93 protein-coding genes and 5 pseudogenes are annotated in these 111,110 nt (G+C 53.3%); 33 read left to right on the forward strand and 65 right to left on the reverse strand.

The window, feature by feature from the left end; genetic code table 11:
• Positions 1–81: 81 nt before the first annotated feature.
• A pseudogene (locus AC07NP_RS15575) lies at positions 82–588 on the forward strand (formate/nitrite transporter family protein); the annotation flags it as partial.
• A 76-nt stretch (positions 589–664) separates the two neighbouring features.
• On the opposite strand, the gene AC07NP_RS15580 reads toward AC07NP_RS15575, so the two are convergent.
• A complete protein-coding gene (locus tag AC07NP_RS15580) occupies positions 665–1,729 on the reverse strand; it encodes an AI-2E family transporter (RefSeq protein ID WP_203360441.1) in 1,065 nt (354 codons plus the stop codon).
• Between the two features lie 224 nt (positions 1,730–1,953).
• Here AC07NP_RS15580 and bepA point away from each other — a divergent pair, with 224 nt between their 5' ends.
• A complete protein-coding gene (gene bepA, locus AC07NP_RS15585; protein ID WP_494660999.1) occupies positions 1,954–3,417 on the forward strand; it encodes a beta-barrel assembly-enhancing protease in 1,464 nt (487 codons plus the stop codon).
• 11 nt (positions 3,418–3,428) lie between these two features.
• Positions 3,429–3,788, forward strand: coding sequence for an arsenate reductase (glutaredoxin) (arsC, locus tag AC07NP_RS15590; protein ID WP_494661000.1), 360 nt, complete (start codon positions 3,429–3,431; stop codon positions 3,786–3,788).
• Here arsC and AC07NP_RS15595 read toward each other — a convergent pair.
• Positions 3,785–4,630: a transposase family protein gene (locus tag AC07NP_RS15595; RefSeq protein ID WP_494661001.1), complete on the reverse strand. Its 846-nt coding sequence runs from the start codon at positions 4,628–4,630 to the stop codon at positions 3,785–3,787. The genes arsC and AC07NP_RS15595 overlap by 4 nt on opposite strands.
• A 155-nt stretch (positions 4,631–4,785) precedes the next feature.
• On the opposite strand from AC07NP_RS15595, the gene celB reads away from it, so the two are divergent.
• Genes celB through AC07NP_RS15610 form a run of 3 tightly spaced genes read left to right on the forward strand, consistent with a single transcriptional unit; the run spans position 4,786 to position 8,495 of the window.
• Positions 4,786–6,105 (forward strand): PTS cellobiose transporter subunit IIC, encoded by a 1,320-nt coding sequence (celB, locus tag AC07NP_RS15600; protein WP_494661002.1) that lies wholly within the window; start codon positions 4,786–4,788, stop codon positions 6,103–6,105.
• A 3-nt stretch (positions 6,106–6,108) separates the two neighbouring features.
• Positions 6,109–7,065: a glycosylasparaginase gene (locus AC07NP_RS15605; RefSeq protein WP_494661003.1), complete on the forward strand. Its 957-nt coding sequence runs from the start codon at positions 6,109–6,111 to the stop codon at positions 7,063–7,065.
• Positions 7,065–8,495, forward strand: a complete 1,431-nt coding sequence (locus AC07NP_RS15610; protein ID WP_494661004.1) for a leucyl aminopeptidase family protein — start codon at positions 7,065–7,067, stop codon at positions 8,493–8,495. Before AC07NP_RS15605 ends, AC07NP_RS15610 begins: the two co-directional genes overlap by 1 nt.
• 43 nt (positions 8,496–8,538) lie before the next feature.
• Here AC07NP_RS15610 and AC07NP_RS15615 read toward each other — a convergent pair whose 3' ends face one another.
• The 4 genes from AC07NP_RS15615 to AC07NP_RS15630 form a co-directional block, all read right to left on the reverse strand.
• Entirely contained in the window at positions 8,539–9,240 is a 702-nt protein-coding gene (locus AC07NP_RS15615) for a DnaA inactivator Hda (RefSeq protein WP_238929233.1), read from the reverse strand.
• Positions 9,241–9,335: 95 nt separating this feature from the next.
• On the reverse strand, positions 9,336–10,625 hold the full coding sequence (gene uraA / locus AC07NP_RS15620; RefSeq protein ID WP_203360433.1) for a uracil permease: 1,290 nt from the start codon (positions 10,623–10,625) through the stop codon (positions 9,336–9,338).
• Between the two features lie 86 nt (positions 10,626–10,711).
• On the reverse strand, positions 10,712–11,338 hold the full coding sequence (gene upp, locus AC07NP_RS15625) for a uracil phosphoribosyltransferase (RefSeq protein ID WP_162379081.1): 627 nt from the start codon (positions 11,336–11,338) through the stop codon (positions 10,712–10,714).
• A gap of 210 nt (positions 11,339–11,548) precedes the next feature.
• Positions 11,549–12,979, reverse strand: coding sequence for a 6-phospho-beta-glucosidase (locus AC07NP_RS15630; RefSeq protein ID WP_494661005.1), 1,431 nt, complete (start codon positions 12,977–12,979; stop codon positions 11,549–11,551).
• A gap of 286 nt (positions 12,980–13,265) precedes the next feature.
• Here AC07NP_RS15630 and purM point away from each other — a divergent pair, with 286 nt between their 5' ends.
• The 4 genes from purM to ppx all read left to right on the forward strand — a co-directional run bounded on the left by purM (position 13,266) and on the right by ppx (position 18,768).
• On the forward strand, positions 13,266–14,303 hold the full coding sequence (purM, locus tag AC07NP_RS15635) for a phosphoribosylformylglycinamidine cyclo-ligase (RefSeq protein WP_494661006.1): 1,038 nt from the start codon (positions 13,266–13,268) through the stop codon (positions 14,301–14,303).
• Positions 14,303–14,941 carry a phosphoribosylglycinamide formyltransferase gene (purN, locus tag AC07NP_RS15640; RefSeq protein ID WP_490470877.1) on the forward strand — a complete coding sequence of 213 codons (639 nt, stop codon included), beginning with the start codon at positions 14,303–14,305 and terminating at the stop codon, positions 14,939–14,941. The genes purM and purN overlap by 1 nt, the downstream gene beginning before the upstream one ends.
• Before the next feature lie 211 nt (positions 14,942–15,152).
• A complete protein-coding gene (ppk1, locus tag AC07NP_RS15645; protein WP_494661007.1) occupies positions 15,153–17,219 on the forward strand; it encodes a polyphosphate kinase 1 in 2,067 nt (688 codons plus the stop codon).
• Between the two features lie 4 nt (positions 17,220–17,223).
• Positions 17,224–18,768, forward strand: coding sequence for an exopolyphosphatase (gene ppx, locus AC07NP_RS15650; protein WP_494661008.1), 1,545 nt, complete (start codon positions 17,224–17,226; stop codon positions 18,766–18,768).
• Positions 18,769–18,775: 7 nt separating this feature from the next.
• Here the strand turns inward: ppx and AC07NP_RS15655 are convergent, their stop codons facing one another.
• On the reverse strand, positions 18,776–21,019 hold the full coding sequence (locus tag AC07NP_RS15655; RefSeq protein ID WP_494661009.1) for a bifunctional diguanylate cyclase/phosphodiesterase: 2,244 nt from the start codon (positions 21,017–21,019) through the stop codon (positions 18,776–18,778).
• A 353-nt stretch (positions 21,020–21,372) separates the two neighbouring features.
• On the opposite strand from AC07NP_RS15655, the gene AC07NP_RS15660 reads away from it, so the two are divergent.
• Positions 21,373–21,564, forward strand: a complete 192-nt coding sequence (locus AC07NP_RS15660; protein ID WP_192613055.1) for a YfgG family protein — start codon at positions 21,373–21,375, stop codon at positions 21,562–21,564.
• A gap of 128 nt (positions 21,565–21,692) precedes the next feature.
• Here AC07NP_RS15660 and AC07NP_RS15665 read toward each other — a convergent pair whose 3' ends face one another.
• From AC07NP_RS15665 to guaB, 4 genes are all read right to left on the reverse strand, one after another.
• On the reverse strand, positions 21,693–24,137 hold the full coding sequence (locus tag AC07NP_RS15665; protein WP_494661010.1) for a trimethylamine-N-oxide reductase 2: 2,445 nt from the start codon (positions 24,135–24,137) through the stop codon (positions 21,693–21,695).
• A 21-nt stretch (positions 24,138–24,158) separates the two neighbouring features.
• On the reverse strand, positions 24,159–25,253 hold the full coding sequence (locus tag AC07NP_RS15670) for a NapC/NirT family cytochrome c (RefSeq protein WP_494661011.1): 1,095 nt from the start codon (positions 25,251–25,253) through the stop codon (positions 24,159–24,161).
• Positions 25,254–25,870: 617 nt separating this feature from the next.
• Positions 25,871–27,448: a glutamine-hydrolyzing GMP synthase gene (guaA, locus tag AC07NP_RS15675; protein WP_203360425.1), complete on the reverse strand. Its 1,578-nt coding sequence runs from the start codon at positions 27,446–27,448 to the stop codon at positions 25,871–25,873.
• Positions 27,449–27,516: 68 nt separating this feature from the next.
• Complete coding sequence (gene guaB / locus AC07NP_RS15680) at positions 27,517–28,983, reverse strand: IMP dehydrogenase (RefSeq protein WP_203360424.1); 1,467 nt, start codon at positions 28,981–28,983, stop codon at positions 27,517–27,519.
• A 161-nt stretch (positions 28,984–29,144) separates the two neighbouring features.
• Between guaB and xseA the strand changes: the two genes are divergently transcribed.
• Positions 29,145–30,524, forward strand: coding sequence for an exodeoxyribonuclease VII large subunit (xseA, locus tag AC07NP_RS15685; RefSeq protein WP_494661012.1), 1,380 nt, complete (start codon positions 29,145–29,147; stop codon positions 30,522–30,524).
• A 5-nt stretch (positions 30,525–30,529) separates the two neighbouring features.
• Here the strand turns inward: xseA and AC07NP_RS15690 are convergent, their stop codons facing one another.
• From AC07NP_RS15690 to AC07NP_RS15740, 11 genes are all read right to left on the reverse strand, one after another.
• Positions 30,530–30,751 (reverse strand): zinc ribbon domain-containing protein, encoded by a 222-nt coding sequence (locus AC07NP_RS15690; RefSeq protein WP_203360422.1) that lies wholly within the window; start codon positions 30,749–30,751, stop codon positions 30,530–30,532.
• A 58-nt stretch (positions 30,752–30,809) separates the two neighbouring features.
• Positions 30,810–32,282, reverse strand: coding sequence for a ribosome biogenesis GTPase Der (der, locus tag AC07NP_RS15695; protein ID WP_192613062.1), 1,473 nt, complete (start codon positions 32,280–32,282; stop codon positions 30,810–30,812).
• A gap of 116 nt (positions 32,283–32,398) precedes the next feature.
• Positions 32,399–33,577, reverse strand: coding sequence for an outer membrane protein assembly factor BamB (gene bamB, locus AC07NP_RS15700; RefSeq protein WP_494661013.1), 1,179 nt, complete (start codon positions 33,575–33,577; stop codon positions 32,399–32,401).
• Positions 33,578–33,587: 10 nt separating this feature from the next.
• Positions 33,588–34,208 carry a YfgM family protein gene (locus AC07NP_RS15705; protein ID WP_203360420.1) on the reverse strand — a complete coding sequence of 207 codons (621 nt, stop codon included), beginning with the start codon at positions 34,206–34,208 and terminating at the stop codon, positions 33,588–33,590.
• Positions 34,209–34,221: 13 nt separating this feature from the next.
• Complete coding sequence (hisS, locus tag AC07NP_RS15710; RefSeq protein ID WP_494661014.1) at positions 34,222–35,496, reverse strand: histidine--tRNA ligase; 1,275 nt, start codon at positions 35,494–35,496, stop codon at positions 34,222–34,224.
• Between the two features lie 110 nt (positions 35,497–35,606).
• Positions 35,607–36,725, reverse strand: coding sequence for a flavodoxin-dependent (E)-4-hydroxy-3-methylbut-2-enyl-diphosphate synthase (gene ispG, locus AC07NP_RS15715; protein ID WP_203360418.1), 1,119 nt, complete (start codon positions 36,723–36,725; stop codon positions 35,607–35,609).
• A 26-nt stretch (positions 36,726–36,751) separates the two neighbouring features.
• Positions 36,752–37,762, reverse strand: a complete 1,011-nt coding sequence (gene rodZ, locus AC07NP_RS15720; protein WP_494661015.1) for a cytoskeleton protein RodZ — start codon at positions 37,760–37,762, stop codon at positions 36,752–36,754.
• 292 nt (positions 37,763–38,054) lie between these two features.
• Positions 38,055–39,221, reverse strand: coding sequence for a dual-specificity RNA methyltransferase RlmN (rlmN, locus tag AC07NP_RS15725; RefSeq protein WP_203360416.1), 1,167 nt, complete (start codon positions 39,219–39,221; stop codon positions 38,055–38,057).
• A gap of 168 nt (positions 39,222–39,389) precedes the next feature.
• Positions 39,390–39,821: a nucleoside-diphosphate kinase gene (gene ndk, locus AC07NP_RS15730; RefSeq protein ID WP_162379108.1), complete on the reverse strand. Its 432-nt coding sequence runs from the start codon at positions 39,819–39,821 to the stop codon at positions 39,390–39,392.
• Positions 39,822–39,995: 174 nt separating this feature from the next.
• A complete protein-coding gene (gene pbpC, locus AC07NP_RS15735; protein WP_494661016.1) occupies positions 39,996–42,308 on the reverse strand; it encodes a peptidoglycan glycosyltransferase PbpC in 2,313 nt (770 codons plus the stop codon).
• The gene (locus AC07NP_RS15740; protein ID WP_494661017.1) at positions 42,309–47,270 is read right to left on the reverse strand and encodes an alpha-2-macroglobulin family protein; all 4,962 of its coding nucleotides are present in this window, start codon (positions 47,268–47,270) and stop codon (positions 42,309–42,311) included.
• Between the two features lie 209 nt (positions 47,271–47,479).
• On the opposite strand from AC07NP_RS15740, the gene sseA reads away from it, so the two are divergent.
• Positions 47,480–48,322, forward strand: a complete 843-nt coding sequence (gene sseA / locus AC07NP_RS15745) for a 3-mercaptopyruvate sulfurtransferase (protein WP_494661018.1) — start codon at positions 47,480–47,482, stop codon at positions 48,320–48,322.
• Positions 48,323–48,411: 89 nt separating this feature from the next.
• Here the strand turns inward: sseA and sseB are convergent, their stop codons facing one another.
• The 11 genes from sseB to trmJ form a co-directional block, all read right to left on the reverse strand.
• Positions 48,412–49,188, reverse strand: a complete 777-nt coding sequence (gene sseB / locus AC07NP_RS15750) for an enhanced serine sensitivity protein SseB (protein ID WP_494661019.1) — start codon at positions 49,186–49,188, stop codon at positions 48,412–48,414.
• Between the two features lie 107 nt (positions 49,189–49,295).
• Entirely contained in the window at positions 49,296–50,579 is a 1,284-nt protein-coding gene (pepB, locus tag AC07NP_RS15755) for an aminopeptidase PepB (protein WP_494661020.1), read from the reverse strand.
• Positions 50,580–50,649: 70 nt separating this feature from the next.
• Positions 50,650–50,850: a Fe-S cluster assembly protein IscX gene (gene iscX, locus AC07NP_RS15760; RefSeq protein ID WP_162379114.1), complete on the reverse strand. Its 201-nt coding sequence runs from the start codon at positions 50,848–50,850 to the stop codon at positions 50,650–50,652.
• A gap of 11 nt (positions 50,851–50,861) precedes the next feature.
• The gene (fdx, locus tag AC07NP_RS15765; protein WP_494661021.1) at positions 50,862–51,197 is read right to left on the reverse strand and encodes an ISC system 2Fe-2S type ferredoxin; all 336 of its coding nucleotides are present in this window, start codon (positions 51,195–51,197) and stop codon (positions 50,862–50,864) included.
• A gap of 1 nt (position 51,198) precedes the next feature.
• Positions 51,199–53,049: a Fe-S protein assembly chaperone HscA gene (gene hscA, locus AC07NP_RS15770; RefSeq protein ID WP_494661022.1), complete on the reverse strand. Its 1,851-nt coding sequence runs from the start codon at positions 53,047–53,049 to the stop codon at positions 51,199–51,201.
• 15 nt (positions 53,050–53,064) lie between these two features.
• Positions 53,065–53,580: a co-chaperone HscB gene (hscB, locus tag AC07NP_RS15775; RefSeq protein WP_494661023.1), complete on the reverse strand. Its 516-nt coding sequence runs from the start codon at positions 53,578–53,580 to the stop codon at positions 53,065–53,067.
• A gap of 92 nt (positions 53,581–53,672) precedes the next feature.
• On the reverse strand, positions 53,673–53,996 hold the full coding sequence (gene iscA, locus AC07NP_RS15780; protein ID WP_003037681.1) for an iron-sulfur cluster assembly protein IscA: 324 nt from the start codon (positions 53,994–53,996) through the stop codon (positions 53,673–53,675).
• A gap of 19 nt (positions 53,997–54,015) precedes the next feature.
• Positions 54,016–54,402 (reverse strand): Fe-S cluster assembly scaffold IscU, encoded by a 387-nt coding sequence (gene iscU, locus AC07NP_RS15785; RefSeq protein ID WP_002913991.1) that lies wholly within the window; start codon positions 54,400–54,402, stop codon positions 54,016–54,018.
• 25 nt (positions 54,403–54,427) lie between these two features.
• Positions 54,428–55,642 (reverse strand): cysteine desulfurase, encoded by a 1,215-nt coding sequence (iscS, locus tag AC07NP_RS15790; RefSeq protein WP_203360408.1) that lies wholly within the window; start codon positions 55,640–55,642, stop codon positions 54,428–54,430.
• A gap of 241 nt (positions 55,643–55,883) precedes the next feature.
• Positions 55,884–56,375 (reverse strand): Fe-S cluster assembly transcriptional regulator IscR, encoded by a 492-nt coding sequence (iscR, locus tag AC07NP_RS15795; protein WP_494661024.1) that lies wholly within the window; start codon positions 56,373–56,375, stop codon positions 55,884–55,886.
• A gap of 195 nt (positions 56,376–56,570) precedes the next feature.
• The gene (gene trmJ / locus AC07NP_RS15800; protein WP_494661025.1) at positions 56,571–57,302 is read right to left on the reverse strand and encodes a tRNA (cytosine(32)/uridine(32)-2'-O)-methyltransferase TrmJ; all 732 of its coding nucleotides are present in this window, start codon (positions 57,300–57,302) and stop codon (positions 56,571–56,573) included.
• A 118-nt stretch (positions 57,303–57,420) separates the two neighbouring features.
• Here trmJ and suhB point away from each other — a divergent pair, with 118 nt between their 5' ends.
• The gene (gene suhB, locus AC07NP_RS15805; protein ID WP_203360406.1) at positions 57,421–58,224 is read left to right on the forward strand and encodes an inositol-1-monophosphatase; all 804 of its coding nucleotides are present in this window, start codon (positions 57,421–57,423) and stop codon (positions 58,222–58,224) included.
• Between the two features lie 89 nt (positions 58,225–58,313).
• Here the strand turns inward: suhB and AC07NP_RS15810 are convergent, their stop codons facing one another.
• The gene (locus AC07NP_RS15810) at positions 58,314–59,294 is read right to left on the reverse strand and encodes a nickel/cobalt transporter (protein WP_494661026.1); all 981 of its coding nucleotides are present in this window, start codon (positions 59,292–59,294) and stop codon (positions 58,314–58,316) included.
• The gene (locus tag AC07NP_RS15815) at positions 59,285–59,923 is read right to left on the reverse strand and encodes a DUF1007 family protein (protein ID WP_494661027.1); all 639 of its coding nucleotides are present in this window, start codon (positions 59,921–59,923) and stop codon (positions 59,285–59,287) included. The genes AC07NP_RS15810 and AC07NP_RS15815 overlap by 10 nt, the downstream gene beginning before the upstream one ends.
• Positions 59,924–60,340: 417 nt before the next feature.
• On the opposite strand from AC07NP_RS15815, the gene AC07NP_RS15820 reads away from it, so the two are divergent.
• The 7 genes from AC07NP_RS15820 (at position 60,341) to csiE (ending at position 68,648) form a co-directional block, all read left to right on the forward strand.
• Positions 60,341–61,324: an autoinducer 2 ABC transporter substrate-binding protein gene (locus AC07NP_RS15820; RefSeq protein WP_203360403.1), complete on the forward strand. Its 984-nt coding sequence runs from the start codon at positions 60,341–60,343 to the stop codon at positions 61,322–61,324.
• Positions 61,325–61,426: 102 nt separating this feature from the next.
• Entirely contained in the window at positions 61,427–62,935 is a 1,509-nt protein-coding gene (locus AC07NP_RS15825; protein WP_494661028.1) for a sugar ABC transporter ATP-binding protein, read from the forward strand.
• On the forward strand, positions 62,928–63,917 hold the full coding sequence (locus AC07NP_RS15830; RefSeq protein WP_276294324.1) for an ABC transporter permease: 990 nt from the start codon (positions 62,928–62,930) through the stop codon (positions 63,915–63,917). Before AC07NP_RS15825 ends, AC07NP_RS15830 begins: the two co-directional genes overlap by 8 nt.
• A 1-nt stretch (position 63,918) precedes the next feature.
• Positions 63,919–64,872 carry an ABC transporter permease gene (locus AC07NP_RS15835; RefSeq protein ID WP_203360400.1) on the forward strand — a complete coding sequence of 318 codons (954 nt, stop codon included), beginning with the start codon at positions 63,919–63,921 and terminating at the stop codon, positions 64,870–64,872.
• A gap of 17 nt (positions 64,873–64,889) precedes the next feature.
• Positions 64,890–66,527 carry an FGGY-family carbohydrate kinase gene (locus tag AC07NP_RS15840; RefSeq protein ID WP_203360399.1) on the forward strand — a complete coding sequence of 546 codons (1,638 nt, stop codon included), beginning with the start codon at positions 64,890–64,892 and terminating at the stop codon, positions 66,525–66,527.
• Positions 66,524–67,129, forward strand: coding sequence for an SIS domain-containing protein (locus tag AC07NP_RS15845; protein WP_494661029.1), 606 nt, complete (start codon positions 66,524–66,526; stop codon positions 67,127–67,129). Before AC07NP_RS15840 ends, AC07NP_RS15845 begins: the two co-directional genes overlap by 4 nt.
• A 241-nt stretch (positions 67,130–67,370) precedes the next feature.
• The gene (gene csiE, locus AC07NP_RS15850) at positions 67,371–68,648 is read left to right on the forward strand and encodes a stationary phase inducible protein CsiE (RefSeq protein ID WP_494661030.1); all 1,278 of its coding nucleotides are present in this window, start codon (positions 67,371–67,373) and stop codon (positions 68,646–68,648) included.
• Here csiE and AC07NP_RS15855 read toward each other — a convergent pair.
• The 3 genes and pseudogenes from AC07NP_RS15855 to glyA form a co-directional block, all read right to left on the reverse strand.
• Positions 68,643–69,791 (reverse strand): 3-phenylpropionate MFS transporter, encoded by a 1,149-nt coding sequence (locus tag AC07NP_RS15855; RefSeq protein WP_203360396.1) that lies wholly within the window; start codon positions 69,789–69,791, stop codon positions 68,643–68,645. The two genes, csiE and AC07NP_RS15855, sit on opposite strands and share 6 nt — an antisense overlap.
• 89 nt (positions 69,792–69,880) lie before the next feature.
• Positions 69,881–70,297 (reverse strand): annotated as a pseudogene (locus AC07NP_RS15860) (aldose epimerase family protein); the annotation flags it as partial.
• 95 nt (positions 70,298–70,392) lie between these two features.
• Positions 70,393–71,646 (reverse strand): serine hydroxymethyltransferase, encoded by a 1,254-nt coding sequence (gene glyA, locus AC07NP_RS15865; protein WP_494661031.1) that lies wholly within the window; start codon positions 71,644–71,646, stop codon positions 70,393–70,395.
• Between the two features lie 325 nt (positions 71,647–71,971).
• Between glyA and hmpA the strand changes: the two genes are divergently transcribed.
• Positions 71,972–73,162 (forward strand): NO-inducible flavohemoprotein, encoded by a 1,191-nt coding sequence (hmpA, locus tag AC07NP_RS15870; protein ID WP_494661032.1) that lies wholly within the window; start codon positions 71,972–71,974, stop codon positions 73,160–73,162.
• Between the two features lie 101 nt (positions 73,163–73,263).
• Here hmpA and glnB read toward each other — a convergent pair whose 3' ends face one another.
• From glnB to purL, 5 genes are all read right to left on the reverse strand, one after another.
• Positions 73,264–73,602 (reverse strand): nitrogen regulatory protein P-II, encoded by a 339-nt coding sequence (gene glnB, locus AC07NP_RS15875; RefSeq protein ID WP_043082508.1) that lies wholly within the window; start codon positions 73,600–73,602, stop codon positions 73,264–73,266.
• Positions 73,603–73,678: 76 nt separating this feature from the next.
• Entirely contained in the window at positions 73,679–75,013 is a 1,335-nt protein-coding gene (gene glrR / locus AC07NP_RS15880) for a two-component system response regulator GlrR (protein WP_271446457.1), read from the reverse strand.
• The gene (gene qseG, locus AC07NP_RS15885) at positions 75,013–75,744 is read right to left on the reverse strand and encodes a two-component system QseEF-associated lipoprotein QseG (RefSeq protein ID WP_494661033.1); all 732 of its coding nucleotides are present in this window, start codon (positions 75,742–75,744) and stop codon (positions 75,013–75,015) included. Before qseG ends, glrR begins: the two co-directional genes overlap by 1 nt.
• Positions 75,745–75,767: 23 nt before the next feature.
• The gene (gene qseE / locus AC07NP_RS15890; protein WP_494661034.1) at positions 75,768–77,198 is read right to left on the reverse strand and encodes a two component system sensor histidine kinase QseE/GlrK; all 1,431 of its coding nucleotides are present in this window, start codon (positions 77,196–77,198) and stop codon (positions 75,768–75,770) included.
• A 565-nt stretch (positions 77,199–77,763) separates the two neighbouring features.
• The gene (gene purL / locus AC07NP_RS15895; RefSeq protein ID WP_494661035.1) at positions 77,764–81,651 is read right to left on the reverse strand and encodes a phosphoribosylformylglycinamidine synthase; all 3,888 of its coding nucleotides are present in this window, start codon (positions 81,649–81,651) and stop codon (positions 77,764–77,766) included.
• 256 nt (positions 81,652–81,907) lie between these two features.
• Here purL and mltF point away from each other — a divergent pair, with 256 nt between their 5' ends.
• Positions 81,908–83,455, forward strand: coding sequence for a membrane-bound lytic murein transglycosylase MltF (gene mltF, locus AC07NP_RS15900; RefSeq protein ID WP_494661036.1), 1,548 nt, complete (start codon positions 81,908–81,910; stop codon positions 83,453–83,455).
• Between the two features lie 8 nt (positions 83,456–83,463).
• On the opposite strand, the pseudogene tadA reads toward mltF, so the two are convergent.
• From tadA to murQ, 4 genes and pseudogenes are all read right to left on the reverse strand, one after another.
• Positions 83,464–84,005: pseudogene (gene tadA, locus AC07NP_RS15905) on the reverse strand (tRNA adenosine(34) deaminase TadA).
• Between the two features lie 17 nt (positions 84,006–84,022).
• Positions 84,023–84,658, reverse strand: a complete 636-nt coding sequence (gene yfhb / locus AC07NP_RS15910; RefSeq protein ID WP_494661037.1) for a phosphatidylglycerophosphatase C — start codon at positions 84,656–84,658, stop codon at positions 84,023–84,025.
• Positions 84,655–84,774: pseudogene (locus AC07NP_RS15915) on the reverse strand (hypothetical protein); the annotation flags it as partial. The pseudogene AC07NP_RS15915 and the gene yfhb, both read right to left, overlap by 4 nt.
• A gap of 61 nt (positions 84,775–84,835) precedes the next feature.
• A complete protein-coding gene (gene murQ, locus AC07NP_RS15920) occupies positions 84,836–85,729 on the reverse strand; it encodes an N-acetylmuramic acid 6-phosphate etherase (protein WP_494661038.1) in 894 nt (297 codons plus the stop codon).
• A gap of 115 nt (positions 85,730–85,844) precedes the next feature.
• Here murQ and AC07NP_RS15925 point away from each other — a divergent pair, with 115 nt between their 5' ends.
• On the forward strand, positions 85,845–86,693 hold the full coding sequence (locus AC07NP_RS15925; RefSeq protein WP_494661039.1) for a MurR/RpiR family transcriptional regulator: 849 nt from the start codon (positions 85,845–85,847) through the stop codon (positions 86,691–86,693).
• A gap of 55 nt (positions 86,694–86,748) precedes the next feature.
• A complete protein-coding gene (locus AC07NP_RS15930; RefSeq protein ID WP_162379139.1) occupies positions 86,749–87,009 on the forward strand; it encodes a YfhL family 4Fe-4S dicluster ferredoxin in 261 nt (86 codons plus the stop codon).
• A gap of 12 nt (positions 87,010–87,021) precedes the next feature.
• Here the strand turns inward: AC07NP_RS15930 and acpS are convergent, their stop codons facing one another.
• The 12 genes from acpS to rseD all read right to left on the reverse strand — a co-directional run bounded on the left by acpS (position 87,022) and on the right by rseD (position 96,636).
• Positions 87,022–87,402, reverse strand: coding sequence for a holo-ACP synthase (acpS, locus tag AC07NP_RS15935; RefSeq protein ID WP_203360382.1), 381 nt, complete (start codon positions 87,400–87,402; stop codon positions 87,022–87,024).
• The gene (pdxJ, locus tag AC07NP_RS15940; protein WP_494661040.1) at positions 87,402–88,133 is read right to left on the reverse strand and encodes a pyridoxine 5'-phosphate synthase; all 732 of its coding nucleotides are present in this window, start codon (positions 88,131–88,133) and stop codon (positions 87,402–87,404) included. Before pdxJ ends, acpS begins: the two co-directional genes overlap by 1 nt.
• Positions 88,134–88,144: 11 nt before the next feature.
• Entirely contained in the window at positions 88,145–88,873 is a 729-nt protein-coding gene (gene recO, locus AC07NP_RS15945; RefSeq protein WP_494661052.1) for a DNA repair protein RecO, read from the reverse strand.
• A 132-nt stretch (positions 88,874–89,005) separates the two neighbouring features.
• Complete coding sequence (era, locus tag AC07NP_RS15950; RefSeq protein WP_494661041.1) at positions 89,006–89,911, reverse strand: GTPase Era; 906 nt, start codon at positions 89,909–89,911, stop codon at positions 89,006–89,008.
• Positions 89,908–90,588: a ribonuclease III gene (rnc, locus tag AC07NP_RS15955; RefSeq protein WP_162379144.1), complete on the reverse strand. Its 681-nt coding sequence runs from the start codon at positions 90,586–90,588 to the stop codon at positions 89,908–89,910. Before rnc ends, era begins: the two co-directional genes overlap by 4 nt.
• 224 nt (positions 90,589–90,812) lie before the next feature.
• Positions 90,813–91,787: a signal peptidase I gene (gene lepB / locus AC07NP_RS15960; RefSeq protein ID WP_192613105.1), complete on the reverse strand. Its 975-nt coding sequence runs from the start codon at positions 91,785–91,787 to the stop codon at positions 90,813–90,815.
• Positions 91,788–91,802: 15 nt separating this feature from the next.
• On the reverse strand, positions 91,803–93,602 hold the full coding sequence (lepA, locus tag AC07NP_RS15965; protein WP_494661042.1) for a translation elongation factor 4: 1,800 nt from the start codon (positions 93,600–93,602) through the stop codon (positions 91,803–91,805).
• Between the two features lie 195 nt (positions 93,603–93,797).
• Positions 93,798–94,277: a SoxR-reducing system protein RseC gene (gene rseC / locus AC07NP_RS15970; protein WP_494661043.1), complete on the reverse strand. Its 480-nt coding sequence runs from the start codon at positions 94,275–94,277 to the stop codon at positions 93,798–93,800.
• Positions 94,274–95,227: a sigma-E factor regulatory protein RseB gene (rseB, locus tag AC07NP_RS15975; RefSeq protein WP_203360377.1), complete on the reverse strand. Its 954-nt coding sequence runs from the start codon at positions 95,225–95,227 to the stop codon at positions 94,274–94,276. The genes rseC and rseB overlap by 4 nt, the downstream gene beginning before the upstream one ends.
• Positions 95,227–95,877, reverse strand: a complete 651-nt coding sequence (gene rseA, locus AC07NP_RS15980; protein ID WP_162379149.1) for an anti-sigma-E factor RseA — start codon at positions 95,875–95,877, stop codon at positions 95,227–95,229. Before rseA ends, rseB begins: the two co-directional genes overlap by 1 nt.
• 31 nt (positions 95,878–95,908) lie before the next feature.
• A complete protein-coding gene (rpoE, locus tag AC07NP_RS15985; protein WP_000003307.1) occupies positions 95,909–96,484 on the reverse strand; it encodes an RNA polymerase sigma factor RpoE in 576 nt (191 codons plus the stop codon).
• Positions 96,481–96,636: a rpoE leader peptide RseD gene (rseD, locus tag AC07NP_RS15990; RefSeq protein WP_203360376.1), complete on the reverse strand. Its 156-nt coding sequence runs from the start codon at positions 96,634–96,636 to the stop codon at positions 96,481–96,483. The genes rpoE and rseD overlap by 4 nt, the downstream gene beginning before the upstream one ends.
• 272 nt (positions 96,637–96,908) lie before the next feature.
• Here rseD and nadB point away from each other — a divergent pair, with 272 nt between their 5' ends.
• Complete coding sequence (gene nadB, locus AC07NP_RS15995) at positions 96,909–98,531, forward strand: L-aspartate oxidase (protein ID WP_494661044.1); 1,623 nt, start codon at positions 96,909–96,911, stop codon at positions 98,529–98,531.
• Here nadB and trmN read toward each other — a convergent pair.
• Entirely contained in the window at positions 98,516–99,253 is a 738-nt protein-coding gene (gene trmN / locus AC07NP_RS16000) for a tRNA(1)(Val) (adenine(37)-N(6))-methyltransferase TrmN (RefSeq protein ID WP_494661045.1), read from the reverse strand. The two genes, nadB and trmN, sit on opposite strands and share 16 nt — an antisense overlap.
• A gap of 131 nt (positions 99,254–99,384) precedes the next feature.
• Here trmN and srmB point away from each other — a divergent pair, with 131 nt between their 5' ends.
• Entirely contained in the window at positions 99,385–100,719 is a 1,335-nt protein-coding gene (gene srmB / locus AC07NP_RS16005) for an ATP-dependent RNA helicase SrmB (RefSeq protein WP_203360373.1), read from the forward strand.
• Between the two features lie 17 nt (positions 100,720–100,736).
• Here the strand turns inward: srmB and AC07NP_RS16010 are convergent.
• Positions 100,737–100,886: pseudogene (locus tag AC07NP_RS16010) on the reverse strand (LysR family transcriptional regulator); the annotation flags it as partial.
• 115 nt (positions 100,887–101,001) lie between these two features.
• Positions 101,002–101,385: an autonomous glycyl radical cofactor GrcA gene (grcA, locus tag AC07NP_RS16015; protein WP_494661046.1), complete on the reverse strand. Its 384-nt coding sequence runs from the start codon at positions 101,383–101,385 to the stop codon at positions 101,002–101,004.
• Positions 101,386–101,702: 317 nt separating this feature from the next.
• On the opposite strand from grcA, the gene ung reads away from it, so the two are divergent.
• Positions 101,703–102,392 carry a uracil-DNA glycosylase gene (gene ung / locus AC07NP_RS16020; RefSeq protein WP_203360372.1) on the forward strand — a complete coding sequence of 230 codons (690 nt, stop codon included), beginning with the start codon at positions 101,703–101,705 and terminating at the stop codon, positions 102,390–102,392.
• Between the two features lie 96 nt (positions 102,393–102,488).
• Here the strand turns inward: ung and AC07NP_RS16025 are convergent, their stop codons facing one another.
• On the reverse strand, positions 102,489–103,568 hold the full coding sequence (locus tag AC07NP_RS16025) for a tRNA/rRNA methyltransferase (protein ID WP_203360371.1): 1,080 nt from the start codon (positions 103,566–103,568) through the stop codon (positions 102,489–102,491).
• A gap of 214 nt (positions 103,569–103,782) precedes the next feature.
• Between AC07NP_RS16025 and trxC the strand changes: the two genes are divergently transcribed.
• From trxC to AC07NP_RS16050, 5 genes are all read left to right on the forward strand, one after another.
• The gene (trxC, locus tag AC07NP_RS16030; RefSeq protein ID WP_192613116.1) at positions 103,783–104,202 is read left to right on the forward strand and encodes a thioredoxin TrxC; all 420 of its coding nucleotides are present in this window, start codon (positions 103,783–103,785) and stop codon (positions 104,200–104,202) included.
• Positions 104,203–104,271: 69 nt separating this feature from the next.
• On the forward strand, positions 104,272–104,970 hold the full coding sequence (gene tapT / locus AC07NP_RS16035; RefSeq protein WP_494661047.1) for a tRNA-uridine aminocarboxypropyltransferase: 699 nt from the start codon (positions 104,272–104,274) through the stop codon (positions 104,968–104,970).
• Between the two features lie 35 nt (positions 104,971–105,005).
• The gene (locus tag AC07NP_RS16040; RefSeq protein WP_494661048.1) at positions 105,006–107,666 is read left to right on the forward strand and encodes a bifunctional acetate--CoA ligase family protein/GNAT family N-acetyltransferase; all 2,661 of its coding nucleotides are present in this window, start codon (positions 105,006–105,008) and stop codon (positions 107,664–107,666) included.
• Between the two features lie 114 nt (positions 107,667–107,780).
• A complete protein-coding gene (pssA, locus tag AC07NP_RS16045) occupies positions 107,781–109,136 on the forward strand; it encodes a CDP-diacylglycerol--serine O-phosphatidyltransferase (RefSeq protein ID WP_203361226.1) in 1,356 nt (451 codons plus the stop codon).
• 44 nt (positions 109,137–109,180) lie between these two features.
• Positions 109,181–109,504, forward strand: a complete 324-nt coding sequence (locus AC07NP_RS16050; protein ID WP_494661049.1) for a YfiM family lipoprotein — start codon at positions 109,181–109,183, stop codon at positions 109,502–109,504.
• On the opposite strand, the gene kgtP is transcribed toward AC07NP_RS16050, so the two are convergent.
• Complete coding sequence (gene kgtP, locus AC07NP_RS16055) at positions 109,501–110,799, reverse strand: alpha-ketoglutarate permease (protein ID WP_494661050.1); 1,299 nt, start codon at positions 110,797–110,799, stop codon at positions 109,501–109,503. The two genes, AC07NP_RS16050 and kgtP, sit on opposite strands and share 4 nt — an antisense overlap.
• A gap of 121 nt (positions 110,800–110,920) precedes the next feature.
• Positions 110,921–111,110 (reverse strand): hypothetical protein (locus AC07NP_RS16060; RefSeq protein WP_494661051.1); only part of this gene is annotated, 190 nt, incomplete at its 5' end.

Genomic DNA, 111,110 nt, shown 5'->3' on the forward strand with positions numbered 1-111,110 from the left:
GTGGCGGACTCAGCCCGGAACAGTTTGAAAACCAGAACCTCGCTTAGGGCCGTGTCCACATTACGTGGGTAGGATCATATCGTCTATTGCGGTAATTTGGTCGGCGCGCTCTTTTTTGTATGCCTGATTTGGTTTTCCGGGCAGGCGATGAACAGCAACGGTTTGTGGGGGTTAAACGTTTTACAAACCGCCGATCACAAAATGCATCACACCTTTATCGAAGCCGTTTGTCTGGGCACGCTGTGTAATTTAATGGTCTGTCTCGCGGTATGGATAAGTTATTCCGGCCATTCGCTCACCGATAAAATTGCCGCCATGTTATTACCGATCAGCATGTTTGTCGCCAGCGGTTTCGAGCACAGTATTGCTAATATGTTTCTTATCCCTCTGGCTATGCTGATTCGCAATTTTTCGCCGGACGCATTCTGGAATCTTACGCAAACCACCGCGGATAATTTTCCGGCCTTAACAATGAGCAATTTCATTACCGATAATCTGATCCCGGTGACCATCGGCAATATTATCGGTGGTGGTTTGCTGGTCAGCGTGACGTACTGGATCATTTATTTGCGTAAAGATAAACACTAAATATTAACGCAAGTACAGAGAGATGAAGGGTAGCCCAGCGCGCATATCGTCGCCGGGCTATTTTATGGGCTAAAGATTACTCTTCGAGCGTGGTCTGTCCATCTGGCCAGGCGTGAACCACCGCTTTGATTAACGTTGCCAGTGGAATGGCAAAAAAGACGCCCCAGAATCCCCACAGACCGCCAAAAATGACCACCGACAAAATAATCACTAAGGGGTGAAGATTAACGGCTTCAGAGAACAGCACCGGCACCAGCAGATTGCCGTCCAGCGCCTGAATAATCAGGTACACGGCAAAACAGCTCCAGAACTCCGTTCCTAAACCAAACTGGAACAACGCCACCCCCACCACCGGAATCGTCACCACAAATGCGCCGATATAGGGGATCAGCACTGAGAATCCGACCAGGACCGCCAGCAACAATGAGTAGTTCAGGCCAAACAGTAAAAAGCCAAGCCATGTCGCCACGCCAACGACCACCATTTCCAGCACTTTGCCGCGAATATAGTTGGTAATCTGCTGGTTCATCTCTTTCCAGACCTGGCCTGCCAGACCCCGATTTCGCGGCAAAACCCGACGCACGGCATTCAGCATCTGATCTTTATCTTTGATCAGGAAGAAAACCATCAGCGGCACCAGCACCAGATAGACCGCCAGCGTCAACAGCCCCACCAGTGACGCCAGCGAATATTTCACCACCGAATCGCCCATTGAGAGCATTCGGGTGCGCAAATTTTCCGCCATTGCATCAATGATCCCGGCATCCATCAGCGCCGGATAGCGACGCGGCAATGTCGCAGCAAAATCGGAGAGCTTATTCAGCATGCCCGGCATGTCGCGGATTAAATAGATCCCCTGCTGCCACGCCACCGGCATCACCACAAATGCCATCAACAGCAATATGCCGACGAAGAACACCAGCACAATCGAGGTCGCCCATCGCCGGGAACAGCCAATGGCCTCCAGACGCACTGTCGGCCACTCGAGCAGATAAGCCAGCACAAGCGCCACCAGCAGCGGCGCTAAAAGCCCACTAAAAAAGAACAGGATGCTAAAACCAGCCACCAGAATAACCAGCAAAGCAATCGCCTCCGGGTCGCTAAAGCGACGGCGATACCATTGCATCAACATTTCGAGCATAAAAACCCTTCCCTGAACTCAATAGCGGGATTGTGATCCCGAATTGTATCGAAATGTCTCAAAAAAGACTTCGCTTTTTATGGCTGATTCAGGAAACTGAGAAGCGTCCTGGTCCGGGTGTTCATTGACGGGTTTCGCAGTTACACTCCCAATGTCACCGAAGCGGGAACGATATTTCGCAGCATCGGTCAAATGGCTATCTCAAAGAATACAGGACAGAGGTCATGTTCAGGCAGTTTAAAAAAAACCTGGTTGCTACCCTCATCGCTGCGCTGACCCTCGGTCAGATAGCGCCCGCGTTTGCAGATCCAACGGACACACTGCCCGATATGGGGACCTCGGCAGCCAGCACGCTTTCCATCGGTCAGGAAATGCAGATGGGCGATTATTATGTTCGCCAGCTGCGAGGCAGCGCGCCGCTGATTAACGATCCGCTGCTGGTACAGTACATCAATACCCTCGGGATGCGCCTGGTCTCTCATGCCGACTCGGTGAAAACTCCCTTCCATTTCTTTTTGATTAATAACGACGAAATAAACGCCTTTGCCTTCTTCGGCGGCAACGTCGTTCTGCATTCTGCGCTTTTTCGCTATTCCGACAACGAAAGCCAACTGGCCTCCGTTATGGCGCACGAAATCTCTCACGTGACCCAGCGTCACCTGGCGCGTGCGATGGAAGATCAACAGCGTAGCGCCCCGCTCACCTGGGTTGGCGCGTTAGGCTCAATATTACTGGCGATGGCCAGCCCGCAGGCGGGTATGGCGGCGCTCACCGGGACTCTGGCAGGTACGCGCCAGGGGATGATCAGCTTCACGCAGCAAAACGAGCAGGAAGCCGATCGTATCGGTATTCAGGTTCTGCAACGTTCGGGCTTCGATCCCCAGGCGATGCCGACGTTCCTGGAAAAACTGCTCGATCAGGCACGTTACTCCACCCGACCGCCTGAAATTTTGCTCACCCACCCCTTGCCGGAAAGCCGTCTCGCGGACGCCCGTAACCGTGCGAACCAGATGCGACCAAACGTAGTGCAATCTTCAGAAGACTTTTATCTGGCGAAAGCGCGTACGCTGGGGATGTACAATTCAGGGCGCAACCAGTTAACCAGCGACCTGTTGGATGAATGGAGCAAAGGCAACGTTCGTCAGCAACGCGCTGCGCAATACGGCAAAGCGTTACAGGCGATGGAAGCCAATAAATATGACGAGGCGCGTAAAACGCTGCAGCCATTGCTGAGCGCAGAGCCGAACAATGCGTGGTATCTCGACCTGGCAACCGATATCGATCTCGGTCAGAAGAAACCCAACGACGCCATTAACCGGCTGAAAAGCGCCCGCGATCTGCGCGTTAACCCCGTCCTGCAACTCAACCTGGCCAATGCCTTGTTGCAGGGAGGACAAGCGAAAGAGGCCGCAACCATACTCAATCGCTATACCTTCAATAATAAAGATGACAGCAACGGCTGGGACCTGCTGGCGCAGGTGGAAGCGGCGATAAATAACCGCGATCAAGAACTGGCTGCGCGTGCTGAAGTGTATGCACTGTCGGGACGTCTGGATCAGGCGATCACCATGCTCAGCAACGCAAGCTCTCAGGTCAAACTGGGGAGTCAGCAGCAGGCGCGTTACGATGCCCGCATCGACCAGTTGCGCCAGCTACAGCAGCGCTTCAAGCCGTATGAAAAGATGTAAAAGGAGAACTCATGTCTGACACGGTAAAAATCTACCATAATCCTCGCTGCTCGAAGAGCCGCGAGACGCTTAGCCTGCTGAAATCAAACGGCGTCGAGCCGGAAGTGGTGCTCTATCTGGAAAGCCCCGCTGATGCCGCTACCCTGCGTGAACTGTTACGGATGTTGGGAATGTCCAGCGCACGTGAGCTCATGCGCCAGAAAGAAGATCTATATGCTTCGCTCAACCTGGCAGACAGCCAGTTGAGCGAAGCGGCGCTGATTCAGGCAATGGTAGAGAACCCGAAACTGATGGAACGCCCGATTGTGGTTGCCAACGGCCAGGCGCGTATCGGTCGCCCGCCAGAACAGGTACTGGACATCGTCCGCTAATCCTCATGCCGCAGCGCTTCAAGAAAAGCCTGCGGCGTCTTATCGCCCAATTTTTTTTGCGCCCGCCCTGCGTTATAAAAATCGCATATCTGAATCAGTAACTGACTGGCAGATTCTGTTTGCAATCGCGGAATTATCGTCATTAACGGAACAGTCACCTGCGCCCTGACGGGTGAACCTGGATTGATTTTGTGCTCAATTCCACGCAGCTTTAGCACGCTTCTCACGCTGGCGTTGTCAGCTTCAAAAAGAAAAGTCTCAATAGATTGTATATCAGCAGGACATTCACTCAGTAATTCTTCCAGCCAGTTCACCACGCGCTGCGGTGAGATCCCGGCATACAGTCTGGCAAAACACCATCCGCTTAACGGTTCACGCGCCCACAGCAAATGATGCTCGCCGCCATCGTCCATATGCAATGACAGCAGAAGGTGATGCACCTCCAGGTGATGTGGCAACAGCCCCGCTTTTAACGCTTTTTTCCCTTGTAACGGCGCGTCCCGGTGTTTAGGTGCCACCGGTTTTAAATACCGGTTCAGCGTCGCACGGGAGACCGGTATCCCCAACACGTCATTCACCAGCAACAGCAGTTCATCCAGTGGCGCGCCCGACAAATCACGCAATGCATTGACCAGAGACACCTGTTCTTGTCTCATCACTTTGTGTATCACAGCGGGCGTCGTTTTTTTGTCTAAAACCTCCTCGCGGCAACGCCAGCGCCTCACGGTAGTCACCGATATGCCAAGCTCAGCGGCGAGTTCTCTGTCACTTTTATCCGAATTCTGGAGATAACGGCGAATACGGGGTGTGGTCGTGGCATTGGCGTGTAATTTGATTTCCATCGTAAGAATTTCCGCATTTACGTAACTAATCATGTGAGATTTATAGTAATACAGCGATTACATTGTGACCTGATTCACCTTTCAGCCGCCATGCTTCACTGATAATCCGCAGACATAACACACATCACGTCACTTGATCTTGTACGGAGTTCACAATGAACAATGTTCTGGGATTTCTTGAAGCGAAACTGATGCCCATCGCAGCAAAAACGGCGCAGCAGCGTCATTTAGGTGCGATTCGCGGCGCATACGTCTCGTTCATGCCATTTATTATCGTCGGTTCTATCCTGCTGGTGATCTCGTCGTTTCCCAATGAGGGCTATCAGCATTTCATGTCCAGCACCTTTGGCGAAAACTGGGGCAACATCGTTGAGATCCCGTTTAATGCCGTTTTCTCTACCATGTCGCTGTTTATCTGTTTTCTGGTCGGCTTCCGACTGGCCGAATATTATGGTGATGACCGTCTCTCCTGCGGGATTCTGTCGCTGGTCAGTTTTCTTATCCTCACCCCGTTTATGAAAGTCGCTGAAAACGGCGGGATTACGGTAATGCCGGTTGAGTGGATCGGCAGCAAAGGGTTGTTCGTGGCCATGATTGGCTCGCTGCTCTGGACAGAGCTGTTCTGCTGGCTGAAACGTAAAAAGCTGGTGATCAAAATGCCCGATGGCGTGCCGCCAGCCGTGCAGGAGTCCTTCGCCGCGCTGATTCCGGCATTGCTGGTGATGATTCTGGTGCTCGCCATTCGTATTCTCTTCCAGAACACCCATTACCAGACAATTCATCAGTTTATTTACGAAGTCGTCGCCACCCCAGTACGCCATTTCGGCACCTCTTACATTGGCGCACTGCTGACGGTATTTAGCATTACCATTTTGTGGTCAGTGGGGATCAACTCTGGTTCGATGGTCAACGGCATCATTCGTCCGTCATGGATGGAAAATCAGACCGATAACATCGCCGCGATTCAGGCGGGCATCACGCCACCGCACATTATCACCGAACAGTTTTTTGACATGATCTGGATGGGTGGCGCAGGCGCGACGCTGTCGCTGGTTATCGCCATGTTGATTTTCGCCCGAAGCAAAAACATGCGGGAAGTGGCCCGACTGGGCGCGGGCGCATCACTGTTCAATATCAATGAACCGATTCTGTTTGGTCTGCCGGTGATCATGAACCCGATCATGCTGATTCCATTCAATCTGGTACCGCTGGTGCTGGTGACTATCCAGTATGCGGCCATGAAAATCGGCATGGTGGCGGTGACGACCGGGGTATTTATCCCCTGGACGCTGCCACCGGTCATCAGCGGCTTTATCGTTACCGGGCATATCAGCGGTAGCATCATGCAGCTTATCAACCTGCTGATTGGCGCCATGCTGTATCTGCCTTTCCTGCGTATTCTGGACAAGCAATACCGGGCTGCAGAAATCGCCTCTCTTACGCAAACCGAAGCCACGCTGGCTAAACAGGAGTAAACCATGTGGGGAATTATCGCCACCTGGCGAATGGCGCTTGAAGGCGTCACGGAATCTGCCTCTGCGCTGGCGACGGGGAAACGCGCGGCCCCAGCTGTCGTCGACGCCGTTGCCACCGTTGAAGACTTTCCGCTTTACAAATCCGTCGGCTACGGTGGTTTGCCCACTGAAAATGGCGATGTCGAACTGGACGCTGCCTTTATGGATGGCGACACGCTGGCGTTTGGCGCGGTGGGCAATCTGATTGATATCGCCAATCCGGTGCGGGTGGCCCACGCATTAAGCCGCCAGCGCTATAACAATTTGCTGGTGGGTCAGGGAGCTCGCGAGTGGGCGCTGAATCAGGGATTTGCGAGCAAAACCATGCTGACTGACCGCGCTATGCAACATTATCGCAAGCGCTGTCGCGAAACGCTGGATAAAGGTCTGAGCCCCTATGACGGCCACGATACGGTCGGAATTATCGGGCTTGATAAACACGGTTCAATGAGCGTCGCGACCTCCACCAGCGGCCTGTTTATGAAAAAACGCGGACGTATTGGCGACTCGCCAATCATGGGTTCCGGTTTCTATTGCGACAGCGAGACAGGCGCGGCGACCGCAACAGGCGTCGGCGAAGACCTGATGAAAGGCTGCGTCAGTTATGAAATCGTGCGCCGCATGGCGCAGGGGATGACGCCGCAACACGCCGCCGATTCCGTGGTGTTCGAACTGGAAGACAAGCTGATGTCGCGCTTTGGCCGCGTAGGCGATCTCTCCGTTGTTTGTATGAACAATAAAGGTGAGTTTGGCGCCGCCACCAATATTAAAACCTTTTCATTCACGGTGGCCTCCGCCCACCATCCGCTTACCGTTTATCGCGCCGAGCGCCAACGTGAAAAGACGCATTATCAGCCTGTCGATGAAGAATGGATGCAGGCCTACGCTGCGCGAATTCGTGCCCCGATAGAGGAAGAATAATGATTACCTTTCAGTTAATTCATTCACTCACAGAGACGCAACAGGAAAGCCATCTTATTGCACGCGCATCCTGCCCGCAGCTGCCCGATACCCCGCTCATCAACGAAATGCGCCAGCAGGATAAAACGGCCGATACGTGTTTCGGTTGCGCCCCGTTCGCACGTATTACGCTACTCCCCGAAGCCTTCTGGCACGATCCGCTGACCGAAAGTTTGCTGATCGCGTTGCGTCCGGTGCTGGCAGAGCCTGTCAGTTCCCGTGTGGTCATTGATGTGACGGACATCAATGACACCGTCCTGATGCAGTTATTGCGTTTTTTGTTCAATCAGGCGCACCGGCTCAGCGATTTACAGCTCAAAAAGACCGATCAAACGTCAGTGCGAGTTTGCCATATAGATGCACTCTGTCTGCCCGCGCAGCAAAAAAGATTAGAGACGCTATTTCGCCAACAGCAGGCGATTGCCAATGGCATGCTTGCCGCTCGCCGCCTGGCAGATATTCCATCAGACCGCTGTACGCCGCAGTTCGTGGTGGCAGAAGCGCAAAGGCAGTGCTCCGCATTCCCTGCCCTTCGCTGCGAAGTACTTGATGAAAAACAAATTATTGAGCAACGTCTGGGTCTGCTGTATGCCGTGGGTAAAGGCGCGACCTGCCCGCCTCGTTTGCTTGCCATTCACTACGATGGCATCACCGAGGGTCCGGTACGCTGCTATGTGGGAAAAGGTATTACGTTTGATACCGGCGGCCTGTGGCTGAAAGAAGGCGCGGGTATGTACACCATGAAGTACGACATGTGCGGCGCAGCCAATGTGCTGGGGTTGCTGCTGACGGTTGCAGAGTTACATTTACCGGTTCGCATTATGGGCGTGCTGGCGTTGGCTGAAAACGCCATCGGCCCTGACGCCATGCAGCCGGGTAGCGTGGCGCGCGCCTGCAACGGTCTGACGGTGGAAATCAATAATACGGATGCAGAAGGAAGACTGGTGCTGGCAGACGCGATTGCCTGGGCCAGCCAGCGACATCCACAGGCCAGGTATCTTATTGATATGGCAACCTTAACCGGTGCGGTAGTGAAAGCGCTGGGCTATGAACTGAACGGACTCATGACTCAGGATGAACCTTTGCGTCAGGCGCTAAACGTAGCCGGAAAACAGTGCGGAGATGAAGTCTGGTCGCTACCGCTTGATGCGCGGTTGAAAAAACAGACCGAAAGCGCCATTGCCGATCTGTGCAATACGCCCGGCAATAACGCGGCGATCAGCGCTTCCGCCGCCTGGTTGCTACACCACTTTTGCCCGCCGACAATTCCCTGGGCGCATCTGGATATTAGCGGTACGGCGCTATGGCGGGAAAACGGGAAGAGTGTTGCCTCAGGCAGGCCGATTCCCCTGCTGGTAGAACATCTCCTGGAGGATATGCGACAGGCGTGAGTCTATGAATAGCCGGGTAAGGTAGAACCGCCGCCCGGCAAAATTACAACGTGAGGATCTCTTTTACGAAGGGGATCGTAAGTTTACGTTGTGCGGTAATAGAGGCATGATCGAGCTGATCCAGCGTATCAAAGAGCGTACGCATTTCTCGGTCCAGTCGTTTCAGCAGGAAACGCCCCACATCTTCCGGCAGTTCGAAACCACGCAATCTTGCCCGCAGCTGTAAAGCCTGAAGTTTATCTTCATCGGAGAGCGGCTGAAGTTTATAGATTTGCCCCCAGTCCAGGCGAGAGGCCAGATCGGGCAGCCCGAGGTTTAACTGGCGCGGTGGGCGATCGCCGGTGATCAGTAAACGGGTTTTCCCCGACTCCAGGATACGGTTGTAGAGATCAAAGATCGCCATCTCCCACAGTTCGTCTCCCGCTACGCATTCAATATTATCAATGCATACCAGCGACAAATGTTCCATTCCGTCGAGCACTTCCGGCACAAACCAGGTACGTTTATCCAGCGGGACATAACCGACCGCATCGCCACGCTGCGACAACTCGGCGCACGCGGCATGCAGCAGATGGCTTCTGCCCGCACCTTCGCGCGACCAGAGATAAATATATCCGCTATGTTCCTGACGTAGCACGTTTTGCAGCGCGGCCAGTAAAGAGGCGTTATCCCCCGGCCAGAAACTTGCAAACGTTTCATCGTCAGGAAGATAAAGTGGCAGAGAGAGCTGTGCCGGTGTGTTCAGAGATACCTCAACCCAGGATTTCACAAAATCGCAGTGAGTTTACCACAGAATTCCGTCGCGATAGAACCGGGCAGCGTCGCTGCCCGGACAGAGAGTTAGTGTTGAGGACGATCCGCATCCTGCGCATCCAGTACGACTTCTTCCGGACGCAACAGCGAGATCACTTTGAAAATCAGGCTCAGGCCAATCCCGACAATGGTCGCCAGCGCCATACCTTTCAGTTCTGCCGCGCCAATGTGCACCTTCGCGCCGCTGACACCGATGATCAGAATGACCGAGGTCAGGATCAGGTTTTGCGCTTTGTTGTAATCCACTTTTGATTCGATCAATACGCGGATACCCGATGCGCCGATCACCCCGTACAGCAGCAGCGACACGCCGCCCATCACCGGCAGTGGGATGATCTGAATGGCGGCAGCCAGTTTACCTACACATGAAAGCAGAATCGCAATAATGGCTGCGCCGCCGATAACCCAGGTACTGTACACACGCGTAATCGCCATCACGCCGATGTTCTCACCGTAGGTGGTGTTTGGCGTGGAGCCAAAGAACCCGGAGATGACGGTCGACAGGCCGTTTGCAAACATTGAGCGGTGCAACCCCGGATCGCGGATCAGATCTTTCTTCACGATATTCGCCGTGACCACCAGGTGACCCACGTGTTCCGCAATAACCACCAGCGCTGCGGGCAGAATCGTCAGAATGGCGAACCACTCAAAACGCGGAGTATAAAAGGTCGGCAGCGCAAACCAGTGTGCCTGTGCAATCGGCGTGGTATCCACAACGCCCATCACAAACGACAGCGCATAGCCCGCCAGCACGCCGATCAGAATCGGGATGATCGCCATAAAGCCACGGAACAGCACTGAACCGAATACCGTTACCGCCAGGGTGACCATAGAAATGATGATGGTTTTCGAGTCCGGCGTTTGGCCTTCGGCAGGCAGTAATCCCGCCATCCCTGCAGCAACACCCGCCAGCTCCAGACCGATGACGGCAACGATTGCGCCCATCGCCGCAGGCGGGAACATCACATCCAGCCAGCCGGTCCCCGCTTTCTTCACAATCACTGATACCAGGCAGAACAGGACGCCGCACATAATAAAGCCGCCTAACGCGACTTCATATCCCAGAGGCAGCAACAGCAGAACCGGAGAGATAAAGGCAAAGCTTGAACCTAAATAGGCAGGAATTTTACCTTTACAAATAAAGAGGTACAGCAAGGTGCCAATGCCGTTAAACAGCAGGACAGTGGCCGGGTTGATATGAAACAGGACTGGCACCAGCACGGTTGCGCCAAACATGGCAAACAAATGCTGCAAACTAAGCGGGATAGTCTGTAAAAGCGGCGGTCTTTCACTCACCCCGATAGCACGGCGCGTCATAGTGTTTTCCTCTGAGTGTTGTATGTTATTGGTGTTTTATTCAAAAAAAAGCCGACTCTAAAAGTCGGCTCTTTTTATTTTTTCGTTTACTTCGTACCAAAAATCTTATCGCCGGCATCGCCGAGGCCCGGAATAATGTATCCGTGCTCGTTGAGTCCCTGGTCAATCGACGCCGTGTACAGCTCGATGTCCGGGTGCGCTTTTTCCAGCGCTGCGATACCTTCCGGCGCCGCAACCAGCACCAGCACCTTGATGCTGGAGCAGCCCGCTTTCTTCAGCAGGTCGATGGTGGCGATAACGGAACCGCCAGTTGCCAGCATCGGGTCAACGATCAGCGCCATACGCTCGTCGATGTTAGAAACCAGTTTCTGGAAGTACGGTACTGGCTCCAGCGTCTCTTCGTCACGGTACATGCCCACAACGCTGATACGCGCGCTCGGGACGTTTTCCAGTACGCCGTCCATCATGCCCAGACCTGCGCGCAGGATCGGCACAACGGTAATTTTCTTGCCTTTGATCTGGTCAATTTCTACCGGGCCGTTCCAGCCTTCGATAGTCACTTTTTCTGTTTCCAGACCCGCAGTGGCTTCATAAGTCAGCAGGCTGCCAACTTCGGAGGCGAGTTCACGGAAGCGTTTAGTGCTGATGTCATGCTCGCGCATCAGGCCCAGCTTGTGTTTGACGAGTGGGTGTTTCACTTCCACAATCTTCATTCTCTTTCTCCTTTGAATAGGGCAGCCACAAAAAAAATCGACGGATTATACCGCCATTCTTTTAGTGGGCAACATTTATTTACTTGATGTTGATCAAGCATAGGAGGGGTTGGCGTGAATAGAGCAAATATTCGACAGACGAATATCTCAGCGCTGGGCATAAACGAAAAGGGATAGCGGCCAACCAGGGCTGACCGCTATTTGCGCGGATTACAGTTTTTCACCATTAGACGCAATCACCTGCTGATACCAGGCAAATGATTTCTTTGGATGGCGTGCTAACGTCCCGCTACCGTCATTATTTTTATCGACATAGATGAAGCCGTAGCGTTTTTTCATTTCGCCCGTCCCCGCAGAAACTAAATCAATGCAGCCCCACGGGGTGTAACCCATCAGATCGACACCATCTTCTACCACCGCTTTTTTCATTTCACGGATGTGCGCGGCCATATAATCGATGCGGTATTGATCGTCTACAGAGCCGTCGGCCTGCTGGACATCAATCGCGCCAAAGCCGTTTTCGACGATAAACAGCGGTAGCTGATAGTGATCCCAGAACCAGTTGAGCGAATAGCGCAGCCCCACCGGGTCAATCTGCCAACCCCAGTCGGACTTCTGCACATACGGGTTAGAGACCAGGCTGGTGCTTTCGTCGTAGTCCAGTTGCGGGTTATCCGCCGTAGCTTTGGTGGCGAACGACATATAGTAGCTGAACCCGATATAGTCGACGCAGCCCTGCATCAGCGCCTGTTTATCGTCTTCGGTGATATCCAGCGTAAAACCACGACGCGCAAAGTAGTTCAGCAGATGCTGCGGATATTTCCCCCGCACGTGTACATCGGTGAACCAGTAGCGGCGATGCATGGCGTTCATCGCCATCATCATGTCGTTCGGCGCACAGGTCAGCGGATAGATTGGGCACATGGCGATCATGCAGCCGATTTGCAGTGACGGGTTAATTTCACGCCCCGCTTTTACCGCCAGCGCGCTGGCCACCAGTTCATAATGCGCCGCCTGAAACATCACGGGCTCGCGGTCTTCACCCGGCAGGTATTTCAGGCCGGAGTTGGTGAAGGGCGCAAAGTCTTCGTGGAAGTTGGCCTGGTTGTTGATTTCATTGAACGTCATCCAGTACTTCACTTTGTGCTGGTAGCGTTTGAAAACCACCTGCGCAAAACGGACAAAGAAGTCGATCAGTTTACGGTTGCGCCAGCCGCCGTATTCCGTCACCAGATGATACGGCATCTCGAAATGCGACAGCGTAATAACAGGTTCAATGCCGTGTTTCAGACATTCATCAAAGAGGCAGTCATAAAATTGCAGGCCTGCTTCATTCGGCTGGGATTCGTCGCCCAACGGAAAAATACGCGTCCACGCGATGGAGGTGCGGAAACATTTAAATCCCATTTCAGCAAAGAGCGAGATGTCATCTTTGTAGCGGTGATAGAAATCGATGGCTTCGTGATTGGGGTAATTCTTACCGGGAATGACGCCGGGGGTGATCTCTCTGGGAATACCATGCGCGCCGGCGGTCATGACATCCGCCACGCTGACGCCCTTTCCCCCTTCCTGCCAGCCGCCTTCTAACTGGTGAGCCGCCACTGCGCCTCCCCACATGAAATTCGCTTTAAATCCAGACATACGCTTCCCTCATTCGTCGCAATTTGCTGTCCGCAGTCTCAGGCCACACTCACAGAAACCGGTTTCATTACGATACTGTGCATTTATCAGGCGGGTTTCAAGAACGAGAATGAAACCGGGTTCATTTTCGTGGCGCAGTTCAAATAACCCGAATTTCGAGAGCGAAATGTTGAAAAAATCAGCAGTTCTATGCCGATGCAAAGCAGGCTCGCAAACGTTTGCTTTCCCTGTTAGAATTGCGCCGAATTTAATTTTCACCGCAAGTAAACGCGTGGGGACCCAAGCAGTGACCGATAAAACCTCTCTTAGCTATAAAGATGCCGGTGTTGATATCGACGCGGGTAATGCTCTGGTTGATCGAATCAAAGGCGTAGTGAAGAAAACCCGTCGTCCCGAAGTGATGGGTGGTCTGGGTGGCTTCGGCGCGCTGTGCGCATTGCCGCAAAAATATCGTGAGCCTGTACTGGTTTCCGGCACTGATGGCGTAGGGACAAAACTGCGTCTGGCAATGGATTTAAAACGTCACGACACCATTGGTATCGATCTCGTGGCGATGTGCGTTAACGATCTGGTCGTTCAGGGTGCAGAACCGCTGTTTTTCCTGGATTACTATGCCACCGGCAAACTGGATGTCGACACCGCCTCCAGTGTGATCAGCGGTATTGCCGAGGGTTGTCTGCAGTCTGGCTGCGCGTTGGTCGGCGGAGAAACCGCTGAAATGCCGGGCATGTATCACGGCGAAGATTACGACGTGGCCGGGTTCTGCGTTGGTGTGGTCGAAAAATCAGAAATTATCGACGGCTCGAAAGTGGCTGATGGCGATGTGCTGATAGCGCTGGGTTCCAGCGGCCCGCACTCCAACGGTTACTCTCTGGTGCGTAAAATCATCGACGTCAGCGGTTGCGACCCTGAAATAACAGAACTCGAAGGCAAACCGTTAGCCGATCATCTGCTGGCGCCAACGCGTATCTATGTGAAGTCAATCCTGGAGCTGATTGAACAGGTTGATGTACACGCCATCGCGCACCTGACGGGCGGCGGTTTCTGGGAGAACATCCCGCGCGTTCTGCCCGACAACACACAGGCAGTGATTGACGAATCTTCCTGGCAGTGGCCGGCCGTCTTTGAGTGGCTGAAAACCGCAGGTAATGTCAGTCAGCATGAAATGTATCGCACCTTCAACTGCGGCGTCGGGATGGTGATTGCCCTGCCGGAAGCGGAAGTCGATAACGCGCTCACGCTGCTGAAGGCCAAAGGTGAAAAGGCGTGGAAAATCGGTATCATCAAAGCCTCTGATTCCGAACAGCGTGTGGTTATTGAATGATGAATATTGTGGTGCTTATTTCCGGTAACGGAAGCAATTTGCAGGCAATTATCGACGCCTGCAAAGAGCAGAAAATTAAAGGCACCCTCAGGGCAGTATTCAGTAACAAGGCCGACGCGTTCGGCCTTGAACGTGCCCGGGAAGCAGGCATTCCAGCGCATGCGCTGACCGCCAGTCAATTTGCCAACCGTGAAGCGTTCGATCGCGAACTGATGCGGGAAATTGATGCTTATGCCCCCGATGTGGTGGTACTGGCAGGCTATATGCGAATCCTCAGTCCGGCGTTTGTCGCGCACTACGAAGGGCGTTTGCTCAATATTCACCCGTCCCTGTTGCCAAAGTACCCTGGCCTGCATACGCATCGTCAGGCGCTGGAAAACGGCGACGAAGAGCACGGCACTTCTGTGCATTTTGTTACTGATGAACTGGATGGCGGCCCGGTCATTCTCCAGGCTAAAATTCCGGTTTTTGAAGGCGATAGCGAGGATGACATCACCGCACGCGTTCAGGTGCAGGAGCATGCAATTTACCCGTTAGTGGTTAGCTGGTTTGTCGATGGGCGTCTTGAAATGCGCGAAAACGCAGCATGGCTTGACGGCATCAAACTCTCTCCTCAGGGATACGCATCAGACGAGTAACGTCTCTCTGTTCCCCGTTAGTAACCACTGACGGGGAACGGCTCCATTATCTCTTGTTCGTCTCCCCATCCTTTTCGCAAAAATGCGTCAGTTGCTCACATGCCACAGACGGTTTATTGTCATACTCTTCTGGCGCAGTTGGACATCTGACACTAATGCTCGCCATAATAACCCGGCAGTGTCCCGTGATTGAAACGGAGTAAAAGTTGTAATGGGTCAGGAAAAGCTATACATCGAGAAAGAACTGAGCTGGTTAGCGTTCAATGAACGCGTACTCCAGGAAGCAGCGGATAAATCAAACCCGCTGATTGAACGGATGCGTTTTTTAGGCATCTATTCCAATAATCTTGACGAATTCTACAAAGTCCGCTTTGCCGAATTAAAGCGTCGCATCATTATTAGTGAAGAACAGGGTTCAAATTCTCATTCTCGTCACCTGTTAGGCAAAATCCAGTCCCGCGTATTGAAAGCCGATCAAGAATTTGACGGTCTGTACAACGAATTACTGCTGGAGATGGCGCGTAATCAAATTTTCCTGATTAACGAACGCCAACTGTCGGTAAACCAGCAAGACTGGTTGCGCCACTACTTTAAACACTATCTTCGCCAACACATTACGCCGATTTTAATCAACCGGGAGACGGATTTAGTTCAGTTTCTGAAGGACGATTACACCTATCTGGCGGTGGAGATTATTCGCGGAGATACCATCCGCTACGCGCTACTGGAAATTCCTTCCGACAAGGTTCCTCGTTTTGTGAATCTGCCGCCGGAAGCGCCACGTCGTCGCAAACCGATGATTTTGCTGGATAACATTCTGCGCTACTGCCTCGACGATATCTTCAAAGGGTTCTTTGATTACGATGCCCTCAATGCGTATTCCATGAAGATGACCCGTGACGCCGAATACGATTTGGTGCACGAAATGGAATCCAGTCTGATGGAGTTGATGTCCTCCAGCCTGAAGCAACGTCTGACAGCAGAGCCGGTTCGTTTTGTCTATCAACGTGATATGCCTAATGCGCTGGTGGAAGTTCTGCGCGAAAAACTGACCATTTCCCGCTATGACTCGATTGTTCCCGGCGGGCGTTACCATAATTTCAAAGACTTTATTAATTTCCCCAATGTGGGCAAAGCCAACCTGGTGAATAAACCGCTACCGCGGCAGCGCCATATCTGGTTCGATAAAGAAAAGTTCCGCAATGGCTTTGACGCCATTCGTGAGCAAGATGTGCTGCTCTATTATCCATACCATACCTTTGAGCATGTGCTGGAACTGCTGCGTCAGGCCTCTTTTGATCCGAGTGTTCTGGCGATAAAAATTAATATTTATCGCGTGGCGAAAGACTCGCGCATTATTGACGCGATGATTCACGCCGCCCATAACGGTAAAAAAGTGACCGTGGTTGTGGAATTGCAGGCCCGTTTCGATGAGGAAGCCAATATTCACTGGGCTAAACGTCTGACCGAGGCTGGCGTCCATGTGATCTTCTCTGCGCCGGGGCTGAAAATCCACGCCAAGCTGTTCCTCATCTCGCGTAAAGAAGGCGATGACGTGGTGCGTTACGCACACATCGGCACCGGGAACTTCAACGAAAAAACAGCGCGTCTGTATACCGACTATTCATTACTGACTGCGGATGCGAGGATCACCAACGAAGTGCGTCGGGTGTTCAATTTTATCGAGAACCCCTATCGTCCGGTGACATTCGATTACCTGCTGGTTTCGCCGCAAAACTCCCGTCGCCTGCTGTATGAGATGATCGACCGGGAAATTTCTAATGCACAACAGGGATTACCGTCGGGCATCACACTGAAACTCAATAACCTGGTCGATAAAGGGCTGGTTGACAGACTGTATGCCGCATCCGGTTCCGGCGTGCAGATTAACCTGCTGATCCGCGGTATGTGTTCGCTGATCCCCAATCTGGAAGGTATCAGCGACAATATTCGGGTGATCAGCATCGTGGATCGCTACCTTGAGCACGACCGGGTCTATATTTTCGAGAATGGCGGCGATAAGCGGGTGTATCTCTCCTCCGCCGACTGGATGACGCGCAACATCGATTATCGAATTGAAGTTGCCACGCCGTTGCTTGACCCTCGCCTCAAACAGCGAGTCCTTGATATTATAGACATTCTGTTTAGCGACACGGTTAAAGCCCGTTATATCGATAAAGAACTGAGTAATCGCTATGTACCGCGCGGAAATCGCCGTAAAGTGCAGTCACAATTGGCGATCTATGACTACATCAAATCACTTGAGCAACCAGACTAACGCTATGCCAATACATGACAGGACACCCCGACCGCAGGAGTTTGCTGCGGTCGACCTCGGTTCAAACAGTTTCCATATGGTCATTGCGCGCGTTGTGGATGGCGCGATGCAAATTATCGGTCGGCTGAAACAGCGTGTCCATCTGGCCGATGGTCTCGGTGAAGACGGCAGGCTAAGTGAAGAATCGATGGAACGCGGTTTAAGCTGCTTATCCTTGTTTGCTGAACGCCTGCAAGGTTTCGCGCCGTCGAGCGTCTGTATTGTCGGGACCCATACGTTACGTCAGGCACTGAATGCCACTGATTTTCTAAAGCGTGCGGAAAAGGTCATCCCCTACCCGATTGAAATCATTTCCGGTAACGAAGAAGCCCGTCTGATTTTCATGGGCGTGGAACACACGCAACCGGAAAAAGGCCGCAAGCTGGTTATCGATATTGGTGGCGGTTCAACAGAACTGGTCATTGGCGAGAACTTCGAACCGAAACTGGTTGAAAGCCGTCGTATGGGTTGCGTCAGCTTTGCGCAGCTCTACTTCCGGGGCGGTGTGATTAACGAGGAGAACTTCCAGCGTGCGCGGATGGCGGCAGCGCAAAAACTGGAAACGTTGACCTGGCAGTTCCGTATCCAGGGCTGGAACGTTGCACTGGGCGCTTCCGGCACCATAAAAGCGGCACACGAAGTGCTGCTGGAAATGGGCGAGAAAGATGGTTTTATTACGCCTGAGCGTCTGGATAAGTTGAAAGCTGAAGTTCTTAAACATCGCTCATTCGACGCGCTCAGTCTTCCGGGTCTTTCGGAAGAACGCAAAGCCGTTTTTGTACCGGGTCTGGCGATCTTGTGCGGTGTATTTGACGCGCTGGCCATTCGTGAACTGCGTCTTTCCGATGGCGCGCTGCGTGAAGGTGTCTTGTATGAAATGGAAGGCCGATTCCGTCATCAGGACGTGCGCAGCCGTACCGCCAGTAGCCTGGCAAACCAGTACAATATCGACAGCGAACAGGCAAGACGGGTGCTGGACACCACGATGCAGATGTATGATCAGTGGCAGTCGCAGCAACCTAAACTGGTGAACCTGCAACTGGAAGCTTTGCTCAAATGGGCGGCGATGCTGCATGAAGTTGGGCTGAACATCAACCATAGCGGTCTGCACCGCCATTCCGCCTATATTCTTCAACACAGCGATCTGCCCGGTTTTAACCAGGAACAGCAAATGATGATGGCGACTTTAGTTCGTTACCATCGTAAAGGCGTAAAACTGGATGATTTGCCCCGGTTTACACTGTTTAAGAAGAAGCAGTTTCTGCCGCTCATCCAGCTGTTGCGCCTCGGCGTCCTGCTGAACAATCAGCGTCAGGCAACGACTACGCCACCAACGCTAACGCTGATAACCCACGACAGTCACTGGATTTTACGTTTCCCGCACGACTGGTTCAGCCAGAACGCGCTGGTTTTGCTCGATCTGGAAAGAGAACAGCAATACTGGGAAGCCGTAACCGGCTGGCGTCTGACCATTGAAGAAGAAGAAAGCTCGCCCGATATTGCGGCATGATCCTCATTCAGGCGCCGGAGGACTCCGGCGCTTGTTTCTCCAACGTATCTTCCAGTCGCTGCGGCTCCCCTATCAGATAACCCTGCAGGTAATCGATACCCAGCGAGATCACCGCGTTGCGTATCTCTTCACTTTCTACGTGCTCAGCCACCACCAACATCTTTTTCATGCGCGCCAGATGGCAAATGGAAGCCACAATCTGATAGTCGAGGCTGTTCGAGACGATATTGCGAATAAAACTGCCGTCAATTTTGAGAATATTTGCGTTCACGTTTTTCAGACGCGCATAGCTGGCATACCCGGTACCAAAATCATCAATAGCAATCTGACAGCCCAGTTGCTGTAATTGCGACAGGGTCGTTTGCGCATGCTCGGCATCGGCAAGTGCATTACTCTCCGTAACCTCAAATATCAGCTGCCAGGCTTCAACCTGATAATGAGTCAGCAGCTTACTCACCTCAATGGGGAAACGGGCACGACACACTGATGTCGGCGACAGATTGATGGCAAAACGCCGGGCAGGCATTTTTTGCCGATTCACCGCCATAAACTGCAATGTATGTTCGATAACCCAGAGATCGATACTGGAAGACAAACCAAATTCATGAGCGACAGGCAGAAAAATATCGGGATTAATCATCCCGCCGTTCTGGTCTTTAAGCCGCAGCAGAATTTCATGATAGACATCACCGCGAACGCCCTGAATAGGTTGAGCCATCAGACAAAAGCGATCGTACTCCAGCGCCCGTTGCAGAAGATTCATCATCGCCACTTTGTCTTTCAGTCCGCGCTGCAAATTCATGGCGCCGCGACGTTGTAGATTCTCCGGCGTATTTGTCACGATCGAAAGTTCGGCAACGGTACTTAATTCACCCAGTAACAGATAGATATGGTTAACAGGCGAGCGGACATAGCAGTAACTGACCCCAATCTGCGGCTGCATTGGCATTCCATCCCATGCAAATCGAAATTGCTTTATATGGTTATCCAGTGCTTCTATCCGCTGCTGGTGGGATTCGGTATTCAGACGCAGCACCAAATCGTTGCCGGACAGTTGAAACACATACTCATCTTGCGCCAGCAAGGGGGAGATCCAGTGGGATAGTTGTTGCTTGTATTGAATGCGCAACATAATCCCATAATTTTTAATGAGTAATTCCATTCCTGGCACACGCAAATAGCAGAGGGCAGACCAGGGTGCGCTTTTGAGAGCCCGATTCAGAGCGCGTAAATTGGGAAGATGCACAACAGGATCAAGGTAAGCGAGACGGCGAGCACGGCTACTGACAATCCTCTGGCGCGTCGCCAGGATCGCCATATAATTCACAATAAATGAAAAAACCAGATAGCTCGAAGAGGTAATAGCCAGTTGGGTATCGTATCCGGAATACAACGGCATATAACGGTGATAATAATTTATCGATACTATGAGTATGATCGCCCATAACGGCGAAATAAATTTATAACCGTAGCGCATTGCCCCCCATAACATAACGGGTAACAGGAGTGACAACGTATAGTTTGTGCTAAGTATTGAGCTATCTTCATTTAAAGGCATGCATAACAAAACCATCAGCATACCCAATACTATCAGCCAGATAGCTATTTCTTTTTTCGTTACTTTCGCATCAATTTGTAGTTTAAGCTGCGAAAAATAACCATATAAATAACAAGGATTTCGAATAATTCGAATGATCAAATAGCACAGCGGAACCCCGACAAGATTTCCGACCAGTAGCGCCTGATAATCAATCAATGCGTTAATATTGAAAGGCATGACTCCCATCAGATGGGGTTTGCTATCATACATTCCTACAAAGGCGGCAAATTGAAATATGACTAAAAACAGCGATGCCGGGAAAACTACCTGCCAGAACATTCGCTGAAAGACTAATCGCACATCGCCATGATAGACATGCCCACGCCGCGGGGCGAACACATGATACCCTCCCCAACTGAGCACTACCGTTACCACAAAGTGAATGATAATGGGCAGCGTCTCATACCATCCTACCTGCGAAAATTTATACCAGAAGATGGCAATTGCAATTCCGGGTAACGCCGCCCAGCCGAAAAATAGCATCAGGCTTAACATTAATGCCAAAGGCAGATAAAACAGCACGACATTACCTGTTGCAGTACTTGCAAAGGTATTGGTATTGCTCAATATGGGTAATAACAAAGAGGGCAAGACAAGAGGCAGTGCCCACCATTTATCTCTGATACGAATATATAATTTCTTAAGGCTCATAGATGCTCAGCAGAACCTCCGTTTCCTGAAGGCTTTATTCAGACAGGCATCCCACCTGACGTCAGAACAATGATGAAAAACTCATCACAATTGTGGAGCATAGATTTTAGTTATCGTCAGCGTGTAACATTTGACTTATGTCAAATAACTCACTTATCACTAATTAATTATTCCTTTATTTCTGCTGTTTTATCATTAAGTTATTATTTATTTAAATATTAAATTTATTTCTCATAACATTAAAAGATAAATTGACTGACGTAATTTTACATAATGAAGAATTGACCATCGCCCCACAGTGTGCCTTAATGTCATTATCGCCCACGCGTTGGGCCCACCCTAAGGAACCTTTTGTGAGTCAGGCAACCAGTATGCGAAAACGACATCGATTTAACACTCGCATGACACGTATCGTACTGCTTATCAGTTTTCTCTTCTTTTTTGGACGTTTCGTCTACTCTTCTATTGGCGCCTGGCATCATCATCAGGATAAAAAAGAATCACAACAATCAACCCTGACGACTGAAACGCCATCACAGTCATAATCTGTTCGCGACTAAAAACTCCCCACATCGTTGTAATTTAATATATTTTTATTCAACCCTGGCATTGGGCAGTAAAAACGGGAGTACGCAGACTCCCGTTTTGTTCAGATAAACTGACAATGCACCGTTTACAAAGTGACAATCGCAGGCTCGTCAAACGCGGTCAGTTTTGGCGCTTCGCCGGTGAATTTTTCTGCGTAGACCAGTGACGTATTACCCGCGCAGCCGTTCGCCAGTCGGGAAGTCGGAATATCCGCAGTCAGTACGTTAGCGCCGCCATTTTTACAGATCCCATTCTCCAGGTCCGGCCAGGCCCCTTCATGAATGCAGATAATCCCGGGTTTGATTCCATCACTGACGCGCGCACCCACCAGCACTTGTCCGCGACCGTTCCATACCCGAACCAAATCACCATCGGATATACCGCGAGCCTTCGCATCATCCGGGTGAATTGTCACTGGCTCACGATTAGCAATGGCGTACTCTTTACGCAGTGAAGCGTAATTCAGCTGACTGTGCAGACGATGCGCAGGATGCGCGGTCAGCAACTGCAGCTGATCCTTATCCGCTGAGCCTTTCCACTCATCTGGTTCTAGCCATGAAGCATGCGGCGGACAATCTTTGTAGTGATATCCTTCAATCGTTTTCGAGTAGAGCTCAATCTTTCCACTTGGTGTGCCAAGTGCATTCATCACCGGGTCGCTGCGGAAATCAGCATAGCGCACATACTTGTTATTCTTCTCGTTCTCGCGCATCTCGATCAATTTATTCTGTTGCCAGAAGGTATTGAACTGAGGCATCGCCACACGCTGCGTACGCGCGGCCTTTTGCGCAGCGTCGTAGAATTGCTTCAGCCACGCCATTTCATCTTTGCCTTCGGTATAGACAGCTTTACCGCCCGCTTTGAGCATCTCCGCCAAATCGGCAAACACATCAAAGTCATTGCGCGCTTCAAATTGAGGTTCAATAACCTGCTTCATTGGCACCAGATGCTGGTTACTGTAATCCCCGGTCATGGTGAGATCGTTACGTTCAAACGATGTGGTAATCGGCAGAACAATATCAGCGTGTTTGGCTGCCGCAGTCCAGTAGCACTCAGAAATGACGACCAGCTCCGGTTTCTGCCACGCTTTAATTAAGCGGTTCGTATCCTGGTGGTGCGTAAAGTTCCCACCACCTGCCCACCAGATCATTTTGATATTCGGGAAGGTTTGTTCTTTACCATTATGCTGATATTTTCCATCCGGGTTTTCGAGCGCTTCAACAATTCGTGCGACAGGAAGGCTCGTCACCGCGTCGGAGACCGCCCAGTCATTGCCTGCAGAGGAGCCGCCTTCAATCTTCGCTGAAATTGCAGGTAATACCCCACCCGTACGCGTCGGGTTACCACCGTTAGAATAATGGTAGGAGAAACCAAAGCCGCCCCCTTCCGTGCCGATTTGCCCCAACATGGCAGCCAGTGTCACCAGCATCCAGTGTTTTTGCTCGCCATACTGCTGACGCTGAATGCCCCAACCCGCCATGAGCATGGTTTTATTACCGGAGAAGATTTCCGCCAGTTTCTCGATTTGCTCTGCAGGTACACCGCATACGCCCGCGGCCCACTGCGCGGTTTTCTCTGTTTTATCGCTTTTACCCAGCAGGTACTCTTCAAACTGTGGATAACCGGTCGTGTATTTCTCCAGGAAGGCCTTATCATGCAGACCCTTTTTCACCAGCGTATGTGCAATGCCCAGCATCATCGCAACATCAGTCCCCATGTGCGGCGCAATCCAGGTGGCATTATCACCAAAAAATTCAATGGTTTCAGATCGCATTGGGTCAATAGCAATCACGCTCTTCCCGGATTTTTTGAGCAAATTAAAGTACTCAAGTCCCTGCTCGTCAGTGCTACTCCAGGCAATTTTTAATGTATTGAGCGGATTCATCCCCCACAGCACCACAACCTGGCTGTGTTCAAGAATCATCGGCCACGTTGTCTGCTGTTCGTAGACTTCCACCGATCCGACGACATAAGGCAGGATCACTTGCGCCGCACCGGTAGAATAATCACCGGAATGACCTGCGTAGCCCCCCGCCATGCTCATGTAACGTTGCAACAGGGTTTGTGCTTTGTGCAGCACACCGCTGGAACGCCAGCCATAAGAACCCGCAAACACCGAGGCAGGGCCATAGCTGCTACGGATCCGGCTGTGCTGCTCATGGATAAGTTTAAGCGCCTGCTCCCAACTCACACGGACAAAAGGATCGCTTCCCCGTTTACCATCGGCCTTTCCTGGATTTTCCAGATAGCTTTTACGCACCATCGGGTATTTTATACGCGCGCTGGTATGAACCTGATCAGGGGCTGTCTGTTGCAATGAGTTAGGAATTGTTTTTTGTAATGCCCCTTTCGAAGAGACAACCTTCCCGTCTTTGACTTCGACATAAACAGCCCCCCAGCGCGCCGCTGTCAGAACTGCGCCGCCTCCCGGTCCTGCTGCCCAGGCGGGCATCGGGATCATTGAAGAAATCGCCATAGTCCCGGTTGCCGCGCCAGCCGTTTTGATAAAGTCACGTCTTGTGAGTTTCATGATTTCTCCTGGAGTTGTCGCTTATTTATTCATGTCTTTTGCGTTGTACTGGAAATAACGACTCAGAATATCCAGCTCGTTTTCACTGATGTTGGTTCGTGCTCCCATCCCTTTTGCCACTGAAGGCCAGGCATTGAGGGTAAAGTGCTTCGCGGGGATCGGCGCATGACAACCTGCGCAATACACATTGTCGAGCTTACGCGCGTAATCCCACATCGGTTCACGACTGGCCAGGGCAGAAGCATTCCACTCCCCCTGTAGCGCGACGTCCCGCCACGCATTGCCATACTCATCTTTCTTCCAGTCAGAGAGTACGTTCAGCGCCTGTTGTCCTTTTTCACTCAGACTGGCAAGAACAAGTCGCTGGCCTGCCGCGTAATAAATGACCTGTTCACTGCCCTGCATCTGGCTACCGCGAATTTCAACATGACGCGAGGTTCCGGTGGTTTTCAGCACATGCAGTTGCGTCGCCGGATAAAGCGTCGCCAGATCGCCAAGCGCGCCAGCGCTGACAACATAGAGCTCTTTCGTTGATGCAGGAGTTGAGGCCGCCTGTGCTTCAAGCCCCTGTAACGCGGTATCGTCCATTTTTATTTCTGGAGGAAAGTGGGCGACCCCTTTGTGGCAGTCGATACAGGTTTGTTTTTCCTTAGCGCCCATCTCATGCATCTTTCGGGCGTCCGCGCTTTGCGCTTCGAGATCCATGGCATCCATACTGTGACAACTGCGGCAGGTCGCTGAGTCACTGGCTTTGAGTTCTGCCCATACTGTTTGCGCCATTTCCAGACGATGGTCTTCAAATTTTTCGGGGGTATCGATCTTTTTGGTAATGAACTGGTGATAGATATCTTTCGAAGCACGCAACTTAGCGAACAGGTAATCCACACCACCTTGCGGAAGGTGACAATCTGCGCACTCCGCACGGATCCCCTTCTGGTTCTGAAAATGTTTGGACCCCTGATATTCCTCATAAGGTGCCTGCATCGTATGACACGACAAACAAAATTCCGTGCTGGACGTTTTATGCAATGTCCATTGCGCGGCCAAAATAACAAACACCCCAAGAATGGCCCCCAGAAGCACCATCCATATAACTATTCTATTTGTTTTTTTCATCGTATACCCTGGCAAGCCTAAATACCCTTTTATAGGTAGACATTAAATAGGCACCACAGGTGACTTATTGACATTCATCAATTGAAAAGGAAGAAGAAACAGACAAAGAAGAAACTATGAATGACGTCTCAATTCAGAAACAGCGAGAGATTAAAGCAAAAATAACACTAAAAATAGTGAGTTAAACCCCCAACACTGGATTATTAAACTAAATAAAAAGCACTACTACGAATAAAATTTTGACAGCACCAAATATTATCATCTGCATCTGAAAAATGCACATCGTTATATAATTAAATACATAATGATTTTACACCTAAGACCAAACGCTTTATATAATTCACTTTATTTATGGTTAGAAAAAGATATTCCAATACTATATTTAAAATATCCTAAAAGCGCAAAATCATTGACCAGAGTGCTGCTTCTGAGCAATTTCCATCATCATATATAAATCATTTAAATGTTGTCATTTTATTTGATAGATTTTATAAATATATTTATCCCACATAATTTTCAACGTCTGGGAATTTATAACACACATAAAAAACCCTCTGTAAAAACAGAGGGTTGATTTCATTTTTTCCTGCGCATGAACAAAGCAGAGGGACTCGTAATTATTCCCACTCAATCGTAGCTGGCGGCTTGCCGCTGATGTCATACACCACGCGGGAGATGCCGTTCACTTCGTTGATGATGCGGTTGGAGACTCGGCCCAGGAAGTCATACGGCAGATGCGCCCAGTGCGCAGTCATGAAGTCGATGGTTTCGACAGCACGCAGGGAAACAACCCAGTCGTACTTACGGCCATCGCCCATCACGCCCACAGAACGTACCGGCAGGAAGACGGTGAACGCCTGGCTCACTTTGTTGTACAGGTCAGCTTTATGCAGCTCTTCGATGAAGATAGCATCCGCACGACGCAGCAGGTCGCAGTACTCTTTCTTCACTTCGCCCAGCACGCGAACGCCAAGACCTGGCCCCGGGAACGGGTGACGGTAGAGCATGTTGTACGGCAGGCCCAGTTCCAGACCAATTTTACGCACTTCATCTTTGAACAGCTCACGCAGCGGCTCAACCAGACCCATCTTCATCTCTTTCGGCAAGCCGCCCACGTTGTGGTGAGATTTGATGACGTGTGCTTTACCGGTCGCGGAAGCCGCAGACTCGATAACGTCCGGATAGATGGTGCCCTGCGCCAGCCATTTCACGTCTTCCAGTTTCAGAGCTTCTTCGTCGAAGACTTCAACAAAGACGCGGCCGATAATTTTACGTTTCGCTTCCGGATCGTTTTCACCCGCCAGCGCATCGAGGAAGCGTTTTTCGCCTTCCACGTGAACGATGTTCAGACCGAAATGGTCACCAAACATGTCCATCACCTGCTCGGCTTCGTTCAGGCGCAGAAGACCGTTATCCACGAAGACGCAGGTCAGGTTTTTGCCAATAGCGCGATGCAGTAGCATTGCAGTGACAGAGGAGTCCACGCCACCGGAAAGACCGAGGATCACTTTATCGTCGCCCACCTGCTCGCGGATGCGGGCAACGGCGTCGTCGATAATTTTCGCCGGGGTCCACAGCGCTTCACACTGGCAGATGTCGCGCACAAAGCGCTCCAGCATACGCAGGCCCTGACGCGTGTGAGTCACTTCCGGGTGGAACTGCACGCCATAGAAGCGTTTTTCTTCATTGGCCATAATGGCGAACGGGCAGGTTTCGGTGCTGGCGACCGTGACAAAGTCAGCCGGAATCGCGGTCACTTTGTCGCCGTGGCTCATCCACACATCCAGCAGCGGTTTACCCTCTGCGGTCAGGGAATCTTCAATACCACGCGTCAGGGCGCTGTCGGTTTTCACTTCAACCTGCGCGTAACCGAATTCACGTTCGTTAGAGCTTTCAACATGACCGCCCAACTGCATTGCCATGGTCTGCATGCCATAGCAAACGCCGAAGACCGGAACACCCGCTTCAAACACGTACTGCGGTGCGCGTGGGCTATTGTCTTCAGTGGTACTTTCCGGACCGCCGGAAAGGATGATGCCGCTTGGATTGAATTCGCGAATTTGTGCTTCCGTAACATCCCATGCCCACAGTTCGCAGTAAACGCCAAGTTCACGCACGCGACGCGCCACCAGCTGAGTGTACTGAGAACCGAAATCCAGGATGAGAATGCGATGTTTATGAATGTTTTCCGTCATTGACGCTAATTCCGAGGCAAGTGAAACAGATTAAATAAATCGCCCGACACAAGGTCGGGCGAAGAAAATCAGGAGCCCAGACGGTAGTTCGGGGACTCTTTGGTGATCGTCACATCGTGAACGTGACTTTCCTGAATGCCCGCACCGCTGATGCGTACAAACTCTGCTTTGGTACGCAACTCGTCAATGGTACCACAACCGGTCAGCCCCATACAGGAGCGCAGGCCGCCCATCTGCTGGTGAATGATCTCTTTCAGGCGACCTTTATAGGCAACGCGACCTTCGATACCTTCCGGCACCAGTTTGTCAGCGGCGTTATCGCTCTGGAAGTAACGGTCAGAGGAACCTTTGGACATCGCGCCAAGGGAACCCATACCGCGGTAAGATTTGTAAGAACGACCCTGGTACAGTTCGATTTCGCCCGGGGATTCTTCGGTACCTGCCAGCATGGAACCGACCATCACGGCAGCCGCGCCTGCTGCGATCGCTTTCGCGATATCACCTGAGAAACGGATACCGCCGTCTGCGATAACCGGAATACCAGTACCTTCCAGCGCTTCAACCGCGTCAGATACGGCAGTGATCTGCGGAACCCCGACGCCAGTAACGATACGAGTCGTACAGATAGAACCAGGACCGATACCGACTTTCACCGCGCTCACGCCAGCGTCAGCCAGCGCACGTGCGCCAGCGCCAGTCGCCACGTTGCCACCGATGATTTGCAGATCCGGGTATTTTGCACGGGTTTCACGAATACGTTGCAGAACGCCTTCGGAATGGCCGTGAGAGGAGTCGATCAGCAGCACGTCAACACCGGCAGCCACCAGCGCATCAACGCGTTCTTCGTTGCCCGCGCCCGCGCCGACTGCAGCGCCAACGCGCAAACGGCCATGCTCATCTTTACAGGAGTTCGGTTTACGTTCCGCTTTCTGGAAGTCTTTTACGGTAATCATGCCGCGCAGATGGAAACCACTGTCAACTACCAGGGCTTTTTCAACGCGTTTTTCGTGCATTTTCGCTAACACTACGTCACGGGCTTCGCCTTCACGAACGGTGACCAGACGCTCTTTCGGCGTCATGTATACGCTCACCGGCTGGTTCAGGTCGGTCACAAAACGAACATCACGACCGGTGATAATGCCAACCAGTTCGTAATCTTCAGTGACGACCGGGTAACCGGCAAAACCATTACGTTCGGTCAGCTCTTTGACTTCACGCAGCGTGGTGGTAGGCAGGACAGTCTGTGGGTCGGTCACAACACCAGACTCATGTTTTTTCACGCGGCGAACTTCTTCAGCCTGGCGCTCAATAGACATGTTCTTGTGGATAAAACCGATGCCGCCTTCCTGCGCCAGGGCAATCGCCAGACGCGCTTCCGTCACGGTGTCCATTGCTGCAGAGAGCATAGGAATGTTCAGGCGAATGGTTTTCGTTAACTGCGTGCTGAGATCGGCAGTATTCGGCAGAACGGTAGAATGAGCGGGAACGAGGAGGACGTCGTCAAACGTCAAAGCTTCTTTAGCAATACGTAGCATGGGCAATATCTCTGACCTGGGGGTGGTTAAATATTGCCGTGGCATTATACAGAGCGGAACCGATTGCTTCCACACTTTTTTGCAAATAATACTTGCGCTCCTCTGTGGGCGGGTTACTATCGACTGAATAACCTGCTGATTTAGAATTTGATCCCGCTCACATGTTATCCGCTCAAACCACCTCAATTTTTACTGTCACCCGCCTCAACCAGACGGTTCGTTTGTTACTTGAACAGGAAATGGGGCAGGTATGGATCAGCGGCGAAATCTCAAATTTTACCCAGCCCTCTTCCGGTCACTGGTACTTCACGCTAAAAGACGACACCGCCCAGGTCCGCTGCGCCATGTTTCGCAACAGCAACCGCCGCGTCACCTTTCGTCCACAGCACGGTCAGCAAGTTCTGGTGCGCGCCAATATTACGCTTTATGAACCACGCGGCGACTATCAAATTATTGTCGAAAGCATGCAGCCCGCGGGTGAAGGGTTACTTCAGCAGAAATATGAGCAGCTAAAAGCAACGTTGCAGGCTGAAGGTCTTTTCGATCAGCAGTTAAAGAAACCACTTCCCTCCCCCGCACACTGCGTAGGGGTGATTACCTCTAAAACCGGGGCTGCGCTGCACGATATTCTCCACGTCCTGAAACGTCGCGATCCGTCACTGCCGGTGATCATTTACCCAACGGCCGTACAGGGCGATGACGCACCGGGGCAAATCGTCCGCGCCATTGAACTGGCGAACGCCCGCAACGAGTGTGACGTGTTGATTGTCGGGCGTGGCGGCGGTTCGCTGGAAGATTTATGGAGCTTCAACGACGAACGCGTTGCACGGGCCATTTTTGCAAGCCAGATTCCGGTGGTCAGCGCCGTCGGCCACGAAACCGACGTCACGATTGCTGATTTTGTTGCCGACCTGCGGGCACCGACACCTTCCGCTGCTGCGGAAATCGTCAGTCGAAATCAGCAAGAATTACTGCGCCAGGTGCAGTCTGCACAGCAGCGGCTGGAGATGGCGATGGATTATTATCTCGCCAACCGCGCCCGCCGTTTTACCCAGCTCCATCACCGCTTACAGCAGCAGCATCCACAGCTACGACTGGCGCGCCAGCAAACCACGCTGGAGCGTCTGCAAAAACGGATGCGTTTTGCCCTGGAGAACCAGCTCAAACGCGCGTCAACGCAACAGCAACGTCTTGCTCAACGCCTGAATCAGCAGAGTCCGCAACCGCGAATTCATCGTGCCCAAACGCGTATCCAGCAGCTGGAATATCGCCTGGCGGAAACGTTCCGAACGAAGCTGAGCGCCACGCGTGAACGCTTCGGTAACGCCGTGACCCACCTTGAGGCCGTCAGTCCACTTTCTACACTGGCGCGTGGTTATAGCGTGACCCGCACTGCCGATGGCGCGGTGCTGAAGCAGGTTAAGCAGGTGAAGGCAGGAGAAACAATGACCACTCGCCTGAAAGATGGCTGGGTGGAGAGCCAGATAACCGACATTAAGCCAGTGAAAGCTCCCCGAAAACGTAAGCCCGCGAGTCAGTAATCGCGTTACTCGTTATTAATGACGAACTCAACCCGTTTTTTTGAAATAAGACCGTGACCATTCTGGCAAAAATAATCCACCGCGCCACAGGCTTTTAAAACCTGCAGGGGCTGATGGCAATCCGGGCAGCGTGCTTCCAGTTTGAAATCTTTTTCACATGACGCACAGTGCGCGGTTTCACCATTGCGTTCCAGTGCCTGATGACAGACGGGACAAATGAGTTCCATACATCCTCCTCACAATCCTGTTGATGACACCCTCCCCGGAACGGAGAGGGTGAACAGATTACTTGCTTTTCTTGATGTGCTTGATCAGACGCTTACGCTTACGCATCTGGGTTGGGGTCAGCGTATTGCGTTTGTTGGCATACGGGTTTTCCCCTTCCTTAAACTGAATGCGGATCGGCGTCCCCATGACTTCCAGCGACTTACGGAAGTAGTTCATCAGATAACGCTTGTAGGAGTCCGGTAAATCTTTCACCTGGTTACCGTGGATCACCACGATTGGCGGGTTATAACCACCGGCATGGGCATATTTCAACTTCACGCGACGACCACGCACCAGCGGCGGCTGGTGATCTTCTGCCGCCATCGTCATGATACGGGTCAGCATCGCCGTGCTCACGCGACGCGTTGAGCTGTCGTAAGCCTCACGGATAGATTCAAACAGGTTGCCTACACCGCTGCCGTGCAAGGCAGAAATAAAGTGTACGCGGGCAAAGTCGATAAAGCCCAGACGGAAGTCCAGCGTCTCTTTTACCTGCTCTCTAACTTCCTGGCTCAGGCCATCCCATTTGTTCACCACAATAACAAGTGAGCGCCCACTATTGAGGATGAAGCCCAGCAGCGACAGATCCTGATCGGAAATACCTTCGCGAGCGTCAATCACCAGCATCACCACGTTGGCGTCTTCAATCGCCTGCAACGTTTTGATAACGGAGAATTTTTCTACTGCGTCAGTGATTTTACCGCGTTTGCGAACACCCGCAGTATCAATCAGTACATACTCACGCTCATCGCGCTCCATCGGAATATAGATGCTGTCACGCGTCGTGCCCGGCATGTCATAAACGACAACACGATCTTCACCCAAAATACGGTTAGTGAGTGTAGACTTACCTACGTTCGGGCGGCCAACGATAGCCAGCTTGATCGGCAAGTCTTGCGGGTTGAAATCATCTTCCGGCTCTTCTTCACCGTTTTCTTCGGCTGCAAGTTTAGCCCAATACTCCGCATCTTCATCGACTTCTTCCTGCGGAGCAACATCATCCATCCACGGCAGCAGCACGTGTTCCAGCAGGCTCAGTACGCCACGCCCATGGGATGCAGCAATCGGGTGGATTTCACCTAAACCCAGTGAATAGAAATCGACAATCGCCTGGTCAGGATCAAGTCCGTCAGTTTTGTTTGCCACGAGGAATGTTGGTTTCTGGCGAGAACGCAGATGCTGGGCGATGGCTTCATCGGCTGGCATCAGCCCTGCTCGCGCATCAACCATGAACAACACCACATCGGCTTCTTCAATCGCCAGCAGCGACTGTTCCGCCATACGCGTCTCGACACCGTCTTCAGTGCCATCAATACCACCGGTATCAATGCAGATAAACTCGCGGCCTTCAACTTCCGCACGACCGTACTTACGGTCACGAGTCAGACCCGGGAAATCCGCAACCAGCGCATCTCGGGTGCGAGTTAGACGGTTAAATAACGTGGATTTTCCGACGTTAGGGCGCCCGACAAGCGCGACCACAGGTACCATGTTTAAAGCCTCATTTAAAAAATCATCAGACAACGCGCACATTTTATGCCGTTGTTAAAAACAGTAAAACGGCCCCTGCACCAGGAGCCGTTTTTCAAAGCGAGCGGCCGTGACGGTTAACGCGTAATAGAATACAGCGTGCCGTCTTTTGCCTGGAGCAGCAGTTTACCATCAGCCGATACCGGTTCGGTCAGTAAACCGGAGCCGTCTACTTTTTGCTGAGCCACGAAACGACCATCTTCAACGTTGAGCCAGTGCAGATAGCCTTCGCTATCGCCGACCACTAAGTTGCCATTATACAGCGCTGGTGAGGTCAGCAGACGGTGCAGGAGATCGCTTTGTGTCCACAGGGTTACGCCACCGTCAGTGGTCAACGCCATGACACGGTCATTCTGGTCAACGAGGTAAATACGGTTGCCGTCGACGATAAAGTCATTCACCGAACCCAGCTCGCGTTTCCACATAATCTGACCGCTGCGCAGATCAAGCGCCGTCAGGTTACCATTATAAGCCAGCGCGTAAACGACGCCATTGACGATGACCGGCGTCGTATCAACGTCGCTCAGGCGGTCAATTTCAGTCGTCCCTGTAGTTTGCGAAATACGCTGCTGCCAAATCATCTGGCCCTGCTGCATCAGTACCGCACTTACACGGCCATTATCGCCACCCACAATCGCAGCGCCATAAGCGGTCGCTGGAGCAGACTCACCGCGCAGAGAGAGCGACGGCATATCAAGGTTAACGGTCCATTTGATAGCACCGTCAGCCTCGTTTAACGCCTGGAGTTGACCGTTGCTGGTATGAATCAGCACCACGCCATCACTGACCACTGGACGGGACAACGCTTCACCGGCGACTTTCGTCTGCCATGCTGGCGTACCGTCGCTGGTATTCAAGGCATACACCTGCGCTTTTTCGCTGCCGATATAAACATGGCCGCCAGAAACGGTCACACCGCCAGAGAGTTGCGCAGAGGCTCTGGAGAACCACCCGTCTTTCTCTCCCAGATTAACAGACCAGACCTCTTTGCCATCGTCTGCATTCAGTGCCTTAACAACGCCAGCACGATCGGCTGCATAGACGACGTTATCCGCCAGAGCAGGATGAAGATTGGAATAGAAATCACCAATACCGTTGCCTACAGAGGTGCTCCAGGCCGTAGACGGTTGAAACTGATTTTCAACTACAGGTAACGGGGACATCTTAACGATATCTTCTTCGCCACTAAACAGTGAACAGCCGCTCACCAGGCTCACGGAAAGCAGCCCTGGCAGAAGTAATTTACGCAATTGCATCGGGTCCCTCTCAGATGGACAAATTATTGATTTTCATCTGCATCATTTCGCTCAGCGCTGGGGTAGCGTCGCTCTTCACGCCTGCTTCCCATGCACTACGCGCGCCTTGTTTATCGCCTTTACTCAGCAATGCTTCTCCACGCAAATCGGCTACAATGGCTGCCCACCCTTCACCTTTGATGGTGTCGAGCGTTTTCAGCGCAGTATCCGCTTGCTTGAGTTGCATCTGAACGCGGGCCAGACGCAGATTGATCACCGCTTTGAGATTCTCATCGCTGGTGGCCGTCAACCCCTGTTGTAACTGGGCAGCGGCTTTCTCAAGTTCATTTTTATCAACAAACTGCTGCGCCAGTTCCATAGAGGCCAGCGCGCCGTAAGTATTTTTGTTTTCTGCAGCAAATTTCTCCGCAGCAGGAAGGCTCTCCGGTTTGCCCGCACTCACTGCGGTTACCGCATTTTGATAGGCCAGAGAAGCAGAACGTGCAGACTCCGTCTGATGGCTGGTCCAGTAGCGCCAACCTACCAGCGCACCAACCCCTAAAATAACCCCAACAACCAGCGCTTTACCGTTCTCAGCAAAGAAACGTTTGATCGCATCAATCTGATCGTTTTCGTTCTCGTAAATTTCCACGCTGTCCTTCTCCTTAACGAGTCAAAGTGCGCAAATGTGCGGCAACGCTATCCTGCGCGACTGTCGTTTGCTCACCAGAGCGCAAATCCTTCACAACCACAGTACCGTCGGCCACTTCAGTCTCACCCAGCACCAATGCAACGCTGGCGCCCCATTTGTCGGCACGGGCAAACTGTTTTTTAAAGTTGCCGCCGCCGTGGTTTGTCATCAGTTTTACGCCTGGAATTTCATCACGCAGACGTTCAGCGAAGATCATTGCAGCAGACTGCGTATCAACGCCTGAAGCGACCAGGTATATATCGACAACAGGATCGACGTTAAATTCCGGATTAACTGCCTGAACAAGCAAAACAAGTCGTTCGAGGCCCATGGCAAAACCGACTGCCGGGGCTGCGCGACCGCCAAGTTGCTCCACCAGACCGTCATAACGACCACCCGCACATACGGTGCCTTGCGAGCCCAGGCTGTTAGTGACCCATTCAAAGACGGTACGGTTGTAGTAGTCAAGGCCGCGCACCAGACGTTGGTTGACGGTGTAGGCAATACCTGCGGCTTCAAGCAGCTTGCACAGACCCGCGAAGTGTTCGCGTGAGTCGTCGTCCAGATAATCACCCAGCGCCGGGGCGTCGTTGAGCAACGCCTGCACTTCCGGATTTTTGGAATCCAGAACACGCAGCGGATTGGTGTACATACGGCGTTTGCAGTCTTCGTCCAGCTTCTCTTTATGCTGTTCGAGGAAGGCAACCAGCGCATCACGATAGTTAGCACGAGCTTCAAGTGAACCGATAGAGTTCAGCTCAAGGCTGACATGCTCAGAAATACCCAGCGCACGCCACCAGCGCGCAGTGAGCAGGATCAACTCGGCATCAATGTCCGGGCCTTGCAGGCCAAACACTTCGACACCCAGCTGATGGAATTGACGATAACGTCCTTTCTGCGGACGTTCGTGGCGGAACATCGGCCCGATATACCACAGACGCTGTTCCTGATTGTACAGGAGACCATGTTCGATGCCGGCGCGTACACAGCCCGCCGTCCCTTCGGGACGCAATGTCAGGCTATCGCCGTTACGGTCCTCAAAGGTGTACATCTCTTTTTCAACCACGTCAGTAACTTCACCGATCGCGCGTTTGAATAACGGGGTCTGCTCTACAATCGGCAAGCGGATTTCACTGTAACCGTAGCTGCCGAGCACGTTTTTGAGTGTGCCTTCAATGCGCTGCCAGATGGCGGTTTCGCCAGGCAGATAATCGTTCATGCCGCGAATGGCTTGAATGTTTTTTGCCACGTTTATTCTCTTTCTGAATATAAAAATGAACCCTCAGCGCTTCCCCAAACGGTGCGGGAGCCATGCGGGTTCAATCATACACGGGAAGCACGCCGCTTCCCATCACGTTATTATTTTTCAACCTGCTGCACGTCAATTCGACGCGCTTCATCCAGGATGCTGGCTTTCGCACGAATGCGGGCTTCAAGCTGCGTGATCATATCGTCGTTGTCGAGACGGTCTTTACGCACGCCGTCTTCATAGAGGCCGCTTTTCTTGTTACCGCCCGTCACACCCAACGTAGAAACCAGCGCTTCGCCCGGTCCGTTGACAACGCAGCCGATAATCGAAACGTCCATTGGCGTAATGATATCTTCCAGACGTTGTTCCAGCGCGTTCACCGTACCGATGACGTCGAACTCCTGGCGAGAACAGGTTGGACACGCGATAAAGTTGATTCCGCGGGCACGAATACGCAGCGATTTCAGAATATCGAAACCGACTTTAATCTCTTCCAGCGGATCGGCAGCCAGCGAGACGCGCAGCGTATCGCCAATCCCTTCCGACAGCAGTAACCCCAGACCAATCGCTGATTTCACTGCGCCGCTGCGCGCGCCGCCCGCCTCGGTGATCCCGAGATGCAAGGGTTGTTCGATTTGGCGCGCCAGCAAACGATAGGATTCAACCGCCAAAAAGACATCGGAGGCTTTAACGCTGACTTTAAACTGATCAAAATTGAGACGATCGAGATGATCCACATGGCGCATTGCGGATTCCAGCAACGCTTGCGGTGTGGGTTCACCGTATTTTTCCTGGAGATCTTTCTCCAGCGATCCGGCGTTAACGCCAATGCGGATCGGGATGTTTTTGTCGCGAGCGCAATCCACCACCATGCGAATACGCTCTTCACTGCCAATATTGCCTGGGTTAATCCGCAAACAATCGACACCGTATTCCGCCACTTTTAGCGCAATGCGATAGTCAAAATGGATATCGGCAACCAGAGGTACGTTGACCTGCTGTTTGATCAGTTTAAACGCTTCGGCAGCATCCATCGTCGGTACAGAGACACGAACAATATCGGCGCCAACGCGTTCAAGCGCTTTGATTTGATTGACCGTCGCCGCCACATCTGTGGTACGCGTATTGGTCATAGATTGTACGGCGATGGGAGCACCATCGCCAATCGGCACATTCCCAACGTAAATACGTTTCGACTTTCTACGTTGAATTGGGGCCTGGTTATGCATGAAAAATCTCCCGCATTGCCCGTCTGTTACTGAGCCGGTGATTGTTCGGCATTAACGGTCAGACGTGCAACCTGGTTAGTTCTGATAAAACGGCTAAGATCGACAGGCTTTCCTTGATACTGGATCTGTACCGCGGCCGGAGCACCAATTTTAAGCTTGTAAGGCGCCTGGCCCGTTAAGTTTAAATTGCCATCTTTACGCTGCATACCGCTAAACAACTTTTTACCTGTTGCATCAGTCACTTCTAACCAGCAATCGGCAGTGAAGTTCATGACCAGCGCATTGGGATCAACCGCAGGCGTCGTTACGCCAGCCTGATCAGCTGGCAATGGCGCGCCCGGGGCGACTGGAGCAACAGCAGGAGCCGTCGCTGCGGTATCAACGTTAGCCTGGGAAGGAGCAACAACCGCATTTTGTTGCGCATCTGCCGTCGGCGCAGCAGATGTCGCTTCCGCCGTCTGCGGCGCAGTTGTCGCTGCCGTACTCGCGGCGTCCGCAGGCGCTTGTGCGTTATTCTGGCTTGCCGTCGCGCTGGTATCCAGCGGCACGCTCTGCGAGCTCTCGTTACTGGCGCTCAGTTCAGCGGTGGATTGATCGGCCATCGTGGTGATCTCTTCCTGCTGCGCCTTGTGATTTTGCCACCACCAGGCACCCGTCAGGCCAACGACCACAAACAGAATCAGCCAGGTGAAAGTCATCAACCAGCCATCGCGTTTTTTACGACGCTTGCCGAGAGAAAAACTTTGCATCGGGGCGACTTTGCCCGGTCGAATCGGCGCCTGCTTTTCCAGCCCTGGCAGCAGTTCTTCTTCAGGAATATGCACCAGACGTGCGTAAGAACGGATATACCCGCGCAGGAACGTTGAAGCGAGATCGGCTGGCGCCTTATCTTCTTCAATGTCGCGTACCGTGGAAACCTTCAGGCAAAGTCGCTCCGCGACTGCCTGCTGGCTGAGTCCGAGTTGTTCACGGGCATTGCGCAGACGAACGCCGGTGGTTTGTGCTTCATTTTGGTCGTGCGTGGCTTCAGTATTCATTCGCTACAGCTGCAGGTACGTGTAAATAAGGGTTCAGGTGCCGGCGAGCCACAATGCCCACCCGCACCGCGAAACATCAGGTCAGTTAACCTTAGTCGGACAGTATAAGACTGTCAGGTTACTCATGACAAAACAGCTAAAGCCTAAGGCTAAACTATTGTTGCACCGCTACATACTGCCCTAAAGTCGACAAAAACGCACCGTTAATATTGACCTGAGAGAGATAGCAATACCCTCAAAATAGCTTACCTTAGTGCTGCGGTAGATTAATTATACCGCAGCGTAACTAACATCAAACCGCTTTAATGTCGATTGCCTCACCCTGCATGCGCTTACGCAGAGTGCGTTTAGTACGGTCAATCACGTCACCCGCCAACTGGCCGCAGGCTGCATCAATATCATCACCGCGGGTTTTACGCACGATGGTGGTGAAGCCGTAGCCCATCAACACCTTGGAGAAACGGTCAATACGGCTGTTTGAACTGCGTCCATACGGTGCGCCCGGGAACGGGTTCCACGGAATCAGGTTAATCTTGCACGGCGTATCTTTCAGCAATTCCGCCAGTTGATGCGCATGTTCAGTGCCGTCGTTAACATGATCGAGCATGACATACTCAATCGTGACGCGCCCCTGGTTCGCATTGGATTTCTCCAGATAGCGACGAACCGAGCTCAGGAACGTTTCGATATTGTACTTTTTGTTGATAGGAACGATTTCATCACGAATTTCATCGTTCGGCGCATGCAGTGAAATTGCCAGCGCAACGTCAATCATATCACCCAGTTTGTCCAGCGCGGGTACAACGCCGGAGGTGGACAGGGTAACGCGACGCTTTGATAAACCGAATCCGAAATCATCCAGCATGATTTCCATGGCAGGAACGACGTTGGTCAGGTTGAGTAATGGCTCGCCCATCCCCATCATCACCACATTGGTGATAGGACGTTGCCCGGTGACTTTCGCAGCACCGACGATCTTCGCCGCCCGCCACACCTGGCCGATAATTTCCGACACGCGCAGGTTACGGTTAAAGCCTTGCTGCGCAGTTGAGCAGAATTTACATTCCAGCGCACAACCCACCTGTGAAGAGACGCACAGGGTGGCGCGATCGTCTTCCGGGATGTAGACCGTTTCAACACGCTGATCGCCAACCGCGATCGCCCATTTGATGGTACCGTCAGATGAACGCTGCTCTTCAACCACCTCTGGCGCACGGATTTCCGCCACCTCTTTCAGCTTACCACGCAATACCTTGTTGATATCGGTCATATCATCAAAGTCATCGCTGCAGTAGTGGTACATCCACTTCATCACCTGGTCGGCGCGGAAGGGCTTTTCACCTAATTCTTTAAAAAACTCGCGCATCTGCTGGCGGTTGAGATCCAACAGATTAATTTTACCCTCTTTATTAGGGACTACTGGGGTGATGCTTTCAGACGTGACAATTTGTTCAGACATAATCGATTCCGGCCTCGTTATTACACGTTATGGCCCCTGGAGGGTTGAAAAAAGAAACGCCCCGGTGAGCGGTGCTCGTCCGGGGGCGCTGCATTGTACAAATTCTATCGCAAGGATGCCACGCTTGCGCGAGACATTAGCGAAAATAATGTGTAAAAGCGTGCTCGATTAGCGAGTACGCGGGCACACTTCGCCTTCGCCAAAGAAATAGGCGATTTCACGTGCGGCAGACTCAGCGGAATCAGAACCGTGGGTGCCGTTTTCAGTGAAGCTGTCAGCGTAGTCAGCGCGCAGGGTGCCTGCCAGTGCGTTAGCCGGGTTGGTTGCGCCCAGCAGATCGCGATGACGCTGGACGGCGTTTTCGCTTTCCAGTACGGAAACGACGATCGGGCCAGAGGTCATGAACTCAACCAGGCCGTCGAAGAAAGGTTTACCGTCATGCTCTGCATAGAATCCGCGCGCCTGTTCAACGGTCAGATGCAGCATTTTGGTACCGACAATTTTAAACCCTGCTGCTTCAAAGCGCGCAAAGATGTTGCCAATAACGTTTTTTGCCACCGCGTTTGGTTTGATGATGGAAAAAGTACGTTCAATAGCCATGATTACCTCTGAATATGTTCTGTTGTTGTATACCCGCCAGGGTTTATATACGTATGTACGACCTGGCGCGGATTATAATGGCCCTCCAGCCAATTGACCATTGACAGAGGTAACATTTTTTTAAAATAAAACGAGTATTAGCAACAATTCTACGCAATCTGGTCTACTTTCCGGCTATTGCAAGGTAAATCTGACTGTCGCCACCTGCCCCGCATCATCCATCACCAGGAGCTGATACTCCCCTTTTTCCGCAATGCGTAACGTGATATTCCGCCCGCGCTCTTGCAACCGTTCACCATTCAAAAACCACCAACGCGCTTCTGTTCCACCACGGGTTTGGATCGGTAAAGAGGCTTCAGGCGTTCCGGGTAAGCGCCTCAGAATCGCGCCGTCGAGAACCCCTGTCAACTGGAGGGGTAAAAGCGCCCCCTGCCCCAACGGCGGACAGGTGGTTGAAACCGGCGGAAGCCGCGATTCGCGGCGCTCGGAGGCTGGAAGCCAGGGTTCAAGCGGTAACGGCCATACAATCAGCGTTTGCTCGCGTGCCTGCGGACAATCAGCCGCGACACGTTTTCCCGAGTCATCCAGCCAGACCGGGAAACGGATGCCGTTAATCCCTTCCTGTTCAGGTAGCAACAACGTTGGCGGCTGGCTGCCCTCCAGTAGCCATGTCGCCAGTCGGCGGCGGCAGTTCGGCTCTGTGGCGGGAAGTGATTGTCCCCCAGGCCAACAAATAACGCCCTGACTGACCGATGGCGGGCGCGGATCTTCAGGCTGAACAGTTGTCCGCGCCTGCAAAATATTGTTCACCTGATTCAGTAACGGGACGGCGCTTGCGAATCCAAACTGTCCCACAACGGGCGTGCCGTCCGGCCTGCCCGTCCAGACTCCAATGATATAGCGCGCATTAAGTCCGATGGCCCAGGCATCACGATAGCCATAGCTGGTGCCGGTTTTCCATGCCAGCGGCGCAATCCTCGGTAGCGAATTATCCGGTAAAGGCTGCGCCTCATCCGCCATAATTCGCCGGATAATCCACGCCGCGCCTGGCGACATCAGCGGGCGTTCTTGTAACGGGTCGTCAGGCTGAAGCCGCAAAGCACCGGCTTTGCCATGACGCGCAAAAGCGCTCCAGGCTGCGGTCATCTCATCCAGCTTCGCCCCTGCGCCCCCCAGAATCAGTGAAAGATTGGGGGCTGCCCCGGCAGGTAAATGGAGCGGCAACCCCGCATTGCGAAGTTTGGCGGCAAAACGTTTTGGCCCATACGCTTCCAGCACTTGTACCGCGGGTAAATTCAGCGAACGCACCAACGCCTCGCTCATGCTGACCGGACCATGAAAGCCACTGTCAAAATTCCCCGGACGATAATCACCGGTACGGCGCGGGACGTCCTGTAAGAGTGACGCCGGGTGGATCAGTCCTTCATCCAGTGCCAGACCGTAAACAAACGGTTTGAGCAGCGATCCCGGCGATCGGATAGCATTGACCATATTGACATGACCAAAACGACTGTCGTCGTTCATGTCCACCGATCCCACCCAGCCGCGCACGCTCATATCCGTGTGATCAACAACGATCATCGCCAGTGAACTGCGGGTGGGAAGTCTGCTTTTCCAGGTCTGGGCAAGCTCTTCCAGTTGGTACTGTAATCCCGCATCCAGCGTAGTAACGATTTTGTCGCTTTTACTTTTCCCGAGCATCATGCGCGCGAAGAGCGGCGCCAGCTGCGGCATTTTCCGGGGCGACAGCCAGACCGGTTCTTCACGGGATTCCTGCACGATTTTTGCCGACCAGATGCCCTGAGTCGCCATCCGTTCCAGCACTTTATTTCGCGCCGCTTGTGCACGCTCCGGCCAGCGATCGGGGCGCAAACGACTGGGTGCCTGCGGTAAAACGGCCAGCAATGCTGCTTCTGAGTAGCTCAGTTGACCTGGCGGTTTGCCAAGATAGGCCCAGCTTGCTGCGCCAATGCCTTCCAACGTTCCCCCAAAGGGCGCGCGGTTAAGATACAACGTTAAAATATCGCGTTTAGAGAGATGCCATTCAAGCTGAAGTGCGCGCCAAAGCTGACGAAATTTGCCACCGAATGTGCGCGGATGGGGATCAAGCAATCTTGCGACCTGCATGGTGAGCGTACTGCCGCCAGACACCACACGTCCGGAGGAGAGATCCTGCCAGGCGGCGCGTAATACTGAAAACGGGTTTACCCCCGGATGCTTCCAGAACCAGCGATCTTCATAATTGATGAGCGCCTCCAGATATCGGGGCGACACCTCTTCGAGAGTCACTGGATAACGCCAGATGCCGTCCGCATCGGCAAAACGCCAAAGCGGTACGCCGTCATGCGCCACCACCACCCGTGCAGGATTCACCTCTCTGAGCGGTAGCGGCCAGATTTTATCTGCCCCCCAGACCAAAAAGAGAATGAACAGGGGGGCGGCTATCAGCCCAATCCAATAGCCGCGTTTTCCTCGAAAACCCATCATTTACGGTGTGACAATCATAAGCCCTTCGGTTGTCCCGGTCGCCCGCCACTGTGGAACATACATTGATTCCACCTGCGGAACCGGCACCTGATACGTTCCCGGCGTCACCGCTCGCGCCAGGTAGACCAGCGTCACGGGCTGTCCTTCATTTACCGCGACGGCGGCAACAAAGCGGTCGTCTCTGAATTCCAGATGCTGGATGTCCGCCTGCTGCATCTGGCTCAACAGATTCTGCACCGCGCTACCGCTGTCCTGCAGGCTGGCGCTGCCGTTCGCCAGATTCTGGTTTTCCAGTTCAAGCCCGGCCGGTAATAAATCCACGACCAGAGCATCGGGTACATTCTGGCTGGCTTTCACCGTCAACGATACCAGCACCAGTTCGCCGCTGCGCAGTGACGAGAGCGATTTACGCTGCCCGTCGGTCCCCAGGATCTGGCGTTCAATTTGCAGAACCTGACTTGTCGACGCAGGGGCAGAATTCGGATAACCGCTGCTGTCCAGACGCAGCCACAGCGGTTGATCGCCACTGTTGGTGACGGCTAGAGTCGATAACTGGTCAGCATCAAGATTACGCGTTTGCGCGTTCGTGCCCACAAGCGGCTGCTCTGAAAGCGACGTCTGTGCCTGCCAGTTCCCCGGCAAATCCTGCAAGGTTCGCGCGGCAAGGAACAGGGCATTACTTTCCTGAGTGGAAAGCCAGCGCTGACCGAATGCCTGCTCAGACAAGGTGTTCAGCAAGGTATTTTGCACATCCGGTTTAAGTTTATTCTCCTCCAGCAGCGACAACATCAGCGCATTATCGCGCAGCGAACTGCCGTAATCCGCCATCCACTGCTGCGTATCACGCCGCGGTGTATTGAGTGCCAGCGTCAACGCTTGCTCACTGCGAGTGGCATCGCCCATGTTTTTCAGCGCAATACCCAATTGCAACAGGGGTAAGCCTGATGCAGCCTGAGCATGACGTTCCCAGATCTCACGCAACGCGCCCAACGGCGCTTTTTGCTGGCGTGCCAGTACCAGCGCAGCGTACGCCTGAACCGCAAATTTGCTGGCCGGAGTATCATCGCTATAGCGGATCGACATCATGCCCGGGTCCTGCAGATAACGAAGCAGGCGTTCATTGCCACGGTTAACGGCCTCCGTTGGCACGCTGTACCCTTGTTCACCAGCACGCACGAGGAAGTCCATCGCATAGGCCGTCAGCCAATACTCTTCAGCGCCGTTTTTATCCCACAGAGCAAAACCGCCGTTATCACGCTGCATCTGCAACAAACGAGAAATACCGATATCAACCGCCGCACGACGTTTTTCATCGCTATCGCCCGCAATATCCAGCGCCTTCAGTTGTGCCGCATTGGTATAAAGTGAAGGGAACAGGCCGCTGGCGGTCTGCTCAAGACACCCATACGGATACGCTTTCAATTCACGAATATAACGCGCCAGATTCAGCGGTGGTTTGCCGCTCAACAGCAATTGTCCCTGTAGCGTAGTCGGAGAGAAATTCTCCAGATTCTGCGCAGGCGCACGCCAGGTTTCTCCGGGTTGCAGAGTGACGCCGCTGTTTACCGTCTGGGCAGGCCAGGCAGGGCGTACCCCAATCTTCCACTGCTTATTCTGCGCGGCAATGGTTTCACCCGGCAGGTTTACTCCATTGATCGTTGCCTGTAATTCGCCATCGCCAAAGCCCTCAAGAGCACGAACGGGAATAAACAACGTTGTCCTGACTCCCGGCGCCAGATTGACGGGATCAGGCTGTTGGCTCACCAGTTCGAGTAATCCGCTGGCGGTCAGCACGATATTGAGCGTTTGCGGTTTGTCAGTCAGGTTTGTGACGTCCAGCGTCAGGCGTGAGGTATCGCCAGCAGCCATAAAGCGCGGGGTGTTCAACTCCGCAATGACCGGCGCCGCAACGACCACCTTGCTTTCACTGCTGCCAAAGTTTCCGGCAGTCCACGCCTGTGCCATCACCCGCAGTTCACCATTAAAATCACCAATCGGCAGGGTCACCGTGCCTTCACCCTGTTCATTGAGCGCCACCGGCAACGCCTGTTGCGCCACAATGTTCACATGGTTGACCGGCGGTTTACCGCCGCGTTTGAGTGCATCGCCATCACCACCAAAGCGAAGCGCCGCCAGACGCCCCTGACCTTCAATCACCTGGCCGTAAATATCATAGATATCTGCGCCATAGCGTTTTTGCCCGAAGAACGCCTGCCACGGATCCGGCGTCACGTAATCCGTAATATTCAGCACCCCGCTGTCCACGGCAGACACCAGCACATTGACCTGCTTTGGCGTCTCGCCCTGCTTGACGCTGGCTTTCACTTTCACGGTCAGCGGTTGATTGGGTCGCATCTTTTCTGGTGTGTCCAGGCTCAGATCCAGACGGCGTGTTTCATCCCCTAACGGCAGATGTAATAACCCGACAGCACGTTTCGGCGTGGCTGAGCGTGATTTATCGCCAGGGCGCACCACCAGCGCGCTCAGGTATACATCGTGGCGATTCCAGGTTTTATCGATCGGAATTGCAAGTTCAAGCCCCCCGGCGGGGACATCAATTTCTTTCCACCACAGTGGACCGTCACTCGATTCCACCATCGCATACCCTTTGCCCGCAGCAGGTGCAGCGATATGTAATTTGAGGGTGTCGCCAGGGCGATAGGTCGGTTTATCCAGTTTCAGCGTTACGCGATCCGGACGCGCTGCGCCGCTGCCATCGCTGTTATCCTGCCAGCTGTATCCGGCCCAGAATCTCACGCTACTGACCACGTCGTTTGGCGCTTTCACCTCCAGACGATAGGAACCCCAGTCAACGGGGAAGCTGACTTTACCGGTTTCATCCGCATTAAGATCGAGAGACTGCTCTCCTTCCATCAAATCTTTTTGATCAAACTGTGATTCCCAGCCTTCGCTTTCTGACCAGTTCCAGTAGTAATCACGTCGCTCGCGAATCAAACGAACCTGCAATCCTGAAACCGCTTTTTTTACGCCTTGCGCATCGGCGTAGACAATGTCAAAGGCCGCATTGCTGCCTTCGTCAACAATCGGCTGATTCACCGTGGTGTCCGTGCGGTAGTCATACACAGCTTTCGCGGCGAATTGTGGGCGAATGCCGGGCAATGTCTGCGCTGGCCAAATGGCCTGTTCAACACGGCGTGTCACCGGGCGTCCCCCCGACTCCAGCAAGCTTGCCTGCAGGATCACCTGTAACGGCGAGTGCGCCTCTTGCCACTGGCTTGCCGTAGTCACCTCACCGCGACCTGTATCATCCAGCGTTAGCTGAACTTCATCGAGACTGCGGGAGAGATTCTCCTCAGCAATATTGCCAAACTGGAATCCCGGCAGCGCCGGTACCGCGTCTCGCAGCGGGCGCAAAAACAGTTGCCCTTGCAGCGCATTACCGTTTGCCGGTGCGCCATACAGGTAGTAGCCGACGACCGAGAATTTCACCTCATCGGCGGGGGCTATTGGTGTTTTTTGTGCCGTCAGGTTGAGCGCCATCCGCTCGGGCATAAAGTCTTCAACGTGGAAATCCCACATCCGCGACTGGTTATCGCCGGTGTTCGCGCGGATGTGCCACATGCCGGTCGCCGCGCCACTGTCCAGCGGATACGTAAAGCGATACAAGCCGTTTTCTGGCTGGCTCACCACCGTACGCAACACCTGACCATCCGGTTTCACCACTTCCAGTTTGACGGGTTGATCGGGCAACGCGTTGCCGTCGCTGTCACGCAGTAACCCATTGAGGATCACTGTTTCGCCAGGACGATAGAGATCGCGGGGACCAAACATAAAGAACTGTTTGCTGTAACCGGGTGCGCCCGCGATATTAAATTCAGCCAGATCCAGCGCAGGCAATTTCAAATCCAGTAGCGTGGTTTGTCCGTCTTTTCTCGCCAGCAATAACGCCGCATTTTTGTCCGTCTCCAGTTGGACATGTCCCTGTGCATCGCTGGTCGCTTGCGCCAGTGTTTGCCCCTTATCATTGAGTAAAGTGACCTCAATGCCTTGCTGTGCGGCGCCGTTCCCCAGGCTTTGGGTAAAAACGTCAAGACGGTTGTGATAACGGTGCGCAGAAACACCGATGTCGCTGAGCGTAAACAGCGTAGCGGCATTGCTGTAGTTATACTGACCCGCCTGATTCATCACTGCCACATAGACCCCAGCCTGCTGTAATGGCTTAATCTCGCTTAACGGCAAGAGGAGTTTTTCACGGGTATTACGGGCAGGATTCAAATCAAAGCGGCCGGTATAGACCAGATCCGCCATTTTTAGCAGATTGTCGGACTCCCAGTTAGACAGGGCGTTACGGTATTCCCACTGGCTGACGAACGCCGCCAGCGACTCGGGTTTTACACGAAAGAAATTAACATCCACATTGTTCACGTTGAGCGCCATCACCGGCAAACCTTCAACCACTTTCCCCGGCAGCAACGAACCGCGGCTGGCGAATCCAACACTCGGTTGAATATCCCGCGTCGTGATGGTTTTCTCATATTCGCTGCCAAACGTGGCTTTATTCAACGCTTTGACATCGCGTTCGACGGTCACGATCAGATCCCGATTTGGCTCAATATGCCGTAATCGCAACTCTTTCAGATTTGGCGCAAGCTCCCAGGCACCATCAATCTTGCCGCTTTTTTTATCAACCACATGTACGGTACGGGAAAAATCTTGCTCAGGATCTAACGGGATCGAGAATGTAAGCACCAGCGCCGCCGCGCCATCCACCTGGACTTCCGATGCATCCAGCAGCGTCAGCGCTTTCCCCTGACTTTGCTGAACCAGCTTCTGCAACTGCGCGGGATCTTTCACCGCTGCAGCCTGTTTCGCAGGAGCTGTATTTTTTTCCTTTGTCACCTGCGGCGCAGGAGCGGCATTTTTTGCCGCTGTCGTTGCGTTGTCGTCGCATCCAGCCAGCACCGCCAGCAGCATACAGGCTGCTGCACGTAAGTGTTTCATTGTTCATCCCTGGCCACTCAGGCCCGTTAGCCACTGTTGATAAGATATTATGCGCGAGATTTCCAGTTGTGTAAGTCTGTATCAGGGGGCTGAATTCTGATTTTTGGGTGAGAAATGTGGCTCCGCCTGATAAATCAGCCTCTTTTACTTGTTCCTTTACGGCAAACGGCCGACAATTTGCCAAAGCACTGGTAAAAATGGAGACGCCTATGACTACCCCCTGGTTTGTTGCAGCCGACTGGCTTGCCGAACATATCGATGACCCGGAAATACAAATCATTGACGCCCGTATGGCTCCCCCTGGACAAGAAGACCGTGATGTTGCGGGCGAATACCGTTCAGGGCATATTCCCGGGGCTGTTTTTTTCGATATCGAAGCGCTCTCCGACCATACCTCGCCATTGCCGCACATGATGCCGCGCCCGGAAGCTTTCGCCGTCGCGATGCGCGAACTGGGCGTCTTTCAGGATAAACATCTGGTGGTTTATGACGACGGCAACCTCTTCTCTGCACCGCGAGCGTGGTGGATGCTCCGCACCTTCGGGGTGGAAAATGTCTCTATTCTTGCCGGTGGTCTGGCAGGCTGGGAGCGTGAAGAACTGCCGTTGCAGGAAGGGGAAGCCGCCTGGTCTGAAGGGGAGTTTGAGGTTAAATTCACCCCAGAGGCCGTCGTGCGTCTAACCGATGTCCTGCTGGCCAGCCACGAAAAAACCGCCCAGATTGTCGATGCCCGCCCGGCCGCACGATTCAATGCTGAAGTCGACGAACCGCGTCCGGGCCTGAGACGTGGTCACGTTCCTGGCGCGCTAAACGTACCGTGGAGTGAACTGGTTCGTGATGGCGAGTTAAAAACGACCGACGAGCTGGATACTATTTTCTTCAGCCACGGGGTGAGTTTTGACAGACCGATCATCGCAAGTTGCGGTTCAGGCGTCACGGCGGCCGTTGTGGTTCTGGCACTGACGACGCTCGGCGTGCAGAACGTTGCACTGTATGACGGAGCATGGAGTGAATGGGGCGCTCGCGCCGATTTACCGGTAGAGCCTGCGTAATGTTTGCCATGCCGGATGGCGCTAAACGCTTATCCGGCCAACAGAATTGCACCTTACAGGCCTGATGAGCGCAGCGCCATCAGGCTTTTTCAGATAATCCGATTCTGTTTAAAATCGCGCAGGAACCCGCCCCAGCGACGCTCGTAGAACGGCGCAATGTGCTCAGTAATAAAGTGGCTGATCCCCTTCTCGCCTTTCACTACCTGGCAGATATCGATCGGTTCATCACCCAGTAACGTGTCGGTCGCCACGCTGCCTGCAGCCTGAATAATCTCCTCAATATCGCCATCCGCTTCGATACCAATCAGCAGGTTGGGCTGTGCCTCTGCGCTGTCTTTAATCGAACAGAGGAAGGCTCTTTTTACCGGTTTAATGGTTTTAAACAGCGTCGTCAGCGAATCAATCATCTGCGCGGGCGGTTCTGCCACTTCAGAGAGAATTAACGACTCTCCCCCTTCCAGTACCTCCTGGGTACTCAGCGGATTGCCTTCTTCGCCGATCAAATGGCTGATTTCACGCGGCATAAACTCTTTGCCCGTCGGCAGTTTGGCATTGAGAAAAAGCGTCTCGCCCAGCGTCATTTCAAACAGGGTACGCACCGGCATCACCACAAATGCCTGCTCCTCTTCCACGGCCTGCTGCAATGCTTCAAGCGAGGTGAAAAACGGGATTACCGTGGTGCCGTCTTCTTTTTCCCAGTGCTGCAAATCCAGCGCACTGTCTTCAACAATCGCTTCGCCTTCGGCGGCGGTGCCCGGAACCCAGACAGTAGACTCCAGTAAAGTACGGAAAAATGCCGGACGATGCGCGGGCTCAGTAGCCGCCTTCTCCAGCAGGGTTTCTAATTCGTTTTTTGTTTCAGACATAGAGATCACAAATTATATATGGATTGTAGGCCTGATAAGACGCACTGCGTCGCCATCAGGCAAAATGCCGGGTGGCGCTTCGCTTACCCGGCCTACAAAAACACCGTTTAGGCAGTCAGTAGATTAGCAATCGTGCGGACACCCAGTCCTGTTGCCCCTGCGGACCACTGCTCCACAGGCGCCTTGCGGTAGGTTGCGGAGCAGTCGATATGCAGCCAACCTTGCTGGTAGTTTTCCACAAAATGCGACAGGAATCCCGCCGCCGTACTCGCCCCTGCCGGGTACGCTGCACTGGCCGTATTGTTCAGTTCCGCAAAGTTTGACGGCAACTGGCTACGGTGGAACTCAGCCAGCGGCAAACGCCAGAACGGCTCGTTTTCTGCTGTCGCGCTCGCCAACAGGCGCCCCGCCAGTTGATCATCAAAGCTGAACAGCGCGTGATAATCATTACCCAGCGCCGTTTTCGCCGCCCCCGTGAGCGTCGCGGCATCAATGATCAGCTCCGGTTTTTGCGCGCAGGCATCAATCAGCCCGTCCGCCAGAACCAGACGCCCTTCTGCGTCGGTGTTCATGATTTCAACGTTTTTACCGTTGCGATAGCGAATAATATCGCCCAGTTTGAACGCATTGCCGCTGATCAGGTTATCTGCACAGCACAGGTAGAGCTTCACGCGTTTGTTCAGGCCACGGGTAATAGCAAACGCCAGCGCGCCGGTCACCGTTGCCGCGCCGCCCATATCGGACTTCATCGAGTCCATAAACGCGCTCTGTTTGATGCTGTAACCACCGGAATCAAATGTGATCCCTTTACCGACCAGGCAGGCATACACCGGCGCTTCTTTACTGCCCGTTGGATTGTAATCCAGCGCCAGCAGGACCGGCGGACGTTCGGAACCACGCCCCACCGTGTGCAGCCCCATATAGTTCTGCTCGCGCAGATCTTCACCTTTCGTGATGCGATAAGAGACGTGGTCGCACGCCACGCTGCACAGCAGATCCACCGCACGCTGCGCCAGTTGTTCCGGCCCGAGCTCTTCCGCTGGCGCGTTAATGGTATCGCGGACCCAGTCGATAATGGTCAGACGGCTATTCAGCTCCTGACGCTGCGCGTCCTCCAGATCTGGCCATTCCACTTTGCGGCTGCCTTTCGGCGCTTTGTAGCCCTGCCAGAATGCCCAGCAGCGATCCGCATCCCAGCCTTCTCCGGTCAGCTCTACATGTTTGATACCCAGGCCGTCGATTTTACGCGCCGCACGCTGGATAACACCAAGGTCGTCTTTCCCATTGAGATGCAGGGTAATGCCTTCATTATTAATGCTGTATGTCGCTTTTTCTCCCCAGCGAGCGTCAGCAGGTTGCGTGGAAAGCGTAATTTTCATGGCTTCTGTCATTGTTATTTTCCTTATTCGCACATAATTCGCACATACAGAAAAACGGGCCACCCGTGGGCAGCCCGTTTACTTATTCAGCTTCGTCCAGCCAGATCAGCAGGATGGCTTCAAGAATTTTTTCGTTTGATGCCTGCGGGTCATCATCGAAATCTTCCAGCTCGCAGATCCATTGATGCAGGTCGGTGAAACGAACGGTTTTTGGGTCAAGGTCGGGGAAGGCATCATACAGCGCTTCGCCAATCTCGCGGCTATCAGTCCACTTCAGTCCCATACTACCCTCTGTTAATGCTCACGCGCATGATTGATTGTGTAACGTGGGATTTCGACCACTAAATCTTCGTCAGTGACGCGCGCCTGGCAGCCTAAACGACTCTCCGGCTCCAGTCCCCAGGCCTTATCCAGCATGTCGTCTTCGTCTTCCGAGCTTTCGGCCAGGGAGTCGAAACCTTCACGCACGATGCAGTGACAGGTGGTGCAGGCACAGGATTTTTCACAGGCGTGTTCAATCTCGATACCGTTACGCAGGGCAACATCGAGAATGGTTTCTCCGCGATCCGCTTCCAGAACTGCGCCATCGGGACAGAGATCCTGATGAGGCAGAATAACAATCTTTGGCATATTAAACCTCGTCCACGGATTGGCCTTTCAGCGCGCTACGGACCGACTGGTCCATACGGCGAGCGGCGAATTCCTGGGTTTGTTTGTCTACGTTTTTAATGGCTTGTTCAATGGCGTCAACATCATCGCCCTGTGCAACCTCGCTCAAGCGCGCGGCGGCATCGTCGATAACCTGACGCTCTGCGGCGCTGAGCAGCGCGGCATCCGCAATGAGCGCGCTGGTCAAGCTTTCCAGCACGCGTGCAGCTTCGACTTTTTGCTCTGCCAGCATACGGGCTTTTACATCCTGCTCGGCAAAGCTCATGGAGTCCTGGATCATGGAGGCGATTTCGCTGTCCGTCAGGCCGTACGAAGGCTTAACCTGAATAGACGACTCGACGCCGGTGGATTTCTCCATCGCGGTGACGCTCAGCAAACCGTCTGCATCAACCTGGAAAGTCACGCGAATATGCGCGCCTCCCGCAGGCAGCGCCGGGATCCCCCGCAACGCGAAACGTGCCAGCGAACGGCAATCCTGCACCAGTTCACGTTCACCCTGCATCACGTGGATAGACATGGCGGTCTGACCGTCTTTAAAGGTGGTGAAGTCCTGCGCACGCGCCACCGGAATCGTGGTGTTGCGAGGGATCACTTTTTCCACCAGGCCGCCCATGGTTTCGAGACCCAGCGACAGCGGGATCACATCCAGCAGCAGCATTTCGCTGTCCGGTTTGTTGCCGACCAGAATATCGGCCTGGATCGCAGCGCCAATGGCCACCACTTTATCCGGATCGATAGAGGTCAGCGGCGGACGACCAAAGAATTCGCCCACCCGTTCACGCACCAGCGGCACACGGGTGGATCCTCCGACCATCACCACTTCCAGCACATCCTGCGCCTCAACACCGGCATCTTTCAATGCGCGACGACAGGCCAGAAGGGTACGCTTGACCAGAGCGGAAATGAGTTCGTTAAATTGTTCGCGGGTAATGTCACCCTGCCATCCCGCCACATCCACGGTGACGACATCGGCATCGCTGAGGGCGATTTTTGCCGCAATCGCCGCATCCAGCAGTTCGCGCTGTACACGGTTATCGCTACGGTCGGCAACACCGGCTTGTTCGCGAATGTAGTCCGCCAGCAGGTGATCGAAGTCATCGCCGCCCAGCGCGGAATCACCGCCGGTCGCCAGCACTTCGAACACACCGCGACTCAGGCGTAAAATTGAAATATCAAACGTACCGCCGCCCAGGTCATAAACCGCGATGACGCCCTCTTTACCCGAGTCCAGGCCGTAGGCAATCGCCGCCGCCGTGGGTTCGTTAAGCAGGCGCAGCACATGCAAGCCCGCCAGCCGTGCGGCGTCTTTGGTGCCCTGACGCTGTGCGTCATCGAAATATGCCGGAACCGTGATGACGACGCCGTCGAGTTCGCCCGACAGCGATTCAGTTGCCCGCGCCGCCAGCGCTTTCAGGATATCGGCAGAGACACGTATCGGATTCAACAATCCTGCCGCGGTTTCGATCATCGGCAAGCCGTTTTCACTTGCCTGAAACTGATATGGCAGGTGCGGATAACGCGCACGAATGTCCGCCAGAGAACGGCCCATCATACGTTTAACCGAGCTGATGGTGTTGGCGGTGTCCAGCGCGGCATTGGTGCGCGCGTCGTAACCGACCGTGTGGCCCTGCTGCTGATAGTGAACCACAGACGGCAGCAGGTGACGGCCTTCGTGATCGGCCAGCGTTTCTGCTTGTCCGCTACGCACGGTCGCCACTAAAGAGTTGGTGGTGCCTAAGTCGATGCCAGCCGCCAGACGACGCTGATGCGGCGCTGCACTCAGACCAGGCTCACTAATTTGTAATAAGGCCATATTCGCTTCCGAAAATTAAAAATCGAGCAGCTTTTCTTCGAGTTGTTCTGCTGAGCTTTGCAGTTTATCGAGAAAACGCAGTTTACGCACGGTGTCTGCCGCCCTATCCCACGTCTCACTGTCTAACTGTTCCACCATTAGTTGACGGCGGGTCTCAAACATCGTTTTCACACGCTTGATAAAACCTTCCAGCCGCACTTCGTCCTTCGTCTGTTCAATCTCATCAAGCTCTTCACGCAGTTCGAGCTGTTCCATCAGGAACGCGGTATCGCGCACGGTGTGCTGCTCGCTTGAAAGATCGAAACCGTGCAGTGACAACAGGTATTCGGCGCGCATCAAAGGATGGCGCAACGTTTGCCATGCCTGGTTAATGTTGGCGGAGTGTTGTACTGCAGCGAGTTGCTCCGCCTGCGTGCCGCTGGCGAATTTATCAGGATGATACTGACGTTGAAGATCCTGAAAACGAAGGCTCAGCGCCTGAGTATCGAGTTGATATTGCGCCGGCAAGCCAAAGAGGGTGAAGTAGTCCATAACATTCTCAGGGCAGCGATTCTCTTTCACAGAGAGTCAGGTAAAACAAACCCCACGCGCAGGCGACCACGGTGGGGTTATCGGTAAGCGCGTTACACGTGGAAGCTTTCGCCGCATCCACACTCGTCTTTTACGTTCGGGTTAGTGAATTTAAACCCTTCGTTCAGACCTTCTTTTACGAAGTCCAGTTGCGTACCGTCCAGAAATTGCAGGCTCTTGCCGTCGACCACTACTTTTACGCCTTTGTCTTCAAACACGGTGTCTTCAGCCGCCGGTTCATCGACAAATTCCAGTACATAAGCCATACCCGAGCAGCCAGAGGTTCTCACGCCCAGACGCAGACCAAACCCTTTACCACGGTTGGCCAGGAAGGTATTGACTCGCGCTGCTGCACTGTCGCTAAGTGTAATCGACATAACAAAACCTCAACTCTTTTTATTTTGCTTCACGTTTGCTTTTGTAGTCCGCAATGGCGGCTTTAATTGCGTCTTCTGCCAGGATAGAACAGTGAATTTTCACTGGCGGCAGTTCAAGCTCGTCGGCGATGTCTGTATTTTTAATTGCCTGTGCTTCGTCCAGCGATTTCCCTTTTACCCATTCGGTGACCAGGGAGCTGGAGGCAATGGCGGAACCACAGCCGTAAGTCTTGAAACGCGCGTCTTCAATGATACCTTCATTGTTGACTTTAATCTGCAACTTCATTACGTCGCCACAGGCTGGTGCACCCACCATACCGCTGCCCACGTTCTCGTCGCTGTTGTCAAAAGAACCCACGTTACGTGGATTCTCGTAATGATCGATTACTTTTTCGCTGTAAGCCATGATGAATTCCCCTTATCGGTACCGATTAATGATGTGACCATTCGATGCTGTTCAGATCCACGCCCTGCTTGAACATGTCCCACAGCGGAGAAAGTTCACGCAGACGACCAATGGATTTGCGAACCAGATCGATGGTGTAATCAATTTCTTCTTCGGTAGTAAAACGACCTAAAGAGAAACGGATAGAGCTATGTGCCAACTCGTCGGTCATCCCCAGCGCACGCAGCACATAGGATGGCTCGAGGCTTGCAGAGGTACATGCGGAACCGGAAGAGACAGCCAGATCTTTCAGCGCCATAATCAGCGATTCGCCTTCAACATAGTTGAAGCTGACGTTAAGAATGTTCGGCGCGCCTTGCTCGAGATCACCGTTCAGGTAAACCTCTTCCATATCTTTCACGCCTTCCCACAGACGGTTACGCAGACCGCGCAGACGCGCCATCTCGGTTTCCATCTCTTCTTTCGCGATGCGATAGGCTTCACCCATGCCGACAATCTGGTGTACAGGCAGCGTACCGGAACGCATACCGCGCTCGTGACCGCCGCCGTGCATCTGTGCTTCGATGCGGATACGCGGTTTACGACGCACGTACAGCGCGCCGATGCCTTTCGGGCCATAAATTTTGTGGCCGGAGAAGGACATCAGATCCACTTTCAGCTGGCTCAGATCGATAGGCAGTTTGCCCACGCTCTGGGTGGCGTCTACGTGGTAGATGATGCCGCGCGCACGGCACATTTCGCCGATCGTCGCGATATCCTGTACCACGCCGATTTCGTTGTTCACGTGCATAATAGAAACGAGGATGGTGTCATCACGCATCGCCGCTTCCAGTTCTTTCAGGTCGATAATACCGTTGCTCTGCGGCGCCAGGTAGGTCACTTCAAACCCTTCGCGCTCCAGCTGACGGCAGGTATCCAGCACGGCTTTATGTTCGGTTTTGCTGGTGATGATGTGCTTGCCTTTTTTCTGATAAAAGTTGGCTGCACCTTTGATCGCCAGGTTGTCGGATTCGGTTGCACCGGAGGTGAAAACAATTTCACGCGGGTCGGCACCTACCAGGTCAGCAATCTGATTACGGGCGATATCGACCGCCTCTTCAGCATGCCAGCCAAAACGGTGTGAACGGGAAGCTGGGTTACCAAAGTTTCCGTCCAGAGTCAGACACTGCATCATTTTCTCGGCAACACGCGGATCCACCGGCGTGGTTGCGGAGTAATCGAGATAAATCGGTAATTTCATTGCTCTTAAACTCCGTACATCACTCAATGCAAGGAGTCAGGCAACCGGCTGGATGTACGACCGCGTTAACGGGGTGCGGAACACCCCGGCCTGACTCTGAATTCTTTATAATTATTTGCCCTAAATAGTTCGTGTTGCAGCAAGGCGGCAAACTTGAGAGTCCCAGGAGCTTACATCAAGTAAGTGACTGGGGCGAGCAAGTGCGGCCAACGCAGTTGCAGCACGAAATATGACGGGCAAATTAGGCGCGCAACTTCACGTCAATTGCGTCTTGTGCGCGAGCACTGCGCGGGGTGTCATGGGTGTGCTGGCGACCAGACACATCCAGAACTTCCTGGTTATTCACCAGTTCGCCCAGAGTAATATTGTTGAGAAAACCGGTCAGACGGTCACTCAAATCACGCCACAGCGCATGCGTCAGGCATTTATCGCCGCCCTGACAACCGCCTTTGCCCTGGCAACGGGTCGCATCAACCGACTCGTCAACAGCGCTGATCACTTCACCTACTGCGATGCTGCCTGCATCTTTGCCCAGCAGATAACCACCGCCAGGTCCACGTACGCTGGAAACCAGACCGTTTTTCCGCAAACGCGAAAACAGCTGTTCCAAATAAGAAAGGGAGATTCCCTGACGTTCAGAAATATCAGCCAACGGTACCGGGCCCGCTTCAGAGTTGAGCGCAACGTCCAACATTGCGGTCACGGCATAGCGCCCTTTAGATGTCAGTCTCATGTCTTACTTAACCTCAAACTCGCCCCTGCCCGGGGTTTTTATTGTAAAATGGGGGTATTGCATAGCAGGGCCAAGTCTGACATTCCTGACTAAATTGGTCAACTATTTACTTGACTGATTTAGTCAGGTATTTAACCTTCAGTGCCATTTTCTGCAACCGGATAGCGCTACGCTTACCCGGCCTGTTGCTCGCACTTACTTTCCTTTACTCTGCTGCTCAATCGACGCCAGAATTCCGCGCAGAATATTTAATTCCTGACTTTCCGGACGCGCGCGGGTAAACAGACGGCGCAATTTGTTCATCACCTGCCCCGGATGGCCTTCACGAATAAAGCCAGTTGAAAGCAGCGTTTGCTCCAGGTGGCCATAAAAACGTTCCAGATCGTCCACCAGCGGATACGGCGTCTCTTCGTACTCCTCCGCATCGCCGGATTCCTGCGTGGCCAGCCAGGCCATACGCACTTCATAGGCAATCACCTGAACCGCCATGGCGAGGTTAAGCGAGCTGTACTCCGGGTTCGCCGCAATCGCGACATGATAATGACACTTTTGCAGTTCGTCATTGGTCAGGCCAACACGTTCACGCCCAAAAACCAACGCAACAGGCGAATTGGCTGCCTCTGAGACACTTTTTAAGCCGCATTCACGCGGGTCAAGCATCGGCCACGGCAGTGTACGAGAACGCGCACTGGTGCCTACGACCAGGCTGCATCCCGCCAGCGCTTCATCCAGCGTGTCAACGATTTGCGCATTGCCGATCACGTCGCTGGCGCCAGCTGCCAGGGCGATGGCCTGGGAATCCGGTTTTACCAACGGGTTCACCAGCCACAGATTGGTTAACCCCATGGTTTTCATTGCGCGGGCAACAGAGCCCATGTTGCCCGTGTGGGAGGTTTCCACCAGTACAATTCGAATATTTTGCAGCATTGTCTTTCTTCAGCTAAAGATTATTCGGCCATATTATCATAAATCGAAGACATATTCCGATCTCGCTGCTATACTCTGCGCCGTTTTCCCGTTCTTTAACATCCAGTGAGAGAGACCGATGCATCCGATGCTGACCATCGCCGTGCGCGCAGCGCGCAAGGCGGGTAATGTAATTGCCAAACACTACGAAACTCCAGACTCTGTAGAAACCAGCCAGAAAGGCAGCAATGATTTCGTGACTAACGTCGATAAAGCCGCCGAAGCGATTATTATCGAAACGATCCGTAAATCTTACCCTCAGCACACCATCATCACCGAAGAAAGCGGTGAACATGTTGGTGAAGATTTGGATGTTCAATGGGTTATCGATCCACTGGATGGCACCACTAACTTCGTAAAACGCCTGCCGCACTTCGCGGTATCCATCGCAGTACGCATTAAAGGCCGTACTGAAGTCGCCGTTGTTTACGATCCAATGCGTAACGAACTGTTCACCGCCACTCGCGGTCAGGGCGCACAGCTGAACGGCTACCGTCTGCGCGGCAGCACCGCTCGCGATCTGGATGGCACCATTATCGCCACCGGCTTCCCGTTCAAAGCCAAACAGCACGCCCCTTCTTATATGAAGATTCTCGGCAAAATGTATACCGAATGCGCCGACTTCCGTCGCACCGGTTCCGCTGCGCTGGATCTGGCCTATGTCGCCGCCGCTCGCGTTGACGGTTACTTCGAAATCGGCCTCAAGCCGTGGGATTTTGCCGCAGGTGAACTGATTGCCCGTGAAGCAGGCGCGCTGGTGTGCGACTTTACCGGCGGTCATAACTATATGACGACCGGTAACATCGTTGCAGGCAACCCACGCGTCGTTAAAGCGATGCTGGCGAACATGCGTGACGAACTGAGCGATGCGCTGAAGCGCTAATCTGTTGTTGTGCCGGAGACGTCTTATCCGGCCATCAATGCATACCGTTCACGTAAGCCGGATAAGGCGTCAGCCACTATCCGGCTTTTTTAAAACGGTCGTAATCCCCTTCCCACCGGCACCGCACTCACCCACATCACCACGGCAGCAACAATGAGCACCGCGCCACCGGCTAATGCCAGCGTTGTCCAACCAATCTGCCGCCATAATACCGGCGTTCTGTTACCGCTCAGCTTGACCGCCAGCGTTCGAAAACTGTGCACCAGCAAGGCCAGAGAGGTTATCGTTAATGAGGTACCTGCCGCCATCGCCAGCGCCGACGCCATTCCCCAACTAAAGACGCCAATCACTTTACTGAACAACAGCACCATGATCGCGCCGGAACAAGGGCGCATCCCCATCGACAGAATAATCATCAGCCGGGCGCGCCAGTCATCCCCGCTCTGCATCTGTTCAGGATTGGGCAAATGCTGATGTCCGCAGCCACAGTTTTCATGATGCTCATGATGCGGTGAGAAGGCGGTAAATTTCGGTCGACGCATCAGCATGCGTAATTTTTTCAACGCCCGCCAGCACAGCAAAATACCCAGCACGCCAACCAACGCATAACTCCCTTTCTCCAGCCAAAAACTGCTCATATGCAGTTGTCGCGCGGGCAGTTGCAGTACCGTTAGCACCACAACCACCAGCCCAATCGCCACCAGTCCCTGTAATAAGGAAGAGGCCAGCGTCAGGCCGATACTGGATTTCAGCTTTGAGGGATGTGTCGCCAGCCAGGTGGTGATCACCACTTTTCCATGCCCCGGCCCCAGCGCATGCAGCACGCCATAGGTAAAACTAAACAACAACAGCGACCCACCTGCCTGTGTCGGGTTCTCCACCACCGCTTTCAGCAAACCGCTTATCTGCTGGTTCACTTCTCGTTGCCAGAGAATGCTTTTCACCATGACCTGCGGCCAGTTCTGCCACAAGCAATATCCGCCGCCGATGGCCAGTAATACGAAGAGCGCCAGCGGCCACAATGCCCACCAACGTCTCGGGCGACGACGTGATGAGTACATTACTGACATGTCAGCGTCACCTTCTGTGCAAACTGTTGGCCCAAATTCATATCCTCTGGCGGGGCATCTTCTTTATCGAGCGACTGGGCAAAGCTCAGCGTCTCTTCATTGGGCGTCGGCGTGTGCATCACCATCTGGCACTGCTTGTTCAACGTCTGCGGCAGTGTCGCATCGCTGTCTTTGTCGTAGCTCATGTCCACGTAGTAGCTGGGGTCAAACGTGGAAATGAGATAGGTCTGTCCGGTAAGCGGTTGCGGCTGGGCCAGAGGCAAAACGAACGTCAACACCGCCTGGTGTTCCTCACGCTCCATACCGTATTCCGTCGGGCGATTTTTAAACTTCACCTTTTGTCCGCGATGCCAGACCTCGGTGAAGTAGTGCTGCCCAAGTACGTTGGCCATCACTTCCGCCGCCAGCTTTTTCCAGATTTCATCACCGGGTTTCGCATTGCCAGCGTCATAAAGCAGATCGGCCGAGGTGATTTCATCCATCTTCCAGCGCATTTTCAACGCCACAAACTGGTTATTTTCACTAACGATCTCTGTTTGCAGCCGAATAAAGCTGTGGGGATGCGCTCCGGCGCCAAACGGCAGGACCGCGAGAAACAACGTTACGGCAATACATTTAACGCGTTGCATGAGTTCTCCACGAGAAAAATCCAGACCGCCACGGAAATGACGTCGTTGGCGAGAGTGCTGTGAGGATATCATTGAACGAAAAAATGTTGAGCACCGTTTTCCGGTCTCGATTCAGTTCTCAATTCTGAAACTTTCTTTTCTGACGGTGAAACGAAAACGGCGTCATGAACGCGTTAACTTACGTCAAATGATAATAAGTTGTTAATACGCGGTTTCATTTCAATGTTTTATTAACAATAAATTTAATCGAGTGAATACCAACGCATTAGAATTTAACTAAATAATAACAGCGGATTATCTGTGTATTTACAAAAATGGGCATAGATCACATTTACAAAATCTATGGTTCATTCCCTCTTCCCTTCGTTGTTAACCTCGCGCCGTGACATGCCCTACCCCCCTACTAAAGGTACAACGATGAAATTCAAACTCGCATTACTCAGTGCAACCCTGGTTTCTGCATGCATGTTGTCCGGCACGTCCTTTGCGGCGGAAAAATATGAGATTGCTGTGGTTGCCAAAGTCACCGGTATTCCCTGGTTTAACCGGATGGAAACCGGCGTCAATGAAGCAGCAAAAAAACTGGATGTGAACGCCTACCAGACCGGCCCTTCTACGCCGGATCCGGCGCAGCAGGTGAAAGTGATTGAAGATTTGATCGCCAAAAACGTCAATGCGATCATCGTGGTACCGAATGATGCCAAAGTCCTTGAGCCGGTACTGAAAAAAGCGCGCGAGAAAGGCATCGTCGTCCTGACGCACGAATCCCCGGACGAGCACATTGGTCAGTGGGATATCGAAACCATCGACAGCGAAAAATACGCCCAGGCCAACGTCGATGAGCTGGCGAAAAATATGGGTGGTAAAGGGGGTTATGCCATCTATGTCGGATCGCTGACGGTGCCGTTGCATAACGCGTGGGCTGACTATGCGATTAAGTATCAAAAAGAAAAATACCCAGAGATGTTCGAAGTTACCTCACGCCTGCCGGTCGCAGAGAGTATCGATAAGTCCTACTCCACGACGCTTGACCTGATGAAAACCTATCCGCAGATGAAAGGCATTATTGGTTTCGGTTCGCTGGGGCCAATCGGTGCAGGACAGGCTGTGCAGAAAAAACGCGCCAAAGATAAGATTGCCGTCGTCGGTATTGCCATGCCAGCACAGGCTGCACCTTACCTGATGCGCGGCGATATCAAAAAAGCGCTGCTGTGGGATCCGAAAGACGCGGGCTACGCGCTGGTCACGGTTGCTGACCAACTGTTACAGGGCAAAGACGTCAACGCCGATCTGAGCATTGATGGTTTAGGGAAAGCCGATATCGACATGGAGAAGAAAGTGATCCGCTTTAACAAGATCCTCGAAGTCACCAAAGACAACGCACAATCGCTCGGTTTCTAAGGCCTTAGCCAACACCAGGGAACCTCACGCCGACCGCCTGGTCGGCGCTATCCACAACACTAACACTCAGCGTCCACCAGGACGCTCGCAGGGGTATTGTCCATGACAGACACCACCGCATTTATCACCCTTGAGAATATCAGCAAACAATTCCCGGGCGTGCTGGCGCTGGATAACGTGAATCTGACGCTGAAAAAAGGCGAAGTTCACTGTCTGGCGGGTCAAAACGGCTGCGGCAAGAGCACCATCATTAAAGTAATCTCTGGCGTCTATCACCCTGAAAAAGGGGCGCAGATTTTACTCGATGGCAAATTGTTCCATCATCTGACGCCACAGCTTTCTTCACATTACGGCATTCAGGTTATTTACCAGGATTTGTCATTGTTTCCCAATTTTAGCGTCGCGGAAAATATTGCGGTAAACCGCTACCTGCCCGGTGGCGATATCTGGGTGCGTCGCGGTGCCATGAAGCAGCAGGCGCTGGCAGCAATGAAGCGCATCGGCGTGACAATCGATCCCGATAAAAAAGTCGAAAAACTCTCTATCGCAGACCGTCAACTGGTGGCTATTTGCCGCGCGATTGCTGCCGACGCACGTCTGGTTATCATGGATGAACCTACTGCCTCGTTAACCCGACAGGAAGTCAACGGCCTGCTGCGGGTGGTTAATGAACTAAAAGCCGCCGGAATCTGCGTGGTGTTTGTCAGCCACCGTCTTGATGAAGTCATGGAAGTAGCAGACCGCATTAGCGTCATGCGCGACGGTAAACTGGTAGGCACTTTCCCTGCCAGCGAGCTGGACAGCAACGAGCTGGCCTTCCTGATGACCGGACAGCGCTTCCACTACAGCCCGCTGCCAGAGAAACCGTCCATTGAGCAGGAGCCTCTGCTGGAACTGCGCAACCTGAGTCGTCAAGGAAAATACCAGAATATTAATCTGTCGCTGCACAGCGGCGAGATTGTCTCGATTGTCGGCCTGCTTGGCGCCGGGCGTACCGAGCTTTGCCTCAGCCTGTTTGGCATGACGCCCCCGGAAAGCGGTGAAATACGTATTAACGGTCAGCCCGTCCAGCTTCGTAATAATCACGATGCCATTAAACACGGGATCGGTTATGTCTCGGAAGATCGCCTGACGCAAGGGCTGATCATGGAACAGTCGATCTACGACAATACCATCGTGACAATATTCGACAAACTGCATACCCGAAGCGGTCTGCTCGATCACAGCAAAGCGCAACAACGTGTTGCCGACCTTATCCGCGAACTGAATATTAAAGTGTCCGATCCGCACCTGCCGGTTAAAACACTTTCCGGCGGTAATGCTCAGCGCATTGCGATTGCCAAATGGGTAGCAACCCATCCGCGCATCCTGATCCTTGACTCCCCCACCGTTGGCGTCGATATCGCCAACAAAGAAGGCATTTACCAGATTGCCCGCGATCTGGCCGAACAGGGGATGGCCGTGCTGATGATTTGCGATGAAATTCCGGAAGCGTATTACAACAGCCATCGCGTGCTGGTGATGCGTCGCGGCAAACTGGTAGCGGAATTTAATCCTCATCACTGTCGAGAAGAGGAGATTGCTGAAGTGGTCGAGGTAATCAATGAATAGTCTGCGTTTCTCCCGTTTAATCGGGCAACATGAATTCTGGCTGGGGCTGCTGGTGGTTGCCCTCGCCGTCGGCCTGAGCGTCAGCACCGATGAGTTCCTGTCACTGGGGAACCTGACGGATGTTGCCACCAGTTACGCCATACTCGGCATCCTCGCCTGCGGGCTGTTTGTGGTGTTGATTTCTGGCGGTATCGACATCTCATTTCCGGCCATGACCGCCATAGCCCAGTATGCGATGGCCAGTTGGGTTATCGGCCACGGCGGCAACTTCGCGCTGGCGCTGGTTATCGCCATTGCCGTCGGGCTGCTGCTCGGGCTTATCAATGGTTTTCTGGTCTACTGGCTACGCGTTCCGGCGATCATCATTACCATCGCCACGCTGAACGTCTACTACGGTCTGCTGGTTTACACCACCAAAGGCACCTGGCTGTACGGCTTCCCGGACTGGTTTATGAACGGCATCAACTGGTTCTCGTTCACCGCGGCGGACGGCTACGACTACGGTCTTACCCTGCCCCTATTGTGCCTGGCAGCGGTGATTATTTTTACCGCCGTGCTGATGAACTATACCCGCCTCGGGCGCCAGGTTTACGCCATGGGCGGCAACCGCGACGCGGCATCACGACTGGGACTGAATCTGCTGAAGCTGCATTTCTATGTGTATGGCTACATGGGCATTCTGGCGGGCGTTGCCGCCGTGGTGCAGGCGCAGATAACCCAATCCGTCGCGCCCAACTCTCTGCTCGGCTTTGAGCTAACGGTGCTAGCGGCAGTGGTACTCGGTGGTACTAGCATGAGCGGTGGGCGCGGTACGCTCACCGGTACGCTGCTGGGCGTTATTCTGCTGGCCTTCTTACAAAACGGCCTGACGCTGCTGAGCGTCTCCTCTTACTGGCACACCGTTTTCAGCGGCGCCATTATTCTGGTCAGCATTAGCGCCACGGCCTGGAACGAAAAACGCAAACTGGCAAGGGAGCTTTGAGATGAAAACGTTCGCCAGATTTTTACCCGGTGATGCCATCATTCGTCTGCAATGCGTGATTATTATCGTCGTGGCGCTGGTCTTCTCGGCCCTGCTCGGCAGCCGCTTTTTCAGCGTAGCCAACTTCCAGTCCATCGGCTCGCAGTTACCGATCCTCGGGATGCTGGCACTGGGAATGGGTATGACCATGCTGACCGGCGGCATTAACCTTTCGATTATCGCCGGGGCTAACGCCTGCTCGCTGGTGATGGCGGCGGTGATCGTCACTCATCCGGATAACCCCCTGTTTCTGGTTCTCGCCCTGCTGGCGGGTGCCGCCGTGGCGGTTGCTATTGGCACGCTGAACGGCGCGCTGATCGCCTGGGTCGGCGTCTCGCCTATTCTCGCCACGCTCGGCACGATGACGCTGATTTCCGGGCTTAATATTTTGCTCTCCAACGGGACGGTCATCTCCGGGTTCCCGGCCGCGATTCAATACCTCGGTAACGCCACGATTGCCGGTATCCCTGTGGCGCTGTTGCTCTTTTTGCTGGTAGCCATCTTGCTGTGGGTTCTGCTGGAGCACACCACGCTGGGACGCAGCCTTTATCTCGTCGGCTCCAATGAACAGGCGACCCGCTATAGCGGTGTGAATACGGTTCGGGTGCAGATTTCCGTGTACGTCATTTCTGCCCTGCTCGGCTGGGTTGCCGCCATTCTGATGATGGCAAAATTCAACTCGGCAAAAGCCGGATACGGTGAATCATACCTGCTGGTTACCATCCTTGCTTCCGTACTTGGCGGCATCAACCCGGATGGCGGCTTCGGGCGCATTATCGGCCTGGTGCTGGCGCTCATTGTGCTGCAAATGCTGGAAAGCGGCCTTAACTTGCTGGGGGTCAGTAGCTATCTGACGATGGCGCTCTGGGGCGCGGTGCTGATCCTCTTTATTGCATTACAGAATCGTAAAGCCTGATTTCAGGAGAAAAAATTATGGCAAGTTACTTTATCGGTGTGGATGTAGGAACCGGGAGCGCCCGTGCTGGCGTGTTTGATCTCAACGGCAGGATGGTCGGTCAGGCCAGTCGGGCTATTGAGATTTACCGCCCGCAGGCTGATTTTGTTGAGCAGTCCTCTGATAACATCTGGCAGGCCGTGTGTAACGCGGTTCGCGATGCGATTAACCAGTCAGATATCAACCCGATTCAGGTTAAAGGTCTGGGCTTCGACGCCACCTGTTCGCTGGTGGTGCTGGATAAAGACGGTAAGCCACTGACTGTCAGCCCTTCCGGGCGCAGCGAGCAGAACATTATTGTATGGATGGATCACCGCGCCATCACTCAGGCAGAGCGAATTAACGCGCTACATCATCGGGTGCTGGACTACGTCGGCGGGATTATTTCGCCAGAAATGCAAACGCCAAAACTGCTGTGGCTGAAACAGCATATGCCCAACACCTGGGCGAATGCGGGCTACTATTTTGACCTGCCTGATTTCCTGACCTGGCGCGCCACCGGCGATGACACGCGCTCACTGTGCTCGACGGTGTGTAAATGGACCTATATGGGCCATGAGGACAAATGGGATGCCAGCTATTTCCGCCAGATTGGGCTGGAGGACTTGCTCGAGCACGATGCGGAAAAAATTGGCCGCTACGTAAAAACCATGGGTGAGCCGCTCGGTCATGGACTCTCCACGCGTGCCGCCAGCGAAATGGGGCTGATTCCAGGAACCGCGGTCAGCGTATCAATTATTGACGCACACGCCGGCACGCTCGGCACGCTTGGCGCCTGTGGCGTTTCTGGCGAGGTAGCAGATTTCGACCGCCGTGTTGCGCTGATTGGCGGAACCTCCACCGGTCATATGGCAATTTCCAAAGAACCGCGTTTTATCGGCGGCGTCTGGGGCCCTTACTACTCTGCCGTCCTGCCGGAATACTGGCTCAACGAAGGTGGGCAGTCAGCAACAGGGGCGTTAATCGACCATGTTATTCAGTCGCACCCTTGCTACGATACCCTGCTGGCACAGGCAAAATCGCAGGGACAGACCATTTACGAAGTGCTGAATGCGCTATTGCGCAAAATGGCCGGCGAGCCGGAAGATATCGCATTTCTGACCCGCGACATGCATATTCTCCCCTATTTCCACGGCAACCGCTCACCGCGTGCAAACCCGACACTCACGGGTGCCATCACCGGGCTTAAGCTGTCCCGCACGCCGGAAGATATGGCGCTACAGTATCTGGCGACCATCCAGTCCATTGCCCTGGGGACTCGTCATATTATCGAAACGATGAATCAAAGCGGTTACACCATTGATACGATTATGGCCAGCGGCGGCGGCACGAAAAACCCGATTTTCGTTCAGGAGCATGCCAACGCGACCGGCTGCGCCATGCTGCTGCCGGAAGAGAGTGAAGCCATGCTGCTGGGCGGCGCAATGATGGGGACTATCGCGGCGGGCGTATTCGATACCTTCCCTGAAGCGATGTCTGCCATGAGCCGAATTGGTAAAACGGTCACCCCGCAAACCAACCGAATTAAGCAGTACTACGATCGCAAATATCGGGTTTTCCACGAGATGTATCAGGACCATATGAAATACCGCCAGCTGATGCAGGAGGAGGCATGAGTGATTCATGGCCTCAGGCCACCGGCGTGTGGCATCTCTACAGCGATGCCCTCGCCGGTCTGCAGCAGCATCTGAATGAACAGATCTGGCAGTCTTTAATGGCCGAACTGCGTAGCTGCACAGGGAAAATCGTGCTGACCGGCGTGGGCACCTCCGGTATTGCGGCGCGTAAAGTGGCGCATATGCTCGCCTGCGTTGAACGTCCGGCGATTTACCTCAATGCCACCGATGCAGCTCATGGCGACCTGGGTTTTTTACGCACCGATGATCTGGTGATCATGCTTTCACGCGGTGGGAATTCGGATGAACTGACCCGTCTGTTGCCAGGGCTTACCGAAAAAAATGTGCCGATAATTAGCGTGACTGAAAACCCGAACTCAGCCATCGCCAGCGCTTCCAGACTGGTTATTTCCACGGGAGTACAGCGCGAGGCCGATCCGCTGAATATGCTGGCAACCACTTCAATTATTCTGGTACTGGCGATATTTGATGCCGCCTGCGCTTGTCTGATGAGCGAGAGTGGATACTCAAAGGAAACCCTGCTGGCCGTGCATCCCGGCGGTGATGTGGGATTAACGCTGAGCCAGGAACAGAAGATATAGAAAGGGCATTTCTACTCACCTTTCCAACCCCGCCAGCAATTGGCGGTTTTTATTACCTTAAGCAAAAGATAAAACAGCGAAAAAGTGTGTTAATGCGCTGCGTTTCACTACCTGCATCTCTTCCTCACGTTAAAAATTCTGTGATGCTCTTCAGCATTCCTGGTGTAAAGCGACCTTAACCCCACTTTCACAGGCAAACTTTAGCTATTCTTATCTAACATACTAACGGGAGGCCAGACGGATGATGCCAACACTCACTACACCATCTGTATTTTCCGGTCCCCAGCGCCGCTGCCAGGTGCTACTGACGCTTTTCCAGCCGGGGCAAAATGCCACTACGGAAACCCTCAGCGCGCTAAATGGCGTTGATGATGAGATTGTTCGTGAGGATATCACCGAAACCCGCCTGGAGATCCAGCGCTATCATCAGCTCACCATCACCACTGGCCAAAACGGTCGCTACCGGATTGAAGGTTCAGCGCTCAATCAACGTCTGTGCCTGGTACAGTGGTTACGACGCGGCCTACGGCTGTGTCCGACGTTTGTTACGCAACAGTTTACGCATGCGCTGAAAACCGAGCTTAAACAGCGAGGTATTGCGCGTACGTTATATGACGACACGAATCTTCACGCACTGATTAATCTCTGCTCGCGGCGGTTGCAAAAACCGTTTGAGTGCCGTGATATCCAGTTTTTGCGGCTGTTTTTGCAGTATTGCCTGCTGCAACACCATGCCGGTATCTCCCCGGAATTTAACCCGATACAGCAACGGTGGGCGCAATCCTGTGCAGAGTATCAACTCGCTCTGGAGATTGGCCGTCACTGGCAACGCCGCGTGATGCAAAATGCGCCACTGAATGAGTCGCTGTTTATCGCCCTGCTGTTTTCAATGATTCGCATCCCTGATCCTATCCGCGACAATCATCAGCAGGATCGACAGCTACGCCTGGCCGTCGCCAGACTGGTGTTGCGCTTTAGAGAGATGGGCAACACCCGCTTCAACGACGAGCAAGGGTTGCACGATCAGCTCTACATCCATCTCGCACAGGCGCTACACCGCAGCATGTTCGCTATCGGTATCGATAATACGTTACCTGAAGAGTTCGCAAAGCTTTATCCGCGACTGGTGCGTACCACCCGCGATGCGCTCAGTGGGCTTGAGGCGGAATACAATGTGCAGTTTTCTGAAGAAGAGGCCGGACTGGTCGCGGTGATTTTCGGCGCATGGCTGATGCAGGAAAACGATCTGCACGAAAAGCAAATTGTTCTCCTGACGGGCAATGACAAAAACCGCGAGGAAGACATTGAGCAGCAACTGCGTGAACTCACGCTTCTGCCGCTCAATATTAAACGCATGCCCATGCTGGCGTTTCAAAAAGAAGGTTCGCTGCGTGGGGTGACGCTGATTGTCACCCCCTACACCACACCGCTTCCGCTCTTTTCACCCCCGCTGATTCATGCCGAGCAGGCGTTAACGACGCATCAGCAACAGCAGATCCGCCGTATCCTCGAATCATAGCGCTGGCGAGCGCGCTGCCACTTTTGGCCGGATGGCTATCGCGGGCAGCGCAACCAGCGCCATCACCCAGAACACGCCGCTCCCCAGATGCTGATAGAGGTACCCGGCAAAGACGGTCATGATGGCAATACTCCCGCCCATTGCCACAGCGGAATAAATGGCCTGCAGGCGGATCACTTCGCTCCCCTGACGCGCGGCAATGTAGCGCATCGCCGCCAGGTGGCAAACGGTAAAAGTACCGCAGTGCAGGATCTGCACCACAATCAGCCACGGCAACGCGGTGCTCCAGCCCATCAAACTCCAGCGTACCACCCCACAAACGGTGGAAAGCAGCAACAAATCACGGGCGCTAAAACGACGGAACAGCTTATTACTGAGCGCAAAGATGATGACTTCCGCGACCACGCCCAGCGACCATAAATAGCCGACAGCCGACGCGGAGTACCCCGCCCCCTGCCAGTAAATCGCGCTAAAGCCGTAATACGCGGCGTGCGCCCCCTGCAACAGGCTCACACAGGCCAGAAAGCGCCAGCTTTGTGTTATCAACGCACGCCAGGCTGGCCAGCCTGCGCTCTCCTGGTGACGACTTTCCCCTTGCGGTAACACGCTCGGGCGCAACAGCATTCCCAACAGCATAGAGGCCACGCCAAGACTCAGCAGTGCGAGAATGACCTGATAGTCGAATAGGCTCACCAGCTTACCGGTCAGCGCGGAACCAATCACAAACGCAATCGACCCCCACAGTCTGACCCGGCCATAGTCCATCGTTATCTGTTTTTGCCAGGTGTTTGCCAGCGCATCCGTCAACGGCACCAGAGGTGAGAAGAAGAGGTTAAAACCAACCATCACCACCATCAGCCATGCAACGTGTGTTCCTGCCCAAAACGCCAGGGCAAAGACCAGCGTCAGCAAGCCCAAAACACGCAACGCGGAAATCAGACGGGAAGGATCGCTCACACGAGGGGCAATCAGCAAGCTACCGAGGAAACGCGCCACCAGTCCTGCGCCCAGCAGAAGACCAATGGTTTCAGGCGTTAATCCCAGACCTTTGAGCCAGACGCTCCAGAAAGGTAAAAAAATACCGTAGCTAAAGAAATAGGTGAAATAAGCGAGCGCCAGCCAGCGCGTGGAGTGCAAAACCATGATTCCCTCCCGTTAGGAGGCGATAGTCTGGCGATAAACGCTGGCTGGCGCAAGTGAGTATTAACAGTGATATAACATGCGCTTTTACGCTAATCGACGATGATTTGCATAGTGAAATGACAGCTATCCCCCCGAGCCAAGACCCGCAATCCCGGTTGCCCCGGCATATTATGGGCGTTGACCGGATGCGACTGCGGCTCAAGACAAAGGAACCCGCCACCCGACATTCTGAAAAGCATCAGCCACGGAGTTTGCGCTAAAAGCGTGACGCTCATCACATCACGTTGTATAACCGCCTTCCCGCTCCAGCCGGAATATCCCACATTTAGCCAGGTATCCTCGCCGTATTGTGCATGGGCGAAATTCGCAGCCCCGGGGATTTTCGCCTGCCACGCCAACGGTAGATGCTGTGCATCTTCCGGCCAATACCCGCTGGCGGAAAACTGCACGGTGCTTTGCGCATCAAACACAAAAAACGGATGAAAACCGCAGCCGTAAAGCATCGGGCGCTGCGTCAGGAACAATAGATGTCAGAACTGGCACCGAGACATTAAAAGCAAAAAGGCCGCTTTCGCGGCCTTTGTTATTTCTGAGAGCAGAATTACGCGTAAACAGGGAAACGTGCGCAGATATCCAGCACTTTACCTTTAATACGTTCGATAACTGCTTCGTCGTTGATGTTGTCCAGCACGTCACACATCCAACCCGCCAGCTCTTTCACTTCCGCTTCTTTAAAGCCGCGACGTGTTACAGCCGGAGAACCGATACGGATACCTGAAGTCACAAACGGGCTCTTCGGATCGTTTGGTACGCTGTTTTTGTTGACGGTGATGTTGGCGCGACCCAGGGCTGCGTCAGCTTCTTTACCGGTCAGGTTTTTGTCGACCAGATCCAGCAGGAACAGGTGGTTCTCAGTATCGCCAGATACCACTTTGTAGCCACGGTTCAGGAACACTTCTACCATTGCTTTGGCGTTTTTCGCTACCTGCTGCTGGTAGGTTTTGAACTCAGGCTCCATCGCCTCTTTCAGCGCCACGGCTTTCGCCGCGATAACGTGCATCAGCGGGCCGCCCTGAGCGCTTGGGAAGACTGCGGAGTTCAGTTTTTTGTACAGCTCTTCGCTGCCGTCTTTCGCCAGGATCAGGCCACCGCGCGGGCCAGCCAGCGTTTTGTGGGTGGTGGTGGTGACAACGTGAGCATGTGGAACCGGGTTCGGGTAAACGCCAGCGGCAATCAGACCCGCAACGTGTGCCATATCGACGAACAGGTACGCGCCAACGCTGTCTGCGATTTCACGCATTTTTGCCCAGTCAACGATACCGGAGTAGGCAGAGAAACCGCCGATAATCATTTTTGGTTTGTGGGCCTGAGCCTGCTTCGCCATGTCGGCGTAGTCAATTTTACCGGACTCATCGATGCCGTAAGGCACGATGTTATACAGTTTACCGGAGAAGTTAACCGGAGAACCGTGAGTCAGGTGACCGCCCTGCGCCAGGTTCATCCCCAGCACGGTATCGCCCGGCTGCAGCAGCGCGGTGTAGACCGCGAAGTTCGCCTGAGAGCCAGAGTGCGGCTGGACGTTAGCGTAATCAGCGCCAAACAGTTCTTTCGCGCGATCGATCGCCAGTTGCTCGACGACATCCACATATTCGCAACCGCCGTAGTAGCGTTTGCCCGGATATCCTTCAGCATACTTGTTGGTCAGCTGAGAACCCTGCGCTTGCATGACGCGCGGACTGGTGTAGTTTTCGGAGGCGATCAGTTCGATATGCTCTTCCTGACGTACTTTTTCCTGCTCCATAGCCTGCCACAGTTCGGCATCATAATCGGCAATGTTCATTTCACGCTTTAACATCCGCATCTCCTGACTCAGCTAACGATAAAATTTGGCCTTAAAAGGCAGTCCCGTTGGACAACGACCAACAGTATAACTGAATCATCCGTTGATAACAGGTCTTGACAAAGGATTTTACGCAAACGATTACCTTCAAGCGGCACAAGGCTTTGCCGAATTAAGGTCTTACGGATTTTAGCGGAATTCTTTTCAGGTTTGTGATGCATACTTTTCATTTTGTAACGTTAAAAACGCAAAATCACAAAGAACCATTTACAATGCAGGGGTATTTTTATAAGATGCATTTGATATACATCATTAAAGATTTAATTAAAAGGAAGCCCGCATGCTTGACGCTCAAACTATCGCCACTGTAAAAGCCACCATTCCCCTGCTGGTTGAAACGGGTCCTAAACTGACCGCCCATTTCTACGATCGCATGTTTACGCATAATCCTGAACTCAAAGAAATTTTTAACATGAGTAATCAACGCAATGGCGATCAACGTGAAGCGTTGTTTAATGCGATTGCCGCGTATGCCAGCAATATCGAAAACCTGCCGGCCCTGCTGCCTGCGGTCGAGAAAATTGCGCAGAAGCACACCAGTTTTCAGATCAAACCCGAGCAATACAACATCGTGGGCGCCCATCTGCTGGCGACGCTGGATGAGATGTTCAGCCCGGGTCAGGAAGTGCTGGATGCGTGGGGAAAAGCCTACGGTGTACTGGCTAATGTCTTTATCAATCGTGAAGCGCAAATTTACAGCGAGAACGCAGGCAAAACCGGCGGCTGGGAAGGGACGCGTCCGTTCCGTATCGTGAATAAAACGCCGCGTAGTGCGCTGATTACCAGTTTTGAGTTCGAGCCTGTCGATGGCGGCGCCGTCGCAGAGTACCATCCTGGACAATATCTGGGAGTCTGGCTGAAGCCGGAAGGTTTCCCGCATCAGGAGATTCGTCAGTATTCACTGACCCGCAAGCCGGACGGCAAAGGCTATCGTATTGCCGTTAAGCGCGAAGATGGCGGTCAGGTTTCAACGTGGCTGCACAACCATGCAAACGTGGGCGACGTGGTGCATTTAGCGGCCCCGGCGGGGGATTTCTTTATGGCCGTTGCCAACGATACCCCTGTTTCTCTGATTTCCGCAGGCGTCGGACAAACGCCAATGCTGGCGATGCTGGACACGCTGGCGAAAACGCATCACACCGCGCAGGTGAACTGGTTCCACGCGGCGGAAAATGGCGACGTACATGCCTTTGCCGATGAAGTAAACGAACTGGGCAAAACGCTGCCGCGCTTTACCGCACATACCTGGTATCGTGAGCCGAGCGCAGACGATCGCGCCAAAGGCGGGTTTGACAGCGTGGGTCTGATGGATTTAAACAAACTGGAAGGCGCAATCAGCGATCCGTCAATGCAGTTTTATCTCTGCGGTCCGGTCGGCTTTATGCAATTTGCCGCGAAGCAACTGGTGAATCTCGGTGTGAAAAACGAAAACATTCATTACGAATGTTTCGGCCCGCATAAGGTGCTGTAGTTGTAAATCGCCTGATGGCGCTTCGCTAATCAGGCCTACGGGGAACGAAACCCTGTAGGCCGGATAAGGCAACGCCGCCATCCGGCAAAGCTCACGCGGCGTTAAATCGCCGCGTCGTCTTCTTCGCCGGTACGAATACGGATCACGCGAGCCACGTCAAAGACGAAGATCTTGCCGTCGCCGATTTTACCCGTCTGCGCAGTACGAATAATGGTGTCGACGCAGGTCTCCACGATGTCGTCGGTCACCACAATTTCAATTTTCACCTTCGGCAGAAAATCCACCATATATTCCGCGCCACGGTACAGCTCGGTATGGCCTTTCTGGCGGCCAAAACCTTTCACTTCCGTAACCGTCATACCGGTGATACCCACCTCTGCCAACGCCTCACGGACGTCGTCCAGCTTGAAGGGTTTAATAATCGCATCAATCTTTTTCATGCTATTCCTTGAAAAGGTCGCCTGTCTTTTAATCGAGTTACCGTACCACAATTCACGCTACTTTACGGCATGGAAACTACTCTTTGAAGTCGTTTGCATCCAGCTCGTGACGGGAGAGTAATTTATAAAATTCGGTCCGGTTGCGCCCGGCCATTCTCGCTGCATGGGTCACATTGCCTTTGGTGATTTGCAGCAGTTTTCGCAAATAGTTCAGCTCAAACTGGTTGCGCGCTTCAACGAAGGTTGGCAGCGCAGTATTCTCCCCTTCCAGCGCCTGTTCCACCAGCGCATCACTGATCACCGGCGAAGAGGTGAGCGCCACGCATTGTTCGATAACGTTCACCAGTTGACGGACGTTCCCCGGCCAGCCAGCTGTCATCAGCCGCTTCATGGCATCCGTTGAAAAAGCGCGTACGAACGGTTTATGCCGCTCTGCCGACTGACGCAGCAGATAATTCGCCAGCAGTGGAATATCCTCCGCACGCTCGGCCAGAGCAGGAATTTTCAGGCTCACCACGTTCAGGCGATAGTATAAATCTTCACGGAATTCGCCCCGCGTCATCGCTTTGGGCAGGTCACGGTGGGTGGCAGAAATGATCCGCACATCAATGTCGATATCGCGATTGCTGCCGAGCGGCCTGACTTTGCGCTCCTGTAGGACACGCAGCAGTTTGACCTGTAGCGGTGCGGGCATGTCGCCAATCTCATCCAGAAACAGCGTGCCGCCTTCTGCCGCCTGAAACAGCCCTTCGCGATTGCTTACCGCGCCGGTAAATGCTCCGCGCGCGTGACCAAACAATTCAGACTCCAGCAACTGCTCCGGCAATGCACCGCAGTTAATCGCGATAAACGGTTTGCTGCTGCGCGGACTGGCGTTATGGATAGCCTGCGCGAAGATCTCTTTCCCGGTGCCGCTTTGTCCGTTAATCAGGACGCTGACGTCCGACTGCGCCACCATGCGCGCCTGCTCCAGCACGCGCAGCATTAAGGGGCTACGGGTGACGATAGATTCACGCCAGCGATCATCTGTCGCGGGAGCCGACTGCTCCAGCGCTTCGTCGATCGCCTTATACAGCGCGTCTTTGTCTACCGGCTTGGTCAGAAAGCTGAAAACACCTTGCTGGGTTGCCGCTACCGCATCGGGAATCGAACCGTGCGCGGTCAAAATAATGACCGGCATACCCGGCTGCACTTTCTGGATCTCAATAAACAGCTGCATGCCGTCCATTTCGTCCATACGCAGGTCGCTTATCACCAAATCTACTTTTTCACGATTCAGTACGCGCAGCCCTTCCTGGCCGCTTTCTGCCGTTACGACACTGTAACCTTCACTGGTCAGTCGCATCCCGAGCAGTTTTAGCAAGCCCGGATCGTCATCCACGAGCAGTAAATGCGCCGGTTTGCGGCTGATCATGGCGTTACCTCATCTTGTGATGGCGCTGGTGTTGTTTCGTCAGGTTTGTCGCTGCCGCGCGTCGCGTCAGGATTGTAGTTACCGGCGGGTTTACGCGTGGAAAGCTGGCGCTCAATATCGGTCAAATTCTCCAGCTTGCGGGTAGTGAGATCGAGCTGAGCCTGTAAATGCTGATGCTGCTGACGCAACGTATCGAGATCGCTGTCCGTCGTTTGCTGAAGCTTGCTGTAACGCTGCCGTTCTTCGGCAAGCTGTAATTGCAGCATCTGCCCATCGCGCCAAAGTTGATAAAGAGGGCGAACCTGGGCGGGGATCTGTGAACTCAGGGCATCCAGTTGGGTAACCGCAACGCGTCGCTCAATGGGCGAGATTTTGGCATCCGCCAGTAAAATCCCACGCTTAAAGGCACTCTGCCAGGTATCATCCTCAAGCGCACGCGCCTCGTTACGCGACTGAATCGGCAGCAGACGATCGGCACAGTCAACCGCCCGCAGCCAGTAAAGCGGGTTGCTCTCCGTGGACTTCCCTTGTAATGACCAGATGTCAGCACACTCGGTAGAAAGGTAATCCGCCAGTTGATAAGGCGGGATTTTTTCCTGAGACGGATCGCCGACGAGATGTTTAGCCGCGTGCGGGGCACACCCCATCAGCGCCAGACACGGCACGCTCGCGAATAACATCCGTCGGGAAAAAAGTCGTTTAAACACTCGAACAAAAACGTGTGGCATACTCACCAGACTTAGCTTCATTTTTAATGGTTTTTCGATGCAGATAGCGGCAGCTCTATGCGGAAACACACCTCTTGCGCATTCTCATCGACCAGATAAAGTTCTCCCTGCATACGACGGATACAGTCCCTGGCGATGCTTAATCCCAGCCCGCTGCCCTTCACAGCCCCTTTTCTCTGATGGCTCCCCTGGAAAAACGGCTCGAAAATCATGGCTCTTTCTGTTTCTGGAATCGGGGTACCGGTATTTGTGACATCAATATGTACCGTGGCGCCATGCAGACGGCTACTGATACAAATGTTACCGGATTCAGCACCATAGTGCACCGCATTGGAGTAAAGATTGTCCAGCACGCTCATCAATAGCATCGGCTCCGCCAGGCACGTATTCGCATCCAGTCTGACGTCGGTATGCATCATTTTAGCGCGGGCTGGCAAACTGTGAGCGGAAACCACCATATCGACCAGCGGTTCAATCTCAACGCTTTCCAGTTCAATGGCGCTATCTGCCAGTTTTCTGTTGTAATCAAGCAGTTGCTCAATCAACTTCTGTAAGTTACGGCTGCTGTTGTCGAGAATGCCGACCACCTCTTTTTGCTCAGGCGTCAGCGGCCCCACAACCTGATCGGCCAACAGCTCTGTGCCCTCACGCATACTGGCCAGTGGCGTTTTCAGTTCATGTGAGAGATGGCGTAAAAATTGGTGACGTTGTGATTCAAGCCAGGACAAACGCTCGCTCAACCAGATAATACGTTGGCCCACTGAGCGTAGTTCACGGGGACCGGTAAACGAAACGGCATTCCCCAGCGAACGCCCTTCCCCCAGTCGATTGATCATCCGCTCAATCCCCTTTACCGGCCCAATGATCATACGGGTAAAGAGCAGCACCATGGCCAGGCTGACCAGAAACAGCACCAGCGCCTGCCAGCCAAAGAACTGTCCGCGCTCGGCAATTTCCTGCTGAAGCTGTTGGCCGCGGGAGAAAATAACGGTTCTCGTCGCCTGCACCATCTCGGTGTTGGCGTGAGCAAAGGCTTCCAGGCTCGCCGCCGCCGCCGCATCCGGACCGCTGTTTGTACAGCGTAGTTGGGTGAGCGCATTCAGATCCTGACGCAATGCCTGATAAAGTTTGTCATCCGGCAATACGCCGGCATGCGCGTCCAGCATTTCACTGTAGCGCTTTCGTTGGCCGTGATAGACCTTCGCAAGCGTAGGATCGTCCAGCACACAGTACTGACGATAACTGCGCTCCATCCCGAGCGCCGCATTGGTCATCGCCTCGCTGCGACGGGCATCAATCAGAGTTGTGCGGTTGGTTAACGCCGCCTGCGCACTCAGGGCGTTGAGACTTTGCCATGCCTGCCATGCCAGCACCAATAAAGGAAGCAGGATCAGCAGGAATGCCAGCATAACCAATTGGCGTAATGACCGGGGAAATACAGACCAGCGCTTCAAAGCGTTACTCTCATCGGAGACGAATAGAAGGATGCTAACTGAGGGAAACCTCAGATACAACAAAGCCGGGCTTAACCCGGCTCTGTTATGGAATAAGGCGGTGCCTAACTCGACGTTTCGCCCGATGGTTGATAAAGCAGCGCTATTATCAGATGTTGGACGGCAGGCACCTTGTTGTGCGTCATTCGAAGTTTATGTAGCACGTCCCGAAGGGGCTGACATAAGAAGGTGAATGAGCCACTGCTTAGTATTATGCAGAAACCATGCCAATAGTTAAAGCATTATATTAACATCATGATTTTATTTAACTTTACGACAAAAAAGCAGCAAAGCCAAAGTGAGTAAGATTTCGCCATTGTGTCGTCAAAAAGAGACACCCAATCTCAAACTCAGCACACTCTATAAAAATCAATCAATTAAACGTCTCCTTTTGGAGACACTGCAAACTACCCTTTGTCGTGATTCCCCGACAAAAAGCGTCCACGGTTGGCTATTTCGTTTTATCCGGCCTGCCGTTTAGCTGGCCCGGTAAGCATCAGGCTACCGGGCCTTTCGCAGGTGTTGATTAACCTAACTGCTTACGCGCGTTACGGAAGATGCGCATCCACGGGCTGTCCTCGCCCCAGTTTTCCGGATGCCAGGAGTTGCTTACCGTGCGGAAAACGCGCTCCGGGTGCGGCATCATGATGGTCACGCGGCCATTTTCAGTAGTCACCGCCGTAATCCCGTTCGGCGAGCCGTTCGGGTTCGCCGGGTAGGTTTCGGTCACTTTGCCGAAGTTATCGACATAGCGCAGCGCCACCAGACCTTTGCTCTCAAGCTGAGCCAAATGCGCACCATCACGCACTTCCACACGCCCTTCCCCATGAGAAACCGCAATCGGCATCTGTGAGCCCACCATTCCCTGCAGTAACAGGGATGGGCTTTGGGTCACTTCCACCAGACTAAAGCGCGCTTCAAAACGGTCGGAATGGTTACGCACAAAGCGCGGCCACAGATCGCTGCCCGGGATCAGCTCACGCAGATTGGACATCATCTGGCAGCCATTACACACGCCAAGCGCCAGCGTTTGCGGACGGTGGAAGAAGGTTTCGAACGCATCGCGCACGCGGTTGTTAAAGAGGATCGATTTCGCCCAACCTTCACCCGCCCCCAGCACGTCGCCGTAAGAGAAGCCGCCACACGCCACCAGCGCCTGGAAGTCATCAAGACCAGTGCGCCCCGCCAGCAAGTCACTCATGTGTACATCGATTGCATCAAAGCCCGCACGGTGGAAAGCAGCTGCCATTTCCACATGCGAGTTGACGCCCTGTTCGCGCAGCACCGCGACTTTTGGACGTGCGCCGGTCGCGATGTATGGCGCAGCGATATCTTCGCTGATATCAAACGACAGCTTCACATTAAGACCAGGATCGGCATCGTTGGTTTTCGCCTGATGTTCCTGATCGGCACATTCAGGGTTGTCTCGCAGACGCTGCATTTGCCACGTGGTTTCAGCCCACCAGGTGCGTAAGGTGGTACGGCTTTCACTGAAGACAACCTGACCGTCCGCTTCGATAACAAAACTGTCACCGGAAACGGCCTGACCTAACGCGTGAACGCAGTCGCCAAGACCATGTTGCGCCAACAGGGTTTCGACGGCCTGACGATCCGCCGCACGAACCTGAATGACGGCCCCAAGCTCTTCGTTAAACAGCGCCGCCAGACGATCGTCGCCCAGAGCAGCGATATCCGCCTGAATGCCACAGTGACCGGTAAAGGCCATCTCAGCCAGCGTCACCAGCAAACCGCCATCAGAACGGTCGTGGTAAGCCAGCAGTTTACGCTGCGCCACCAGCGCCTGCATCGCATCATAGAAGCCTTTCAGCTGTGCGACGTCACGCACGTCTGCCGGTTTGTCGCCAAGCTGACGGTAAACCTGCGCCAGCGCAGTTGCCCCCAGCGCGTTGTGGCCCTTGCCCAGGTCAATCAGCAGCAGGGCGTTATCTTCCGTGGAGAGCTGCGGCGTGATGGTGTGACGGACGTCTTCCACGCGGGCAAACGCGGTGATCACCAGCGATAATGGCGAGGTCATTTCACGCTGCTCATTGCCTTCCTGCCAGCGGGTTTTCATCGACATCGAGTCTTTGCCCACCGGAATGGTCAGACCCAATGCCGGACAGAGTTCTTCACCCACCGCTTTTACAGCTTCATACAAGCCGGCATCTTCACCCGGGTGGCCTGCTGCCGCCATCCAGTTTGCAGACAGTTTGATACGTTTGATATCACCAATCTGCGTCGCCGCAATGTTGGTGAGCGCTTCCCCAACCGCCAGACGGGCGGACGCGGAGAAATCCAGCAATGCGACCGGCGCACGCTCGCCCAACGACATGGCTTCGCCGTAGTAGCTGTCAAGGCTTGCGGTGGTAACCGCACAGTTCGCCACCGGAACCTGCCACGGGCCAACCATCTGATCGCGCGCCACCATGCCGGTGACGGTGCGGTCGCCGATGGTGACGAGGAACGTTTTTTCCGCCACGGCAGGTAAATGCAGTACGCGGTTGACCGCATCGGCAACGGTAATATCACGACGATCCAGCGCGTCGCCTTTTGCTTGCAGGCGCTGCACATCACGGGTCATTTTCGGCGTTTTGCCCAACAGAACATCCAGCGGCAGATCGATAGGCTGATTATCGAAATGACGGTCATTCATCGAAAGATGCTGTTCTTCGGTTGCTTCACCGATCACGGCGTACGGTGCGCGCTCGCGCTTGCAGAGCGCATCAAACAGCGGCAACTGGTCAGCGGCAACCGCCAGAACATAACGTTCCTGCGATTCGTTACACCAGATTTCCAGCGGGCTCATACCCGGCTCGTCGCTGAGGATGTCACGCAGTTCAAATTTGCCGCCGCGCCCGCCGTCGCTCACCAGTTCCGGCATCGCGTTAGAGAGACCGCCCGCGCCCACGTCGTGGATAAACAGGATTGGGTTAGCATCGCCCAACTGCCAGCAACGGTCGATAACCTCCTGGCAGCGACGTTCCATTTCCGGGTTGTCGCGCTGTACGGAGGCGAAATCCAGATCGGCATCGGACTGGCCGGACGCCATAGAAGACGCCGCGCCGCCACCAAGACCGATGTTCATCGCCGGGCCGCCGAGCACGATCAGCTTCGCGCCAACGACGATCTCGCCTTTCTGTACGTGATCGGCGCGGATGTTGCCGATCCCGCCCGCCAGCATGATCGGTTTGTGATAGCCGCGTAGCTCTTCGCCGTTGTGGCTATTCACTTTCTCTTCATACGTACGGAAGTAACCGTTCAGCGCCGGACGACCAAATTCGTTGTTAAATGCGGCGCCGCCCAGCGGGCCTTCGGTCATGATGTCCAGCGCGGTAACAATGCGCTCCGGCTTACCGAAATCTTCTTCCCACGGCTGTTCAAAGCCCGGAATACGCAGGTTAGAAACAGAGAAACCAACCAGACCGGCTTTCGGCTTCGCGCCACGCCCAGTCGCGCCTTCGTCACGAATCTCGCCACCGGAACCGGTCGCAGCACCTGGCCAAGGCGAAATTGCGGTCGGGTGGTTATGGGTTTCTACTTTCATCAGGATGTGTGTAGGTTCCTGATGGAAGTCGTAACGACCCGTTTCATGGTCGGCAAAGTAGCGCCCCACTTCAGAACCTTCCATTACCGCCGCGTTATCTTTATAGGCAGAAAGCACGTGGTCCGGCGTGGTCTCGAAGGTGTTTTTAATCATTTTGAACAGCGATTTCGGCTGTTGTTTGCCATCAATGACCCAGTCGGCGTTGAAAATCTTGTGACGGCAGTGTTCGGAGTTCGCCTGGGCGAACATATAAAGCTCAATGTCGTTTGGATTGCGGCCCAGGTTGCTGAAGGCAGTATGCAGATAATCAATTTCGTCATCCGCCAGCGCCAGGCCCAGACGCAGGTTTGCGTTAATCAGTGCCTGACGACCTTCGCCCAGCACATCAACGCTGGCAACCGGTGCCGGTTGGTGGTGAACAAACAGTTTTTCTGCGTCGTTCAACGAGGAGAAAATCGTCTCCATCATGCGGTCGTGCAGTTCAGCAGCAACGCTTTGCCACTGCTCAGCGGTGAGTGGCTCAGCGTCAACGTACCAGGCAATGCCACGTTCCAGACGGCTCACCTGTTGCAGGCCGCAGTTGTGTGCAATATCCGTTGCTTTGGAAGACCAGGGAGAGATGGTGCCAGGACGAGGGGTAACCAACAGCAGTTTTCCCTCCGGGGTATGGCTGCGTAAGCTCGGGCCATACTTCAGCAAACGGGCAAGCTGCGCGTGTTCATCATCGTTCAGCGGCGCATTCAGGCAGGCAAAATGGACATACTCAGCGTAAATATTGTTGACCTGGAGGTTGGCAGCCTGAAAACGCGCCAGCAGTTTGTTAATACGGAATGCAGACAGTGCAGGCGAACCACGCAGAATTTCCATCATAAGTCTCTCGTCTTCTAAGCTTTCGGTGTGCCCAAGTGGGGAAACGGGCGCCATTATAAAGAATCTGGCGCGCTGACGAAACCGTTTGCGTCGAAATAAAATCACCGCCGTTTCTTATCATCCGATGCGCCACTGATTCCGAATTAGTTGCCAACTGGCGTATTGTTGCGCAAAATGCCGCACATCAATGACTCACACTAGCTTTAATCACTACATTTTCAGGCTGAGAAACCGCACGATCCAGAGAATTAACTAATTGAAAAAATTAAAGATTAATTATCTGTTCATCGGCATACTGACGCTGCTGTTGGCAGCGGCCCTCTGGCCATCAATCCCCTGGTTCGGTAAAGCCGATAATCGTATCGCCGCCATTCAGGCGCGGGGAGAGCTGCGCGTCAGTACCATTGACTCACCGCTAACCTACTCAACCCTCAATGGAAAAAAGTACGGTCTGGATTATGAGCTGGCGCAGCTGTTCGCCAACTACTTAGGCGTAAAGCTGAAGGTCACCGTACGTCAGAACATCAGCCAGTTGTTTGACGATCTGGACAATGGCAAGGCCGACCTGCTGGCCGCAGGTCTGGTCTATAACAGCGAACGCGTGAAAAACTACCAATCGGGTCCAACGTACTATTCTGTTTCTCAGCAAGTGGTCTATCGGGTCGGACAATATCGCCCGCGAACGCTTGCCACCGTGAATGAAAACCAACTCACCATTGCGCCAAGTCATGTGGTCCTGAATGACCTACGCACCCTGAAAGAGACAAAGTTCCCCGAACTCAGCTGGAAAGTCGATGACAAAAAGGGCACGACGGAACTGATGGAAGCGGTGATCAGCGGCGAACTGGAGTACACCATCGCAGACTCGGTGGCCATCAGCTTGTTCCAGCGCGTACACCCTGAGCTGGCCGTTGCGCTGGATGTCACCGATGAGCAGCCGGTCACCTGGTTCAGCCAACTGGATGATGACAACACGCTCTCGGCAGCCCTGCTCGATTTTTTTAACACCATTAATGAAGACGGTTCTCTGGCGCGACTGGAAGAAAAATATTTGGGTCACGGCGGCGACTTTGATTACGTTGATACCCGCACCTTCTTACGCGCTGTAGATAACGTGCTGCCAGAGCTGAAACCGCTGTTTCAGAAGTATGCGCAGGAGATTGACTGGCGTTTACTGGCGGCTATCGCGTACCAGGAATCGCACTGGGATGCGCAAGCCACCTCGCCAACCGGCGTACGCGGCATGATGATGCTCACCAGAAATACCGCCCAAAGTCTGGGGTTGACTGACAGGACCGACGCCGAACAGAGCATCAGCGGCGGCGCGCGTTATCTACAGGATATGATGAGCAAAGTCCCTGATACCGTTCCCGAAGAAGAGCGTATCTGGTTTGCGCTCATCGCTTACAATATGGGTTATGCGCACATGCTCGACGCCCGGGCGTTAACGGTAAAAACCAAAGGGAATCCGGACAGTTGGACCGATGTAAAACAGCGCTTGCCGCTGCTCAGCCAGAAACCGTATTACAGCAAGTTGACCTACGGCTATGCGCGCGGGCACGAAGCTTACGCCTATGTGGAAAATATTCGAAAGTATCAGATAAGCCTGGTCGGCTATCTGCAGGAGAAAGAGAAACAGGCCGCAGAAACACTGAAACTGGCGCAGGACTACCCGGCGGTGTCTGCGGAGGACTTTGGTAAAGAGAGGCTCTCCCTCTCCTCGTTTTTGTCGCAGTCGTCTTCGGCCTACCTGACACCTTCGCCGACATTACTGTTACCGCCGAAGGAAAAAGAGGAAGAGTAACGCGACGTTTATTCAGGCGTCGCCGATGACTTTTTCAGTGCTTTGATCTCCTGACGACGCATGCGGAAAAAATCGCTCAGCAGCGTCGCGCATTCATCACGCAAGATGCCCTCGGTGATTTCCACCCGGTGATTCATACCCGGGTGATGCAAGACATCCATCAGCGAGCCTGCCGCGCCCGTTTTTGCATCACGTGCGCCAAAAACAACCCGACCAATCCGACTGTGGACCATCGCGCCTGCACACATGACGCACGGTTCCAGCGTGACGTACAGCGTGGTGTCCAGCAAACGGTAGTTTTGCAGCACCATCCCCCCTTGTCGTAACGCCATAATTTCCGCATGCGCAGTAGGATCGTGATGACCGATTGGCCGATTCCACCCTTCACCGATGACGCGATCATTGTGCACCAATACCGCACCCACCGGCACTTCACGTTCGTCCCAGGCGCGTTTCGCCAGCGTCAACGCATGACGCATCCAGTATTCGTGGCTAAATTCAACTTCAGACAAAGGGAAACTCCAGTAATAAAAGCGGGCGCATTATACACAGACGCTCTGCTTTGCACTATTCCAGTTGCTGGAGCTCACCGCGTGGCGTGACGCGCCAGCGATGCTGGCAAAAGTAGAGTAATGGGTTGTCCTGCTTGCTGTCGCTGTATCCGCTATACAGACGCAGCGGCGTGCCAATCTGCCGCTCAAGTTGCGCGACTTTTTCGTGCCCCAGGCAACGCAGAGTCAACACCCAGCCACCGTAGCCTCGCTGGATCTGACTGGCGATCAGGTTAACGCGCGGCAGCCACGGGGTATCAAAATAGACCTGCTCGACCAGCGATTGCGGCGAGCCGGTGATAAGCCAGATATCGGCATCAGAACTCAACAAATAGGTGGTGAGTCGTTCCTGCACAATCGGAAACGCGGTGACGTTATCCCGAAACCAACGCACAAACTCAGCCTGACGCGCTTTCAGACGCGCTTCGCTGTGACCAAATGTACATCCCCACAACAAGAGACTCACGGGCCAGCGAGCGGCGCGCCCTTTTATCATCAACGCAATCGCAATGATCGGCAGTAAAGGCAGCACGAGCAGCACATTCAGCGGCTGGCGACGCAACAGATAACGCAGGAAACTGCCAAACATATCCTGTTGGTGCAACGTACCATCCAAATCAAAAAATACGACACGACGCTCGTGGCTGGTCAAACCCTGCACCTCTGGAAAGTTGAACTCTGAAGCCTGGTCAACGAGAACCTGGCGCTAACTGCTATTAAATAGCCTAACAGATAGAACATCACTTTTCCGGCAACAATCGTTAATGCGCATAGTCGCGTCACATCAATGATAAACGGCTTACTCCCCCGTCGCCGTATGCTCGTCTGTTTAGTTTTCTAATGCCGCCCGTAAAAATCCCTGGTGAGCCGACAGTTTTTCTCTGGCGGCTGCCGCATCCAGCCCGGAGAGCGCCATCAGAATGGCGGGTTTGACGTCAAAATCGGTTTGTTTCAGTAGCGCCTCAGCGTCTTCGCGCGTAATTCCTGTCGCTTCCACCACCATGCGACACGCTCTGTCGATCAGTTTGACGTTGGTGGCCTTCATATCCACCATCAGGTTTTGATAGACCTTGCCAAATTTCACCATCGCACCAGTGGAGATCATATTGAGCACCAGCTTTTGCGCAGTACCTGATTTCAGTCGCGTTGACCCCGTCAGCGCCTCGGGGCCGACCACCGGCGAAATCGCTATGTCCGCCTCACGCGCGATCGGTGAGTCAGGATTACAGGAAATAGCGACCGTGGTGCATCCAGCCAGGTTGGCATACTTCAAGCCGCCAATCACGTAGGGCGTGCGACCTGATGCCGCCAGTCCAACCACCAGATCCTGCGCGGTCAGATTGAGCGCCTTTAAATCCTCTTCCCCTAACTGCAGACTATCTTCGGCACCTTCAACCGCCTTCAACAACGCGCCCGGGCCCCCTGCTATCAATCCCACGACCAGCCCATGCGGCACGCCAAAAGTTGGCGGGCATTCAGACGCATCAAGCACTCCCAGCCGTCCACTGGTGCCAGCACCCATATAAATAATGCGCCCTCCTGCCTTTAACGCATTTGCAGCGGCATCGACTGCACGCGCAACCTCCGGCAGCGTCTCTTTTACTGCGAGCGCTACCTGCGTATCCTGTTGATTAAAACGATGAACCAGCTCAAGCGTGGATAAAGCATCGAGGTCCATAGTCTGTGGATTACGGGTTTCTGAAACTAACGCGCCGAGATTCATTTTTTCTCCTCAGGAATTTTTAATTCATACTAATTGCCTATAATGGAATATTATATTCATTCAGGCGAGTGAAATTTGTGTCGCTGTCGCCATCACGTTTTCGCCAGGAGAACCCATGAACTGTTTGAGCCGTATTCGTCAACGTTATCCCCATCTCGCCCAAAGCGACAAGAGGCTTGCGGATTATCTTCTTTCGCAACCGGATAACGCACGGCATCTCAGTTCGCAGCAGCTTGCCGCCGAAGTGGGCATCAGTCAGTCCAGCGTGGTGAAATTCGCGCAAAAAATGGGATTTAAAGGATTTCCGGCACTGAAACTGGCGATCAGCGAAGCGCTGGTGAGCAATCCGAATCCTCAGTCAGTTCCCGTCCACAATCTGATCCGTGGCGATGATCCTATGCGTCTGGTGGGCGAAAAGCTGATTAAAGAAAATGTGGCGGCGATGCACGCTACGCTCGACGTCAACAGCGAAGAAAAGCTGATCGAGAGCGCGACGATGCTACGTCGCGCCCGGCGGATTGTCCTGACCGGGATTGGCGCTTCAGGCCTGGTTGCGCAAAACTTTGCCTGGAAGCTCATGAAAATAGGCTTTAATGCTGTCGTCGAGCGCGATATGCACGCCCTGCTGGCGACGGTTCAGGCGCTCTCTTCAGAGGATCTGCTGCTGGCCATCTCCTACACGGGTGAACGCAGAGAGCTTAATCTGGCGGCAGATGAAACATTGTTGGTGGGAGGGAAAATCCTGGCCATCACCGGATTTACGCCTAACGCATTGCAGCAGCGCGCCACACATTGCCTGTATACCATTGCAGAGGAGCAGGCCACCCGTAGTGGGGCTATTTCATCCACGCATGCTCAAATGATGCTCACTGATGTGCTTTTTATGGCGTTGGTACAACAGGATTTGGAACACGCTCCGGGACGTATCAGACACAGCGAGGCGCTGGTAAAAAAACTGGTCTGAGCAAAGAATGCGCGTATAATGCCCGCCCGATTTGTGATGTTTTGAGAGTATCCTGATGGCGCTGTTAATCACCAAAAAATGCATCAATTGCGATATGTGCGAACCGGAATGCCCAAACGAGGCCATTTCCATGGGCGATGCTATCTATGAGATTAACAGCGACAAGTGTACTGAATGCGTTGGCCATTACGACACGCCAACCTGCCAGAAAGTATGCCCGATCCCGAATACGATTCTGAAAGATCCGGCACACGTCGAAACGCAGGAGCAGTTGTGGGATAAGTTTGTCCTGATGCACCACGCGGACAAACTCTAAAACGGCCCTTGCTTAACTCTCGATAATCACCGTGGCGCAGGCGTAGTGTCGTTCATCGGCCAGCGTGACGTGCATACTGGCAACACCGAGGGTTTCCGCCAGCTTCAACGCCTCCCCCCACAACCGCAAACGCGGCTTGCCGAGTTCATCGTTAAACACTTCAAACTGGTTAAACGCCAGACCGTTGCGAATTCCGGTGCCGAAGGCTTTTGCCGCCGCCTCTTTTACCGCGAAACGTTTGGCGAGAAAACGCACCGGTTGTTGGTGCGTTTCCCAAATGGCCCATTCATTGTCGCTGAGCACTCTTCTTGCAAGACGATCGCCTGACCGAGAGATAACCGCCTCAATACGAGCAATCTCTACAATATCCGTGCCCAAACCCAGGATCGCCATTAGCCACGCGCTTCCAGCATCAGACGCTTCATTTCAGCAATCGCCTCTTTCAGGCCGCTCATCACCGCACGTCCGATAATGGCATGGCCGATATTCAGCTCGTGCATTTCCGGCAACGCCGCGATGGCTTTCACGTTGTGATACGTCAGACCATGACCCGCATTCACTTTCAGCCCCAGACCGGCCGCAAAGGTCGCCGCCCTGGCGATACGCGCCAGCTCCTGCGCCTGTTGAGCGTCGGTTTTGGCATCCGCATAGCAGCCGGTATGAATTTCAATGTAGGGTGCCCCAACCTCTGCGGCGGCTTTGATCTGAGCTTCATCGGCATCAATGAACAATGATACGAGGATCCCTGCATCTGCCAGACGTTTACAGGCATCGCGCATTTTGTCGCGCTGACCTGCCACATCCAGACCGCCCTCAGTAGTGACTTCCTGGCGTTTTTCCGGCACCAGACAGCAAAAATGCGGCTTCGTCTCAACGGCAATCGCCAGCATCTCTTCCGTCACCGCCATCTCCAGGTTCATGCGAGTATCCAGCGTCTGGCGCAGAATACGCACGTCACGGTCAGTGATATGGCGGCGATCTTCACGCAGGTGCACGGTAATACCGTCGGCACCCGCCTGTTCGGCAATAAATGCAGCCTGTACCGGGTCCGGGTATGCGGTGCCACGCGCATTACGCAGAGTAGCAATGTGGTCAATGTTGACGCCTAACAGTAATTCAGCCATGACAATCCTCGTTAATCGTTATTCGTTTTCACTGCGCGTTTTGGCATAAATTGCCGGAAGAGCTCCCGGCTTTTTAACGGCTTACCTCCAAGATACGGCTTTAGCGCCATACGGGTAAAGCGTTTCGCTGCGCGCAATGTATCAACATCAGGAAATTCTCTTGCTTCAAGCGCCTTCAGATGTCGTCCGGTGAAGGTGTTGTTATCAATCACGACGCTGGCAATGAACCCTTTCTCTTCGCGATAGCGATACGTCATGGTGTCATCCACCAACTCACCGCTGCCAGCACAATGCGTGAAGTCCACCCCATAACCCAGGTGACCGAGCAACGCGAGCTCAAAGCGACGCAGAGCGGGTTCGGGAGTCCCCGTAGCACCTGCCAGTGTTTGTATGCAGTTCAGATAATCAAAAAAGAGTTCAGAAAAGCGCGTCTCGTACTCAAGTACACGAGAAACCAGTTCGTTGATGTAGAGACCACTGTAAAGCGTGATACCGCTGAGAGGAAGCGCCAGGGAGACGGCTTCTGCGCTGCGTAAGGTTTTCACCTCACCGCGACCGCCAAAGCGAAGCAGGAGCGGCGTGAAAGGCTGTAAAGCGCCTTTCAGATTAGAACGTTTGGAACGTGCGCCTTTGGCGACCAGACGCACGCGACCTGACTCTTCCGTGAAGACGTCCAGCATCAGGCTGGTTTCGCTCCACGGACGGCTGTGCAATACGAATGCGCGCTGCCAGCCTTCCATCATACTCGTCGCCTTTCAAGTTGCAGGTGCGTTGGCCGCGTCCGTTCACCCCAGTCACTTACTTGAGTAAGCTCCTGGGAATTCACGGCCTTGCCGCCTTCCTGCACCTCGAAAGTCATAGAGTATGCAATATTAGAGATCGTCGCCATAGCCGAGACTGCGCAGCGCGCGCTCGTCGTCGGCCCAGCCAGATTTCACTTTCACCCACAGTTCCAGGTGTACTGGCGCTTCAAACATGTCCTGCATATCTTTACGCGCTTCAATACCGATGGTTTTGATTTTGGCCCCTTTGTTGCCAATGACCATCTTCTTCTGCCCTTCACGCTCAACGAGGATCAGCCCATTGATGTCGTAGCCGCCGCGTTCGTTAGTAATGAAACGTTCAATCTCAACGGTAACGGAGTACGGCAGCTCAGCACCCAGAAAACGCATCAGTTTTTCACGGATGATTTCCGAAGCCATAAAGCGCTGGGAACGATCGGTGATGTAATCTTCCGGGAAGTGATGGATGGCCTCCGGCAGGTGTTTACGCACGATGCCCGCAACCGTATCCACGTTCATACCGGTTTCCGCAGACATCGGCACAATATCGAGGAAATTCATCTGGCTCGCCAGGAATTGCAGGTGCGGCAGTAAATCCGCTTTTTCCTGCACGTTATCCACTTTGTTGACTGCCAGGATAACCGGAGCTTTACCGTCGCGCAGTTTGTTCAGCACCATCTCATCGTCTGGCGTCCAGCGGGTGCCTTCTACAACGAAAATGATCAGTTCAACGTCGCCAATAGAGCTACTCGCCGCTTTGTTCATCAGGCGGTTAATGGCGCGTTTTTCTTCCATGTGCAAACCCGGGGTATCGACATAAATAGCCTGATACGCCCCTTCGGTATGGATACCGACAATGCGGTGACGTGTGGTTTGCGCCTTACGGGAAGTAATTGAAATCTTCTGCCCAAGCAGATTATTCAACAGGGTAGATTTGCCTACATTCGGGCGACCGACGATGGCAATAAATCCGCAATAGGTTGTATCGATGCTCATTCCAACTCCAGTTTTTTCAACGCCTGTTCGGCGGCAGCCTGCTCAGCCTTACGACGGCTTGAACCTGTGCCTACCACCGGTTCACTCAGGCCGCTGACCTGGCAGTGGATAGTAAATTCCTGATCATGCGCTTCACCACGCACCTGTACCACCAGATAAGACGGTAACGGCAGATGACGACCTTGCAAATATTCCTGCAAACGCGTTTTCGGATCTTTTTGTTTATCGCCCGGGCTAATTTCATCCAGACGGCTTTGATACCAGTTAAGGATCAGTTTCTCGACGGTCTGAATATCGCTGTCGAGGAATACGCCACCAATTAACGCTTCTACGGTATCGGCCAGAATAGATTCACGACGGAAGCCGCCGCTTTTCAATTCACCCGGCCCCAAACGCAAGCATTCACCCAGATCAAACTCACGGGCTAATTCCGCAAGTGTGTTACCACGCACCAGCGTGGCGCGCATACGGCTCATATCCCCTTCGTCCACACGTGGGAAACGGTGATATAGCGCATTAGCGATGACAAAGCTCAAAATAGAGTCGCCTAAAAACTCTAAACGCTCGTTATGTTTGCTGCTGGCACTACGATGGGTTAATGCCTGCTGCAACAGCTCCTGATGAGTAAAAGTGTAGCCCAGCTTCCGTTGAAGCCGATTAATTACGATGGGGTTCATGCGATACCAATAAATGAATGCGTCAACAATCCAGCACACGAAACAGACCTGTATTTGAAACCAATGCTGTTTCGTGTGCCGTGGCGACCAGACGGCGCCAACCTTAAACTTCGGGGGAATATTCTATACACAACGACAAAGGATGTCGTTAGTCTGGGGGAATTTATCCAATAAATAATTCATGTTGTCGCCATTACGACGACAACATGAACATTTATCAGGAATTAATGAATACCGCCGATACGGCTTAAACGCACGCCGGTAGGCCATTCACCTTCTTGTTTATCAAAACTCATCCAGATCGCCGTCGCTTTACCGACCAGGTTTGCTTCCGGTACAAATCCCCAGTAACGGCTGTCCGCGCTGTTATCACGGTTATCACCCATCATGAAGTATTGTCCCGGCGGCACAATCCAAGTAGCCAGTTGCTGACCTGGCTGCTGGTAATACATCCCGACCTGATCCTGTGCGATTGGCACGGTCAGGATCCGGTGTGTTACCTCACCCAGCGTCTCTTTGCGCTCAGTCAGACGAATACCGTTATCTTTGGTTTCGTTCAACGGCACTTCAAAGAATCCACTGCTGGCTTCGCCTGCGTTACGACGGGCAAACGTCTGAACGAAATCGCTCGGCTGAACATTGGAATAGGTTACCGCCAGCGCATTTTCACATGCCTGGCCTGAACTGCACCCTGGCTGAATGGTGACTTCTTTCGCTACCGGATCGTACGAGACTTTATCACCCGGTAAACCGACAGCGCGTTTGATGTAATCCAGACGCGGATCTTCCGGGTATTTAAAGACCACGATATCGCCACGTTTAGGATGACCGGTTTCAATCAAGGTTTTCTGGTAAATCGGGTCTTTAATTCCATAGGCGAATTTTTCCACCAGAATAAAGTCACCGATTAACAGTGTCGGCATCATCGAACCTGACGGGATCTGGAAGGGTTCATAGATAAATGAACGCACAACCAGCACAATCGCCAGCACCGGAAACACCGACGCGCCGGTTTCCAGCCAGCCGGGCTTAGGTGCCACTTTTTTTAGCGTGGCTTTGTCCAGCGACTCATTGACAGCGGCCTGTGCCGCTGCCTGACGCTCCCGACGTTTTGGCGCGAAGATAAACTTATCCACGCACCATAAAATGCCCGTCACCAGTGTGGCAATCACCAGAATCAGGGCAAACATATTCGCCATGCCAACTCCTTAGGGTTATTTGCTGTCTTTACCGACATGCAGAATGGCGAGAAACGCTTCCTGAGGCAGCTCTACGTTACCGATCTGCTTCATTCGTTTTTTACCTTCTTTCTGCTTCTGCAGCAGTTTTTTCTTACGGCTGATATCACCGCCATAGCACTTCGCCAACACGTTCTTACGCAGCTGCTTCACCGTCGAGCGCGCAATAATGTGCGTCCCAATCGCGGCCTGGATAGCGATGTCAAACTGCTGGCGCGGGATGAGCTCTTTCATCTTCTCAACCAAATCACGGCCACGGCTTTGCGAATTGCCACGGTGAGTGATCAACGCCAGCGCATCAACACGCTCGTTGTTAATCAACACGTCAACACGAACCATGTCCGATGCCTGGAAGCGTTTAAAGTTATAGTCTAGCGAAGCGTAGCCACGAGACGTTGACTTCAGACGGTCGAAGAAGTCGAGCACCACTTCCGCCATCGGGATTTCGTAGGTCAGCGCAACCTGGTTACCGTGGTATACCATGTTGGTCTGTACGCCACGCTTCTCGATACACAGCGTGATAACGTTGCCCAGGTAAGCCTGCGGCAGCAGCATGTGACATTCTGCGATCGGCTCGCGCAACTCATAAATGTTGTTCAGCGGCGGCAGTTTGGATGGGCTGTCGACATAGATAGTTTCTTTGCTGGTCGTTTCGACTTCGTAAACAACGGTCGGCGCGGTGGTGATCAGATCCAGATCGTATTCACGTTCCAGACGTTCCTGAATGATCTCCATGTGCAACAGCCCCAGGAAGCCACAGCGGAAGCCGAAGCCCAGCGCCGTTGAGCTTTCCGGCTCGTAGAACAGAGAAGCGTCGTTCAGGCTCAGTTTACCGAGCGCATCGCGGAAGTTTTCGTAATCGTCTGAACTGACCGGGAACAGACCCGCATAAACCTGCGGTTTAACCTTTTTAAACCCTGGCAGCGCTTTATCCGCCGGGTTACGCGCCTGCGTCAGCGTATCGCCAACCGGTGCGCCGAGGATGTCTTTAATCGCACAAACCAGCCAACCTACCTCGCCGCATTTCAGCTCAGTGCGGTCAACCTGCTTCGGCGTAAAGATGCCCAGACGGTCTGCGTTGTAGACCTGCCCGGTGCTCATCACTTTAATCTTGTCGCCTTTACGCATGGTGCCGTTTTTAATACGCACCAGCGAAACAACGCCAAGATAGTTATCGAACCAGGAGTCGATGATCAGCGCCTGCAGCGGGCCTTCCGGATCGCCTTCCGGCGGCGGAATATCACGCACCAGACGTTCCAGAACGTCGGTCACGCCCACGCCGGTTTTCGCCGAGCAGCGCACGGCGTCAGTGGCGTCGATGCCGACAATATCTTCAATCTCTTCTGCCACACGTTCAGGATCGGCGGCAGGTAAGTCAATTTTGTTAAGGACCGGAACCACTTCCAGATCCATTTCCATGGCGGTATAGCAGTTCGCCAGGGTTTGTGCTTCTACACCCTGTCCGGCGTCAACCACCAGCAATGCACCTTCACACGCCGCCAGTGAACGGGAAACTTCATAAGAGAAGTCAACGTGGCCAGGGGTGTCGATAAAGTTAAGCTGATAGGTTTCACCATCAGATGCTTTGAAATCGAGCGTCACGCTCTGCGCTTTGATCGTAATACCGCGCTCACGCTCAAGATCCATCGAGTCGAGAACCTGCGCTTCCATTTCACGGTCAGACAGGCCACCGCAGATCTGGATAATACGGTCAGACAGCGTCGATTTACCGTGGTCGATGTGAGCTATGATTGAAAAGTTACGTATGTTCTTCATATAGTGTAATTATTGTGCCTTACGCCTGGTTCGACAGGCTTTGAGAAGTCGCTGTTCTGAGCTTAACGTCTGTTTAAGTGAAACGCCGCATTCTACACTACAACGCTGAGGCGAGGAAATGTTCATAGAGCAAGGATAGCGGGAACTGGAAACAACATCGCTTTTGCAATGCAAAATACAACAAAGCCAGTGAAATCACTGGCTCGTTTCGGCTGGAGGGGTCTCGACGCGGAGCATTCCCGGCGGTAAGGCAACGTTCAGAATCACCGGTTGCCAGGCTTCTCGCTTTGCCAGTTTGCGGGAGAAACCACGCGCAATCAAAAATCCCCCGACCCCGCCTAATATCGCACCGCTCAATGAAGCCATATCTGAGCCGAACAAGACCTGAAACAGGGAAGCAAACAGAAAAAGTCCAGCCAGCGGCGACAGGTATACCAACATCGCTGACCCCAGCAGGCTACCTTCGGCAATACCCAGTTCGACTTTCTGCCCTGGGACCAACGGTTCAGCACTCGGTACCACAATCGTATGCGTCGTTTGTGGTCCCAGTTTATTCAACACCCGAGTGCCGCATCCCGCACGGGAAGCGCAGCTACTGCAGGATGCCTTAACATCACAACTCACCCTCGCCTGACCATCCTGCCAGGAGACAACCGTTGCCCACTCTTTGATCATTTCGCAGCCCTGAACTTAATGTTGTCTGCAATGCGTTTGGCGGTTTGCGGCGGAAGTTCACCCACAACGGTGATTTCTGCGTTGTCACGCACGCTGGTGCTTACCGTTCTACGCCCGGTACGCAGCAGTTGATCGGTGCTGGCTTGCGTCGCACGGTTAACGTTCACCGAGAAACTGAACAACCCATCGGAGTACAGACGGGACTCAATTGGCATTTCCATAGTCGGAATCGGGCGTCGGCTACTGGATATTTCGCTGAACCCTTGCGGAAGCCAGGATGGGCTCCAGTTGAAGTTAGTCTTTTCCCCCGCCGGAACAGAAAGCAGAGGCGGCAGATTAGCTTTTGCCAGGGCCTGCATCGTATTACCGATATCATTATTCACGTTAAAGGCGATCACGCGGAATTGTTCCAGCGTTTCGCCATCGCGATCCAGGAGATCAACCCTCATCGGTAATCGGGTCTCTGCGTCCATCCAGACGATGTAGCTATAGCGAGTACCATCACGCGCAACAACACGGATCACTTCGCACAAACGGTCAGCGATACGCGTTTTCCCGACAGAGATAAAATCATAAAAGGGAGCGAGTCGCTTAAAGTCGGTATAGACCAGAGAAGGCAGGGAATCAACGATGTAGTCACCGTTTAAGGTGAACGGCTCGAGCCCAGGCTCGAAATAGCTGATTTCGTTTCCACGCTGGACGACTTCCCGGCGCGGGCCATCCAGTTGCAACAATTGTGCAAGCGGACGGTTATCGAGGCGCGCATGCCGATAACGCAGAGACTCAACGCCTTGTTTATTGATGCTGACGAATGACAGCTCGTAGGTGAGTGACTGGCTGGCCAGATTCATCTGCTGCAACAACGCCCCGGACGCAGGGTTGGCCGAGGCGTTAGCAGAAAAGAACAGGCTACCTGTCACAAGTGACATGGCAAACCAAAGTTGCTTCATTACTGCGATTGCGTTCCTAAAGTTTGAATTCCTGGCACCTGCACAGCGGCTTGCTGTGTTTGCGCCTGCTCAAACTGAAGCTGTTCGGAGTGCAGTCGACGTTGCAGTTCGTAATCCTGCAGCATGGCATTGATACGACGACGCTGCTCCTGTACCTGCTGTTGCTGGCCACCGCTGGCCGTTGCATCAGAAGGTACCCCCAGACTCACCGGGCTCGCCTTACCCATCATTGGTAAGGTATTGAATACCGGCGTTTCAGGCTGCTGGGACGTTTCAGATTGTCCGTTATAGTGCTGGACGCCAACAATAACTGCAAGCGATACGCATGCCGCTACGCCCATTTGGGTGAGTTGCGCCGCCCACGGACGCATTTTCTTCCAGAAAGGCATTTTTTGCCACTGGTGCGGTGCGGGTTGGGCTTCAGGGATCAACGGCGTCGCCTGGCGTACGGGCTCGCTTTCAATCGCGGCCATAACGCGCGCGGAAATATCGAAATGGAGAACATCAGCTGTGTCTCCGCGCATGGAATCGCGGATCAGGTGATAACTCTCCCATGTTTTCTGCATTTCCGGGTCATGAGTCAGCGCTTTAAGCAGCTCATTATCCAGCGTTTCGCCATCCATTAAAGCGGAAAGTTTCTCTTTCTGCATGCCTAATACCTTTTCCAGTATCCCGCTATCGTCAACGCCTGATAAGCGGTTGAACTTTATTATCAATAGCTTCCCGCGCTCGGAAGATACGAGAACGCACCGTACCCACCGGACAATCCATGATAGCGGCTATCTCTTCATAGCTTAGGCCATCTAGCTCCCGCAAGGTAATTGCCATGCGTAAATCTTCCGGGAGGGACTCAATAGTTCGGAAAACTATCTGTCTCAGCTCTTCTGACAACATTAAGTTCTCAGGGTTCGAAATTTCTTTCAGCGCACCGCCACTTTCGAAGTTTTCTGCTTCAATCGCATCCACATCACTGGATGGCGGGCGGCGCCCCTGAGCGACCAGGTAATTCTTAGCTGTATTGACTGCAATTCGATATAGCCAGGTATAAAAAGCACTATCTCCCCGGAAAGAATCCAGCGCGCGATAGGCCTTAATAAATGACTCTTGCACCACATCGGGAACATCGCCCGACGGCACATAGCGGGAAACCAGACTCGCCACTTTATGCTGGTAGCGTACCACCAGTAAATTAAAGGCTTTCTGATCTCCCTTCTGGACCCGTTCAACCAGGACCTGGTCCGTTAACTGCTCGCTCATCCGAGGTAAAGTCTCCCCAAACCAAATTTCCACGCGCTCTCGAAACGCCACTCCATCAGCTGCACTATGAGCAAGCAATGGGTTAGAGTGTCAGAGTTTCGTAAAGTTCCGTTACGCATTTGTTTTTGTTTGTCATGTTGTAGACAGGTCATTATCTCTCATTATAAGTCTACAGAGTCTGAACAACGCACTATCTGTTTAGAAATGCCCATTTAGTCGCTTGCAGAGTAACCCAACAGCGCCTTTATTTCATCACATAATCTGGCGCTAACGACCTGCTTCGCAAAATATTTTCCCTATTCTACCGCTCACTGTCTTATCCTTTCATGTTTAGTGGTTGCAACGAATTTAAAATAAAACGTGCTGTAAAGCACAGTGTGGTGCTATGCTGACCAAACACTGTTTAGTAAATTAAACAAACGCAATGAATACGATTCCTGAACTTTCCTGTGACGTGTTGATTATTGGCAGCGGTGCTGCCGGACTCTCTCTGGCACTACGCCTGGCTGAAAAGCATCAGGTCATTGTCCTGAGTAAAGGACCGGTCAGCGAAGGCTCGACATTTTATGCGCAAGGCGGTATTGCCGCCGTTTTCGATGAGACCGACAGTATTGACTCCCACGTCGAAGATACGTTGGTTGCAGGCGCCGGTATTTGCGATCGCCACGCGGTGGAGTTCGTCGCCAGCAATGCCCGCCCATGCGTTCAATGGCTGATTGATCAGGGCGTCCTGTTTGACACCCACGTTCAGGCTAATGGGGACGAAAGCTATCACCTGACCCGTGAAGGTGGACATAGCCATCGCCGCATTCTGCATGCTGCCGATGCCACCGGCAAAGAAGTCGAAACCACGCTGGTCAGCAAGGCGCAAAACCATCCTAATATCCGTGTTCTGGAACGCAGCAATGCCGTTGATTTAATTATCTCCGACAAAATCGGCTTGCCGGGAACCCGGCGAGTGGTTGGCGCATGGATCTGGAATCGTAATAAAGAAGCCGTCGAAACCTGCCACGCCAAGTCGGTTGTACTGGCAACGGGCGGGGCATCAAAGGTGTATCAATACACCACCAACCCGGATATCTCCTCGGGTGATGGTATTGCTATGGCCTGGCGCGCCGGATGTCGCGTCGCCAACCTCGAGTTTAATCAGTTTCACCCCACGGCGCTGTATCACCCACAGGCGCGAAATTTCCTGCTCACCGAAGCGCTGCGCGGCGAAGGGGCGCACCTTAAACGACCTGACGGCACACGATTTATGCCGGACTTTGATGCGCGTGGCGAACTGGCCCCACGCGATATTGTCGCCCGAGCCATCGATCATGAAATGAAGCGTCTTGGCGCAGATTGTATGTTCCTCGACATCAGTCATAAACCCGCTGAGTTTGTCCGTCAGCACTTCCCGATGATTTACGAAAAGCTGTTAGGCCTGGGGATTGATCTCACCAAAGAGCCCGTGCCCATCGTTCCTGCCGCGCACTACACCTGCGGCGGCGTCATGGTGGACGATTTTGGTCGCACCGATGTCGATGGTCTGTATGCGATCGGAGAAGTGAGCTATACCGGTCTGCACGGCGCAAACCGCATGGCCTCTAATTCACTGCTGGAATGCCTGGTCTACGGCTGGTCAGCGGCTGAAGATATTGACCGCCGCATGCCCTATGCCCGTGGCGTTAATCAACTCCCGGCTTGGGATGAAAGTCGCGTTGAGAATCCGGATGAATTGGTGGTCATTCAGCATAACTGGCACGAATTGCGCCTGTTTATGTGGGACTATGTCGGTATTGTCCGCACCACAAAACGTCTGGAGCGCGCCCTGCGCCGCATCACCATGCTGCAACAAGAGATCGACGAGTATTACGCCAATTTCCGCGTGTCGAACAATTTACTGGAACTGCGTAACCTGGTGCAGGTGGCTGAACTTATCGTCCGCTGTGCGATGCAACGTAAAGAGAGCCGGGGTTTGCATTACACGCTGGATTATCCCGCCTTGTTGCCTGAATCCGGCCCGTCGGTGCTCTCTCCATTAAGCACTCACATAAACAGATAAAAAGCCTGGGTCAGTGCCGTGTAACTTTCAGAGTAACGCTGGTCTGACCCACGGATCACCATCCGGTCGCTAAAACACTCTCCGGCCTGCGGAGAGAACGCCAACAGCACCCGATGCGGCAAGCGAGCTTCCGTTTCCGCAACGTCGGTCCGCAGTCGCAAATGCCAGCCCATGCTTAACGCCTGTTGCGTGAATGTGTTGCCAATGTGTTCTGGCAGCACAACGCAAAAGAATCCCTCTTCCGTGATGCACTCCGTGGCATTGGCCAGCAACGTCTGGTGATCCAGCGTCGTGGTATAACGCGCCTGTTCACGCTGAGGTGTGGCGCATTCCACCCCCTGCTCATAATAAGGAGGATTACTGATGATCAGATCGAAACGAACGGTCTGACGAGGAACCCATTGCACAACGTCTTCGCAGTGTACCGTCACGCGATGCGCCCACGGTGACTGTAAAATATTTTCCTGCGCTTGTTCGGCGGCGGCGGCGTCCAGTTCTACAGCATCAATGATGACGCTTTCGTCAGTACGCTGCGCTAACATTAGCGCCAGCAGCCCACTACCCGTACCAATATCAAGGACTCGCTTTACACCCGCGACTGGCGCCCAGGCACCTAAGAGAATGCCGTCAGTTCCCACTTTCATCGCGCAACGGTCGTGCGCCACAAAAAACTGCTTAAAAGTAAATCCATTACGACGGACGACGGATGTAGACTGGGGCATGAAAACACAACCTTGCAGGAAAAACGGCAATAGCACCGAGTGAAAACAATACCTGAGAAGCGATATCCATACAAACAGATGAAGATTGCAGCCGTAACGTCTATAATCAGCGCCCCACACAGAGGTAGAACATGACTGTAACGACTTTTTCCGAACTTGAACTCGATGAAAGCCTGCTGGAAGCACTCCAGGATAAAGGTTTCACTCGCCCGACCGCCATTCAGGCTGCCGCCATTCCGCCTGCGCTCGATGGCCGTGATGTCCTCGGTTCTGCGCCAACAGGCACCGGTAAAACGGCGGCATATCTGCTGCCAGCGTTGCAGCACCTGCTCGACTTCCCGCGCAAAAAATCCGGTCCGCCGCGAATTTTGATTCTGACGCCGACCCGCGAACTGGCGATGCAGGTTGCCGATCACGCCCGTGAACTGGCGAAAAACACCCATCTGGATATCGCAACCATCACCGGGGGCGTGGCATACATGAACCACGCAGAAGTGTTTAGCGAAAACCAGGACATCGTGGTCGCCACCACCGGTCGCCTGTTGCAGTATATTAAAGAAGAAAACTTCGACTGCCGCGCCGTCGAAACCCTGATCCTCGACGAAGCCGATCGTATGGTGGACATGGGTTTTGCTCAGGATATTGAACATATCGCTGGGGAAACACGCTGGCGTAATCAGACGATGCTGTTCTCCGCTACGCTTGAAGGCGAAGCCATTAAAGATTTTGCTGAGCGCCTGCTGAAAGAACCGGTTGAAGTCTCTGCCACGCCTTCCACTCGCGAGCGTAAAAAGATCCATCAATGGTACTACCGCGCCGATAATTTAGAGCATAAAGTCGAACTGCTGAAGCACCTGCTAAAACAAGACGATGCCACACGTACTATCGTGTTTGTGCGTAAGCGCGAGCGCGTACACGAACTTGCCGGGATGCTGCGCACCGCAGGGATCAACAACTGCTATCTCGAAGGCGAGATGCCGCAGATCAAACGTAACGAAGGCATTAAGCGACTCACCGACGGTCGCGTAAACGTACTGGTTGCCACCGACGTTGCCGCGCGCGGTATCGATATTCCTGACGTGAGTCACGTCATTAACTTTGATATGCCGCGCAGTGGTGATACCTATCTGCACCGTATCGGTCGTACAGGCCGCGCCGGTCGCAAAGGTACCGCCATTTCTCTGGTCGAAACCCACGATCACCTGCTGCTGTTAAAGATTGGTCGCTACATTGAAGAACCGCTGAAAGCGCGTGTCATTGATGAACTTCGCCCGACAACGCGTGCGCCGAGTGAGAAACTGACCGGCAAACCGTCTAAAAAAGTGCTGGCTAAACGCGCTGAGAAGAAAAAAGAGAAAGACAAAGAGAAGCCACGCGTGAAGAAACGTCACCGTGATGCTAAAAATATCGGTAAGCGTCGCAAGCCTGCCAACGCGGGTACGCCACCGCAGAAGAACGAAGAGTAAAAGAATCGCCGGGTTATTTAGCCCGGCATTTTTTTATCTCCAGCTGAAAAACACGCCTCAACACACTCCATAAAAATCTGCATCGCCGGGCTGACGGCTTTCCCCGCATGGTGCGCGCACAACGCCATGATTGAAGGCGGTGTCGTGTCGAATGGCAGTTCTTTAATGCTGTTGGCCTACTACGCAGTGCGGATTTTTTACTGATGGAATGCAAAAAGCGGAAGATGCGCTTGCATCCTCCGCTTTTGATTATCGGATTACTGGGGGATTCCCCCGTGAGCCTTACAGGCTCTCAGTAAAGGTACGAGCGATAACGTCGCGCTGCTGTTCTGGCGTCAGAGAGTTAAAACGCACAGCATAGCCAGAAACACGGATGGTCAGCTGCGGATATTTTTCCGGATGCTTAACCGCATCTTCCAGTGTTTCGCGACGCAGAACGTTAACGTTCAGGTGCTGACCACCTTCCACACGAACTTCCGGTTGCACGTCTACCGGAACTTCACGGTATTCGATTTCGCCCAGTTTGCTGACGGCAACGACTTCGTCTGCAGTGAAACCTGCTTTCGCAACGATGCAGCGTGCTTCGCCTTTTTCGCTGTCCAGCAGCCAGAAAGAGTTCAGCAGGTCGTCGTTAGCAGCTTTAGTAATCTGGATACCTGTAATCATGTGATGCCTCCCCGGCAAAATTAATTGATTTCGGCTGGCCTATCGCGGCCAATTGGTAAAACCATTGTTGCTTGAGTGTATATATACCCCTCACACACCCTTGATTCTTTGATTTAAATCAACAAAAACCACACCACAAAAAGGGTAATGGGTGGATTTTATTGTTTTACATCAACTTACACACCACGCATCGATAAACTTTTTACATGAATTTTCAACATTCTTTAGGCGAATCCTGGCTTTGCGGCATGCAGAATTTTGCGCCGTAGAAAGAAGCAGTTAAGCTAGGCGCATTGAAAAATTCGCAGGAGAGCGAGATGGCCACCGAATTAACCTGGCATGACGTACTGGCTGATGAAAAGCAGCAGCCTTACTTTGTTAACACGCTACATACCGTCGCTGGAGAGCGTCAGTCAGGAATGACGATTTATCCACCGCAAAAGGATGTCTTCAATGCATTTCGCTTCACTGAACTGGGTGATGTTAAAGTCGTGATTCTGGGGCAAGACCCCTATCATGGACCCGGCCAGGCGCACGGTCTTGCCTTTTCAGTGCTTCCCGGGATCGCCCCGCCTCCGTCGCTGTTAAATATGTATAAAGAGCTGGAGGCTTCAATACCTGGCTTTACGCGCCCCACGCATGGTTATCTGGAAAGCTGGGCCCGTCAGGGTGTGCTGCTGCTCAATACCGTTCTAACCGTGCGGGCGGGCCAGGCGCATTCACACGCCAGCCTCGGCTGGGAAACGTTCACCGATAAAGTCATCAGTCTTATCAATGAACATCGGGAAGGGGTGGTCTTTTTACTCTGGGGTGCGCACGCGCAGAAAAAAGGCGCCATTATTGACACCCAGCGCCATCACGTGTTGAAAGCGCCACATCCGTCGCCGCTGTCCGCGCATCGTGGTTTCTTTGGCAGCAATCACTTTGTTCTGACAAATCAGTGGCTGGAACAGCGTGGCGAAAAGCCAATTGACTGGATGCCCGTGGTACCGGAGAAGAGTGAATAACCTATTGCAGGTTGTGAGCCCGGTAAGCATCGCGCCACCGGGCACATCGCCGGATGGCAGCGCAAGCGCCTTATCCGGCTAACACACAAAGCGCAATTACGCTTTGTTTTGACGCCACCACTCAGCAAGCAACACACCTGTCGCCACTGAGACGTTGAGCGTGTCAACATTACCCGTACCGTCAATCGCAACGCACAGGTCGTCTGCGGAAAGCGCTGCTTCCGGCAAAGCGTCGCGTTCACGACCTAGCACCAGCACCATTTTCTCAGGCAGTGCGGTCGCAAACAGCGGTTTACCCTGAGCACTGGACGTCGTGACCACGGTGTAACCCGCCTGACGGAAATCATCCAGCACGTCAACCAGGCTGTCGCCCGTGATAGGTTGCACATGCTCTGCGCCACCTTCAGCAGTACGGATCGCCGCACCAGACTCCAGCAGCGCGGCATCCTGCACCACGACGCCTTTTACGCCAAAGTGCGCACAGCTACGCATCATTCCACCGAGGTTATGCGGGTTAGCAATATCTTCCAGCGCCAGCACACAATCCTGTGCCCCCGCCTGACCTACCCACTGTTTAACCGTCGTACCATTGCGTTTTTTGATCAGGAAACAGACGCCGCCGTGGTGTTCCGTACCAGAGGCTTTCGCCAGTTCCGCTTCGTCAACCACGTGATAGGCTTTGCGGTTTGCCGCCATCCAGCGTAGCGCTTCTTTAAAACGCGGGGTCACGCTCTGAATAAACCAGGCGCGTACAATCGCATCCGGACGGCTCTGGAACAGAGCCTGACAAGCATTCTCGCCGTAGACGCGGGTCTCTTCCGCACGTTGGCGACGCAATACTTCAGGATCGATAAAACTTTTGCCGCTGATTCCGCCGTGATCGGCTTTTTCCGTCGTGTCATCGCTCGGGGCACGGGAAACCGTACGCCACGGTGAGTCTTCACGTTTACGGTCGCGTTCAACATCGCGGTCACGACCACGTTCACGGCCGCGTTCACTGTTCGGGCCTTTTCTGTCATCACGGGCAGGGCGACGACCGCCTTCGGCTCGGGAAGTACCGGGGCGACCGCCGCCTTTACCAGTACGTGGATTTTGAGTGCGTTTATCCGAGTCATCATCACTGCGGACGTACATCACTTTGACCTTGCCGTTTTTGTTCTTCAGTTCGTCGCTCATTTCATTTCTCCACCTGCGCTGCGCGAAGCGCGCAGATTACCTGATGTGTCATCGGTTAGCCATTATTTCATTTAAAAGCTAATGACTATTGTACTCATCGAATAAAACACATTGTTGTTTAAAACAGTCTCCCCGATAATATGTAACATAATAGAAACATACCGACGTGGACGTGATTGTCGGGAAGTCTACCCTACTCTTCCAGAGGTTAGTTATGAATACCGTTTGTACCAGCTGCCAGGCTATCAACCGCATTCCCGATGATCGTATTGAGGAAGCGGCAAAATGCGGACGCTGTGGTCACGACTTGTTTGATGGAGAAGTGATTAATGCGACCGGTGAAACGCTGGATAAACTGCTGAAGGACGATCTTCCGGTGGTGGTTGATTTCTGGGCGCCGTGGTGCGGCCCATGCCGTAATTTTGCCCCGATCTTTGAAGATGTCGCCGAAGAGCGTAGCGGCAAAGTTCGCTTTGTAAAAGTGAATACGGAAGCGGAACGTGAACTGAGCGCCCGTTTTGGCATTCGCAGTATCCCAACCATCATGATTTTCAAGAAAGGCGAAGTTGTCGATATGCTGAATGGCGCAGTGCCAAAAGCCCCTTTTGATAGCTGGTTGAACGAATCGCTGTAATCTCATCGGGGCGCATCTTGTGCCCCGTTTTCACCTCTGCGACAATAGCGTTTTTCAACGCATTCTCCCATGACTGATAACGCTGTACTCCAGTTACGCGCCGAACGCCTCGCGCGCGCCACACGTCCTTTCCTTGCCAGAGGTAACCGCATTCGTCGCTGTCAACGATGCCTGCTGCCATTGAAACAGTGTCTGTGCGACACGCTAACGCCTTCTCAGGCAAAAAGCCGCTTTTGTCTGGTGATGTTTGATACCGAGCCGATGAAGCCCAGCAATACGGGGCGTTTAATTGCGGATATTTTACCCGAGACCACTGCGTTTCAATGGTCGCGCACTGAACCGCCACAGGCACTGCTCGATCTGGTAAAAAACCCGGATTATCAACCGATGGTGGTGTTCCCGGCTTCCTATGCGGGTGAAGAGCGCGACGTGATATTCACGCCCCCGACAGGCAAACCGCCGCTGTTTATTATGCTCGACGGCACCTGGCCGGAAGCGCGTAAAATGTTTCGTAAGAGCCCTTATCTCGACAACCTGCCGGTGATTTCAGTCGATCTGTCACGGCTTTCGGCTTATCACCTGCGCGAAGTCCATGCTCAGGGACAATACTGCACCGCCGAAGTGGCTATTGCGCTGCTGGATCTGGCTGGTGACGCCAACGCAGCAAGCAGCCTGGGTGAGCATTTCTCCCGCTTTAAAACGCGTTACCTGGCAGGAAAAACGCAACATCAAGGGAGTGTCACAGCAGACTTATCAGAAAGCGTTTAAAATCATTCGGTCACTGGTGCCATAAGGAAGCCGATATGAGTCAGCGTGGTCTGGAAGCGCTACTGCGACCAAAATCTATTGCGGTGATTGGCGCGTCAATGAAGCCCCATCGTGCGGGTTATCTGATGATGCGCAACCTGCTGGCCGGAGGGTTCAACGGCCCCGTCCTGCCGGTGACGCCCACCTGGAAGGCCGTTTTAGGCGTTCTTGCCTGGCCAGATATTGCCAGCCTGCCTTTTACGCCCGATCTCGCGGTTCTTTGTACCAATGCCAGCCGCAATCTTGCTCTACTGGAGGCTCTGGGAGAGAAAGGGTGCAAAACCTGCATTATCTTGTCGGCACCAGCGTCTCAGCATGCAGAGCTTCAGTCCTGCGCCCGCCGTTTCAACATGCGGCTGCTTGGCCCGAATAGTCTGGGATTACTGGCGCCCTGGCAGGGCTTGAACGCCAGTTTCTCGCCTGTGCCCATTAAGCGCGGCAAACTCGCGTTTATTTCGCAATCAGCGGCAGTCTCCAATACCATTCTGGACTGGGCGCAGCAGCGGGAAATGGGCTTTTCCTACTTTATCGCGCTAGGCGACAGTCTGGACATTGATGTCGATGAATTGCTGGACTACCTTGCCCGAGACAGCAAGACCAGCGCGATCCTGCTTTATCTTGAACATTTAAGCGATGCCCGGCGCTTTGTCTCTGCTGCCCGTAGCGCGTCGCGTAATAAACCGATTCTGGTCATTAAAAGCGGTCGTAGTCCGGCGGCTCAGCAATTACTCAACACCAGCGCGGGAATGGACCCCGCATGGGATGCCGCGATTCAGCGTGCGGGGTTGCTGCGCGTCCAGGATACCCACGAACTCTTCTCTGCGGTCGAAACCTTAAGCCACATGCGCCCACTGCGCGGTGACAGACTGATGATCATCAGTAATGGCGCAGCCCCTGCCGCCCTGGCGCTGGATGAGCTTTGGTCACGTAATGGCAAGTTGGCCACGTTGAGTGAAGAGACATGTAGCAAACTGCGAGAAGCGCTGCCTGACCACGTCAACATCGCTAACCCATTGAATCTGTGTGATGACGCCAGCAGCGATCATTTTGTCAAAACGGTAGACATTTTGCTGGCCAGCCAGGATTTCGATGCGTTGATGGTGATCCACTCCCCCAGCGCCGTCGCCCCGGGAACCGAAAACGCTCACGCGCTGATTGAAGCGGTGAAGCATCATCCCAGAGGGAAATACGTTTCGTTGCTGACCAACTGGTGTGGCGAATTCTCCTCTCAGGAAGCCCGTAAATTATTCAGCGAAGCGGGACTGCCCACCTATCGTACGCCGGAAGGCACTATTACGGCCTTTATGCACATGGTTGAATACCGCCGGAACCAGAAACAACTGCGGGAAACGCCAGCACTGCCGACGAACCTGACGTCAAATACGACCGAGGCGCACAAGCTACTGCAGCAGGCCATTGATGAAGGTGCAACGTCACTGGATACCCATGAAGTTCAGCCTATTCTACAGGCCTACGGCCTGCAGACGTTGCCGACCTGGATTGCCAGTGACAGTGCGGAAGCCGTGCATATCGCGGAACAAATCGGCTATCCGGTGGCGTTAAAACTACGCTCTCCGGATATTCCGCATAAGTCTGAAGTTCAGGGGGTAATGCTGTACCTGCGTACGGCAAATGAAGTTCAGCAGGCCGCCAATGCCATATTTGATCGCGTAAAAATGGCCTGGCCGCAGGCGCGGATCCACGGCCTGTTGGTACAAAGCATGGCCAACCGTGCGGGTGCACAAGAGTTGCGTGTAGTGGTGGAACACGATCCGGTCTTTGGTCCTCTGATTATGCTTGGCGAAGGTGGCATGGAGTGGCGCCCTGAAGAGCAGGCAGTTGTTGCGCTGCCGCCGCTAAACATGAACCTGGCGCGCTATTTAGTGATTCAGGGAATAAAGAATAAAAAAATCCGCGGTCGGAGCGCGCTACGTCCGCTGGATGTCGCAGGTTTAAGCCAGTTGCTGGTGCAGGTGTCGAACCTGATCGTCGATTGTCCGGAAATTCAGCGTCTGGATATCCATCCGCTGCTCGCATCTGCTGACGAATTCACGGCGCTTGATGTGACGCTGGATATCGCCCCTTTCAAAGGCGATAACGAAAGCCGGCTTGCTGTACGTCCGTATCCGCAGCATCTCGAAGAGTGGGTAGAGATGAAAAATGGTGAACGTTGCCTGTTCCGCCCTATCCTCCCTGAGGATGAACCGCAGCTTCAGCAGTTCATTTCCCAGGTCACAAAAGAAGATCTTTATTATCGTTATTTTAGCGAGATCAACGAATTCACTCATGAAGATTTAGCCAACATGACCCAGATCGACTACGATCGGGAAATGGCGTTTGTCGCCGTACGTCGTCATGACAGCACCGAAGAGATCCTCGGCGTCACGCGCGCGATCTCCGACCCGGATAATATTGATGCTGAGTTTGCTGTACTGGTGCGCTCAGATCTCAAAGGATTAGGTTTGGGACGTCGATTAATGGAAAAATTGATTGCTTATACTCGGGATCACGGACTGAGACGCCTCAATGGTATTACGATGCCAAACAATCGCGGCATGGTGGCACTGGCCAGAAAGCTCGGTTTTGAGGTTGATATCCAGCTCGAAGACGGAATTGTTGGGCTAACGCTTAATCTTGCCCAGCATGAGGAATCGTGAGTAAGGTACTGGAAATGTTGACCACTTTAATGGGTACTGATGTTATCATTGCCCGCTTATGTCGTCTGCATAGTACAGAGGACCCTTCAATGAACAGAGAAGAAATGCACTGTGATGTTGTCAAAATTTAAGCGTAATAAACATCAACAACACCTTGCCCAACTACCTAAGATTTCTCAGTCAGTTGATGATGTAGATTTCTTTTATGCTCCCGCTAATTTCAGGGAGGCTCTGCTGGAGAAAATAGCCAGCGCGACACGACGTATTTGCATTATTGCCCTGTATCTTGAACAGGATGATGGCGGCAAAGGCATACTCGACGCGCTTTATGCGGCTAAACGGCAGCGTCCCGAGCTGGATGTCCGGGTGCTTGTCGACTGGCATCGTGCGCAGCGTGGGCGTATTGGCGCAGCAGCGTCCAACACCAACGCTGACTGGTATTGCCGAGTGGCGCAAGAAAACCCCGGTATTGAGATTCCCGTCTACGGCGTACCGGTTAACACGCGGGAAGCGCTTGGTGTCCTGCATTTTAAAGGCTTTATTATCGATGACAGCGTCATCTATAGCGGCGCCAGCCTGAACGATGTTTATCTGCATCAACATGATAAATACCGTTACGACCGTTATCAGCTCATTCGCAATGCGCAAATGGCGGACATCATGTATGAGTGGGTCACTCAGAATTTGATGAACGGCCGTGGCGTGAACCGCCTGGATGATATGCATCGTCCGAAAAGCCCTGAGATTAAAAATGACATTCGTTTGTTCCGCCAGGAGCTACGCGATGCGTCATACCATTTCCAGGGAGATGCCGATAACGAGCAACTGTCCGTGACACCCCTGGTCGGATTAGGGAAATCCAGTCTGCTGAACAAGACGATTTTCCATCTTATGCCGTGCACGGAGCAAAAGCTCACTATCTGTACACCGTATTTCAACCTGCCTGCAGTTCTGGTGCGCAGCATTATTCAGTTACTGCGTGATGGCAAAAAGGTCGAGATCATTGTCGGTGATAAAACGGCGAACGACTTTTTCATCCCCGAGAATGAACCGTTCAAAATCATCGGCGCGCTTCCTTATCTTTACGAGATTAACCTGCGTCGCTTCCTGAGCCGTCTGCAATATTACGTTAATACCGATCAACTCGTTGTGCGCCTGTGGAAGGATGACGACAATACCTATCATCTGAAAGGGATGTGGGTCGATGACAAATGGATGCTCATCACCGGTAACAACCTGAATCCTCGGGCCTGGCGCCTGGATCTTGAAAACGCGATATTGATCCACGATCCAAAACAAGAGTTAGCACCTCAGCGTGAGAAAGAGCTGGAGCTTATCCGCACGCATACCACGATTGTTAAGCACTATCGTGACCTGCAGAGTATTGCCGACTACCCCGTTAAAGTCCGCAAGCTAATCCGTCGACTACGCCGCATTCGAATCGACAAATTAATTAGCCGTATTCTGTAAACAAAACCCCGTCCAGTGACGGGGTTTTTCCTGTGGAGGTGTCGGTGCGCTTCTTTATCCTTATCGTTGTTCTGCTTCTTACCGGTTGTAGCCATATGGCGAATGACCGCTGGAGCGGACAGGATAAAGCGCAACATTTTATCGCTTCTGCCATGCTCTCAGCCGCAGGAAATGAATACGCTCAACGCCAGGGAATGAGCCACGATCGCAGTGCCGCATTCGGTCTGATGTTTTCCGTCAGCCTCGGTGCATCAAAAGAATTATGGGACATCCGCCCCGAAGGAAGCGGCTGGAGCTGGAAAGATTTTGCCTGGGATGTCGCCGGCGCGACCACAGGTTACGCCGTCTGGCAAATGGCTCATGACTAAAGACGCAGACCTTTGCCTTTACGGTGCAGCATCAATGAAACAAAAAATGCCACGACAGCCATAGCCGTAACGTACCAGAAGAATGACGTCTCCATACCAATGGACTTCAGCGACAACGCAACATATTCAGCAGACCCCCCGAATAACGCATTCGCCACGGCATAAGAAAGACCAACGCCTAACGCACGCACCTGTGCCGGGAACATCTCAGCTTTCAGAATCCCGCTAATTGAGGTGTAGAAACTCACAATAAGTAACACGCACATGACCAGTCCAAATGCGGCATAAGGCGAAGTGACATTCTGTAATGCTGAGAGAATCGGCACAGTAAAAATAGCGGCCAGAGAGCCAAAACATAACATCGATGTCCGTCGCCCGATTTTATCCGATAGCGCGCCAATCAAAGGCTGAATAAGCATAAAAACGAACAATGCTGCCGTCATAATTCCGCTCGCCACATTGGCATGCATTCCGGCGGTATTGACCAGATACTTCTGCATATACGTTGTGAAGGTGTAAAAACAGAGCGAACCAGCGGCCGTAAAGCCTAGCACCATCATGAACGCTTTACGGTTGCGCCATAATCCCTTCAACGAACCCGCCTCTTTCAGAGCACGCGTTTCTTGCTGAGAAGTTTCATCCAGTTGGCGACGTAACCACAACGCGACAATCGCCAATGCCGCACCCAACGCAAAGGGTATACGCCAGCCCCATGCTCTTAGATCGGCATCATCCAGCGTTTGCTGGAGAACCACAACAACCAACAATGCCAGAAGTTGTCCGCCGATCAACGTGACATACTGGAATGAGGCATAAAACCCTTTACGGCCTTCTACGGCCACTTCACTCATATAGGTTGTACTGGTTCCGTACTCCCCGCCAACAGACAAGCCCTGAAACAAACGAGCCAGTAACAAAAGAGCCGGAGCCCAGGTGCCAATGGTCTCATAGCCGGGTAAGCAGGCGATCACGAGCGATCCCATACACATCATACAAACCGACAATAGCATCGATTTTTTACGGCCGTGTTTATCGGCAATGCGACCAAGTAACCATCCACCGATAGGACGCATCAGGAACCCTGCGGCAAAAACGCCGGCAGTTTGCAAAAGCTGAGTCGTCGTATTTCCTGATGGGAAGAAAATGTGGGCGAAGTAGAGAGAGCAGAACGAGTACACATAGAAATCAAACCATTCGACCAGATTCCCGGATGATGCCCCCACAATAGCCCATATGCGACGACGGGTATCACTGTCAGTCAGTGACCCGTTCGCAGTTACACTGCTTTCAGTCATTAGAATTGTACTCCTGCCAAGGATCCAACCGAAAATATCGGCGCTTATTATTGTCACTTGAAGTGAATAAAATGTTATATAATTGTTATATATAAATATGTGACAGGAATCTAGCTTTTAATTAGCAGGCCAACGATTTAGAGGTATAAGCCAGAGCAGGATCGACTAACCCGTATACCGGATCTGGTCTGAGAAACGCAGCGCCATCCGGCATTTTCCGCAGACCACAGACGCAAAAAAGCCCATCCGTCAGGATGGGCTTCTTCACTTGTTTGATGCCTGGCAGTTCCCTACTCTCGCATGGGGAGACC

The organism is Citrobacter sp. GW821-FHT07H02 (assembly GCF_059418505.1).

Bases quoted from the DNA above. Each gene is read 5' to 3' on its own strand.
- AC07NP_RS15580 (WP_203360441.1), bottom strand. From the start codon at position 1,729: ATGCTCGAAATGTTGATGCAATGGTATCGCCGTCGCTTTAGCGACCCG.
- bepA (WP_494660999.1), top strand. From the start codon at position 1,954: ATGTTCAGGCAGTTTAAAAAAAACCTGGTTGCTACCCTCATCGCTGCG.
- arsC (WP_494661000.1), top strand. From the start codon at position 3,429: ATGTCTGACACGGTAAAAATCTACCATAATCCTCGCTGCTCGAAGAGC.
- AC07NP_RS15595 (WP_494661001.1), bottom strand. From the start codon at position 4,630: ATGGAAATCAAATTACACGCCAATGCCACGACCACACCCCGTATTCGC.
- celB (WP_494661002.1), top strand. From the start codon at position 4,786: ATGAACAATGTTCTGGGATTTCTTGAAGCGAAACTGATGCCCATCGCA.
- AC07NP_RS15605 (WP_494661003.1), top strand. From the start codon at position 6,109: ATGTGGGGAATTATCGCCACCTGGCGAATGGCGCTTGAAGGCGTCACG.
- AC07NP_RS15610 (WP_494661004.1), top strand. From the start codon at position 7,065: ATGATTACCTTTCAGTTAATTCATTCACTCACAGAGACGCAACAGGAA.
- uraA (WP_203360433.1), bottom strand. From the start codon at position 10,625: ATGACGCGCCGTGCTATCGGGGTGAGTGAAAGACCGCCGCTTTTACAG.
- upp (WP_162379081.1), bottom strand. From the start codon at position 11,338: ATGAAGATTGTGGAAGTGAAACACCCACTCGTCAAACACAAGCTGGGC.
- AC07NP_RS15630 (WP_494661005.1), bottom strand. From the start codon at position 12,979: ATGTCTGGATTTAAAGCGAATTTCATGTGGGGAGGCGCAGTGGCGGCT.
- purN (WP_490470877.1), top strand. From the start codon at position 14,303: ATGAATATTGTGGTGCTTATTTCCGGTAACGGAAGCAATTTGCAGGCA.
- ppk1 (WP_494661007.1), top strand. From the start codon at position 15,153: ATGGGTCAGGAAAAGCTATACATCGAGAAAGAACTGAGCTGGTTAGCG.
- ppx (WP_494661008.1), top strand. From the start codon at position 17,224: ATGCCAATACATGACAGGACACCCCGACCGCAGGAGTTTGCTGCGGTC.
- AC07NP_RS15655 (WP_494661009.1), bottom strand. From the start codon at position 21,019: ATGAGCCTTAAGAAATTATATATTCGTATCAGAGATAAATGGTGGGCA.
- AC07NP_RS15665 (WP_494661010.1), bottom strand. From the start codon at position 24,137: ATGAAACTCACAAGACGTGACTTTATCAAAACGGCTGGCGCGGCAACC.
- AC07NP_RS15670 (WP_494661011.1), bottom strand. From the start codon at position 25,253: ATGAAAAAAACAAATAGAATAGTTATATGGATGGTGCTTCTGGGGGCC.
- guaA (WP_203360425.1), bottom strand. From the start codon at position 27,448: ATGACGGAAAACATTCATAAACATCGCATTCTCATCCTGGATTTCGGT.
- guaB (WP_203360424.1), bottom strand. From the start codon at position 28,983: ATGCTACGTATTGCTAAAGAAGCTTTGACGTTTGACGACGTCCTCCTC.
- xseA (WP_494661012.1), top strand. From the start codon at position 29,145: ATGTTATCCGCTCAAACCACCTCAATTTTTACTGTCACCCGCCTCAAC.
- AC07NP_RS15690 (WP_203360422.1), bottom strand. From the start codon at position 30,751: ATGGAACTCATTTGTCCCGTCTGTCATCAGGCACTGGAACGCAATGGT.
- der (WP_192613062.1), bottom strand. From the start codon at position 32,282: ATGGTACCTGTGGTCGCGCTTGTCGGGCGCCCTAACGTCGGAAAATCC.
- bamB (WP_494661013.1), bottom strand. From the start codon at position 33,577: ATGCAATTGCGTAAATTACTTCTGCCAGGGCTGCTTTCCGTGAGCCTG.
- ispG (WP_203360418.1), bottom strand. From the start codon at position 36,725: ATGCATAACCAGGCCCCAATTCAACGTAGAAAGTCGAAACGTATTTAC.
- rodZ (WP_494661015.1), bottom strand. From the start codon at position 37,762: ATGAATACTGAAGCCACGCACGACCAAAATGAAGCACAAACCACCGGC.
- rlmN (WP_203360416.1), bottom strand. From the start codon at position 39,221: ATGTCTGAACAAATTGTCACGTCTGAAAGCATCACCCCAGTAGTCCCT.
- ndk (WP_162379108.1), bottom strand. From the start codon at position 39,821: ATGGCTATTGAACGTACTTTTTCCATCATCAAACCAAACGCGGTGGCA.
- pbpC (WP_494661016.1), bottom strand. From the start codon at position 42,308: ATGATGGGTTTTCGAGGAAAACGCGGCTATTGGATTGGGCTGATAGCC.
- AC07NP_RS15740 (WP_494661017.1), bottom strand. From the start codon at position 47,270: ATGAAACACTTACGTGCAGCAGCCTGTATGCTGCTGGCGGTGCTGGCT.
- sseA (WP_494661018.1), top strand. From the start codon at position 47,480: ATGACTACCCCCTGGTTTGTTGCAGCCGACTGGCTTGCCGAACATATC.
- sseB (WP_494661019.1), bottom strand. From the start codon at position 49,188: ATGTCTGAAACAAAAAACGAATTAGAAACCCTGCTGGAGAAGGCGGCT.
- pepB (WP_494661020.1), bottom strand. From the start codon at position 50,579: ATGACAGAAGCCATGAAAATTACGCTTTCCACGCAACCTGCTGACGCT.
- iscX (WP_162379114.1), bottom strand. From the start codon at position 50,850: ATGGGACTGAAGTGGACTGATAGCCGCGAGATTGGCGAAGCGCTGTAT.
- fdx (WP_494661021.1), bottom strand. From the start codon at position 51,197: ATGCCAAAGATTGTTATTCTGCCTCATCAGGATCTCTGTCCCGATGGC.
- hscA (WP_494661022.1), bottom strand. From the start codon at position 53,049: ATGGCCTTATTACAAATTAGTGAGCCTGGTCTGAGTGCAGCGCCGCAT.
- hscB (WP_494661023.1), bottom strand. From the start codon at position 53,580: ATGGACTACTTCACCCTCTTTGGCTTGCCGGCGCAATATCAACTCGAT.
- iscA (WP_003037681.1), bottom strand. From the start codon at position 53,996: ATGTCGATTACACTTAGCGACAGTGCAGCAGCGCGAGTCAATACCTTC.
- iscU (WP_002913991.1), bottom strand. From the start codon at position 54,402: ATGGCTTACAGCGAAAAAGTAATCGATCATTACGAGAATCCACGTAAC.
- iscS (WP_203360408.1), bottom strand. From the start codon at position 55,642: ATGAAATTACCGATTTATCTCGATTACTCCGCAACCACGCCGGTGGAT.
- iscR (WP_494661024.1), bottom strand. From the start codon at position 56,375: ATGAGACTGACATCTAAAGGGCGCTATGCCGTGACCGCAATGTTGGAC.
- trmJ (WP_494661025.1), bottom strand. From the start codon at position 57,302: ATGCTGCAAAATATTCGAATTGTACTGGTGGAAACCTCCCACACGGGC.
- suhB (WP_203360406.1), top strand. From the start codon at position 57,421: ATGCATCCGATGCTGACCATCGCCGTGCGCGCAGCGCGCAAGGCGGGT.
- AC07NP_RS15810 (WP_494661026.1), bottom strand. From the start codon at position 59,294: ATGTCAGTAATGTACTCATCACGTCGTCGCCCGAGACGTTGGTGGGCA.
- AC07NP_RS15815 (WP_494661027.1), bottom strand. From the start codon at position 59,923: ATGCAACGCGTTAAATGTATTGCCGTAACGTTGTTTCTCGCGGTCCTG.
- AC07NP_RS15820 (WP_203360403.1), top strand. From the start codon at position 60,341: ATGAAATTCAAACTCGCATTACTCAGTGCAACCCTGGTTTCTGCATGC.
- AC07NP_RS15825 (WP_494661028.1), top strand. From the start codon at position 61,427: ATGACAGACACCACCGCATTTATCACCCTTGAGAATATCAGCAAACAA.
- AC07NP_RS15830 (WP_276294324.1), top strand. From the start codon at position 62,928: ATGAATAGTCTGCGTTTCTCCCGTTTAATCGGGCAACATGAATTCTGG.
- AC07NP_RS15835 (WP_203360400.1), top strand. From the start codon at position 63,919: ATGAAAACGTTCGCCAGATTTTTACCCGGTGATGCCATCATTCGTCTG.
- AC07NP_RS15840 (WP_203360399.1), top strand. From the start codon at position 64,890: ATGGCAAGTTACTTTATCGGTGTGGATGTAGGAACCGGGAGCGCCCGT.
- AC07NP_RS15845 (WP_494661029.1), top strand. From the start codon at position 66,524: ATGAGTGATTCATGGCCTCAGGCCACCGGCGTGTGGCATCTCTACAGC.
- csiE (WP_494661030.1), top strand. From the start codon at position 67,371: ATGATGCCAACACTCACTACACCATCTGTATTTTCCGGTCCCCAGCGC.
- AC07NP_RS15855 (WP_203360396.1), bottom strand. From the start codon at position 69,791: ATGGTTTTGCACTCCACGCGCTGGCTGGCGCTCGCTTATTTCACCTAT.
- glyA (WP_494661031.1), bottom strand. From the start codon at position 71,646: ATGTTAAAGCGTGAAATGAACATTGCCGATTATGATGCCGAACTGTGG.
- hmpA (WP_494661032.1), top strand. From the start codon at position 71,972: ATGCTTGACGCTCAAACTATCGCCACTGTAAAAGCCACCATTCCCCTG.
- glnB (WP_043082508.1), bottom strand. From the start codon at position 73,602: ATGAAAAAGATTGATGCGATTATTAAACCCTTCAAGCTGGACGACGTC.
- qseG (WP_494661033.1), bottom strand. From the start codon at position 75,744: ATGCCACACGTTTTTGTTCGAGTGTTTAAACGACTTTTTTCCCGACGG.
- purL (WP_494661035.1), bottom strand. From the start codon at position 81,651: ATGATGGAAATTCTGCGTGGTTCGCCTGCACTGTCTGCATTCCGTATT.
- murQ (WP_494661038.1), bottom strand. From the start codon at position 85,729: ATGAATCTCGGCGCGTTAGTTTCAGAAACCCGTAATCCACAGACTATG.
- AC07NP_RS15925 (WP_494661039.1), top strand. From the start codon at position 85,845: ATGAACTGTTTGAGCCGTATTCGTCAACGTTATCCCCATCTCGCCCAA.
- AC07NP_RS15930 (WP_162379139.1), top strand. From the start codon at position 86,749: ATGGCGCTGTTAATCACCAAAAAATGCATCAATTGCGATATGTGCGAA.
- acpS (WP_203360382.1), bottom strand. From the start codon at position 87,402: ATGGCGATCCTGGGTTTGGGCACGGATATTGTAGAGATTGCTCGTATT.
- pdxJ (WP_494661040.1), bottom strand. From the start codon at position 88,133: ATGGCTGAATTACTGTTAGGCGTCAACATTGACCACATTGCTACTCTG.
- recO (WP_494661052.1), bottom strand. From the start codon at position 88,873: ATGGAAGGCTGGCAGCGCGCATTCGTATTGCACAGCCGTCCGTGGAGC.
- era (WP_494661041.1), bottom strand. From the start codon at position 89,911: ATGAGCATCGATACAACCTATTGCGGATTTATTGCCATCGTCGGTCGC.
- rnc (WP_162379144.1), bottom strand. From the start codon at position 90,588: ATGAACCCCATCGTAATTAATCGGCTTCAACGGAAGCTGGGCTACACT.
- lepB (WP_192613105.1), bottom strand. From the start codon at position 91,787: ATGGCGAATATGTTTGCCCTGATTCTGGTGATTGCCACACTGGTGACG.
- lepA (WP_494661042.1), bottom strand. From the start codon at position 93,602: ATGAAGAACATACGTAACTTTTCAATCATAGCTCACATCGACCACGGT.
- rseC (WP_494661043.1), bottom strand. From the start codon at position 94,277: ATGATCAAAGAGTGGGCAACGGTTGTCTCCTGGCAGGATGGTCAGGCG.
- rseB (WP_203360377.1), bottom strand. From the start codon at position 95,227: ATGAAGCAACTTTGGTTTGCCATGTCACTTGTGACAGGTAGCCTGTTC.
- rseA (WP_162379149.1), bottom strand. From the start codon at position 95,877: ATGCAGAAAGAGAAACTTTCCGCTTTAATGGATGGCGAAACGCTGGAT.
- rpoE (WP_000003307.1), bottom strand. From the start codon at position 96,484: ATGAGCGAGCAGTTAACGGACCAGGTCCTGGTTGAACGGGTCCAGAAG.
- rseD (WP_203360376.1), bottom strand. From the start codon at position 96,636: ATGACCTGTCTACAACATGACAAACAAAAACAAATGCGTAACGGAACT.
- nadB (WP_494661044.1), top strand. From the start codon at position 96,909: ATGAATACGATTCCTGAACTTTCCTGTGACGTGTTGATTATTGGCAGC.
- trmN (WP_494661045.1), bottom strand. From the start codon at position 99,253: ATGCCCCAGTCTACATCCGTCGTCCGTCGTAATGGATTTACTTTTAAG.
- srmB (WP_203360373.1), top strand. From the start codon at position 99,385: ATGACTGTAACGACTTTTTCCGAACTTGAACTCGATGAAAGCCTGCTG.
- grcA (WP_494661046.1), bottom strand. From the start codon at position 101,385: ATGATTACAGGTATCCAGATTACTAAAGCTGCTAACGACGACCTGCTG.
- ung (WP_203360372.1), top strand. From the start codon at position 101,703: ATGGCCACCGAATTAACCTGGCATGACGTACTGGCTGATGAAAAGCAG.
- AC07NP_RS16025 (WP_203360371.1), bottom strand. From the start codon at position 103,568: ATGAGCGACGAACTGAAGAACAAAAACGGCAAGGTCAAAGTGATGTAC.
- trxC (WP_192613116.1), top strand. From the start codon at position 103,783: ATGAATACCGTTTGTACCAGCTGCCAGGCTATCAACCGCATTCCCGAT.
- tapT (WP_494661047.1), top strand. From the start codon at position 104,272: ATGACTGATAACGCTGTACTCCAGTTACGCGCCGAACGCCTCGCGCGC.
- AC07NP_RS16040 (WP_494661048.1), top strand. From the start codon at position 105,006: ATGAGTCAGCGTGGTCTGGAAGCGCTACTGCGACCAAAATCTATTGCG.
- pssA (WP_203361226.1), top strand. From the start codon at position 107,781: ATGTTGTCAAAATTTAAGCGTAATAAACATCAACAACACCTTGCCCAA.
- kgtP (WP_494661050.1), bottom strand. From the start codon at position 110,799: ATGACTGAAAGCAGTGTAACTGCGAACGGGTCACTGACTGACAGTGAT.